The sequence below is a fragment of the Mycobacterium sp. NGS16 genome (genome assembly GCF_059813225.1).
This window is the reverse complement of sequence record NZ_JCALEE010000005.1, coordinates 55683-167718: the sequence shown is the minus strand read 5'-3', so window position 1 is coordinate 167718 and position 112036 is coordinate 55683. Positions and strand designations below refer to the sequence as shown.

Annotated in this window: 108 protein-coding genes, 1 tRNA gene and 1 other RNA gene (2 of these 110 only partly in view); 51 read left to right on the top strand and 59 right to left on the bottom strand. The window is 68.9% G+C overall.

Features of this window, described 5'->3' with window-relative positions:
• On the bottom strand, positions 1–376 hold the 5' portion of the coding sequence (locus tag AC5Y4Q_RS14375; RefSeq protein WP_064921993.1) for a PE-PPE domain-containing protein. It extends 362 nt beyond the left edge of the window; only the first 376 of its 738 coding nucleotides appear in the window; the start codon lies at positions 374–376; its stop codon lies beyond the left edge, outside the window.
• Between the two features lie 286 nt (positions 377–662).
• A complete protein-coding gene (locus AC5Y4Q_RS14370; protein WP_064921992.1) occupies positions 663–1451 on the bottom strand; it encodes a PE-PPE domain-containing protein in 789 nt (262 codons plus the stop codon).
• Between the two features lie 308 nt (positions 1452–1759).
• Here AC5Y4Q_RS14370 and AC5Y4Q_RS14365 point away from each other — a divergent pair, with 308 nt between their 5' ends.
• From AC5Y4Q_RS14365 to AC5Y4Q_RS14335, 7 genes are all read left to right on the top strand, one after another.
• On the top strand, positions 1760–2758 hold the full coding sequence (locus AC5Y4Q_RS14365) for an alpha/beta hydrolase (protein ID WP_064921991.1): 999 nt from the start codon (positions 1760–1762) through the stop codon (positions 2756–2758).
• Positions 2758–3615, top strand: a complete 858-nt coding sequence (locus AC5Y4Q_RS14360) for an SDR family NAD(P)-dependent oxidoreductase (RefSeq protein WP_109976100.1) — start codon at positions 2758–2760, stop codon at positions 3613–3615. Before AC5Y4Q_RS14365 ends, AC5Y4Q_RS14360 begins: the two co-directional genes overlap by 1 nt.
• A gap of 26 nt (positions 3616–3641) precedes the next feature.
• Entirely contained in the window at positions 3642–4562 is a 921-nt protein-coding gene (locus tag AC5Y4Q_RS14355) for a hypothetical protein (RefSeq protein ID WP_064921989.1), read from the top strand.
• A gap of 11 nt (positions 4563–4573) precedes the next feature.
• On the top strand, positions 4574–6058 hold the full coding sequence (locus tag AC5Y4Q_RS14350; protein ID WP_065019215.1) for a flavin-containing monooxygenase: 1485 nt from the start codon (positions 4574–4576) through the stop codon (positions 6056–6058).
• Positions 6059–6067: 9 nt separating this feature from the next.
• Positions 6068–6853 (top strand): MerR family transcriptional regulator, encoded by a 786-nt coding sequence (locus AC5Y4Q_RS14345; protein ID WP_065019214.1) that lies wholly within the window; start codon positions 6068–6070, stop codon positions 6851–6853.
• Positions 6854–6923: 70 nt separating this feature from the next.
• Complete coding sequence (locus tag AC5Y4Q_RS14340; RefSeq protein ID WP_234786445.1) at positions 6924–7136, top strand: hypothetical protein; 213 nt, start codon at positions 6924–6926, stop codon at positions 7134–7136.
• Between the two features lie 101 nt (positions 7137–7237).
• Complete coding sequence (locus tag AC5Y4Q_RS14335; protein WP_065019213.1) at positions 7238–7813, top strand: carboxymuconolactone decarboxylase family protein; 576 nt, start codon at positions 7238–7240, stop codon at positions 7811–7813.
• A gap of 65 nt (positions 7814–7878) precedes the next feature.
• On the opposite strand, the gene AC5Y4Q_RS14330 is transcribed toward AC5Y4Q_RS14335, so the two are convergent.
• Positions 7879–8826 (bottom strand): 2-hydroxyacid dehydrogenase, encoded by a 948-nt coding sequence (locus tag AC5Y4Q_RS14330; RefSeq protein ID WP_064921984.1) that lies wholly within the window; start codon positions 8824–8826, stop codon positions 7879–7881.
• Between the two features lie 108 nt (positions 8827–8934).
• Here AC5Y4Q_RS14330 and AC5Y4Q_RS14325 point away from each other — a divergent pair, with 108 nt between their 5' ends.
• On the top strand, positions 8935–9654 hold the full coding sequence (locus AC5Y4Q_RS14325; protein WP_064922057.1) for a DUF2652 domain-containing protein: 720 nt from the start codon (positions 8935–8937) through the stop codon (positions 9652–9654).
• A 24-nt stretch (positions 9655–9678) separates the two neighbouring features.
• Here AC5Y4Q_RS14325 and AC5Y4Q_RS14320 read toward each other — a convergent pair whose 3' ends face one another.
• From AC5Y4Q_RS14320 to AC5Y4Q_RS14310, 3 genes are all read right to left on the bottom strand, one after another.
• Positions 9679–10365, bottom strand: a complete 687-nt coding sequence (locus tag AC5Y4Q_RS14320) for a cutinase family protein (protein WP_065019212.1) — start codon at positions 10363–10365, stop codon at positions 9679–9681.
• A gap of 89 nt (positions 10366–10454) precedes the next feature.
• A complete protein-coding gene (locus AC5Y4Q_RS14315; RefSeq protein WP_065019211.1) occupies positions 10455–12038 on the bottom strand; it encodes a Na+/H+ antiporter in 1584 nt (527 codons plus the stop codon).
• A gap of 2 nt (positions 12039–12040) precedes the next feature.
• The gene (locus AC5Y4Q_RS14310) at positions 12041–12691 is read right to left on the bottom strand and encodes a TetR/AcrR family transcriptional regulator (RefSeq protein ID WP_064921981.1); all 651 of its coding nucleotides are present in this window, start codon (positions 12689–12691) and stop codon (positions 12041–12043) included.
• Positions 12692–12798: 107 nt separating this feature from the next.
• On the opposite strand from AC5Y4Q_RS14310, the gene AC5Y4Q_RS14305 reads away from it, so the two are divergent.
• Both AC5Y4Q_RS14305 and AC5Y4Q_RS14300 read left to right on the top strand, forming a co-directional pair.
• Entirely contained in the window at positions 12799–13830 is a 1032-nt protein-coding gene (locus AC5Y4Q_RS14305) for an aromatic ring-hydroxylating dioxygenase subunit alpha (protein WP_065019210.1), read from the top strand.
• Positions 13827–14915 (top strand): NAD(P)H-dependent amine dehydrogenase family protein, encoded by a 1089-nt coding sequence (locus AC5Y4Q_RS14300; RefSeq protein WP_065019209.1) that lies wholly within the window; start codon positions 13827–13829, stop codon positions 14913–14915. Before AC5Y4Q_RS14305 ends, AC5Y4Q_RS14300 begins: the two co-directional genes overlap by 4 nt.
• Positions 14916–14929: 14 nt before the next feature.
• Here AC5Y4Q_RS14300 and AC5Y4Q_RS14295 read toward each other — a convergent pair whose 3' ends face one another.
• From AC5Y4Q_RS14295 to AC5Y4Q_RS14285, 3 genes are read right to left on the bottom strand one after another with little or no spacing between them, the layout of a single operon-like run.
• Entirely contained in the window at positions 14930–15958 is a 1029-nt protein-coding gene (locus AC5Y4Q_RS14295; protein ID WP_065019208.1) for an NAD(P)H-dependent flavin oxidoreductase, read from the bottom strand.
• A complete protein-coding gene (locus AC5Y4Q_RS14290; protein ID WP_082952631.1) occupies positions 15955–16080 on the bottom strand; it encodes a muconolactone Delta-isomerase family protein in 126 nt (41 codons plus the stop codon). Before AC5Y4Q_RS14290 ends, AC5Y4Q_RS14295 begins: the two co-directional genes overlap by 4 nt.
• Before the next feature lie 14 nt (positions 16081–16094).
• On the bottom strand, positions 16095–16808 hold the full coding sequence (locus AC5Y4Q_RS14285) for an SDR family NAD(P)-dependent oxidoreductase (RefSeq protein WP_065019207.1): 714 nt from the start codon (positions 16806–16808) through the stop codon (positions 16095–16097).
• A gap of 125 nt (positions 16809–16933) precedes the next feature.
• Between AC5Y4Q_RS14285 and AC5Y4Q_RS14280 the strand changes: the two genes are divergently transcribed.
• Positions 16934–17863, top strand: coding sequence for a LysR family transcriptional regulator (locus AC5Y4Q_RS14280; protein ID WP_065019206.1), 930 nt, complete (start codon positions 16934–16936; stop codon positions 17861–17863).
• Here AC5Y4Q_RS14280 and AC5Y4Q_RS14275 read toward each other — a convergent pair.
• From AC5Y4Q_RS14275 to AC5Y4Q_RS14260, 4 genes are all read right to left on the bottom strand, one after another.
• Positions 17860–18549 carry an MPT63 family protein gene (locus tag AC5Y4Q_RS14275; protein ID WP_065019205.1) on the bottom strand — a complete coding sequence of 230 codons (690 nt, stop codon included), beginning with the start codon at positions 18547–18549 and terminating at the stop codon, positions 17860–17862. The two genes, AC5Y4Q_RS14280 and AC5Y4Q_RS14275, sit on opposite strands and share 4 nt — an antisense overlap.
• Before the next feature lie 149 nt (positions 18550–18698).
• Positions 18699–19733, bottom strand: a complete 1035-nt coding sequence (locus AC5Y4Q_RS14270) for a DUF1942 domain-containing protein (RefSeq protein ID WP_064921975.1) — start codon at positions 19731–19733, stop codon at positions 18699–18701.
• Between the two features lie 140 nt (positions 19734–19873).
• Entirely contained in the window at positions 19874–21679 is a 1806-nt protein-coding gene (locus AC5Y4Q_RS14265) for a serine/threonine-protein kinase (RefSeq protein ID WP_065019228.1), read from the bottom strand.
• A 138-nt stretch (positions 21680–21817) separates the two neighbouring features.
• Positions 21818–22930, bottom strand: a complete 1113-nt coding sequence (locus AC5Y4Q_RS14260) for a glycoside hydrolase 5 family protein (protein WP_065019204.1) — start codon at positions 22928–22930, stop codon at positions 21818–21820.
• Positions 22931–23078: 148 nt separating this feature from the next.
• Between AC5Y4Q_RS14260 and AC5Y4Q_RS14255 the strand changes: the two genes are divergently transcribed.
• Entirely contained in the window at positions 23079–23915 is an 837-nt protein-coding gene (locus tag AC5Y4Q_RS14255) for an SDR family oxidoreductase (protein ID WP_065019203.1), read from the top strand.
• 14 nt (positions 23916–23929) lie between these two features.
• Entirely contained in the window at positions 23930–25480 is a 1551-nt protein-coding gene (locus AC5Y4Q_RS14250) for a class I adenylate-forming enzyme family protein (protein WP_234786444.1), read from the top strand.
• Here AC5Y4Q_RS14250 and AC5Y4Q_RS14245 read toward each other — a convergent pair.
• Positions 25471–26181, bottom strand: coding sequence for an ankyrin repeat domain-containing protein (locus AC5Y4Q_RS14245; RefSeq protein ID WP_064922053.1), 711 nt, complete (start codon positions 26179–26181; stop codon positions 25471–25473). The two genes, AC5Y4Q_RS14250 and AC5Y4Q_RS14245, sit on opposite strands and share 10 nt — an antisense overlap.
• Before the next feature lie 77 nt (positions 26182–26258).
• Between AC5Y4Q_RS14245 and AC5Y4Q_RS14240 the strand changes: the two genes are divergently transcribed.
• From AC5Y4Q_RS14240 to AC5Y4Q_RS14230, 3 genes are all read left to right on the top strand, one after another.
• Positions 26259–28619 carry a Tex family protein gene (locus tag AC5Y4Q_RS14240; RefSeq protein WP_065019201.1) on the top strand — a complete coding sequence of 787 codons (2361 nt, stop codon included), beginning with the start codon at positions 26259–26261 and terminating at the stop codon, positions 28617–28619.
• Positions 28620–28626: 7 nt separating this feature from the next.
• On the top strand, positions 28627–30003 hold the full coding sequence (locus AC5Y4Q_RS14235; protein ID WP_125225974.1) for an FAD-binding oxidoreductase: 1377 nt from the start codon (positions 28627–28629) through the stop codon (positions 30001–30003).
• 91 nt (positions 30004–30094) lie between these two features.
• Positions 30095–31666: an acetolactate synthase large subunit gene (locus AC5Y4Q_RS14230; RefSeq protein ID WP_064921963.1), complete on the top strand. Its 1572-nt coding sequence runs from the start codon at positions 30095–30097 to the stop codon at positions 31664–31666.
• 11 nt (positions 31667–31677) lie between these two features.
• Here AC5Y4Q_RS14230 and AC5Y4Q_RS14225 read toward each other — a convergent pair whose 3' ends face one another.
• Together AC5Y4Q_RS14225 and AC5Y4Q_RS14220 are read right to left on the bottom strand one after the other, a co-directional pair.
• Positions 31678–32325, bottom strand: coding sequence for a cutinase family protein (locus AC5Y4Q_RS14225; RefSeq protein WP_082956764.1), 648 nt, complete (start codon positions 32323–32325; stop codon positions 31678–31680).
• A gap of 194 nt (positions 32326–32519) precedes the next feature.
• Positions 32520–33194 (bottom strand): cutinase family protein, encoded by a 675-nt coding sequence (locus AC5Y4Q_RS14220; RefSeq protein ID WP_065019199.1) that lies wholly within the window; start codon positions 33192–33194, stop codon positions 32520–32522.
• A 431-nt stretch (positions 33195–33625) separates the two neighbouring features.
• Here AC5Y4Q_RS14220 and AC5Y4Q_RS14215 point away from each other — a divergent pair, with 431 nt between their 5' ends.
• Positions 33626–35158, top strand: a complete 1533-nt coding sequence (locus tag AC5Y4Q_RS14215) for an Hsp70 family protein (protein WP_499959377.1) — start codon at positions 33626–33628, stop codon at positions 35156–35158.
• A gap of 3 nt (positions 35159–35161) precedes the next feature.
• Here the strand turns inward: AC5Y4Q_RS14215 and AC5Y4Q_RS14210 are convergent, their stop codons facing one another.
• Positions 35162–36244, bottom strand: a complete 1083-nt coding sequence (locus AC5Y4Q_RS14210) for a class I SAM-dependent methyltransferase (protein WP_064920793.1) — start codon at positions 36242–36244, stop codon at positions 35162–35164.
• A gap of 76 nt (positions 36245–36320) precedes the next feature.
• Between AC5Y4Q_RS14210 and AC5Y4Q_RS14205 the strand changes: the two genes are divergently transcribed.
• Positions 36321–37010: an SHOCT domain-containing protein gene (locus AC5Y4Q_RS14205; RefSeq protein WP_064920792.1), complete on the top strand. Its 690-nt coding sequence runs from the start codon at positions 36321–36323 to the stop codon at positions 37008–37010.
• 180 nt (positions 37011–37190) lie between these two features.
• Here the strand turns inward: AC5Y4Q_RS14205 and AC5Y4Q_RS14200 are convergent, their stop codons facing one another.
• Genes AC5Y4Q_RS14200 through AC5Y4Q_RS14190 form a run of 3 tightly spaced genes read right to left on the bottom strand, consistent with a single transcriptional unit; the run spans position 37191 to position 40739 of the window.
• Positions 37191–37817 (bottom strand): MBL fold metallo-hydrolase, encoded by a 627-nt coding sequence (locus tag AC5Y4Q_RS14200; protein WP_064920791.1) that lies wholly within the window; start codon positions 37815–37817, stop codon positions 37191–37193.
• Complete coding sequence (locus AC5Y4Q_RS14195; RefSeq protein WP_064920790.1) at positions 37814–38899, bottom strand: S-(hydroxymethyl)mycothiol dehydrogenase; 1086 nt, start codon at positions 38897–38899, stop codon at positions 37814–37816. The genes AC5Y4Q_RS14200 and AC5Y4Q_RS14195 overlap by 4 nt, the downstream gene beginning before the upstream one ends.
• Before the next feature lie 10 nt (positions 38900–38909).
• Positions 38910–40739, bottom strand: coding sequence for an N-acyl-D-amino-acid deacylase family protein (locus tag AC5Y4Q_RS14190; protein ID WP_064920802.1), 1830 nt, complete (start codon positions 40737–40739; stop codon positions 38910–38912).
• A 107-nt stretch (positions 40740–40846) separates the two neighbouring features.
• Here AC5Y4Q_RS14190 and AC5Y4Q_RS14185 point away from each other — a divergent pair, with 107 nt between their 5' ends.
• Positions 40847–41680, top strand: a complete 834-nt coding sequence (locus tag AC5Y4Q_RS14185) for a serine hydrolase domain-containing protein (protein WP_064920789.1) — start codon at positions 40847–40849, stop codon at positions 41678–41680.
• A gap of 134 nt (positions 41681–41814) precedes the next feature.
• The gene (locus tag AC5Y4Q_RS14180) at positions 41815–42327 is read left to right on the top strand and encodes a DUF3145 domain-containing protein (protein ID WP_043337966.1); all 513 of its coding nucleotides are present in this window, start codon (positions 41815–41817) and stop codon (positions 42325–42327) included.
• 72 nt (positions 42328–42399) lie between these two features.
• Here the strand turns inward: AC5Y4Q_RS14180 and AC5Y4Q_RS14175 are convergent, their stop codons facing one another.
• Complete coding sequence (locus AC5Y4Q_RS14175; RefSeq protein WP_082952513.1) at positions 42400–43305, bottom strand: diacylglycerol kinase; 906 nt, start codon at positions 43303–43305, stop codon at positions 42400–42402.
• Positions 43302–44882: an FAD-binding oxidoreductase gene (locus AC5Y4Q_RS14170; protein WP_342707967.1), complete on the bottom strand. Its 1581-nt coding sequence runs from the start codon at positions 44880–44882 to the stop codon at positions 43302–43304. The genes AC5Y4Q_RS14175 and AC5Y4Q_RS14170 overlap by 4 nt, the downstream gene beginning before the upstream one ends.
• A 56-nt stretch (positions 44883–44938) precedes the next feature.
• On the opposite strand from AC5Y4Q_RS14170, the gene AC5Y4Q_RS14165 reads away from it, so the two are divergent.
• Entirely contained in the window at positions 44939–45517 is a 579-nt protein-coding gene (locus AC5Y4Q_RS14165) for a TetR/AcrR family transcriptional regulator (RefSeq protein ID WP_064920787.1), read from the top strand.
• Positions 45514–47052 (top strand): glycerol-3-phosphate dehydrogenase/oxidase, encoded by a 1539-nt coding sequence (locus AC5Y4Q_RS14160; protein ID WP_064920786.1) that lies wholly within the window; start codon positions 45514–45516, stop codon positions 47050–47052. Before AC5Y4Q_RS14165 ends, AC5Y4Q_RS14160 begins: the two co-directional genes overlap by 4 nt.
• A 113-nt stretch (positions 47053–47165) precedes the next feature.
• On the opposite strand, the gene AC5Y4Q_RS14155 is transcribed toward AC5Y4Q_RS14160, so the two are convergent.
• Both AC5Y4Q_RS14155 and AC5Y4Q_RS14150 read right to left on the bottom strand, forming a co-directional pair.
• A complete protein-coding gene (locus tag AC5Y4Q_RS14155; RefSeq protein ID WP_064920785.1) occupies positions 47166–47732 on the bottom strand; it encodes a methyltransferase family protein in 567 nt (188 codons plus the stop codon).
• A 79-nt stretch (positions 47733–47811) separates the two neighbouring features.
• On the bottom strand, positions 47812–48690 hold the full coding sequence (locus AC5Y4Q_RS14150; protein WP_064920784.1) for a LysR family transcriptional regulator: 879 nt from the start codon (positions 48688–48690) through the stop codon (positions 47812–47814).
• A gap of 106 nt (positions 48691–48796) precedes the next feature.
• Here AC5Y4Q_RS14150 and AC5Y4Q_RS14145 point away from each other — a divergent pair, with 106 nt between their 5' ends.
• Complete coding sequence (locus AC5Y4Q_RS14145; RefSeq protein WP_064920783.1) at positions 48797–49546, top strand: SDR family oxidoreductase; 750 nt, start codon at positions 48797–48799, stop codon at positions 49544–49546.
• 100 nt (positions 49547–49646) lie between these two features.
• On the opposite strand, the gene AC5Y4Q_RS14140 is transcribed toward AC5Y4Q_RS14145, so the two are convergent.
• The 7 genes from AC5Y4Q_RS14140 to aceE all read right to left on the bottom strand — a co-directional run bounded on the left by AC5Y4Q_RS14140 (position 49647) and on the right by aceE (position 59326).
• Positions 49647–51068, bottom strand: coding sequence for an acyl-CoA carboxylase subunit beta (locus tag AC5Y4Q_RS14140; RefSeq protein WP_064920782.1), 1422 nt, complete (start codon positions 51066–51068; stop codon positions 49647–49649).
• A 55-nt stretch (positions 51069–51123) separates the two neighbouring features.
• Positions 51124–52392, bottom strand: a complete 1269-nt coding sequence (kasB, locus tag AC5Y4Q_RS14135) for a 3-oxoacyl-ACP synthase KasB (RefSeq protein ID WP_064920781.1) — start codon at positions 52390–52392, stop codon at positions 51124–51126.
• Positions 52393–52428: 36 nt separating this feature from the next.
• Positions 52429–53682, bottom strand: a complete 1254-nt coding sequence (gene kasA / locus AC5Y4Q_RS14130; protein WP_064920780.1) for a 3-oxoacyl-ACP synthase KasA — start codon at positions 53680–53682, stop codon at positions 52429–52431.
• Positions 53683–53684: 2 nt separating this feature from the next.
• Positions 53685–53987 (bottom strand): meromycolate extension acyl carrier protein AcpM, encoded by a 303-nt coding sequence (acpM, locus tag AC5Y4Q_RS14125; RefSeq protein ID WP_064920779.1) that lies wholly within the window; start codon positions 53985–53987, stop codon positions 53685–53687.
• An 81-nt stretch (positions 53988–54068) separates the two neighbouring features.
• Positions 54069–54989, bottom strand: a complete 921-nt coding sequence (locus tag AC5Y4Q_RS14120) for an ACP S-malonyltransferase (RefSeq protein ID WP_082952512.1) — start codon at positions 54987–54989, stop codon at positions 54069–54071.
• A gap of 184 nt (positions 54990–55173) precedes the next feature.
• Complete coding sequence (locus tag AC5Y4Q_RS14115; protein ID WP_064920777.1) at positions 55174–56484, bottom strand: PucR family transcriptional regulator; 1311 nt, start codon at positions 56482–56484, stop codon at positions 55174–55176.
• Between the two features lie 52 nt (positions 56485–56536).
• On the bottom strand, positions 56537–59326 hold the full coding sequence (gene aceE / locus AC5Y4Q_RS14110) for a pyruvate dehydrogenase (acetyl-transferring), homodimeric type (protein ID WP_064920776.1): 2790 nt from the start codon (positions 59324–59326) through the stop codon (positions 56537–56539).
• A gap of 192 nt (positions 59327–59518) precedes the next feature.
• Between aceE and AC5Y4Q_RS14105 the strand changes: the two genes are divergently transcribed.
• The 5 genes from AC5Y4Q_RS14105 to AC5Y4Q_RS14085 all read left to right on the top strand — a co-directional run bounded on the left by AC5Y4Q_RS14105 (position 59519) and on the right by AC5Y4Q_RS14085 (position 61436).
• Entirely contained in the window at positions 59519–60106 is a 588-nt protein-coding gene (locus AC5Y4Q_RS14105) for an Rv2240c family protein (protein WP_428844257.1), read from the top strand.
• Between the two features lie 66 nt (positions 60107–60172).
• A complete protein-coding gene (locus AC5Y4Q_RS14100; RefSeq protein WP_064920800.1) occupies positions 60173–60595 on the top strand; it encodes a DUF3052 domain-containing protein in 423 nt (140 codons plus the stop codon).
• Complete coding sequence (locus AC5Y4Q_RS14095; protein ID WP_064920774.1) at positions 60595–61056, top strand: peroxiredoxin; 462 nt, start codon at positions 60595–60597, stop codon at positions 61054–61056. Before AC5Y4Q_RS14100 ends, AC5Y4Q_RS14095 begins: the two co-directional genes overlap by 1 nt.
• 51 nt (positions 61057–61107) lie before the next feature.
• Positions 61108–61182: transfer RNA gene (locus AC5Y4Q_RS14090), tRNA-Val, on the top strand.
• Positions 61183–61220: 38 nt separating this feature from the next.
• On the top strand, positions 61221–61436 hold the full coding sequence (locus tag AC5Y4Q_RS14085; RefSeq protein WP_499959369.1) for a hypothetical protein: 216 nt from the start codon (positions 61221–61223) through the stop codon (positions 61434–61436).
• Positions 61437–61448: 12 nt separating this feature from the next.
• Here AC5Y4Q_RS14085 and AC5Y4Q_RS14080 read toward each other — a convergent pair whose 3' ends face one another.
• Positions 61449–61655: a hypothetical protein gene (locus AC5Y4Q_RS14080; RefSeq protein WP_064920773.1), complete on the bottom strand. Its 207-nt coding sequence runs from the start codon at positions 61653–61655 to the stop codon at positions 61449–61451.
• A gap of 6 nt (positions 61656–61661) precedes the next feature.
• Positions 61662–62078 (bottom strand): ArsR/SmtB family transcription factor, encoded by a 417-nt coding sequence (locus AC5Y4Q_RS14075; RefSeq protein ID WP_064920772.1) that lies wholly within the window; start codon positions 62076–62078, stop codon positions 61662–61664.
• A gap of 110 nt (positions 62079–62188) precedes the next feature.
• Between AC5Y4Q_RS14075 and fadD8 the strand changes: the two genes are divergently transcribed.
• The gene (gene fadD8 / locus AC5Y4Q_RS14070; protein WP_064920771.1) at positions 62189–63781 is read left to right on the top strand and encodes a fatty-acid--CoA ligase FadD8; all 1593 of its coding nucleotides are present in this window, start codon (positions 62189–62191) and stop codon (positions 63779–63781) included.
• A 2-nt stretch (positions 63782–63783) separates the two neighbouring features.
• Here fadD8 and AC5Y4Q_RS14065 read toward each other — a convergent pair whose 3' ends face one another.
• The 5 genes from AC5Y4Q_RS14065 to AC5Y4Q_RS14045 form a co-directional block, all read right to left on the bottom strand.
• Complete coding sequence (locus AC5Y4Q_RS14065; RefSeq protein WP_064920799.1) at positions 63784–64644, bottom strand: LLM class F420-dependent oxidoreductase; 861 nt, start codon at positions 64642–64644, stop codon at positions 63784–63786.
• 31 nt (positions 64645–64675) lie between these two features.
• A complete protein-coding gene (locus AC5Y4Q_RS14060) occupies positions 64676–65485 on the bottom strand; it encodes an oxygenase MpaB family protein (protein WP_064920770.1) in 810 nt (269 codons plus the stop codon).
• A gap of 80 nt (positions 65486–65565) precedes the next feature.
• Positions 65566–66405: an SURF1 family cytochrome oxidase biogenesis protein gene (locus tag AC5Y4Q_RS14055; protein ID WP_064920769.1), complete on the bottom strand. Its 840-nt coding sequence runs from the start codon at positions 66403–66405 to the stop codon at positions 65566–65568.
• On the bottom strand, positions 66405–66899 hold the full coding sequence (locus AC5Y4Q_RS14050; RefSeq protein ID WP_064920768.1) for a low molecular weight protein-tyrosine-phosphatase: 495 nt from the start codon (positions 66897–66899) through the stop codon (positions 66405–66407). The genes AC5Y4Q_RS14055 and AC5Y4Q_RS14050 overlap by 1 nt, the downstream gene beginning before the upstream one ends.
• Complete coding sequence (locus AC5Y4Q_RS14045; RefSeq protein ID WP_064920767.1) at positions 66892–67563, bottom strand: HAD-IA family hydrolase; 672 nt, start codon at positions 67561–67563, stop codon at positions 66892–66894. Before AC5Y4Q_RS14045 ends, AC5Y4Q_RS14050 begins: the two co-directional genes overlap by 8 nt.
• Before the next feature lie 53 nt (positions 67564–67616).
• On the opposite strand from AC5Y4Q_RS14045, the gene AC5Y4Q_RS14040 reads away from it, so the two are divergent.
• From AC5Y4Q_RS14040 to AC5Y4Q_RS14030, 3 genes are read left to right on the top strand one after another with little or no spacing between them, the layout of a single operon-like run.
• Positions 67617–68750, top strand: coding sequence for a Nif3-like dinuclear metal center hexameric protein (locus tag AC5Y4Q_RS14040; protein WP_064920766.1), 1134 nt, complete (start codon positions 67617–67619; stop codon positions 68748–68750).
• The gene (locus AC5Y4Q_RS14035) at positions 68747–69481 is read left to right on the top strand and encodes a zinc ribbon domain-containing protein (RefSeq protein ID WP_064920765.1); all 735 of its coding nucleotides are present in this window, start codon (positions 68747–68749) and stop codon (positions 69479–69481) included. Before AC5Y4Q_RS14040 ends, AC5Y4Q_RS14035 begins: the two co-directional genes overlap by 4 nt.
• Positions 69482–69490: 9 nt before the next feature.
• Positions 69491–70609, top strand: a complete 1119-nt coding sequence (locus tag AC5Y4Q_RS14030) for a bifunctional RNase H/acid phosphatase (protein ID WP_064920764.1) — start codon at positions 69491–69493, stop codon at positions 70607–70609.
• Positions 70610–70615: 6 nt separating this feature from the next.
• Here AC5Y4Q_RS14030 and AC5Y4Q_RS14025 read toward each other — a convergent pair whose 3' ends face one another.
• From AC5Y4Q_RS14025 to cysK, 3 genes are read right to left on the bottom strand one after another with little or no spacing between them, the layout of a single operon-like run.
• The gene (locus AC5Y4Q_RS14025; protein ID WP_064920763.1) at positions 70616–71191 is read right to left on the bottom strand and encodes a helix-turn-helix domain-containing protein; all 576 of its coding nucleotides are present in this window, start codon (positions 71189–71191) and stop codon (positions 70616–70618) included.
• Between the two features lie 39 nt (positions 71192–71230).
• Positions 71231–71815, bottom strand: coding sequence for a serine O-acetyltransferase EpsC (gene epsC / locus AC5Y4Q_RS14020; protein WP_064920762.1), 585 nt, complete (start codon positions 71813–71815; stop codon positions 71231–71233).
• 9 nt (positions 71816–71824) lie between these two features.
• Complete coding sequence (gene cysK / locus AC5Y4Q_RS14015; RefSeq protein WP_064920761.1) at positions 71825–72760, bottom strand: cysteine synthase A; 936 nt, start codon at positions 72758–72760, stop codon at positions 71825–71827.
• Between the two features lie 230 nt (positions 72761–72990).
• On the opposite strand from cysK, the gene AC5Y4Q_RS14010 reads away from it, so the two are divergent.
• Both AC5Y4Q_RS14010 and AC5Y4Q_RS14005 read left to right on the top strand, forming a co-directional pair.
• Positions 72991–73950, top strand: coding sequence for an NAD(P)/FAD-dependent oxidoreductase (locus AC5Y4Q_RS14010; protein WP_064920760.1), 960 nt, complete (start codon positions 72991–72993; stop codon positions 73948–73950).
• Positions 73943–74575: a class I SAM-dependent methyltransferase gene (locus AC5Y4Q_RS14005; protein WP_064920759.1), complete on the top strand. Its 633-nt coding sequence runs from the start codon at positions 73943–73945 to the stop codon at positions 74573–74575. The genes AC5Y4Q_RS14010 and AC5Y4Q_RS14005 overlap by 8 nt, the downstream gene beginning before the upstream one ends.
• A 7-nt stretch (positions 74576–74582) precedes the next feature.
• Here AC5Y4Q_RS14005 and AC5Y4Q_RS14000 read toward each other — a convergent pair whose 3' ends face one another.
• Positions 74583–75302 (bottom strand): 2OG-Fe(II) oxygenase, encoded by a 720-nt coding sequence (locus AC5Y4Q_RS14000; RefSeq protein ID WP_064920758.1) that lies wholly within the window; start codon positions 75300–75302, stop codon positions 74583–74585.
• 58 nt (positions 75303–75360) lie between these two features.
• Between AC5Y4Q_RS14000 and rnpB the strand changes: the two genes are divergently transcribed.
• Both rnpB and AC5Y4Q_RS13990 read left to right on the top strand, forming a co-directional pair.
• An RNA gene (gene rnpB, locus AC5Y4Q_RS13995) (RNase P RNA component class A) lies at positions 75361–75747 on the top strand.
• Between the two features lie 303 nt (positions 75748–76050).
• A complete protein-coding gene (locus AC5Y4Q_RS13990; protein ID WP_064920757.1) occupies positions 76051–76512 on the top strand; it encodes a hypothetical protein in 462 nt (153 codons plus the stop codon).
• 85 nt (positions 76513–76597) lie between these two features.
• On the opposite strand, the gene AC5Y4Q_RS13985 is transcribed toward AC5Y4Q_RS13990, so the two are convergent.
• Complete coding sequence (locus AC5Y4Q_RS13985; protein WP_064920756.1) at positions 76598–78016, bottom strand: CYTH and CHAD domain-containing protein; 1419 nt, start codon at positions 78014–78016, stop codon at positions 76598–76600.
• Positions 78017–78072: 56 nt separating this feature from the next.
• Positions 78073–78912 carry a 3-methyl-2-oxobutanoate hydroxymethyltransferase gene (gene panB / locus AC5Y4Q_RS13980; RefSeq protein ID WP_064920755.1) on the bottom strand — a complete coding sequence of 280 codons (840 nt, stop codon included), beginning with the start codon at positions 78910–78912 and terminating at the stop codon, positions 78073–78075.
• A gap of 157 nt (positions 78913–79069) precedes the next feature.
• Here panB and AC5Y4Q_RS13975 point away from each other — a divergent pair, with 157 nt between their 5' ends.
• From AC5Y4Q_RS13975 to AC5Y4Q_RS13955, 5 genes are read left to right on the top strand one after another with little or no spacing between them, the layout of a single operon-like run.
• On the top strand, positions 79070–80452 hold the full coding sequence (locus AC5Y4Q_RS13975) for a WS/DGAT/MGAT family O-acyltransferase (RefSeq protein ID WP_064920754.1): 1383 nt from the start codon (positions 79070–79072) through the stop codon (positions 80450–80452).
• Between the two features lie 50 nt (positions 80453–80502).
• Complete coding sequence (locus AC5Y4Q_RS13970) at positions 80503–82044, top strand: alpha/beta hydrolase (protein WP_064920753.1); 1542 nt, start codon at positions 80503–80505, stop codon at positions 82042–82044.
• A 20-nt stretch (positions 82045–82064) separates the two neighbouring features.
• Complete coding sequence (gene glnA / locus AC5Y4Q_RS13965; protein WP_064920752.1) at positions 82065–83405, top strand: type I glutamate--ammonia ligase; 1341 nt, start codon at positions 82065–82067, stop codon at positions 83403–83405.
• A 12-nt stretch (positions 83406–83417) separates the two neighbouring features.
• Positions 83418–86411 carry a bifunctional [glutamine synthetase] adenylyltransferase/[glutamine synthetase]-adenylyl-L-tyrosine phosphorylase gene (locus AC5Y4Q_RS13960; RefSeq protein WP_064920751.1) on the top strand — a complete coding sequence of 998 codons (2994 nt, stop codon included), beginning with the start codon at positions 83418–83420 and terminating at the stop codon, positions 86409–86411.
• Between the two features lie 15 nt (positions 86412–86426).
• On the top strand, positions 86427–87071 hold the full coding sequence (locus tag AC5Y4Q_RS13955; protein WP_082952515.1) for a PaaI family thioesterase: 645 nt from the start codon (positions 86427–86429) through the stop codon (positions 87069–87071).
• A 21-nt stretch (positions 87072–87092) separates the two neighbouring features.
• On the opposite strand, the gene AC5Y4Q_RS13950 is transcribed toward AC5Y4Q_RS13955, so the two are convergent.
• From AC5Y4Q_RS13950 to glnA (AC5Y4Q_RS13940), 3 genes are all read right to left on the bottom strand, one after another.
• The gene (locus AC5Y4Q_RS13950) at positions 87093–88478 is read right to left on the bottom strand and encodes an HNH endonuclease signature motif containing protein (RefSeq protein WP_499959360.1); all 1386 of its coding nucleotides are present in this window, start codon (positions 88476–88478) and stop codon (positions 87093–87095) included.
• 94 nt (positions 88479–88572) lie between these two features.
• Positions 88573–89094, bottom strand: coding sequence for an MTB12 C-terminal domain-containing protein (locus AC5Y4Q_RS13945; RefSeq protein WP_499959358.1), 522 nt, complete (start codon positions 89092–89094; stop codon positions 88573–88575).
• A 74-nt stretch (positions 89095–89168) separates the two neighbouring features.
• Entirely contained in the window at positions 89169–90605 is a 1437-nt protein-coding gene (glnA, locus tag AC5Y4Q_RS13940) for a type I glutamate--ammonia ligase (protein WP_064920747.1), read from the bottom strand.
• Between the two features lie 122 nt (positions 90606–90727).
• Here glnA (AC5Y4Q_RS13940) and AC5Y4Q_RS13935 point away from each other — a divergent pair, with 122 nt between their 5' ends.
• A complete protein-coding gene (locus AC5Y4Q_RS13935; RefSeq protein WP_064920746.1) occupies positions 90728–91198 on the top strand; it encodes an RDD family protein in 471 nt (156 codons plus the stop codon).
• A 52-nt stretch (positions 91199–91250) separates the two neighbouring features.
• Here AC5Y4Q_RS13935 and AC5Y4Q_RS13930 read toward each other — a convergent pair whose 3' ends face one another.
• The 5 genes from AC5Y4Q_RS13930 to sucB form a co-directional block, all read right to left on the bottom strand.
• Complete coding sequence (locus AC5Y4Q_RS13930; protein ID WP_499959355.1) at positions 91251–92003, bottom strand: DUF4191 domain-containing protein; 753 nt, start codon at positions 92001–92003, stop codon at positions 91251–91253.
• A gap of 31 nt (positions 92004–92034) precedes the next feature.
• Positions 92035–92985 (bottom strand): lipoyl synthase, encoded by a 951-nt coding sequence (locus AC5Y4Q_RS13925; RefSeq protein ID WP_064920744.1) that lies wholly within the window; start codon positions 92983–92985, stop codon positions 92035–92037.
• Entirely contained in the window at positions 92982–93677 is a 696-nt protein-coding gene (gene lipB, locus AC5Y4Q_RS13920; RefSeq protein WP_499959353.1) for a lipoyl(octanoyl) transferase LipB, read from the bottom strand. Before lipB ends, AC5Y4Q_RS13925 begins: the two co-directional genes overlap by 4 nt.
• A 66-nt stretch (positions 93678–93743) precedes the next feature.
• Complete coding sequence (locus tag AC5Y4Q_RS13915) at positions 93744–94655, bottom strand: TIGR01777 family oxidoreductase (protein ID WP_064920742.1); 912 nt, start codon at positions 94653–94655, stop codon at positions 93744–93746.
• A gap of 42 nt (positions 94656–94697) precedes the next feature.
• The gene (gene sucB / locus AC5Y4Q_RS13910; RefSeq protein WP_064920741.1) at positions 94698–96458 is read right to left on the bottom strand and encodes a 2-oxoglutarate dehydrogenase, E2 component, dihydrolipoamide succinyltransferase; all 1761 of its coding nucleotides are present in this window, start codon (positions 96456–96458) and stop codon (positions 94698–94700) included.
• On the opposite strand from sucB, the gene AC5Y4Q_RS13905 reads away from it, so the two are divergent.
• Positions 96415–97587, top strand: a complete 1173-nt coding sequence (locus AC5Y4Q_RS13905; protein ID WP_234786435.1) for a hypothetical protein — start codon at positions 96415–96417, stop codon at positions 97585–97587. The genes sucB and AC5Y4Q_RS13905 overlap by 44 nt on opposite strands.
• A gap of 13 nt (positions 97588–97600) precedes the next feature.
• On the opposite strand, the gene AC5Y4Q_RS13900 is transcribed toward AC5Y4Q_RS13905, so the two are convergent.
• On the bottom strand, positions 97601–99139 hold the full coding sequence (locus AC5Y4Q_RS13900; RefSeq protein WP_499959350.1) for a leucyl aminopeptidase: 1539 nt from the start codon (positions 99137–99139) through the stop codon (positions 97601–97603).
• Positions 99140–99150: 11 nt separating this feature from the next.
• On the bottom strand, positions 99151–100239 hold the full coding sequence (locus AC5Y4Q_RS13895; RefSeq protein ID WP_064920739.1) for an adenylate/guanylate cyclase domain-containing protein: 1089 nt from the start codon (positions 100237–100239) through the stop codon (positions 99151–99153).
• 32 nt (positions 100240–100271) lie between these two features.
• Here AC5Y4Q_RS13895 and gcvT point away from each other — a divergent pair, with 32 nt between their 5' ends.
• On the top strand, positions 100272–101366 hold the full coding sequence (gene gcvT, locus AC5Y4Q_RS13890) for a glycine cleavage system aminomethyltransferase GcvT (protein ID WP_499959348.1): 1095 nt from the start codon (positions 100272–100274) through the stop codon (positions 101364–101366).
• 23 nt (positions 101367–101389) lie between these two features.
• Entirely contained in the window at positions 101390–102496 is a 1107-nt protein-coding gene (locus tag AC5Y4Q_RS13885) for a branched-chain amino acid aminotransferase (protein WP_064920737.1), read from the top strand.
• 15 nt (positions 102497–102511) lie between these two features.
• On the opposite strand, the gene AC5Y4Q_RS13880 is transcribed toward AC5Y4Q_RS13885, so the two are convergent.
• From AC5Y4Q_RS13880 to AC5Y4Q_RS13865, 4 genes are all read right to left on the bottom strand, one after another.
• Complete coding sequence (locus tag AC5Y4Q_RS13880) at positions 102512–102676, bottom strand: hypothetical protein (RefSeq protein WP_165604320.1); 165 nt, start codon at positions 102674–102676, stop codon at positions 102512–102514.
• 122 nt (positions 102677–102798) lie between these two features.
• Positions 102799–103527, bottom strand: a complete 729-nt coding sequence (locus AC5Y4Q_RS13875; RefSeq protein WP_064920736.1) for an adenosylcobinamide-GDP ribazoletransferase — start codon at positions 103525–103527, stop codon at positions 102799–102801.
• A complete protein-coding gene (gene cobT, locus AC5Y4Q_RS13870) occupies positions 103524–104588 on the bottom strand; it encodes a nicotinate-nucleotide--dimethylbenzimidazole phosphoribosyltransferase (protein ID WP_499959346.1) in 1065 nt (354 codons plus the stop codon). The genes AC5Y4Q_RS13875 and cobT overlap by 4 nt, the downstream gene beginning before the upstream one ends.
• A gap of 23 nt (positions 104589–104611) precedes the next feature.
• Entirely contained in the window at positions 104612–105298 is a 687-nt protein-coding gene (locus AC5Y4Q_RS13865) for a DUF3043 domain-containing protein (protein WP_499959344.1), read from the bottom strand.
• Positions 105299–105358: 60 nt separating this feature from the next.
• Here AC5Y4Q_RS13865 and AC5Y4Q_RS13860 point away from each other — a divergent pair, with 60 nt between their 5' ends.
• The 3 genes from AC5Y4Q_RS13860 to AC5Y4Q_RS13850 all read left to right on the top strand — a co-directional run bounded on the left by AC5Y4Q_RS13860 (position 105359) and on the right by AC5Y4Q_RS13850 (position 108057).
• On the top strand, positions 105359–106498 hold the full coding sequence (locus AC5Y4Q_RS13860; RefSeq protein WP_499959342.1) for a glycerate kinase family protein: 1140 nt from the start codon (positions 105359–105361) through the stop codon (positions 106496–106498).
• Positions 106499–106603: 105 nt separating this feature from the next.
• On the top strand, positions 106604–106960 hold the full coding sequence (gene erpA / locus AC5Y4Q_RS13855; RefSeq protein WP_064920733.1) for an iron-sulfur cluster insertion protein ErpA: 357 nt from the start codon (positions 106604–106606) through the stop codon (positions 106958–106960).
• A 122-nt stretch (positions 106961–107082) separates the two neighbouring features.
• On the top strand, positions 107083–108057 hold the full coding sequence (locus AC5Y4Q_RS13850; RefSeq protein WP_064920732.1) for a carbohydrate kinase family protein: 975 nt from the start codon (positions 107083–107085) through the stop codon (positions 108055–108057).
• 79 nt (positions 108058–108136) lie between these two features.
• Here the strand turns inward: AC5Y4Q_RS13850 and asnB are convergent, their stop codons facing one another.
• The gene (asnB, locus tag AC5Y4Q_RS13845) at positions 108137–110083 is read right to left on the bottom strand and encodes an asparagine synthase (glutamine-hydrolyzing) (RefSeq protein ID WP_499959434.1); all 1947 of its coding nucleotides are present in this window, start codon (positions 110081–110083) and stop codon (positions 108137–108139) included.
• A 206-nt stretch (positions 110084–110289) separates the two neighbouring features.
• Between asnB and ctaC the strand changes: the two genes are divergently transcribed.
• The 3 genes from ctaC to AC5Y4Q_RS13830 all read left to right on the top strand — a co-directional run.
• Positions 110290–111348: an aa3-type cytochrome oxidase subunit II gene (gene ctaC, locus AC5Y4Q_RS13840; RefSeq protein WP_125225743.1), complete on the top strand. Its 1059-nt coding sequence runs from the start codon at positions 110290–110292 to the stop codon at positions 111346–111348.
• 12 nt (positions 111349–111360) lie between these two features.
• A complete protein-coding gene (locus tag AC5Y4Q_RS13835; protein WP_064920730.1) occupies positions 111361–111780 on the top strand; it encodes a cytochrome c oxidase subunit 4 in 420 nt (139 codons plus the stop codon).
• Between the two features lie 132 nt (positions 111781–111912).
• On the top strand, positions 111913–112036 hold the beginning of the coding sequence (locus AC5Y4Q_RS13830; protein WP_499959339.1) for an MmpS family transport accessory protein. The gene runs 782 nt beyond the window's last position; the window shows 124 of its 906 coding nt (coding positions 1–124); it begins with the start codon at positions 111913–111915; its stop codon lies off the right edge, out of view.

Here is a 112036-nt window from a genome sequence, read left to right as displayed (position 1 = left end):
AGGTGAAAATGGTCAGCGGGTCGCTGCACGCGCCGGAGGCGTCGCAATCCATGTCGCCGGCGGCGTAGTCGGCAAGGACCGCGTTGACGAGGATGGATTCGCCCTGCGGGACGCTCTGGAAGAAGTCGTTGGATTCCGGTGTGGTCAGTGCCAGCGTCGACGCGGGAGTGCCCTCATACCCGTTCGGCTCGAGGTACAGGTTGAGTGCGTCGCTGATGTAGGCGGCATTCGGTGTCGGGATTCCGGTCGGGCCCAGGATCAACGCGTTGGTTGAGCCGTAGAGGAAGTCGTAGTTGTCTTCGTCGGCGGCGTTGGCCGCAGCGGCCAACCCCAGCGCGGCGCCGCACAGCGCGGCGCCGAGGATCAAGTGCTTCATGGGTCCCCTCGGGTGCGAGTTCACAGATGACGTCGCCGAGCGGCTCTGATCGGCAGGTGAAGAGGTTGGCCGACACCCGCGATAGATGGCGAGCGCGCCGCGGCAGCGGTTGTCGACGGCAGAATTATTTCAGGTGGCGTCAATTTGGTCTCGGGAATCGAAATATCGCCGAGCGAGATTGATCACGTCTGGCCACTCGGCCACGAACCAAGGGGAAGGGACGGTCACGCCGTGAGAGTCCAATATGACGTCCCACGGCGCGGCCGCTCGGCCCAAGCCCAGCCCGTCACACGGCAAAGAACGAACTGAACAGCGCTTGGAACAGTTCGGGGAAGCTGAGTTCTGGAATCTCGTTGAACGTGGTCAGTCCATCGGTAACCGATGTGGCAGAGTCGATCTGGTCTGCCGTCAATCCGAGGTAGGCATTATGGACTGCCAACCCGTACAGCACGTCCTCCCAGCTCGTGTTCCCGAACAGCAGGTCTATCCAGCTCTGGGTTAACGAGTGCGTTGTGTAGATGTCGCCTGCGATGTTGAAAACCTCGGTGGGGTACATGTCGGTGGGGACGGCAGAGGGGGTGGCGCCGAGCATCACGAAACGTAACGCGTCCTCGGGGACGCCGGCTTTCACGAGGTCGTCTTGGGCGTAAGCGGCTATCAGGCTGCTTTGGGAGTAGGTGAAAATCGTCAGCGGATCACTGCATGCCCCGGAGGAGTCGCAGTCCATCTCGCCGGCGTTGTAGGCAGCGAGAACCGCGTCGATGAGGACTTTCTCGCCCTGCGGGACGCTCTCCAGGAAGTCATAGGAGTTGGGCAGAGTCAGCGCTTCCGACGACGCAACGGTGCCCTGGTACCCCAGTGGATCAAGGTACAGGTCGATCCCGTGGCTAATGTAGTTGGCGCTCGGGGTCGGGATTCCGGTCGGGCCCAGAACCAGTGCGTCGGTTGAGCCGTAGAGGAAGTCGTAGCTGGCGGCGGCGGTGGTGTCGGCGGCGGCGTCGGCGTTGGCGTTAGCTGCGCCGGCGAAGGCCAGCGCGGCGCCACAGAGTGCGGCGCCGAGGAGCACTTGCTTCATTACGTCCCCTTGTTCGTAAGGTCAGATGGTGTCGCCGAGCTGCTCTGCTGAACTCGTTCCGTTGGCCGGCATCGGGTAGATGCCGATCCGCGCTGCCCCCGGCTGCCAACATGCAAAATTATTACCGGTAGCGTCAATTTTTTCTACAAAAATCGGAAGAATCGCCGATCAACCGGCGACTGGTCACGCGGTGGGCTGAGCCGGTCGGCCACCAGTCATCAGCGACGGGCGTTCCCGTCGGTGCGGACCCCGAGATAGCTACATCACAGACCGTGCCATTGACAAATGGCGCAATCGATGGTGTTGTCATGGGCGTGACGGATCCCGACAGCTCCGCGCTGCCCGCCGTACCCACCCGAGCAACACTGCGAGCGGTCTTTTCGGCCGCTGTCACACGCTGGACACTCGGTTGTCTGACCAGCGTCATTCCGATGAACCGACCCGGCGTCTGGTTCGGACGCGGTCTGATCGCCACCATCATGGGGGCGTTCGGGTCGATGCCCGGCGGGACCAGGATCATTCCGGTGCATGCCCCTGGGGTGCGTGGCGAATGGGTGCTCGGGCCCGGCGTCGAGTTCGGCAACCGGGCCGGCTACTACGTGCACGGCAGCGCCTACGTCATCTGCTCGGCGCGCACCCATCGCAAGCTCGTCGCCAATCTGTCTGCCGCCACCGGCTTGCCGATGTTCGTCGTGGACTACCGGCTGGCGCCCGAGCACCGGTTCCCGGCTGCGGCTGACGATGTCGAAGCCGGCTACCGCTGGTTGTTGGCCCAGGGGTATGCGGCCTCGGACCTGGTGATCGGCGCGGACTCCGCCGGCGGGCATCTGACCTGTGACCTGTTGTTGGCACATGCCGGCGAACCGGGTTTTCAGCCGGCCGGGGTGGTGCTGTTTTCGCCGCTGATCGACCTCACCTTGGGGCTGGCCCAACAGCAAGAAGCCGTGCGCCGTGACCCGGCGATGTCGGCCCGCGCGGCACGCCGCATGGTGGGGCTCTACACGCGAGGGCAAGGTCACGACAACACGCGGCTGCGGCTCGACTTCGCCGGGGCGGATGCGCTGCCGCCGGTGCTCATTCAAGTCGGTGGGTTCGAGATGCTGCGTGCCGACGCGCACCACCTGGACGCCGAGATCCGCCGGGCCGGCGGAACCAGCACCCTGGAGGTGTGGCCGGGGATGGTGCACGTCTTCCAAGCCCTGCCGCGGCTGGCGGCCGAGGCCGAGTCCGCGCTGCGCCGTACCGCTGCCTTCATTGCCGACGTCTATGGCGACAACATTTCTGACGCACTCGAAGGAGCCTGCTGATGCTGGGAATCGACTTGGTGCGCAATATCTTCCGCACCGAGCGGCGCACAGCCAATGCCAAAGCGGTGGTCACCGGCGCCGGTAGCGGCATCGGACGTTCCTTCGCCCTGGAGTTGGCCCGCCGTGGCGGCGACGTCATCTGCGCAGACATCGACGAAGCTCGCGCGGTCGAAACCGTGGCGCTGATCGATCAGCTGCCCACCGGCACCGGGCATGCCGTGCAGTGCGATGTGTCGGACCGCAGCGCGATCGAGCTGCTGGCCAAGCACGCCCACGACATCTACGGTGGGGCCCCGACCCTGGTGATCAACAACGCGGGCGTCGGCATCGGTGGAAAGCCAGTGGGCGACATCGGTTTCGAGGACTGGGACTGGGCGCTCGGGATCAACCTGTGGGGGGTGGTCTATGGCTGCGAGGTCTTCACCCCGATCCTGCGTGACGCCGGCCGCGGGGGAATCATCAACGTGGCATCGGCGGCCGGATTCGCTGCCGCCCCGTCGATGGCGGCATACAACGTGTCGAAAGCCGGCGTGATGTCGCTGTCGGAGACCCTCGCTGCCGAGCTGGACGGCACCGGCATCGCCGTCACCGTGCTCTGTCCGACGTTCGTGAAGACCAACGTCTTCACCGATGGGCGGATCACACCCAGCTCGATGACCCTCAGCCAGCAGCTGGCTCGCTGGACCGGGCTCTCTGCGGACAATGTCGCGGCGCGCACGTTGGACGCCCACGACAGTGGCCGGCTGTACGTGGTGCCCCAACTCGACGCCACCGTCATCTGGCACCTGAAGCGGCATTTCCCCGGCCTGTATGTCCGCGGCGCCGGGCTGCTCGGCCGCGTCCTTCCCAAGAACTGACCCGTCTCACGAAAGGAATACAGATCATGGCGATGGACCTCGACGACATGCTGCAGAAGATCAAGGACAAGCAGTGGGCCCTGGTCGATATCGACTGGGACGCTCCGGGAGCCGAGTTGATCGAGCCGGAGCTGTGGGCCAAGCTCAAGCCGTTCATGACCGACCTGATGTGGATCGAGAACGTCGGCGCCCGCGGATTCGCCGCGCTGGCCAAGAAGGCCCCCAACCCGACGTTGAAGAGCATCTACGAGCACTTCCATGCCGAGGAGCAGAAGCACGCGAACGCCGAACTCGCGCTGATGCGGCGGTGGGGCATGTTGGACAACGACGAAGTTCCGCCGCCGAGCGTCAACGTACAGCTGGTGATCACCTGGCTCGACAAGTTCTCCGATGGCATGTCGCTGTCGATTCTGGGCACTGTGATCCCCATGCTGGAAGTGGCTCTGGACGGCGCACTGATCAAGTTCATCACCGACGAGGTCAAAGACCCAGTAGCCCAGGAAGTGTTCAAGCGGATCAACTCCGACGAGTCGCGCCACCTGGCGGTCGACTTCGAGGTGATGGACATTCTGGGCCACGCCAGTATGCGCAAGTTGCTGGTCGAGTTGGTCGGCAGCTGGATGAACCCGGCACTGCTGGTCGGTACGTTGAGCTACTTCCCGCTGCTGAACAAGATGCGCGACAACATTGTGGCGATGGGCGTCAATGAGGAACGCCTCTACCAGGCGATGCGCCGTTTCCAAAATGTCGGTGAACGAAGCGCTTTCGCCCGCAGGGTGCCGATGTATCAGTTCATCTCCTGGCACGGCAAGAAGGTGATCGACCGCAGCTCGAAGTACCACTGGCTGGCGGATTCGCTGGTTAAGGTCACCGGCCTGATCCCGCCGGCGATGGTGCAGCACACCCCGACCTGGTCGCAGGAACTGACCTACGAGCCGGTCGCGTAAAGGAGCAGGACATGACGATCTCCGTAGCGATCATCGGCGCCGGATTCGCCGGCATCGGGGCCGCCATCCGCCTCAAAGACCAAGGCATCACCGACTTCACGATTTACGAACGGGATTCGCGGGTCGGCGGCACCTGGCGCGACAACACCTATCCCGGCGCCGCCTGCGACATCCCGTCGCGCCTGTACTCCTACAGCTTCGCGCTCAACCCCGACTGGTCGCACACCTACTCGGGCAGCGCCGAAATCCTGGCCTACATCGACAGCATGGTCGAATCTGCCGGTATCGCCCCGCACATCCGGTTCGGGCACAACGTGACCGATATCGAATACGACGCCGAAGCAGGCGAGTGGACCATCGGCATCGCCGACCGGGAACCGGCACGCGCCAAAACTGTCATCGTGGCGTCCGGGCCGTTGTCCAACGCCAGCTTCCCGGATATCCCCGGCATCGAGACCTACGAGGGCCACAAGATCCACAGTGCCCGTTGGGATCACGACTACGATTTCGCCGGTAAGAAGGTGGCCGTCATCGGCACCGGCGCCAGCGGCGTGCAGATCATCCCGGAACTGGTCAAGGTGGCGGAGTCGGTCAAGGTGTTCCAACGCACCCCGGGGTGGGTGCTGCCGCGGATCAACACCGCGACGAGCGGCTGGCTGAAGAAGATCTACAAGGAGGTGCCGCTGGCCGAGAAGCTGATGCGGTCCGCCTGGTTCTGGGGCCACGAGTCGGTCGCGGTCGGGGTGGTGTGGGACAGCCCCTTCACCCGGCTGGTGGAGGCCCTCAGTTCGGCGAACCTGCGTGCGCAGGTGAAGGATCCGTGGTTGCGGCGACAACTCACGCCCGACTTCTCCGCCGGCTGTAAACGGCTCCTGATGACCAGTGACTACTACCCGGCACTGCAGCAGGACAACTGCAAGCTGGTGACCTGGCCCATCGCCCGGCTGTCGCCCAAGGGTATTCGCACCGTCGAGGGTATCGAGCACCAGTTCGACGCCATCGTGTTCGCCACCGGATTCGAAGTCTCCAAAGCCGGTACTCCCATCCCGATCACCGGTATCGACGGTCGGGACCTGGCAGCGGAGTGGAGCAAGGGCGCCTACGCCTACCGCAGCGTCGCGGTCTCGGGCTATCCGAATCTGTTCTTCACCTTCGGTCCGAACTCGGGCCCCGGCCACAGCTCGGCGCTGGTCTACATGGAGGCTCAGATCGACTACATCGTCACGGCGATCGCCAAACTGTTGCAGTTCGACTGGAAGTCGCTGGACGTGCGGCGCGAAGTGCAAGACCGCTACAACAAGGACATCCAGCGGCGCCTGAAGGCCACGACCTGGAACTCCGGCTGCCGGAGCTGGTATCTGACCGAGGACGGCTTCAACGCCACCATGTTCCCGGGATTCGCCACCCAATACGTCAACCAGCTCAAGTCGTTGGACCTGCGCGACTTCAAGATCACCGCGGCAACGACGAGCCGCACCCCGGTGCTGACCGCCTAGGATGCGCAGGTGGCTGAGTACCGGATCGACGACCTGGCACGAGAGGCGGGCACGACCACCCGCAACGTGCGGGTCTACCAGGAGAACGGCCTGCTGCCCCGGCCGCAGCGCCGGGGCCGGGTCGCGATCTACACCGACCGGCACCTCAGCCAGCTGCAAGCGATCATCCGGCTGCTCAGCGAGGGATTCACGGTCAAGCACATCCTGAAGTTCCTGACCGGGCTACAACGCGGTGCGGACCTGGTCGAGGTGCTGGATCTGGCGGATCTGGCCGAGCTGGTGACCACGCCATGGTCGAACCCGGTGTCGCAGACCATGACGCGCGAAGACCTGGAGTCACGGCTGGGCGGGTTGGACGCAGCGATGCTACGCCGATTGACCGATGGCGGCGTGATCGCGCCGACCGAGGCCAAAGACAGCTACCTGGTCACTGATCTGCGCCTCGTGGACGACTTCGCCACCTTGGTCTCGCGCGGTATGCCGCTGGCAGCGCTGTTGGACGCAGTCGGCGCCGTCGACGCCAAGCTGGATGAGGCGGCCAGCGTGATGGCCCGCAGCGGATACACGGAGGTGGTGCGCCAGCGGGGGACCGGATGGCTACCCGGCAACGAGACCGAGCTTGCCTGGGCCGCCGATCTGGTGAACGCGATGCGCCGAGTGGCAAGGCGGGCGGCACATGCGAGTCTGGATCGCGCCTTCGACGCGGCGGTGCGCGCCGAGTTGCGGCAGTACCAGCAGGAGAGCCAACAGCACGACACCAGCCCGAAGAGAGCATCTGAGTCAAAAAGCCGTTGAACCGCGCGGGATGGTTGATGATGGGAAGTTGCGCGGGTATCCCTTGGAACGGGAGGTCTGGCGAAAGGCTATGTCGGACATTACGGAGCTGCATCGGGCGCTGCTGGCGCGCATTCTCGACGGCAGTGCGGCAGCACCGCGCGAGCTGCGTAAGGCCGCCTTCGACAACGCGGGCCTCGATGAACCGATGCGCACCCTGGTCGACAAGGTCGCCCTCCGCTCCTACCAGGTGACCGACGAGGACATCGCCGCCGCAGGTGCCGCCGGCCTCAGCGAGGACTAGATCTTTGAGATCATGGTGTGCGCCGCGGTCGGTCAGGCCACTCGCCAATACACCGGTGCGCTGCAGGCGCTGGCCGGGGCGACCGGCGAGCGAGGCCAACGATGAGGTTGGCGATCCTCGATCACGGGCACCGGCTGCGCACCAAGGCCTTGCTGCGGGTGATCCGGCTCGTCTCGGGCCAGCCGGTGGTCGACGCGGTCAAGCTCGCGTTCTACCGCCCCGACTTCTACGGTGCCGGTGCGTTGACGCACGAGGCGATGCGCGGGCCGTCGGCGTGGTCGATCGGGGAACGGGAACTGATGGCCGCCTATGTCTCCAAGGTCAACGACTGCCCGTTCTGCGTGGCCGCGCACACGGCCACCGCCAACCTCTGTTATGACGATGAGTCGACGGCTGCCGCGGCGCTCGCCGACCCGCGCGCGGCGCCGATCTCAGAGCCGCTGCGGGCGACGCTTGGGCTGCTCGGCAAGCTCACCCGCGAGCACAGCATCACGGTCGAGGACGTCCGTGACGTGCTCGCGACCGGCGTCACCCCCGCCCAGCTCGAGGACGCCCTCGCGGTCAGTCTGGCCTTCAACATCACCGGCCGGCTGGCCAACGCGTTCGACTTCGAGGTGGTCGGGCCCGCCGCCATGTCAGCCGGTGCCCGCCATCTGGTGAAGCGCGGCTACCGCTGACCACTCGACCGGGGCGTTGCCGGCACGACCCGGACGCCCGGTTGCACCGGCGACCCTCACCTCGATCATCGTGGCCGCAGTACCGGTGTGGTCAGCGTTCCACGGGTGAGGTACTCGTCGAGGTTTCGTAGCGCCAACGCGGCCATCGCGGCGCGGGTGCGCGCTGTCGCGCTACCGACATGCGGTAACAGCACCACATTGCCCTGTTCACGCAACGCCGAGGGAACGTGCGGCTCGTCGGTGTACACATCAAGCCCCGCACCCGCAAGCCGCCCGCTGACAAGTAATTCCACCAGCGCATCCTGATCGACGACGCTGCCGCGGGCGACGTTGATCAGGTAACCGGCTTCGCCCAGCGCCTCCAGCACCTGCCGACTGACCAGCCCCCGGGTTGCGTTCCCGCCGCTGACCGCCACCACCAGCACGTCGACTGATTCGGCGAGCTCGACCGGCGACCCGGCGTAGCGGTACGGGCAATCGGGCACCTGCCGACGATTGTGATACGAGATCGCGCAGTCGAATCCGAGCAGCCGAGACGCAATCGCCGCGCCGATGCGCCCCAGACCCAGAATGCCCACCTGGGCGCCGCTCACATCACGGGTCAACGCAAGCGGCCCCTCGACCGGCCAACGACCGGCCCGGACATAACGGTCCGCGGCGCACAGTCCCCGCATCGTCGCAAGCACCAAACCCACCGCGGTATCGGCGACGCTGTCGTTGAGCACATCGGGCGTGTTGCTGACCCCGATGCCCCGCCGCTGGGCCTCCTCGACATCGACCAAGTCGTAGCCGGCGCCGTAGTTGACGATCGCCCCGAGATTGGGCAACGCCTTCATGAGATGACCATCCACACCCGGTGGACCGGCCACCACGGCAGCGGTCACGCTCGGCCCATGCTCAGCCAGGAACGCGTCTCGCTCGGCACCGGCAGGCAACCGCAGCGGTTGATATTTCGCGGCGGCCAAGGCGGCGGCCAGCGCCGGATCCGGTGTCCCAACTTCGAGAACCTCCATACCGCCAGTGTCCACGGCGGGCGCTTCGGATCGGCGGCCGTCGACCAGACCGCATGGCCACGAATCACCATGGCCTTATCGGCGCTGCGAAACTACACTGTTGAGTTCATGGCCATCCGGCGCGCGGTGCTCGTCATCGCCGACATCGGCGGCTACACCGCCTACATGAACTGGAACCGGACCCACCTGGTGCACGCCCAGATGGCGGTGGCCACGCTGCTGGAATCGGTCATCGACGCCGCCAAGGGGATGAAGCTGGCGAAGCTCGAGGGTGATGCCGCCTTCTTCTGGGCGCCCAACGGCGACGCCCAGACGCTGGTCAGCGACCGGCTGGCGCGGATGCACCAGGCGTTCCTCGACCGGCGGGCCCGTATCGAGAACAGCCGCATGTGCAACTGCGCGAGCTGCAAACAATTGATGAACCTGTCGCTGAAGTTCGTCGCCCATCAGGGCGAGGTGGCGGAGCAGAAGGTCAAGCGCCACACCGAACTCGCCGGCGTCGACGTCATCCTGGTTCACCGGATGCTGAAAAACCAGGTGCCGGTGCCCGAATACGTGTTGATGACCGATGCCGTCGCACAGTGCCTCGACGAGCCGGTGCGGCGAACCTGCCTGCCGCTGCTGCACGACTTCGAGGGCCTCGGCGAAACCTCGACCTACTACCTGGATCTGGCGAACTCGGCGCTGCCACCACCGGCAGCCGCTATGGGGTGGGCCGGCAGGATGAAATTCCGGTGGAATGCTTTGCCGTTCATGGTCGGTGCCAAGGAACCCTGCGCGGGGTTTCGCAGCCTGGGCCGTGGGGCCCCCGAGCTCTCGAAGGGCTGACAGCGGCGGTCAGCTGCAGGCCGCCTAGAGCTTTCCGGCGACGAAGTCAGCTGCTTGGTTGACCATCCCCGACGAGATATAAGCGCTGGCCAGGTGTTGCGGCCAGTTCTCCTGCCAGGTGTTGGGGTCGGCGGGGTTGCAGACCGGATCGGCGCCATGGCACTGCTCGATGGTCCGATCGTTGTAGATCGGGCTGAAGTTCGTGATGGGGCCGACCCATTGACTGCCGTTGCCGAAGAGCGCCACTGCGGCGATGTGCTCGTCGGCGCCGGGCGGCAAAGGATTGGTGAAGCCCATCACCGAGAAGGGGACCGCAAGCACCACGTCGGTGACCGCCGCGCCCAGTGAGTAGCCCCCCGGCACGATGCGGGTGTTCGGGCATCCGTTGATCGTGTTCTGGATGTGCGCGCTCATATCGTTGGCGCCCTGGTCGATCTCATTGTCAGCGGGGTACTTCACCGCATACAGACTGACGTATTTGGAGGTCCTCGAACGCAGTGCGCTGACGAACGCGTTGCCGACCGCGCCGGCCCCGGGCGATTCCAGACGACCACGGGCGAATACCACTTCGACGTCGGGGCAGGCCGCGTTAGCCGGGGCGACCGCACCTGGCGTCCCGGCGGGAATCACGACAGGGGCGGTCAGCAAGACTGCCGCCAGCACAATGCCTGAACTTGCGAGTCGCAGTCGGCGGGCCGAGGAAACGCTCACGCAGTGGATAGTAGTGGTCGGCAGCCGGCCTGTCGCCCTGGACCGGGACCCGGTCACCGCACTGCGTTCGTCATCGACGCGTCGGGCCGCTATTCGGTGTCGGCAGGTCCCAGTAGCCGCACTTCTTCGAGGTCCATTTCCGCCTGGACCTCACGTAACACGATGTCGTCGATCTCATTTCGGTCCCGAAGCTCGGTTACGGCCCGACGTTTGTGCTCCAGGACGCCCAGATGTACTCGGCGCACCACGTCGTCACGTTCGGCGGCGGCGTTGTGCTGATCGGCCACCGCCACCAGCGCAGCTTCATCCTGATATTCCTTGCGCAGCCGGTCCATCAGATCGGCGCTGACGTTGAGGTCGTCGGCGATCCGCGGTAACGCGTCCAGGGCAGCTTCCGCGGCGCGGGTACGCGCCAGGTGCAGTTCCTGCGCGTGCGCGGCATCCTCGGGCATCCGGGCCCAGCGAACCACCGCGGGCAAGGTGCTGCCCTGCACCAGCACCGTCACCAGGATCACGAACGACACCACGTAGATGATCAGATTGCGATCCGGAAAGGGCGCGCCTGCATGGGTTGTCAACGGAACGGCCAGTGCGGCGGCCAGGGAGACCGCGCCGCGGAAACCCGCCCAACTCGACACCGCGCGCTGGCGCCAGTCGACGCGACGGCTCCGCTGCACGGCGCGCCGGTCCACGGTGCGGATCAGCACGGTGGTGATCTCCGACCACGCGATTCGGGTCACGATGACCACACCGGTGACGGCGAGGGCCAGCACCGTGGCATGACGAAGGCCGTCGCCGACATTGACGATCCCGTGCACCGCGCCGGGAATCTGGACCCCGACGAACACCCACAGCGAGCCATTGATCAAAAACGTTGCCATGTCCCAGAACGCGAATGCCTGCAGCCGCGAGCGGGCCCCGATCACCCGCGGGCCGACGTAGGACAACACCAGCGCCGACACCAGCACCGCGACGACGCCGCTGCAGTGAAACGTCTGGGCGAGCAGAAACGCCGCGAACGGCGTCAAGACGCTCAGCGCGCCTTCCTCCAGCGGCGAGTCAATGCGGCGGCGCAGCAGCGTGACCGCGGCGCCCACCAGCAGTCCGGCCGCGATACCGCCCAGGTATGAACCGACGAACCGGCCCACCAGGTCGACGGGTCCGATTGCGGGGCTGCCCGTGGCTACCGCGACCGTCACCGCGAACAGCACCAGTGCCGTTCCGTCGTTGATGATGCTTTCGGCGCGCAGCACGGTCAGCGGCCGGCGCGGCAACTTCTTCGCCAGGCCGGCCACCGCCGCGGCATCGGTGGGCGACAGGACGGCGCCCAGCACCGAGGCCGCATGGGGTTCCATTCCCAGCCAGCGCGCCGTCCACGCCACCGCCACCGCCGTGGCGATCACCAGCCCGACGCTGACGAGCACGATCACCCGCAGGTTCGCCCGGATCTCCCGGAAGCTGGTGTTCATGCTCTCCCAGTACAGGATCGCCGGCAGGAACAGCAGCAACACGATCTCGCCGTCGAGCTGGGTTTCGCCGAAGCGGGGGATCAGACCCAGCATGCCGCCGAGCAAGATGAGCAACACCGGCGGCCCGACGCGATACCGCTTGCCCAACAGCGTGCCCGTGACCACGGTGGCGACGAGCGTGACAACAACGACGAGGCCAAACACCCTCACATCCTGCCGTGTCGACGGTGTGCTGGGGAGCCTTCGAGATAGGCCGCCAAGGCATTGGTCAGACCGCGCCGGGCCTCCTCGAGGTCGGCATAGGAGCCCAGCTGACGCTCGGAGACCAGCCCGCGCATGGCACCCGGGATAAGGGCGGCCACCTCCCGCACCCGTTGCGGGTCGACCTCCAGGTCGGCGAACGCGCTATGGCAGGTCTGCAGCCAGCTTCTGCCCCAGGAGAACAGCTCCGCCGCGGTACGCGGATACAACCGCTCCAGCTCGTGATGGTCGCGGGGGAGCGCGGCCCGCAGGTTCTCGATCGCCCGGGAATCCTGCGACGCCAGCCCGTGATAGAGGGTGTCGATGATCGCGGCAACCCGATCCCGTAGCGGGGCATCCTTTTTCAGCTCGGCGAACGCCGATATGGTCGCGTCCCGCCGCTCGGCGGTCCGGTGCAGCACTGCCGCCCAGAAGCCGTCGACGTCGCCGAACTGATATTGCACCGCGCCCCAGGTGGCGCCGCTCTCCTTGGCGATCCGGCTCGCCGACACCGCGCCCGGGTCGCCGGTGGCCAGCGACCGCACCGCCGCGTCCAGCATCGCCTCGCGGGTCGCTTGCCCGCGCTTGTTGCTGCGCCGCGGTGCTGGTTGTGTCATCCCAGGAATCCTAGCAACATTTCCATAGTACCCCCTATGATTCTGTTGTCGGGCGAACTATGCTGCGGAAGTCGGCCCGCTCGCGACCATGGAGAGGACACGCACGCATGGCTAAACCGCCGCTGTCGATGAAGCCGACCGGCTGGTTCCAGGTCGCCTGGTCCGACGAGATCGGTGTCGGCGACGTCCACACCATGAAGTACTTCGGCCAGGAGATGGTCGGCTGGCGCGCCGAATCCGGGCGGCTCACCGTGATGAACGCCTACTGTGAGCACCTGGGTGCACACCTGGGTTACGGCGGCACCGTCTGCGGCGAAGTGCTGCAGTGCCCATTTCACGGCTGGCAGTGGAACTCCCAGGGACGCAACGTCTGTATTCCCTACCAGGACAAGCCCAATCGCGGCCGGCGGATCACCACCTACCCGGTCGTCGAACGCAACGAATCGGTCTACATCTGGCATGACGTCCACGGACGCGAGCCGTTCTTCGACCCGCCGGACGTATTCGCCAGCTTCGATGACCGCAGCGCGGCCGATTACTACCCGCAGCAGCGGCTATACCGGCAGAGCCTGGAAATGCACCCGCAGTACGTCCTGGAGAACGGAGTGGATTTCGCGCACTTCAAGTACGTGCACCGCACCCCGATCGTGCCGGTGTTCACCCGGCACGACTTCGCCGAACCGGTGTCCTACGTCGACTTCACCATCACCTTCGAAGGCGACGACGGGCAGCGCATCGAAGACGTCAACAGCGGTGTGGAGGCCATCAACGGCGGCTTGGGTATCGCGGTGACCAAGAGCTGGGGGATGATCGACAACCGCACCATCTCGGCGATCACGCCCGTCGACGATTCCACCTCCGATGTCCGGTTCATGGTCTACATCGGCCGCACACCAGCCGGCGATCCGGTGCGCGCCGAGGCCAGGGCGGCCGAATTCGGTCGCGAAGTGATCCGGCAGTTCGAACAGGACATCCACATCTGGTCGCATCAGCGCTATTCGGATCCGCCGGCGCTGGCCACCGCCGAATACTCCGGCTTCACCGCAATCCGCCAGTGGGCCAAACAGTTCTACCCCGACGGCATCGGGGGCAGTGCCGCCGAAGTCTATGCAGCGACCCAGAAAGGCTCCTCCGCATGACCGCATCCACCACCCCGATCCGCGTGTTCCAGGTCGCCACCGGCAACGTCGGCTCCGAGATGATCAAACGGATCGCCGCGCGTCCCGATCTGGAGCTCGTTGGTGTGCACTGCTATTCGCCGGAGAAGGTGGGTAAGGACACCGGTGAGCTGGTCGGCATCGCACCCAACGGGGTGAAGGCGACCGGCAGCATCGAGGAGATCATCGCCGCCAAACCGGATGTGCTGACCTTTCACGGGGTGTTCCCCGACGAGGATCTCTACGTCCAGGTTCTGGAGGCGGGCATCAACATCGTCACCACTGCCGACTGGATCACCGGTTGGCACCGCGACCACAACCACCCGCACCGGTCCGGAAAGCCGGTGACGCAGCTGCTCTCCGAGGCCTGCGCCAAGGGTGGCGCGACGTTCTACGGGACCGGGATGAACCCGGGCCTCAATCAGATCCTGGGCGTGGTGGCCGCGGCCGACGTCGCCGAGATCGAGAACGTCACCACCATCGAGTCGGTCGATGTGTCGTGTCATCACTCCAAGGAGACCTGGATCGAGGTCGGCTACGGCCAGCCGGTCGATGATCCGGAGATCCCGGCCAAACTGGAGAAGTTCACCCGCGTCTTCGCCGACAGCGTGCTGATGATGGCGGACTGCTTCGACCTGACCCTCGACGAGGTCACCTTCAGCTACGAGCTGGGCGTCTGCACCAAGGACGTCGACCTGGGCTGGTACACGCTACCCAAAGGATCGTTGGGCGGCAACTACATCAAATACCAGGGCATGGTCGACGGGGTGCCGCGCGTCGAGACTCACCTGGAATGGCAGATGACCCCGCACACCGAACCGAACTGGAAGATCAAGGGCTGCTACATCACTCGGGTGACCGGCGACCCGTGCGTCTACAACAAGCACATGATCTTGCCGAAACCCGGTGTGGACCTGTCCAACCCCGACAACTTCGCCTCGATCGGCATGACCGTTACCGGCTTGCCCGCCCTGAATGCGATCCGATCCGTGGTGGCCGCCCCGCCGGGGCTACTGACCAGCGCCGACCTGCCGTTGCGGGGGTTCGCGGGACGATTCCGGGTGTAACGGTTCTGCCGCGGTCAGACCGCGCCGGCCAACCCACGCAGGATCTGCGACGTTGATCCGCCGGCGGCATGCCGGTAGCCGGTTCCGGCCCACAGATGAACCAGATCCGGTTCGCCGGCCGCCGCTGCCGCCTTGCGCAGCGGACTGGTCAGATGGTGGATTGCCGGGTAGCCCAGCGGGGCACGGCTTCCGTAGGTGTCGATGAAGGTGTTCCGCAGCCCCCGTGCGGGACGCCCGGAGAAGGCCCGGGTGACGACGGTTTCGGTGCGGCGCGGGTCGGTCAGCGCGGCCTGGTGCGTGCTTGAGGCCCCGCTTTCGTCGGCCCGCAACAGTGCGGTGCCCACCATGGCCGCGGCGGCGCCGGCGTGGATGGCCTCGGCAACCTGCGTGGCGGTGGCCAGGCCCCCGGCCGCGATGACCGGCAGGCCAACGGTCGCCCGGATCTGGGCGATCAGCTCGGTCAACGGTTGCGGTGAAGGCGGCCGATCGGGAGTGAACGTGCCCGAATGCCCTCCGGCGTCGCGGCTTTGCACCGCAAGCATGTCGACGCCGACGTCGGCGGCCTGCGCCGCCTCGGCGGCGGAGGTAACGGTCTGGATGACCGTCGTCCCGGCCGCTTTCAGTGCCTGGACGACGGCTCCGTCGGGAAGCCCGAACGTAAAGCTCACCAGCGGCACCGGATCCGACACCAACAGGTCGACCTTGGCGGCGAAACAGTCGTCGTCCTCGATCGGCTCAGCGGGCAAGGTGAGCCCGAACCGGTCGGCTTCGTGTTGCATCAGCGACGCATACGCGCGGTAGGCGCCGGCGTCGACGTGAGTCCGGTTGGGGACGAAGACGTTGACACCGAAGACCGATGTGCGCGCTCGCACCGCGGCGATCTCGGCGGCGAGGGCGTCGGGCGTCTTGTACCCGGCGGCCAGGAAGCCGAACCCGCCGGCGTCAGATGCGGCGTGCACCATCGCCGGGGTCGAGGGGCCGCCGGACATCGGCGCGGCGATCACCGGGAGGGCGAGCCCCAGCGTGGACAAGGGTGTCGTCATCGGGGTCGCCCCTGGGCCGCCAGCTCGCGCGCCCGGATCGCTTCGCGCGCGCGCACTGCGTCGACCTCGGATTCGGGTGTCCCCGGCGGAACGTGGGTCGTCATCTCGACCAAGTACTCCATGGCCCGGTCCCTTTCTAGTGCCCGGCGCTTTGGCCGCCGTCGACGTGCAGGATCTCGCCGGTGACGAACGGCGCGTTTTCCAGGTACATCACCGCGTCGACGACATCGGCGATCTCCCCGATCCGGCCCAGCGGGTGCAGCGCGGCCAGCATGTCGTGTGTCGAGGGGTCGTGCATCGGGGTGCTTATCGTGCCCAGCGCGACGGTGTTGACTCGGATCCCGCGGCTGGCGTACTCGATCGCCAACTCCTTCGTCACCGCGTTCAGACCACCTTTGGTCAGGGATGCCAGCGCGGCGGGGATCTGCGAATACGCGTGATCGACAAGGCTGGTGGAGACGTTGACGATATGGCCGCCGCCGTCGCGGGACAACATCGCGGCCAGAGCGCTGCGCGACACCTCGAAGAAGCCGCGCAGGTTCACCCCGGTGACGGCCTCATAGTCCTCGTCGGTGTAGTCGGTGAACGGTTTGGCGATGAAGATGCCGGCGTTGTTGATCAGGGTGTCCACCCGGCCGAACCGGTCGAGCGCGGCGTCGATGAGCTGCCGGCCGGCTCCCGGGGCGGCGACGTCGACCGGCACGGCGAGCACCTGGGGATCGTCGAACTCAGCGGCGGAGCGAGCAGCGGCGACGACGGCGTAATCCAGCTTCCGGTAGGCCGATACCAGCTCGGCGCCGATACCTCGTGATGCGCCGGTGATGACCGCGACCTTGTGCATCTGGCTCATGGGACCGTCCTTAAGTTCGTAGTTGCGCTCGCTGCAACGATCGTCTGGCATCCGAGCATCCCTTGGCCACGATCAGTTTGCTCAGTGCTGAGAGGATTAGCCTCCTACCGCACTACGATGACGCGATGGAGCTGCGTCAGCTGCGCTACTTCGTTGCTGTTGCCGAGGAGCTGCATTTCGGCCGAGCGGCCGCGCGACTGCATATCGCCGGCCCGTCGCTCTCCCAGCAGATCAAGGCCTTGGAGCGCGACCTGAAGGTGCAGCTGTTCGACCGCAACCGGCGGGAGGTGGTGCTCACCGCTGGGGGTACCGCGCTGCTGCCTACCGCCCGGTCGTTGCTGGCGCACGCCGACGAACTGCGCAGGCAGGCCGCCGGCTTGTCCGACTCGGAGCCGGTCCGCTTGGGCTACGTCAACTGGCGGCCCGTCGATCTGGCCGAGCGCACCGCGGGGGTGGCCCAGTTGCACATCGACGCATGGGTTCTGCCTTCGCACGCCCAGGCGCTTCGGGTGGCGGAGCGCGCGCTCGACCTCGCCATCTGCTGGGTTCAGCGCGCCGATCTTGACCAGCTCGATCTGCAGGCCCGTCTGATCGGTGCCGACCTGCTCTATGCAGTCAGCCCGGTTGGCGAACCCAACGAGCCGGTTGCAGCGAAAAACCTTGTGGTGCTGCTGGATTCCGATATCGCCAGCTGGTCATCGTGGAATCGGTACGGCGTGGAGTTCGCCCACGACACCGGCGCCCAGACGGTGCACATCGACGACGGCGGCGTCACCGGCCCGGCGTTCTTCGAACACGTCCGCCGGCAGCGTCGCCCGGTCCTGAACACTCCGAAGGCCCAAAATGACCGCCTGCCACCGGATTTGGTACGCCGGCCGGTCGTGTCCCCGCGGCCGTTCTGGAGCTGGTCGCTGGTCTCCCGGCGCGACGAGTCCCGGCCGGCCGTCGAGCTGGTGGGCGCCGCCCTCGCCGAGGGAGTCGGCGAGCTCGGTTTGACCGGCGAGGACGCGTGGCTGCCGGCTGACGATCCGTACGCAGGCGCTGCGCAGCGTTAGGGGGCCTCAGCGGGAAGCGGCGTGCCGGCGCTGCCTTCGGGCAGCGGAGTACCGGAACTGCCGGCGGGCGGCGCGGCCGGGCGTGATGACGGGCCGCCAGCCGGCGCGGGCGCCCGATTGTTGGTGCCGCCGTTGGTCGGAGCTTGCGCCGCCGATCCGCCGGCGGGAGCCTGCGGCTGCGGCGCGGCCGGGCGGGCCTGCGGTGCCGGTGCGGATGCTACCCACCGGATCAGGTCGGTGCCGCCGGCCTGGTAGACCAAGCTGTTCGGGGCATCGCCGGTGACATCGAAATAGACCTTGCCGCTGGTCTTTTGGCCCTGAGCGAGCCCCGTCGGCACGATGCCCTGCGGTGTCGGCACGGTGAACAGGGACTGATAATTCTGGCCGCTGGCCGAGCGGGCGCTCAAGTTGGCGACGATCGGGAAAACCGTGCCCTGGATCGCCTCGTCGGTGGCGGTGGCCTCCCATAGGGTGCCGCTCGGCTGGTAAGGGATGGCGTCCGTGCTGGGCTTCAGGTCGTTGACCGTCCAACCGTGCACTCCCGGACCCTCGGGCAGCGTGCCCTGCGTTCCGATCGGGTGGGTGACCGGGGCGGGGTCAGGGTTGTCGGCGGCGGCGATGCCAGTGCTGAATGTGCCGGCAGCGGCCAGCGCGCCCGCTGCCAGGGCGGTCGAGATGGACTTCATGGGTCTGACTCCTCGGTTCGGTGACATCCCGGTGACTGGTACTCAAGTACAGAATCGTAACGGCCCAGCGGTGAGGCCGCCGTGAAACGAGTCCGGCCCGGACCCCGCGCGAAGCGGAGGCCGGGCCGGACCGATGATCTAGGGCTCGCTCAGTGCGATCCGGTCACATTGCTCGCGCCGCTGGCCGCCGGGGCCCCGGCGGCGGGAACCGGGGTGCCCTGGTTGCCGGCCGGAACCGGCGGGTTGCCGGCCTCGGTGCCCTGCGGGTTTGCCGGAGCTGTGCCTTCCGCGCCGGCCGTCGGCGCACCAGGGGTCTCCGCCGGAAGCGGCGTGCCGGAGCTGCCGGCGGCCGCGGGGGTGTTGCCGGTAGCCGCGGGAGCCCCGGCCGCCCCGGGAGCCGAAGCCTCCGGGGTGCCCGCCGAAGCCGGCGCCTCCGCGCCGCTGGCCGCGGCCGGCGTGCCCTCGGTGCCGCCCGCGGCTGCCGGGGTGCCGTCGGCCTCGGCCGGCAGCGGGGTGCCCTGGCTGCCCGAGGCGAGCGGGGTGCCCTGGCTGCCGGTCGCAGCAGGCGTGCCGTCGGTGGTCTGGTTACCGGCCGGGGCCGGGTTGGTCTGCGTGCCGGACTGGGCCGGCTTCGGGTTGGTGGCCGCCGGAGTGCGCTGCGAGCCGGCCGCCGGGGCCGACGAGCCGCCGGCCGGGGCGCTTGGTGCGGCCGGGGTCCAGACCAGCTGGTCTTTGCCGGCGAACTGGTAGACCGCGCTGTTGGGTGCGTCACCGGTGACGTCGAAGTAGACCTTGCCGCTGGTCTGCTGACCCTGCGCCAGGTTGGAGGGGTTCACGCCCTGCGCGGTGGCCACCCCGAACAGCGCGGGGTAGGTCTGGCCGCTGGGGGACCGGGCGCCGAGGTTGGCGATCACCGGGGTCACGGTGCCCTGGATGGCCACGTCGGTGGCGGTGGCCTCCCACAAGGTGCCGTGCGGCTGGTAGGGGATGGCATCGGTGCTGGGTCGCAGGTCGCTGACCGTCCAACCCTGGATGACCCCGCCGTTGTCCACAGTTCCCTGGGTGCCGAGCGGGTGGGTCGTCGCGGTGACGTCACCGGCGTCCGCGCTGGCGGTCGCGATGCTGACGGCTCCGGCTGCGGCCAACGCTCCGGCGGCGGCCACAGCGGTAGTGATCAACTTCATTGTTGGTTGACTCCTCGGGTCGACTGGATCTTGAGGGATAGTGCAGTCCAGAACGCAAATCCTAACGGATTTGACAATGACGTTTGTTCACGTCTCAGGGTTTAAGTCGCCAACGGCCGCGCATTGTCGGTCGCCGGCGATCAGGAGTGCGAACTCCACCAGGTGTAGAGCTGCTCCAGCGACGGCGCGCTGTGCTCGGTGTGCAATCGGGCGATCACCAGACTGGCGTCATTGGTCCAAACCAGGGTGGGAGACCCCTGGCGCATCCCGCAGAGCAGCATCCCGCTCGGCTTGTCCGGGGTAGCGGTGCGGTGCCAGGCGCCCGGCGACTGGATCCTGCCCGGGCAGGTGACGACGGTGATGGCCTGCACGGTGTTGTCGAAGCTCAGACGCAGCGCGCCGGCGTCCGGGAACAGGGCATAGCTAGCCGAGGGCGGGCCGTCCACGTCCACGTTGCGGCCACAGGTCACCTCCGCGATGGCGCCACCCATCGGCGTGGTCGGGGTGCAGACGTCCTGCGGGTAGCCGGCCGGCAGCAGCTTGAGCAACCGCGCCTGGGCTTCAGCCGATGACATCGACGTCGCCGGACCGTTGGCCGCCGTGGTGAAGCCGGCATCGCCGGTGTCGGCGGCCAGATCGTCGGAGCCGGACCGGTACGTCATCCAGGTGATCAGCCCGACGACCACGGCCAGCGCCGCCGCAAGGCGCAGCACTAGCTTGCGTTTGCCGGGATCGCGATACGTGGGCGCCGGCCGCGGCGAGCTGAACCAGTCGTCGTCGGGGGTGGAGATGCGCGGGATGCCCGGCGGCGGGACGGGGTGCACGGCGGCGACCGCGGCCTCTGGCAGTGGCGCGGTGTCGGGTTCGGCAGGCGCGGCCGGCGGGTTGGCCGGCCGCGCCACCGGTGCAGACACCGGGGCGGCCGGCGGCATCCGGGGCACCTGGGCGGCCGGCGGCACAGGGGCGGGCGCCACCGGAGGTTTCGGCGGCTCGGCGGCAGGCGTCTGCGTAGGCGGGGTCACCGGCGGCACGCTCGGCTGCGGCTGCTCGAGCAGGGGCGGAGTGGACTGCTGGCTGGCCTCGTAGATGTGCAGCATCCGGTGCTGATCGGGTGCGCTCAACGCCTGATAGGCCGCGGTGGCCAGCTCGGCGGCGCTGGCGAAGCGCTGCTGCGGATCCTTGGCCATGCCCTTGGCGATCACCGCGTCAAAGGCGGGTGGGATCGTCGACCCGGCATGGCTGGGGCGGGGAATCGGTTTGCTCAGATGAGCATTGGCCAGCATCTTGACGCTGTCGGCCCGGTACGGCGGCGAACCGGTCAAGCACTGGTAGAGCACGCACGTCAGCGAATAGATGTCCACGCCCGCGCCGAACTCGCCGCCGGCGAACAGCTCCGGTGCCGAGTACTTCCACCGGGCGCCGGCATGGTCGGTGTCGGCCGTGTTCGCCCCGGGCGCACCGGCGATCCCGAAGTCCACCAGGTAGACGAAGTCCTCATGGGTCAACAGGATGTTGCGGGGCTTGACGCCCCGGTGAATCACCCCGGCGGCATGCGCGGCATCCAGCGCCGCTGCAGCCTGCCACACCATGTTCACCGCGCGGGACGGGGGCAGCACCCCGGTTCGCTTCAACAGCGCGGACAGATCGTTGCCGTGCACCAGCGGCATGTCGATGAAGACTTCGCCGTCCAGCTCACCGTAATCGCGGACCGGGACAACGTGCGGCTCTTGGACGCGCCCGACGGTGAGCGCCTCACGCTGCAACCACTCCCGGAACGCCGGGTCCCGGCCCAGCGCCGGGGCGAGTAGTTTGAGCGCGGCGGTGCGGTCCTTGCCGGTATCGACGGCCTCGTAGACCTCGCCGGTGGGGCCGCGGCCCAGCAGGCGTTTGAGGAGGTAGCGCCCAACCCGTGACCCAGCCCGCGAACCCGACGCGGTCTCGCCCATCATCGACTCCTCAAGTCAGACCCGTGAACGCCGATCACCGAACCGGCGGCCCGACGACATTGCCGCCAATAATTTCATCACTGAACCGGTCGGCTATCAGCCGGTCGCGCCAACCTCCCCGAAATCCGGCCGTCCCGGTCAGCGGCCGGTCAGGTTGCTGATCGTCATGATCTCCAGGTTGCGGTACGCGCGGCCGGTGGGCTGCACCAGATCGTGGAACCAGACCTGCGGCGCAGCGGTGTAGGGGCTGTCCCAGGAGTCCCATGGCAAGTAGGTCTGCGTTCTCCCGGCGACGAAACCCCAGTTGTAGGCGCCCACATTGTGACGCTTCATGATCGGCAGAATCCCGTCGATGGTGTTGCCGCGGGTGCGCGCCAGGTACTCGGTGCACATCATCGGCCGGCCCAGCGGCGCGAGCTCAGCGATCCGGTCGCTGAACAACGCCGGCTTGTCATAGGAATGGAACGTGATGATGTCGGAGCTGTTGAGTTGGGTGTTGACGATCGCGCTGCCCTGCCGCGATCCCTCCCAGATTCCGCTGGTCAGCGGCTGACGGGCATCGACTGCCCGGGCCCAGCTGAACACCTGGGGAAGTAAGTCACTGACGAGGTCGAGCTTGTCGGACCGCTCGACGCTGCTGTATTCCCGTGCCATGTTGTCCGGCTCGTTCCACAGATCCCAGGCCAGAACCCGTTCGTCGTAACGGAATTGGGTCATCACTCCGGTGACGTAATCATGCAGGGTGCGGTAGTAGTTGCGGTCACCGAGCCGCTCGGCGCCGGGACTTTGCACCCATCGGGAGTTGTGGATGCCGGGCCGCGGCGCGGGCTGCGGACCCGCCTTGGGAAACGGGTCCCAGCAGGAGTCGAACAACACGAACATCGGCTTGATGCGGCGGCGGGCAGCGACGGAGACGAACTGGGCCAGCCGATACTGGAAGCCTTTGCGGTCCAGCGCCCACAGCTGGTCGTGCAGGAAGACCCGCACGGTGTTGAAGCCGGCCGACCGGGCCCACCCCAGCTCGGCGTCGATGCGCCGCAAGTCGAACGTTCCCGGCTGAAACATCTCGAGCTGGTTGACCGCGGTCGAGGTGATGTAGTTGGAGCCGACGGGCCAGCCCTGTGCCTGATACCAGCGGTTGGCCCGGTCGATCGACCACCGGCCGGGGTCCGCGGCGGCGCGCGGAATCCGGCTCAGTGTGGGACCCGCCGCCAACAGAAGGGGCAGCCCCAGTGCCGTTCGACGTTTCACGAACTGACCATAACGTCCAGACCCGTGGCACGGCGTTTGAGCGTCCGGCCTGTCGCCCGGCAAATCGGGCACGCGCAACCGCGGCGACGCCGGCCACCTACACTGCACGGATATCTTCGCTCCGTTTCGCGTCGTCGGGAGGCCGACTGTGTCGCAACACCTGCAGAACAAGGTCGTCGTCATCACCGGCGCCGGCGGCGGATTCGGCAAACTCATCGCCGAGAAGTGCGCCGCCAAAGGTGCGCACGTGGTCGGTGTTGACATCGGCGCGGCGAATCTGGCCGCGGTCTTCGACGGGATCCGCGCGGCCGGGTACTCCGGCACCCAGCACGTCGCCGACGTCACCGACATCGAGCAGATGAAAGCCGCTGTGCAGCACGCGGTGGCGGCCTTCGGCGCGGTGGACGTCATCGTCAACAACGCCGGGGTGATGCCACTGGCCTACTTCGCCGATCACGAGCGGGCCTGGCAGCAGTGGCACCGGGCGATCGACATCAACATCAAGGGCGTGGTGAACGGGATCTCGGCCGTCTACGACCAGATGATCGACCAGGGCCGCGGCCACGTCGTCAACATCTCGTCGATTTACGGCAACGCCGGGGTGGCGGGCTCGGGCGTCTACAGTGCGACCAAGGCCGCGGTCACCGTGCTGTCGGACTCGTTGCGCAGCGAGGCCAAGGGCAAGATCAAGGTGACCACGGTCAAACCGACCGGTGTGCTGGGCACCAACCTGGCCAGCGGGGTAGTCAACGGCGCGGCGATCATGGGCATCGTCGGATCCCGCGCTGAGAGCTACATACAGTCGCTGACCGCGTTCTCCAACGGCACGCTGACCGCTGAACAGACCGACGTCGACTCGGTGAAGTACTGGCTGATCACCCCCGAGGACCTCGCCGAGGCCGTGGTGCACGTGATCGACCAGCCGTGGGGCATCAGCATCAGTGACATCACCGTGCGGGCAAGCGGCGAAGACTACCTCTACTGACTTCGAGCGGACCCGTGCAGACCGATTGGGATTCACCGGCTTTCACCGCCGCCGAAGCGGCCCGCTATCACGCCGCCGGCTGGTGGTCGCAGACCACGCTGTCGGACGCGGTTCACCGCAACGCGCAACGGTTGCCGGGCCGCGTCGCCTATGTGGACCACCCGGGCACGGGACTGACTTGGCGGGAATTCGACGCGGCGGCAGACGCGCTGGCGGCCCAGCTGGCCGGGATCGGCGTCCGGCCGCGCGACCGGGTCGCGGTGTGGCACCGTGATTCGGCCGCCATCCATGTGCTGTTCGTGGCGATCGAACGGTGCGGCGCGGTGGTGGTGGGCATCGGCGCGCGCGCCGGTACCCGCGAGGTGAGCGCGATCCTGGCCGGCGCGCAGGCCAAGCTGTTGATCACCGACGAGCAGCGTCACGCGGATACGGCCGGCCTGCCGATCGAAACGCGGAGCATCGACGAGCTGACGTCAGCTGCCACAAGGGCCGTGCCCGGGCCGCAACTCGGCCCCGACGACGTGTTCCTGATCAACTCCACCTCCGGCACCACCGGGCTGCCCAAGTGCGTCGTGCACACCCAGAACCGCTGGCACTACTTTCACCAGCGCGCCGTCGCCAACGGACAGCTGCGTGCCGACGACATCTTTTTGCCGATCATCCCCACGCCGTTCGGGTTCGGGCTCTGGACCAGCCACACCACCCCGATCCACCTCGGTGCTACCGCGGTGCTGTTGGACCGCTTCACCCCAGCAGCGACCTGCGCTGCTATTGCCCAGCATCGAGTCACCGTATTGTGCTGTGTGAGCACGCAATTGACCATGATGATGGCCGATGCGGCCAGCCGTGAGTTCGATCTGAGCTCGCTGCGGGTGGTCTTCACCGGCGGCGAGGCGCTGCCCTACCGGCCGGCCGCGGAGTTCGAGGAACTCACCGGAGCCACGATCCTGCAGTTCTACGGCTCCAATGAGACCGGGCTGCTCAGCGGAACCACCCTCGACGACCCGCTGGACAAGCGGCTGCGCACCGGGGGCCGCGTCGTCCCGGAGATGGCGGTCCGGCTGTTCGGCGGCGAAGACGGCAACACCGAGGTGACCGACACCGGCCGCGGCCAGCCGGCATGCCGGGGCCCGGCGACCAGCCTCGGCTACCTCAACGGGGTTGATCACGACAAGCTGTTCACCCCCGACGGCTGGATGCGGATGGGGGATATCTGTGAGATCGACGGCGACGGCTATCTGCGCGTCACCGGCCGCACCTCGGATTTCATCCTGCGCGGCGGCAAGAACATCAGCGCCGCCCAGGTCGAGGACGCCGTCATGAGCCACCCGGCGATCGCGCTGGCCGCCGCGGTCGCCATGCCCGATGAGGTGTTCGGCGAAAAGGTCTGCGTCTTCGTGGAACTCGCCGGCGACGCGGCCCTCGAGCTACCCGACCTCGTCGAGCATCTGCTGTCGCTCGGGGTGTCCAAAGAGCTGCTGCCCGAACGCCTTGTCGTCGTCGACGAACTGCCGCGTTCGTCCGGCGGCAAGATCGCCAAAGGGCAGCTGCGCAACTACTGGTAGCCCTCGTACACCTGTGACGGGCCCTCGGGAGTGATCACATAACCCACCGTCGCGACGTGCACGTCGCCGACCGGGTCGAGTTCACGGTAGCCGCCGAACAGTTCGACGTCGTTGTCGGCCAAGCCGATCCGGAAACCACCCCACAGGTAGGGCACCGGAAACCACAGCTGCTTTCCCGGAAGCTCATGCAGCACCTCGACCGGGGGATAGCGGAACATCTGACGCAGATCCACGCCGCGGAACAGCTGCTGGATCAAATCGTCGATGATTCCGGTGAGCTGAGCGTTGAGCGCGGCGATCCGGTCGCGCTCCAGCGGCGCCGCCGGGGGCTTGAGCACCGCCAACAGCTCAGCGGGCCGGTCGTGCTCGACGGCGATGTCATAGGCGGTGCGGCCGGCGGCGTCGGGCTGGCTGCGCAAGGCGCCCCGCTCGATCAGCCACGACGCCACGTCCGGGGACACCCCGTGCCAGCCGGCCTGATGCAGCACGGTCAGCCAGGTCTTTCCGCCCGGCCGCCAGGCCTTGACGTCGACCACGTGGTCACCGCGGTCGAGTTCCCGCATGACCTTGCGCCAGTTGCCCCGCTTGGCCATATCCGCCAGGTACAGCGCGGCCTGGGCCTGCCGGTTGCCCAGCAGCGAGCGGTCCATCACGCCCGGCCACAGCGGCGCATTGTTGCGGATCTCGGCGTAGGTCGTCACGCGGCCATCATGCCTTGAAACTCCGCTGCCACGTCGGTCCCGGCTGTCGTCGGAGCGGTTCGGTAGGGTCCGTCGGCGTGACCGACAACGTAACGCTTAAACCGGTGAACGCCCGTCTTGCAGAGGAACTGGCAGTGGCAGAACGGCAGGTCGCCGCAGCCGTCGCGCTGCTCGACGAGGGGGCGACGGTGCCGTTCATCGCCCGCTACCGCAAAGAGGTCACCGGCAGCCTCGACGACGGCCAGCTGCGCACTCTCGAGGAGCGGCTGCGCTACCTGCGGGAGCTCGACGACCGGCGGGCCGCCGTGCTGGCTTCGATCGAGGAACAGGGCAAGCTCACCGACGAGCTGCGGGCGGCGTTGCTCAGCGCTGACACCAAGGCCCGCGTTGAGGACATCTACCTGCCCTACAAACCCAAGCGCCGCACCAAGGCGCAGATCGCCCGCGAAGCGGGTCTGGAACCGCTGGCTGACCGGCTGCTGGCCGATCCGAGCCTGGACCCGCAGCAGCTCGCCTCGGAGTTCACCGGGGAGGAGGTCGCCGACGCCGCGGCAGCGTTGGAGGGCGCCCGCGCGATCCTCGTCGAACGAGCCGCCGAGGACGCCGAACTGGTGGGCGCGGTCCGCGAGAAGTTCTGGGCAGCCGGTTCGCTGCGGACCGCCCCGCGGTCCGCGGATGCCGCGAAAACGGCTGCTGCACAAAAGTTCCGCGATTACTTCGAGTTCAGCGAAGCACTGGAGACCATGCCGTCGCATCGGGTGCTGGCTGTATTGCGTGGCGAGAAGGAAGATGCCCTGGCGCTGGCCTTCGACGGCGGCGAGAACGAGCCCTACCAGGCGATGGTCGCCGAATCGCTCGGCGTCGACATGACCGCGCCGGGGCCGGCGACGCCGTGGCTGACCGAGACGGTGCGGTGGGCGTGGGAGACCCGGCTGGCGTTCTCCGCGGCGGTCGACGCCCGGATGCGGCTGAAGCAGCGCGCCGAAGCCGACGCGGTGGCGGTCTTCGCCCGCAACCTCAAAGACCTGCTGCTGGCCGCCCCGGCCGGCAACCGCACCACCCTCGGTCTCGACCCGGGCTTCCGCACCGGGGTGAAGGTGGCTGTCGTGGACGGCACCGGCAAGGTGCTCGACACCTGTGCGATCTACCCGCATCAGCCGCAAAAACAGTGGGACCAGGCCAAAGCCGCGCTGGCGGCGCTGGTCGCCCGGCACGGCGTGGATCTGATCGCGGTCGGTAACGGCACCGCGTCGCGGGAGACCGACGCCCTGGCCGCCGAACTGATCGCCGACCTCAAGGCCGCGGGCGCCCCCGCACCGGTCAAGGCGATGGTCAGCGAGGCCGGCGCCTCGGTGTATTCGGCGTCGGCCTACGCCGCCCACGAGCTGCCCGATCTCGACGTCACCCTGCGCGGGGCGGTGTCAATCGCGCGGCGGCTGCAGGATCCGCTGGCCGAGCTGGTCAAGATCGAGCCGAAGTCGATCGGAGTCGGCCAGTACCAGCACGACGTCACGCCGGGAACGCTGGCGCGCAGCCTGGACGCGGTCGTCGAAGACGCGGTGAACGCCGTCGGCGTCGACCTCAACACCGCCTCCGCGCCACTGCTGGCACGGGTGTCGGGGGTGTCGGAATCGTTGGCCGAAGCCATTGTGGCCCACCGCGACCAGACCGGGCCGTTTCGTAACCGGGCCGCCCTACTCGACGTGCCGCGGCTGGGGCCCAAAGCTTTTGAGCAGTGCGCCGGATTCCTGCGCATCCGCGACGGTGATGACCCGCTGGACTCCTCCGGGGTACATCCGGAGGCCTACCCGGTGGTCCGGCGCATCCTGGACCGCGCGGGGGTGTCGCTGGCCGAGATCATCGGCGACGAACGGCTGCTGCGGTCGCTGCAACCCGGCGACTTCGCCGACGACCGGTTCGGGGTCCCGACCGTGACCGACATTCTCGCCGAGTTGGAGAAGCCCGGGCGCGACCCGAGGCCGGCGTTCTCCACGGCGACGTTCGCCGCCGGAGTGGAGAAGGTCGCCGACCTCAAGGTCGGCATGGTCCTGGAGGGGGTGGTGACCAACGTTGCGGCGTTCGGTGCGTTCGTTGATGTCGGCGTGCACCAGGACGGCCTGGTGCACGTCTCGGCAATGTCGGACCGTTTCGTCTCCGATCCGCACGAGGTGGTCCGCTCCGGCCAGGTGGTGAAGGTGAAGGTGCTCGACGTCGACGTCGACCGCCAGCGGATCGGCCTGAGCCTGCGGCTGGGGGACAAGCCGGCGGGCAAGGCCGGCAAATCCTCCTCGGGCCCAGGTGCCAAAGCGGCTGCGCGCCGTGACACCGGCAAGCAGAATCGGGGGGAGCGGCGGGGTCACGGCGGCGGTCGCCGGGAGGCGGCGCCGGCCGGCGGGTCAATGGCCCAGGCGCTGCGGGACGCCGGATTCGGGAAGTGAGGGCCGCATGCTAGATGCCGCAGTCGAGCAGGAGTTCGCCGAGATCGTCGGCGCCGCCGCACTGCTCACCGGCGAACAGATCGGACCCGACTACTCCCACGACGAGGCGCTGGTGGGCGCACCGGTGACGCCGCGTTACGTCGCCCGCCCGCAGACCGCCGAACAGGTCGCGGCGCTGCTGGCCGCCGCCAGCAGGGCCAAGACCCCGGTGACCGCCCGCGGGTCGGGCACCGGACTGTCGGCCGGCGCGCGGCCGTGCGCCGACGGCCTGTTGATCTCCTTCGAGAAGATGAACGCGATCCTGGAGATCGACACCGACAACCAGGTCGCGGTGGTGCAACCCGGGGTCACCCTGGCCGACCTCGACACCGCGACCGCCGAGGCCGGGCTGATGTACACCGTCTTTCCCGGCGAGCTGTCGGCCAGTGTCGGCGGCAACGTCGGCACCAACGCCGGCGGTATGCGCGCGGTCAAGTACGGCGTGACCCGCCACAACGTGCTCGGGCTGCAGGCCGCGCTGCCGACCGGCGAGCTGATCCGCACCGGCGGGAAGATCACCAAGCTGTCCACCGGATACGACCTGACCCAGCTGATCATCGGCTCGGAGGGCACCTGCGCGCTGGCCACCGAGGTCACCGTGCGGCTCTACCCGCGGCTGGCGCACTCGGCCACCCTGCTGGCCCCCTTCGCCGACCTCCCCGCGGTGCTGCGCGCGGTGCCGACAGTGGTGGGCAGCGGCGTGGACCCGGTGATCCTCGAATACATCGACAAGCTCACCCTGGCCGCGATCAGCTACTCCCAAAACCTCAACCTCGGCATCCCCGACGCCGTCCGCGAGACCGCTGAAGCGCATCTGGTGATCGGGTTGGAGAACCGTGACCACGACCGCCTCGACGACGACGTCGCCATGTTGGGCGAATTGCTGGGTTCACTGGGCGCAGTCGATGTCTATGTGCTGGAGGGCAATTCGGCGCACGCCCTGATCGAAGCCCGGGAGAGGGCGTTTTGGACGGCCAAGGCCGCCGGCGCCCACGACGTCATCGACGTGGTGGTCCCGCGGGCGGTCATGCACGAGTTCTTCACCCGCGCACAAGGTTTCGCCCAAGCTGCGGGCGCCGCGGTGGTGGGGTGCGGACACGCCGGTGACGGCAACGTCCACCTGGCGGTGTTCTGCGCCGACGACGAGCTACGGCACCGGCTGCTGCATGACATCTTCTCCGCGGCGATGGCGTTGGGCGGGGCGATCTCCGGCGAGCACGGCCTGGGGCGGGTCAAGACGCAACACTTCCTGGACCTGGAGGATCCGGTCAAGCTCGCCCTGATGCGCCGGATCAAGGACGCCTTCGACCCCGCCGGGATCCTCAACCCCGGCGTGCTTGTATAGGCAGGAAACCGCGAGTGTGCCGTTTCATCCGTCGGCACCGGCGCGTCGCGAATGAAACGGCACACTCGGCGTTGGTAAGAAAGGCAGCCAGATGACCAACGGAGCACAGGCCCTGATCACCACCTTGGTCGACAGCGGCGTGCAGGTCTGTTTCGCCAACCCCGGCACCTCCGAAATGCACTTCGTGGCCGCGTTGGACTCGGTGCCGCAGATGCGTGGGGTGCTGTGCCTGTTCGAAGGCGTGGTGACCGGCGCGGCCGACGGCTACGCCCGCATCGCCGGAAAGCCGGCCGCCACCTTGCTGCACCTGGGGCCCGGGCTGGGCAACGGTCTGGCCAACCTGCACAACGCCCGCCGTGCGCACGTGCCGGTGGTCAACGTCATCGGGGATCACGCCACCTACCACAAGAAGTACGACGCGCCGCTGGAATCGGACATCGAGCCGCTGACCGACTGGACCCACGGCTGGGTACGCCGCACCGGCGCCGGGGCCGAGGTCGGGCGCGACGCCGCCGAAGCGGTGGCCGCCTCGATGGCCAGCCCGGCGCAGGTGGCCAACGTGATCCTGCCGGCCGACATCTCCTGGGACGACGGTGCGCAGCCGTCCGGCCCGGTGAAACCGGTTCCCGCGGCCGCCCCCGATGAGCAGGCCGTCGCCGAGATCGCCGACGTGCTGCGCAGCGGCGAGCCGGTAGCGCTGCTGATCGGTGGCCCGGCCGCGGCCGAGGTGGGCGCACTGGAGGCCACCGATCGGATCGCCGCCGCGACCGGGGCGCGTGCGCTGGTGGAGACCTTCCCGGCCCGGTTGGCTCGCGGGGCCGGGGTCCCGGCCCTCGATCGGCTGGGCTACCTGGCCGAGCAGGCGGCGTTCCAACTCGACGGGATCAAGCACCTGGTGGTCGCCGGAACGCGGGCCCCGGTGTCGTTCTTCGCCTATCCCGGCAAGCCGAGCGACCTGGTGCCCGAGGGCTGTGCGGTACACAATCTGGCCGGGCTCGAGACGGATGTGGTCGCCGCCCTCACGCAGTTGGCCGCGGCAGTGGCTTCGGATGTGCAGCCGCGGCCGGCGCCCGCGGCCGCCCCGGAACTCCCGGCAGGACCGCTGACCCCGCAGAACTGGGTGCAGGTGATCGGCGCACTGCTACCCGAGGGCGCGATCATCTCCGATGAGTCCAACACTTCGGGCCTGCTGCTGCCGGCCGCCACCGCCGGGGCACCGCGCCACGATGTGCTCACGCTGACCGGCGGGGCGATCGGGCAGGGACTGCCGGTCGCGCTGGGCGCTGCCGTCGCCGCCCCGGACCGGCCGGTGATCGCACTGCAAGCCGACGGCAGCGCGGCCTACACCATCTCGGCGCTGTGGTCGATGGCCCGCGAGAACGTCGACGTGACCACGGTGCTGATCAACAACAGCTCGTATGCGATCCTGCGGATGGAACTGGCCCGGGTGGGCGCCGCAGGCGAAGGGGGCCGGTACGGCGCCAAAGCCGAAGCCCTGCTCGACCTGTCGCGGCCCAACATGGACTTCGCCAAGATCGCCGAGGGGTTCGGTGTGCCGGCGAGCGTGGCGACCACCTGCGAGGAACTCGCCGAACAGTTCCGCCGGGCCCTGGCCGAACCGGGGCCGCACCTGATCGACGCGCGGGTGCCGAGCGTGTTCTGAGCCGCGTCGGCCTAACTGATCGTCAGACGGGTCGCGGCGAACGCCGCGCCCTCATCGGCCTTGCCGTCTTGCACGTACATCAGATGCGGGACGACGCTGCCGCTCTCTTCGCAGTAGATGTCGCCCGCCAGGCAGAAGTCGATGCTCTTGGGGCGGTAGGAGGCGGCCAGCACCGGCAGCGGGCCGCCCCACAGCGAGGTGGAGTACGGACTCGACGGCGGGCCGAAGAGTGCCACCGCGACGACATGGTGGGCGACCGCGGGTGGCAGCGAATTGCTCGACATCTCGATCACACTGGCGCCCTGGGAGTAACCGCCGAGCACGAGTTTGGTGTTCGGGCAGTTGGCGACCGTGGCCTGGATGTGCGCGGTGGCGTCGTTCTCCCCGAGCAGCGCGCTGTTGCGGTAGTCGGTGCTCGCCGGGTACTCGACCGGATAAACCTGCACGTCACGGCCGGGTAGTTGCTCCTTGAGTGAAGCGACGAACGCCTCCCCGACATCGCCGAGACCGGGGGGCTGCCCGGAGCCGCGGGCAAACACCACCTCGGTGTCCGGGCAGGGCTCGGCGACGGCGGCCGGCAGGCCCGCCGGGGCGCTCAGCAACGCTCCCGCCAGCATCGACGCGGCAGCGACGGTGCGAACAGTGTCACGCAAAGTCATCCTTAAATGCTGACATGCCGCCACCTGCCGACCGGCCCGTGGGTCGCCATACCGCGCCGTGTCGATCCGTTCGGCTGGCCGCCCTCGGGTTCCTGCCGCAGGCAGATGAGGGTGCTGGCGACGCTGCGCGGAGCCGACTGCACTAGCGGTCATCAGCAAAGAGCGGCGCCGGTACCAGGCGGCGAATACGGTGGTTACAGCCGATTTGCCGCGTAGGCGGCACCTTCGTCGACGATCCCGTCGTAGGCGCCGGGGGCGTGCGCTGCGAAATTCATCCCTTCCGAGCAGACCGGGTCTTCCGGGGTGCACAGCTGGATGGTCTTTCCCGTGTACGCGGGGCCGATGACCACGGGCGGTTGGCCCAGGAAGTTCATCGCCCGCTCATTCGGGGTCCCGAAGAGCACCACAGCGGCGACATGGTCAGCCACCTCCGGCGGCATCGGCCGTGGTATATCGACCCCTTCGACCCCGTCCGGGATGACATTGGCGGTGGAGAACCCCATCACCGCCGCGCCCTGGGAGAAGCCGCCGAGCACCATCCTGGTCTTGGGGCAGTTCGCCGCGGTGGCCTCGATGTGGGCGGTGGCGTCGCGGATGCCCTGGATGCCGGTCGGCCAGTCGTTGGTGGCCGGGTAATCGACCGCGTAGACCTCCATGGAACGCTCGCCGATCCGGGGCCGGAGTGCGTCGACGAATGCTTGCCCGGTTTCACCGACACCGATGGCCTCGTCGGTGCCTCTAGCAAACAATACTTGGACGTCGGGACAGGGGTCGGCGAAGGCGCGGGGAGGGGTGACGGCGGTGCTCTGCAGCAGCCAGGTCAGCGCCAGCACAACACCGAGGGAGCGAAGGATCCGACGTGTGTTCACCCGTACATGGTGGCATAAGTCGTGGCGCGACGTAAGTAAACAACGCTGGGAATTCGCGTAGTAGAGGGCTCGCGGGGGTGCGCGTCCCGCCCCGCCGGGCGGTCCATGCCGTAGAGCTGAACCACGGCTGAAGCCCGCTGTGGTGAGCGTGCAGTTACCGTCACGTGGCCGTCCGGTGTCGGCGAAGTGACCATCCGGTAGGGTCGCCCGAGCAAACTCGGTGCCGGGCAGTGAGGTCGCTCGACAGACCCCGGTTTCGCGCCACCGCGCGCCGAACCACGCCCGGCCCGTCGCTACCTGCCGCGGGCGCAGCCGGGACCGGTGCGCCGCACCTACGGCGCTGCAATGTCGGGTAAATAGGACACTCATCGATAAAATTGCATACGATCCGGTGCGTTTCGATCGCCGGTGGACACTGCGGATGGGACAGCATGGCGCATGACACAGGCCCCGCGGTGGGCATGTCCGTCGGAGCGACCACTCTGGCGGCCGTCACCGCCGACCGGGCGATCACTCGGCGGCCGGTGCTGACGCTGTTCCGGGACCGCCCCTCGCAGATCGGCATGCCTTCGGAGAATTCCGCGGTCACTGCCGCCCTCGACGAGCGCGGCCTGGTCGTGACCGATTTCGTGGACCGTGTCGGCGGCGGTGGACCGGTGGTAGCCGGCGACGGCTCCACGCACCGCGCTGAGCAGTTGCTCGGCGACGGGCTGCACGCGCTGGCCTACGCCGCGACTGAGGGACGGCCGCTGCCGCCCGCGGTGGCGGTCACCCACCCCGCCCACTGGTCGCGGGAGGCCGTCGGTGCGCTGCGCACCGCGTTGGGGCGGGTCTCGGAGTGGGCGCAGCACCCGGTGACCTTGATCTCCGACACCACGGCGGTGCTGACCGCCCTGCAGGCGAATCCGGGCTTGCCCGACCACGGCATCATCGCGGTGTGCGACTTCGGCGGCAGCGGCACCAATATCAGCCTGGTCGACGCCGGCCGTGGTTTCGAGCCGATCGGCGCCACCCGCCGCGTCACCACGTTCTCCGGTGATGTGATCGATCAGGCGCTGCTCGATCATGTGGTGGCGGATCTGGGCGGCAACGGCGACGGACCGCCGACGGTGGGGTCGCTGACCCGGTTGCGCAGCCAGTGCCGCGACGCCAAGGAGCAACTGTCGACCGAGACCGTCGCCGAGCTGGCGGGATTCCACGGCGGCGTCTGGCTGACCCGTGCAGAACTCGATGAGGCGCTGCGCCAGCCGCTCGACGGTTTCTTCACCGCGTTGCAGAACACCTTGGACGACAACGAGATCAGGCCCGACGACCTGTCGGCGATCGTGTCGGTCGGGGGCGGGGCCAACATGCCGACCGTCACGACCGGCCTGTCGCAACGCTTCGGCTCCCCGGTCATCAGCTCCCCGCGACCACAACTGACCGCGGCTATCGGCGCCGCGCTGAGCGTCGCCGGCAATGTGGTGGCGACCCCGAAGAAGGCGCCTCCGCCGGCCGAGCCGCCACCGTTCCCCGAGACCACCCCGCCGCCGGTGGAACCCCCACCGCCAGCGGTCGACAATCCGCCGAACGCGGCACTGAAACCGCTGATCCCCCCGCCGGCCCGCCCGGCCCCGCCAGCGCCGCGCCCGCCGGCCGCGGAACCGGAAGAACTCGGCGGCCGCGCTGAGGTCCCGTGGTACCGGCGGCCGATTCCGGTGGTCATCCTGGCCGCATTGATCGCAATGCTGTTGGGCACGGTGGCCGTGCTGGTGCTGCGGCATGCCGCCGATGGCGAACCGGACTCCGGTGTGCAGACGACGGTGTCGGCCACGACCACCACCGCGTCGCCGACCGCGGAGCTGCCGCCCGCGTTCGCGCCGCGTCCCGCGCCGACTCCGCCTACCGCGCCGGTCATTCCGGAGACCCCGGCAAGCCCCGCCTACCCGGCTCCGGAACCCACCGAGGCCCCGGCCAGCCCCTAGCGTTTACTGCGCCGCGCGTTTGGCCAGCACCGCCAGCGCCAACGGAATCTGTACCTGCTGGGGGCTGCTCGCCAGCCGGGTGGCGATCCCGGCTTCCAGGCGCTGCATGAACTCGGTGGCCCGCGGGTCGTCGGCCCCGCCGGCCAAGGCCGCGGCCAGGGTGGGAAAGATCGCGGCGCTGGTGAAGGTGGCCCACTGGCCGCCGAGCGCGTCGGCGTCGCCGTCGAGCAGATAGCGGTCCCAGAACCGGTCCTCGGCGTCGAACACCTCCAACCGCTCGATCGTCAGCGCCTCGAACCGCCCGGCCGGGGCGAACGGCGCGCGGAGCTCCTTCTCGCTGCGGCCGAGCACCGGGATCGTCATCCGGGCGATCTCCTCGCGGCTCAGCAGGCCCTCGCGGACCTGCTCGTGCAGCACCGCGACGATCGCGTCGAGCACCGGCTGGTAGCCGGACCGGCCCTGCGCGTCGACCCCAGCGGTGAGCACCAACAGCTTGCCGCCCGGGGCCAGTTCCCGGCCGCGGAAGGCCAGGAAGTCATGCCAGTCCTGGGCGGCCCGGCGGGCGTACTCGCGGCGCGCGTCGGCGTCGTCGCTGTGCACGACATGGACGTGGTCATCGAATTCGGGCAGGTCGGCGGCGGGCCGGCGCAACCACATCGTCGCCCAGGAGGTCCAGCCCAGATTGACGCTCTGCGACGGCAGGATCTGGGCGTAAAACGACCGGCCTATCGCCGAGGGGAAGCTGGCCGCGTCCTTGCGGGTGTAGCTGTCCGGATCGTCGGCGAGCGTGCTGAACAGCGCGGTGAAGTCGTTGTCGGGCAGGTCGGTGTGGGTGACCAGCACGGCGTGGTCGGGCCGGGTGCGGCGGCGGAAGGCCGCGATGGCGGCGCCGATCGGGAGCAAGGAGTTGTAGCCGGTGGCGGCGCCGTAGTCGGCGACGACGATCGGGCGCGGGGCGCGGGGCAGCGGAACCGTGGCCGCCAGCTGCTCGAACACATTGGTGGCATGGGTCAGACCGGCCGCCTGCAAGCGCCTCGACGGGGTTCCGGCGGGCTCCGGGCGGACGACGATGCTCGACTCTCGCATGCACACCTCCGGCCGCCGCAGGTTTTGCCGACAGCTCCGACGGTAGCGAATGTGGCCGGCGTGGCACACTGCCCGAATGAGCGCTGCGCGGACGGTCCGGCGAGGGCCCGTCCTGGTCTCGGTGGTTCTGATGATCGTCGGGGTTGTCGGCTTCCTGGTTGCGCTGGCCCTCAACGTGTTCGTGCTCGACCGCTACAACGCGTACGGCGAAGTGCCGATCCCGGGGGCAGGCAATGTCTGGCTGCCCGCGGGTGAGGTGACGGTGAGCCTGCATACCCGGGTGATCTCCAGTCCCAGCGGCGGCGGCCTGCCGGTGCCGCCGCTGAGCCTGCGCGCGGAACCACCGGTCGGGGTCGCCGAACCGGAGTTCACCGAGAGCATCGGGGTCACCACGACGGTCAACAACGACACCCGGCGGCGGCTGTGGCGGATGCGGGTGGCGGCGGCGGGCGACTATCAGATCACCGCTGACGGGCAGGTCGGCGGATTCATCGCTCCGCGGCTGGCGTTCGGTGCGCCCAGTGCCTACGGGTCGCTGGGGTGGGTGTTCGCAGCGGTGTTCGGGATCGGCGTCGTGGGTTTGATCGGGGCGCGATACTGGCCGGCCCGTGGTCGCCGCCCGGCGCCGGCCGCGGCGGGATTCGTGCCCGACGGCGAAGGCGTCCGCATCGAGCAGCTCAAAACGATTACCGCACTGCGCGATTGCGGCGCCTTGACGCAGGCTGAGTTCGAGGCGGAGAAGCGGCGAATCCTCGACGAACGCTGAGGGTCAGTGGGCCGGGCCAAATTGGCCACTTCCTCCGCACCGCTCGTTCCTCGCGGTGCATCGTCAGTGGCCGGGCCAAATTGGCCACTTCCTCCGCACCGCTCGTTCCTCGCGGTGCATCGTCAGTGGCCGGGCGGGATGGGCCACTTCCTCCGCACCGCTCGTCCTCGCGGTGCATCGTCAGTGGCCGCGGGCCACCCAGTCGTCGTAGTGCACCAGCTCGTCACCGATACGGGTGCTGTCGCCGTGGCCGGTGTAGACGACGGTGTCGGCCGGCAGTTTGCCGAGCTGCCCCGAGATCGACGCCAGGATCGTCGGAAAGTCCGAGAACGAGCGCCCGGTCGCCCCCGGGCCGCCGGAGAACAGGGTGTCGCCGCTGAACACCGCGCCCAGATCCGGCGCGTACCAGCACACCGAGCCCGGCGAGTGCCCGGGAGTGTGCAGGGCCCGGATCTCGGTGCCGGCCACCCGCAGCGTCTGATTCTCCGAGATCGGCTCGAAGTTCTTGTCCGGATGCGTCATCCGCCACAACATGTCATCGGCTGGATGCAGCAGCACCGGGGCGTCGAGGGCTTCGCCGAGCTCCGGCGCCACCGTGATGTGATCGTTGTGGCCGTGCGTACACACCACCGCCGTCACCCTGCGCCCGCCGACCGCGTCGAGGATCGGAGCCGCGTCATGCGCGGCATCGAAGACCACCACCTCCGCGTCGTCCCCGACGATCCAGATGTTGTTGTCGACTTCCCAACTGCCGCCGTCGAGTTCGAAGGTGCCATGGGTGACGACACGCTGGATCGAGCCGCTCACAGCACCACCACCGACCGCAGCACCTTGCCGTCGTGCATCTTGTGGAAGGCCTCCTCGACGTCGTCGAGGCCGATGCGTTCGGAGACGAACTTCTCCAGCGGCAGTCGGCCCTGCAGGTACAGGCTGATCAGGGTGGGGAAGTCGCGTTCGGGAAGGCAGTCGCCGTACCACGAGGACTTCAGCGACCCGCCGCGGGAGAAGAAGTCGATCAGCGGCATGTCCAGGCGCATGTCCGGCGTCGGAACGCCCACCAGCACAACCGTTCCGGCCAGATCACGCGCGTAGAACGCCTGCTTCCAGGTCTCCGGGCGCCCGACCGCATCGATCACCACATCGGCGCCGAACCCGTCGGTGAGGTCCTGGATGGACTCGACCGTGTCCTGGGTGCGGGCGTTGATGGTGTCGGTCGCGCCGAACTCGCGGGCCCAGGAAAGCTTGGTGTCATCGGTGTCCACAGCGATGATCTTCTTCGCGCCGACCAGGGCCGCCCCGGCGATCGCGGCGTCACCGACGCCACCGCAGCCGATCACCGCCACGGTGTCATCACGGGTGACGCAGGCGGTGTTGATCGCCGCGCCCAGGCCGGCCATCACCCCGCAGCCCAGCAGCCCGGCGACGGCCGGATCCGCGGCCGAATCGACCTTGGTGCACTGGCCTTCATGCACCAGGGTCTTGTCGGCGAACGCCCCGATACCCAGCGCCGGGGTGAGCTCGGTGCCGTCGGTCAGGGTCATCGGCACCGACGCGTTGAAGGTGTCGAAGCACAGGTGCGGGCGGCCACGCTTGCAGGCCCGGCACTGTCCGCACACCGCGCGCCAATTCAGCACCACGAAATCGCCGGGGGCCACTGCGGTCACCGCCGATCCCACCGTCTCGACGGTGCCGGCGGCCTCGTGTCCCAGTAGGAACGGGTAGCTGTCGTTGATGCCGCCGTCCCGGTAGGTCAGGTCGGTGTGGCATACCCCGCAGGCGGTGACGGCCACAACGACGTCGTTGGGCCCGGGGTCGGGGATGACGATGTCGGTCACCTCGACCGGCTTGCCCTTCTCACGGGAGATCACGCCGCGCACTGTCTGACTCATGGGGTCAACCTTAGGTGCCCGGTGCGGCGCCCGGCGCTGTGGCTTGCGCGGCGACCGCGCGGGTGCGGGTTTCGGCACGCAGAAAGCTTCCGGTGCGTTGCGTGCCGCAGACCGAGGTGGGTTGTCCGTCGAGGACCACGGCGCGCCCGGAGACCAAGACGGCGGTGACGGCGTCGTCGTTGCGGTTGACCATGCGCGACATTCCGCCGTAGGCCGCGAAGGGCTCCTCGGCGTAGGCGTCCAAGGTGGCGTCGAGGTGACCCGGGTCGACGACCAGCACGTCGGCGCGGTCGCCGATTCGGAGGTGGCCGGCGTCGATCCGATACCAGTCGGCCAGTTCGCCGGTCAGCCGGTGCACCGCCTGCTCGACGGTCAGGAACGCCTGACCGGCCTGCTCGGCATCGAGGACGTGGCGCAGCAACCGCAAGCCCATGTTGTAGAACGCCATGTTGCGCAGGTGCGCGCCCGCGTCGGAGAAGCCCATCTGGATGCCGGGTTCGGCGGCGAGTTTCTTGAGCACCTCGGGCCGGTGGTTGGAGATCGTGGTGTGCCAGCGCAGGGCGGTGCCGTGTTCGAGCACCAGGTCGAGGAAGGCGTCGACGGGATGCGCGCCGCCGCGCTCGACTCCGACCTGCCCGAACGACTTCCCGATCACCGACGCGTCGGGGCAGTCGACGATCTCGGCGTCGAAGAAGTCGCGATGCCAGACTCGCGGGCCGTACTTGTTTTCGTAGTCTTTCCGGAAGCGTCGGCGGTAGGACTGGTCGCGCATCAGCTCGTCACGCTCGACCGATTCCCGCAGGTGCAGCGCTTCGGCGCCCGAGCCGAACTCCTCGAAGATCACCAGGTCGATGCCGTCGGCGTACACCTCGAAGGGCACCGGCAGGTGCTGCCAGCGGAAATCGGCGCCGAGCTTGCTCAGCATCCGTGACGCCTGGACCATCGCGGGGATCGCCAGCGGGTTGCTCTTGACGTCGGCGGCGGCCAGCAGGCTGGTCTTGAGCGGGCGGCGGAAGATCCCGAGGGCCTGGGCCAGCTGGGACACGATGTCGAACGGATTTTTGACGTCCGGGCCGGCCTGCAGAATCCGCCCGCTGCGGCGCAATTTGGCCTTGAGCCGGCGCAGTTCTTTGGGCTTGGCATAGGTGGACGGCAGGGTGCGTGAGCGGCAGATATCGCCGTCCATCTTGTCGAAAAGCAGCTGCTGGGAAGACATTCCGACGAACCCCGCCTGCAGCGCCTCGTCCAGCATCTGCTCCATCCGGGCCTGCTCGGCCGCGGTGGGCCGAACGTCGGAACGGGTGGCGCGGTCGAGTCCCATAGTCGCGGCGCGCATGTCCGAATGCCCGATGAACGCTGCGATATTCGGGCCCAGCGGCAGCCGCTCGAGGGCGGCGATGTAATCCGCACAGCTCGACCAGGTCTTGAACCGATCGATCGTGTCGACCACATACTGGCGCGGGATGGCCTCCACTCGGCCGAACAGGTCCCCGGCATCTTGGCCGTCGACGTGGATGGTGGACAACGAGCAGGAGCCCACCAGGACGGTCGTGACTCCGTGTCGCAGCGACTCCGACAGCGATGGGGCGACGAGTATCTCGACGTCGTAGTGGGTGTGGATGTCGATCAGCCCGGGCAGCACCCATTGGCCGGCGGCATCGATCACCTGGCCGCAGCCTGTCTCGTCGAGCGGTTCGGCGGCGATCGCGGCGATGTGCCCGTCGCGGATGCCGATGTTGCGGATCGCCGATGGGGCGCCGGTGCCGTCAAACCACCGGCCGTTGCGTATCACGGTGTCAAAGTTCACGGGTGTTCCTTCCGCGGGGTGCCGCTCCAGCATGGCCCGCGCCGGGCGCGAAGTCTTGACATCTGCGGACATTTGTTTGACCTGCGCAGTCAGGTCCGTGCTGCGCGGTGGTCGCCATGCCCGCCGTTAGGCTGGCTGCGATGTCCGCCTCCGAAGCCCTGGCCGCTCTCGACGACTGGCCTGTTGACCATGCGGCGGCCGCCGTCATCGGCCCCCAGGGCGTGCTGGCCAGTCACGGCGATACGACGCGGGTGTTCTACCTGGCGTCGGTGACCAAGCCCCTGGTCGCCCGGGCGGTGCAGGTCGCCGTTGAGGAGGGGGCCGTGGAGTTGGACACCCCGGCCGGGCCGCCCGGCGCGACGGTGCGCCATCTGCTCGCGCACGCCTCGGGGCTCTCGCCGGACTCCGATCGGGTGCTGGCCAAGCCGGGAGCCCGGCGGGTGTACTCCAATCACGGCTTTGCGGTGCTGGCCCAGGTGGTGCAGGACGCGTCCGGAATCGAGTTCGGCCGCTACCTGACCGAGGCGGTGTTCGAGCCGCTGGGGATGTCGGCGAGCCGGCTGGACGGCGGTGCCGCGGCGGCCGGGTTCGGGGCGACCTCGACCGTCGCCGACCTGGCCGCGTTCGCCGGCGACCTGCTGGCGCCGGTCACGGTATCGCCGCAGCTGCACGCCGAGGCCACTACCGTGCAGTTCCCCGGGCTGGACGGCGTGCTACCCGGTTATGGGCCGCAGCGGCCGAACGACTGGGGGCTGGGGTTCGAGATCCGCGACGGCAAGTCGCCCCACTGGACCGGCACGGCCAACTCGGCGCGAACCTACGGCCATTTCGGTCAGTCGGGCACGCTGATCTGGGCCGATCCGGCGATCGAGCGGGCGCTGGTGGTGCTCACCGACCGGGACTTCGGCGACTGGGTGACGGGCCGATGGCCGGAGCTGGCCGACGCGGTGGTGTCGGAGTACGGCCGGGACTAGCCAACAGGCGTCTCACGAGGCACAATAGACACATACGACACTAAATAAACCGGAGTTTTCGCGGCACCAGCGCTCCGCAGGGTTCCACCAGGCCGTTGGGGAAGACGTCCCTCGTGGATCCGAAGGAGCAACTGATGCGCGCGACGAATCAATTCGCCGACGTGACCAGCGGCGTGGTGTACATCCACGCGTCGCCCGCGGCGGTGTGCCCGCATGTCGAGTGGGCGCTGACCTCGACGTTGAATGCCCAGGCCAAGCTCAACTGGACGCCGCAGCCGGCCATGCCCGGGCAGCTGCGCGCGGTGGTCAACTGGGTCGGGCCGGTGGGTACCGGCGCTCGCCTGGCCAGTGCGCTGCGCTCCTGGTCGGTGTTGCGCTTCGAGGTCACCGAGGACCCCAGCGCCGGGGTCGACGGCCAGCGGTTCAGCCACACCCCCCAGCTGGGTCTGTGGAGCGGGGCGATGAGCGCCAACGGTGACGTGATGGTCGGCGAGAATCGCCTGCGCACCATGATGGCCGCCGGCGCCGACGCGTTGGCCGCCGAGCTGGAAACCGTGCTGGGTACCGCCTGGGACGAGGCCCTGGAGGCCTTCCGCGACGGCGGCGACGGCGCGGAGGTGTCCTGGCTCAGCCGCGGCGTGGGCTGAGTTGCCCGCGCGAACGGTCTCGTGCCGGCGGGAGTTGCGCCCAGTGCAGGGGCTTACGCGCCTGTTCGCCCGTCAGGGGCGACGCAGGATCTGCAGTGCGCCCGGCACCGCCGACACCGTCACCGGCAGCGGGGCCACGAAGTCCCCATCGGCGTAGGCGTTGATGCCGGGGCACTCCACCCGCACTGAGGTGGCCCGCCGGGTGCTCACCTCCTCCAGCTGCACATGGGTGCCCTTGAACACGGTGGGAAACAGCCGGATCAGCTTGGTGCGGGAGTCCGAGTGCACCATGGTGACGTCGAGTAGTCCGTCGGAGTGGTCGGCCCCCGGGCAGATCCGCATACCGCCGCCGTAACTGCGGGTGTTGCCGAACGCCGCCAGCGTCAGATCGATGTCCAGCGGCTCGTCGTCGTCGAAGGTGAGCCGGAACGGCAGCAGACGCAGCTTGGACATCTCGGCCACCATGGCCAGGTTGTAGCGCATCCGCCCGTGCGGCCAGCGCATCCGGTTGACGCGATCGCTGACCAATGAGTCGAATCCGGCCGCCATGACGGTGCCGAACCAGGACGGGGCGGCGTCGTCGGGGGTGATCCGGCCCAGGTCGACCGTCTCTGTCCGGCCGTCGACGACGATGTCGGCGGCCGCCTCGGGATCACCGGTGGGCAAACCGTATTCGCGGGCGTGATCGTTGCCGGTGCCGGCCGGGATGATGCCCAGCGGCACGTCACCGAGCGCCAGCGCCTGCAGTGCCAGCGAGATGACGCCGTCGCCGCCGGCCACCACCACCGCGTCGGTGCCCGCAGCCAGTGCCTCGTCGAGCAACTGCCGGGCGTGACGGGGATCGGCGCCGACGATGTGGTTGACGTCCACACCGCGCTGCTGGAAACGGGCGAGGGCCCGCTCGGCCGCGTGCCGCGCGTTGCCGTGCCCGGCCGCCGGATTGGTCAACAACGTGACCCGGCCGATGCGGCGCGTCACGGGATCAGCTTGCCGGGGTTGAGGATTCCGGCCGGATCCAGGGTGGCCTTCACCGCCCGCAGCACCTGCACGCCCAGCTCGCCCACCTCGTCGCCCATCCACGGGCGGTGGTCGGCGCCGACGGCATGGTGGTGGGTGATGGTACCCCCGGTGCGCATGATCGCCTCGCTTGCAGCGGTTTTCGCTGCACGCCACTGCTCGATCGGATTGCCGCGCTGCCCGGCGACGACGGTGAAGTACAACGACGCGCCGGTCGGGTAGACGTGCGAGATGTGGCACAGCACCAGGGCGGGAGTGCCGCTGTCGGCCAGCGCGGTGGTCAGGGCCTCGGTGACAGCGGCCTTGAGCGCGGGAAGGTTGGACCAGTTGGTGGCGGTCTCCAGCGTTTCGCACAGCGCCCCGGCGGCCAGCAGCGAATCCCGCAGGTACGGCGCGGAGAACCGGCCGTGCTCCCAGGCCCGCGCCGGCCCCTCACCCAACGAGGTTCCGCCGTGCGCGGCCAACAGCGCCTGAGTTTCGGCGTGCCGGCTCTCGGCGTGTTCGGCGGTTCCCTCGAACAGGGTGATCGCCAGGCAGCCGCCGGTGATCTGCTGCTCGCCGATCTGCTCTGTGCTGGCCAGGTTGACGCCGGTCTCGGCCTCGTCGGAGAGCCGGACGACCGTCGGGCCGGTTCCGGTCTGGGTGATGGCACGCAGCGCCGTAGCCCCGGTGGCGAAGTCGGGAAACGACCACGCCTCGTAACGGGTGGTCGCCGGCAGCGGATGCACCCGGACCCGGACCCGGGTGATGACGCCGAACACCCCCTCCGAGCCGATCAGCAGCTGACGCAGGTCCGGTCCGGCCGCCGACGCTGGGGCGCGCCCCAAGTCCAGCACCCCGGCCGGGGTGACCATCCGCAGGCCGCGGACCATGTCGTCGAACCGGCCGTAGCCGGCCGAATCCTGGCCCGACGAACGGGTGGCGGCAAATCCGCCGAGGGTCGCGAACTGGAAGCTCTGCGGAAAGTGGCCGAGCGAGAAGCCGTGTTCGCCGAGCAACCGTTCGGCCTCCGGCCCGGTGACCCCGGCGCCGAATTCCGCCTCCCCGGAGACCTCGTCGAGGCGGATCAGCTCCTTGAAGCGGCGCAGGTCCAGCGAGACCACGGCCTGGAAGGAGTTGCGGATCGGGTCGAGCCCGCCGACGACGCTGGTGCCGCCGCCGAACGGGACCACCGCGATGCCGCGCCGACTGCAGTAGCTCAAGATCTCCGCGACCTCGTCGTCGGTGGCGGGCAGCAACACCGCGTCAGGAGCATCCTGCGGCCCGGAGCTGTTGCGCCGCAGCAGATCCAGGGTGGACTTGCCTCCGGCTCGCAGCAGCCGGCCGACCTGATCGACCCGGCAGAACTCCTTGCCGACGATCGCCGCAAGGGCCTGTTGGTCCGGGTCGGCCAACGCCGACGGCCGCAGCGGCACCTGAGCAGGGTCGGCTTCGGCGGCGGCGGCGCCCTCGATCCCGAGTGCCGCCTTCAGCAGCTGGCGGATGCCGTCGGACAGCGGTTTGGCCGCCGCGGGGTCGCCCCAGGCGTTCCACTTCATCGGCGGAAGGAGGGCATCCTGGGCGTCAGACGGAGTCATGCGTTACAGTATTACATATGCTGTCAACCAGTAATGACGAGCGCGTCGATGTGGGCGAGCGGATCCTCGACGCTGCCGCGAGCTGTCTGCTCGCGCTCGGCGTCGAGCGGGTGACGTTGGCGGCGATCGCGCGCCGTGCCGGGGTCAGCCGTCCTACCGTCTACCGGCGCTGGCCCGACAGTCGATCGGTGATCGCCGCGCTGCTCACCGCGCGGATCACCGAGGCCTGGACGGGGCTGGCGCAAGCCGGCGCCGGACGCGAGGCGCTGGTCGACCGCATCGTCACGGTGGCCGGGCGGCTGCGCCACGACGAGGTGGTCATGCAGGTGCTGCATCACGCGCCGGATTTGGCCATGGTCTACATCGCCGAGCGGATGGGTGCCAGCCAGCGGCGCCTGATCGACCTGGTGGCCACCGAGCTCGCTGATGCCCAGCGGGGCGGCGGGGTGCGGGCGGGCGACCCGCGTCAGCTCGCCGCGATGTGCCTGCTGATCACCCAGTCGGCGATTCAGTCGGCGCAGATCGTCGCGCCGATCCTGGATGAGCAGGCACTGGCCGCCGAACTGACCTACACCCTGAACAGGTACCTGTCGTGATATCCGATCCAGCCCTCAACGCCGCCCGCCGCACCGCCGAGCTGACGGCCCTGGCCGACGGTGCGCCCGTCGATGTCGTCGTGATCGGCGGCGGGATCACCGGGGCCGGGATCGCCCTGGACGCCGCCACCCGGGGCCTGCGGGTGGTGCTGGCCGAAAAGCACGATTTGGCGTTCGGCACCAGCCGGTGGAGCTCCAAACTGGTGCACGGCGGGCTGCGGTATCTGGCGACCGGCAACGTGGGCATCGCGCGGCGCAGCGCGATCGAACGCGGAATCCTGATGACCCGCAACGCGCCTCATCTGGTGCGGGCGATGCCGCAGCTGGTGCCCTTGCTGGCGTCGATGCGTGGGCGCGAGCGGGCCCTGGTGCGCGCCGGGTTCTTCGCCGGTGACGTCCTGCGCCGGCTGGCGGGGACACCGGCGACGGTACTGCCCCGCTCGCAACGGATCTCGCGCGAGCAGGTCATCGACTTGGCGCCCACCGTACGCCGTGACGGACTCGACGGCGGGCTGCTGGCCTACGACGGGCAGCTGATCGACGACGCCCGGTTGGTCGCGGCGGTGGTCCGCACCGCAGCCCAGCACGGCGCGACGATCCTCACCTACACCGCGGCTTCGGAGGCCAGTGGCGACTCGGTCCGACTGACCGACCAGCTCTCCGGCGAGTCGTTCGCCGTCACCGCGCGGGCCGTCATCAACGCGACCGGGGTGTGGGCCGCCGATATCGACCCGGCCTTGCGGCTGCGGCCGAGCCGCGGCACTCACCTGGTGTTCGACGCGTCGGCCTTCGGCAACCCGACCGCCGCGCTGACCGTACCGATCCCGGGCGAACTGAACCGGTTCGTCTTCGCCATGCCCGAACAGCTCGGCCGGGTCTATCTGGGGCTCACGGACGAAGAGGCGCCCGGACCGGTTCCCGATGTGCCACAGCCTACTTCGGGCGAAGTGTCCTTCCTGCTCGATACCGTCAACACCGCGCTGGGAACCACCTTGGGCGCCGGTGACGTCATCGGCGCCTACGCGGGGCTGCGGCCGCTGATCGACACGGGCGAGGGGCGCACGGCCGACGTCTCGCGCAACCACGCCGTCGTCGAGTCGGAGTCCGGGGTGCTCAGCGTGATCGGCGGCAAGCTGACCGAGTACCGGCATATGGCTGAAGATGTGCTGGACCGGGCGGAGCGCATGCGGGCGCTGGGCGCCGCGCCCTGCCGTACCCGCGACCTGCCGCTGGTGGGTGCCCCGGACAACCCGGGATCGCAGCGGGCGCTGACCGCCGACCTGCCCCCATCGCTGGTGCTGCGCTACGGCGCGGAGGCGCCCAACGTGCTGGCCGCCGCGACCTGCGAGCGTCCCGGGGAACCGGTGGCCGACGGGATCGACGTGATCCGTGCCGAGTTCGAATACGCGGTCAGCCACGAAGGAGCGCTCACCGCCGAGGACATCGTGGATCGGCGGACCCGGATCGGGCTGGTAACCGCCGACCGCGAGCGCGTCGTCGAGGCGGCGCGGGAGTTTCTCGCGGCCGCCGATTGAGCCGAGCTGGGCACGCGGGTTCCGCACCTGGGGCTGCAGCGGATGAACGCCGGGGTTTCGACGCTCGAAGTCGACGGTGATCCTGGCTCGGGGTCGAGCCGCTACAGCTGGCGCTAGAGGTAGCGGCGGACCCGGCTGCAGTACTCGGCGTACTCGCGGCCGTAGTGCTCGCGCATGAAGGATTCCTCGCGCAGCACCTGACGGTTGAACAGCCACACCGCGGCGAGCAGGTAGATCAACGGAATCCAGCTGGGAAAGACCAAGAACTGGCCGAGCAGCACCAGCCCGAACCCCACATAGATGGGATTGCGGCTGATCGCGAAGACGCCCGACGTCACCAGCTTGTCCGGGTGATCGGTGTCGATGCCGACGCGGAAGCTGGTGCCGAAGGCGACCAGGCTCGCCACCACCATGAGCAGACCGCTGAAGCAGAGCACCACCCCGATCCAGGAGAGGCCATCGGAGTCGAAGAACCGCTGCGAGCCGACCAGCGGCCATCCGAAGGCCCCGGCGAAGATCACGTAGAAGTAGACCAGCGCAAACGGCGGGATCAGGAAGTCCTTCCTGTCCGTGCTTCCGAAGTGCAGCGCATCGGTTCCGCTGCGCCGCAGCACGATCAGGCGAACGGCGACCAGAACCGGACACAGCGCGAGCGCCAGGGCGGCCAGGTATCCGGGCATCGGTATCCCCTTTGGTTGCCTGCGGCTAACGCGCGGAATTCATCGTAGGGTGAATTGTCTGGGTGCGCCGCGCCGGTTGTCAAGGGCGCTGGCGCAGGATCAGGTCCCGGACCGGTGAATTGGTGTGGGGCTGCCACAGCGCCTGCACCGGCACCAGTAGCGGTTCGGCGAGATCGACCACGGTGACAGCGCCGCCGACGGCCGGTCCCGGCGGTGCGGTGACGAACGCGACCGCGCTTTCGGTCAGCGCTGCCACTTCGGGTGGGCAGCCCTGCACCCGACTGACACGGTACTGCGGCTCGAATCCGGCGCGCCGACAGGCGTTGACCAGGAAGTCGCTGTAATACGAGGCGCCGGGCGGCGCCCACAGCGCGATCACTTCGTCGGCCAGGTCAGCGATGCTGATCCGGGGCCGGTCCGCCAGCGGGTGGCTGCCGGGCACAGCGACTCGCAGCGGGTCGTAGCCGATCACCGCGCCGGCAAGGCGATCCTGGGGTACCACGGCGCGGCGTAGTCCCAACTGCACATCGCCGTCGCGCACACCGGCGGTGAGCCGGTCGGGGAACAGTTGCACGACCGTGAACGACGTGTCGGGGGACGCGGCGATTGCCGGCTCGAGCAGGGCGTAGACGTCGTGATTGCTGATCGCGGGGGAGTGCCCGACGACGAACTCATCCGGTTCGGCGCTGGCCGCAGCCCGAGTGTGCTGGGTGAGGGTTCTGGCCGCCGCCAGCAGGGCTCGGCCCTCGTCCATCAGCGTCCGGCCGGCCGGAGTCAACGCGATCCGGCGCCCGGAGCGCACCAGCAGCGTCGCGCCGATCTCCTTCTCCAGCTGTTGCACCGAATGCGACAGCGCCTGCTGCGACAGGTGCAGCTGCTTGGCGGCGCTGGTGAAGCCGGCCGACTCGGCGACGGCGATGAAGTGGGTGAGGCGGCGCAGGTCCGGGACCGGGGACATCGGCTCATGCTATCCACAAATGACTCTTGTCAATAACCCGCAGAACGCTGTTTCTCATTTGTGCATGGCCGGGTTACGTTCGTGGCAGGAGACAGGAGGGACGACCATGAGCAATCTTGCGGGCAGATCCGCGGTGGTGGCGGCGGGGGCCAAGAACCTCGGCGGACTGATCAGCACCACGCTGGGGCGTAGCGGCGTCAATGTCGCGGTGCACTACAACAGCGACAGCTCCGAAGCCGACGCCGACAAGACCGTCGCGGCCGTGCAGGAGGCTGGCGCCAAGGCCATCAAGGTGCAGGGTGACCTGACCCGCCCGGCCAACGTCACCGCGCTGTTTGACGCCGCGGCGGACGCGTTCGGCGGGGTGGACTTCGCGGTCAACACCGTCGGCAAGGTGCTGCGCAAGCCGATCCTGGAAACCTCTGAGGCCGAATACGATTCGATGTTCGACATCAACGCCAAGTCCGCCTACTTCTTTCTGCAGCAGGCCGGCAAGCGGCTCAACGACAACGGCTCGGTGGTCACGATCGTGACCGCACTGCTCGGCGCTTTCACCGACGGATACTCGACCTACGCGGGCTCCAAGAGCCCCGTGGAGCACTTCACCCGCGCGGCGGCCAAGGAGTTCGGCACCCGGGGCATCAATGTCAACAGTGTCGCGCCGGGGCCGATGGACACCCCGTTCTTCTACCCGCAGGAGACCCCGGAGCGCGTCGAGTTCCACAAGTCGCAGGGGATGGGCAACCGCTTGACCCGGATCGAGGACATCGCGCCGCTGGTGGTGTTCCTGCTCGATGGCGGCCACTGGATCACCGGGCAGACCCTCTTCGCCAACGGCGGCTACACCACGCGGTGAGCCCGGTCAGCGCCGCGAGCGTGCACACTTGCACACCGCTGCCGGCGTGCCGCCGGGCCAACACGCACGCTCGCGGCAAGGAGGAAGGGAAGGGAACTGCCTACAGCGGGATGTTCTTGTGGCGCCCGCGCCGCGCGGGGGCCTCGGCCAACGCCTGGGTGATCTTGCCGCGGGTGTGCGACGGGTCGATCTTCTCGTCGACCACCCCGATGTCGATGGCGGAGTCCACGCCACCGGCGATCCGCTCGTGCTCGGCGGCCAGCTCCTCGTGCAGCGCTTCGCGTTCGTGGTCGGGCGCGGCGGCCAGCTTCTTCTTGTGCAGGATGCCGACCGCGGCCTTGGCGCCCATCACCGCGACCTCGGCGTCCGGCCAGGCGAACACCTTGGTGGCGCCCAACGACCGCGAGTTCATCGCGATGTAGGCCCCGCCGTAGGTCTTACGGGTGACCAGGGTGACCCGCGGGACGGTGGCCTCACCGAACGCGTGCAACAGCTTGGCGCCTCGGCGCACCACGCCACCCCATTCCTGACCGACGCCCGGCAGGTAGCCCGGCACGTCGACGATCACGATCAGCGGAATCCCGAACGCGTCGCACAGCCGCACGAAACGTGCCGCCTTCTCGGCGCTTTCGGAGTTCAGGCAGCCGCCCAGCCGCAGCGGGTTGTTGGCCAGCACGCCGACGGTGCGACCCGACAACCGGCCCAGCCCGACCACCATCGAGGGCGCCCACTTGGCCTGGAACTCGTCGAACGGCGCGTCCGAGTCGAGCAGCCCCTGCACCAGCGGGTGCACGTCGTAGGCGCGGCGCGCCGACTCCGGCAGCAGCGCGTGCAGGTCGATCTCGCCGGCCTCGGCCTTGTTGCGGTCGAAATGCCCCTGCTGGCAGAACAACCCGACCAGGCGGCGGCCCCGCTCATAGGCGTCGAGCTCGTCGTCGGCGACGATGTGGCACACGCCCGACTTCTTGTGGTGGGTGTCCGGGCCGCCCAGCGCGGCCATGTCGACGTCCTCACCGGTGACGCTGCGCACCACGTCGGGGCCGGTGACGAACACCCGGCCCTCCGGGGCCATCACGATGACGTCGGTGAGGGCCGGGCCGTAGGCGGCACCGCCGGCGGCGAAACCGACCACCACCGAGATCTGCGGGACATAGCCCGAAGCCCGGATCATGGCCTCGAAGACCCGCCCCACCGCGTGCAGGGCGCGGACCCCTTCGGCCAACCGGGCTCCGCCGGAGTGCCACAGGCCCACGATCGGGTTCTGCTCGGCGATCGCGGTGTCGTAGGCGTTGACGATGTGGTCGCAGCCGTCGATACCCATCGCCCCGCCCATGACGGTGCCGTCGGTACAGAACGCGATGGTGCGCACCCCGTTGACCTCGCCGGCAGCGGCCAGCACTCCCGAACGGTCCCGCTCGTGCAGCAGTTCCACGGTTCCGTCGTCGAAGAACGTCGACAGCCGCAGCAGCGGATCGCGCGGGTCGAGTGATTCGCCCACCGTCTCGGGAACCATGGTCGTCATCGCGCCTCTCCTTGTCGTTTGATGCTTATGCCGCTGCGGGGCCGGTTAATGGCCGTCAGTACCGGCCGAAGACGAGCGCGACGTTGTGCCCGCCGAATCCGAACGAGTTGTTGATCGCGTACTGGTAGTTGCCCGGCCGGGGTTCGCCGGCCACCACGTCCAGATCGATTTCGGGGTCGAGATTCGCCAGGTTGAGCGTGGGCGGGATGACCTGGTCGCGCAACGTCAGCACGGTCAGGATGGATTCCGCCGCACCGGCCGCCCCCACCGAGTGGCCCAGCGCCGACTTGGGCGCATAGACCGCCGCGTTCCCGCCGCCCTTGCCCAGGGCGTTATCGATGGCGTGGGACTCGGCGACGTCACCGACCGTCGTCGCGGTGGCGTGGGCGTTGATGTGGTCGATGTCGCCCGGGGTCAGTCCGGCCAACTCGATCGCCCGCTTCATCGCGTGAGCGGCCTGCTCGCCATTCGGGTCGGGTGCCACGATGTGGTAGCCGTCGGAGGTGATCGCGCCACCCATGAGCCGCGCGATGATGTTGGCGCCGCGCGCCTTCGCGTGCTCTTCGGTCTCGATCACCATCAGGGCACCGGCTTCACCGAACACGAACCCGTCGCGGTCACGGTCGAACGGGCGGCACGCCCCAGCCGGGTCATCGTTGTTCGTCGACATCACGATGCGCATCTGCGCGAAGCCGGCGATCGGCACCGCCTCGATGCGCTGCTCCACGCCACCGCAGATCGCGATGTCGGCTTCGCCGAGCACGATCTGCTGCCAGGCCCGGGCGATGGCTTCGGACCCGGACGCACAGGCCGAGATCGACGTCAGCACCCCGGCCTTGGCCTGGCGGTCCAGGCCGATGGTGGCCGCCGCGGCGTTGGGCATGTACTTCTGCACGACCAGCGGCGAGACCGCTTTGAGCCCGCGTTCCCGCATGCCGTCATAGGCGAAGACCAGCTCCTCGGTGGAGCCGAGCCCGGTGCCGACCGACACCATCAGGCGCGTGGTGTCGACCTCGGGTGAGCCGGCGTGCTCCCAGGCCCGCCGGCCCATCACCAGCGCCACCTTCTGCAGGTAGGACAACCGGCGCAGCTCGGTCCGGCTGAGCCCTTCGTCGAAGGACTCGGGCGTCTCGACGAGATGCCCGCCGATGCGGACCGGCAGGTCATACTCGTCGACGAACGAATCGGTGAGCTTGCGGATGCCGCTCTGGCCGTCCAGTAGCCGCTTCCAGGTCTCTTCCGCATCCGCGGCCAACGGCGACGTCAATGCAAAACCGGTAACGACGACGTTGGGTAAACCGTTTCCTGTGGCCAGCGTTGACATGGCTGTAGCGAACTTCCCTCTCTTGGTACCGGTGTATCAGTACCGCCCGAAGGCGAGCGCGACGTTGTGCCCACCGAATCCGAATGAGTTGTTGATGGCGTACTTGTAGTCGCCGTAACGGGGTTCGCCCGCGACGATGTCGAGGTCGATCTCGGGGTCCGGCGTCTCGTAGTTCAGCGTCGGCGGGATGACCCCGTCACGCAGCGTGAGCACCGTGAGCACCGACTCCAGCGCACCGACCGCACCAATGGAGTGGCCGAGCGCCGACTTGGGCGCGTACACCGCGGCGTGCTCGCAACCGGCTTCCCGAATCGCGTTGGCCTCGGCGGTGTCGCCGATCGGAGTCGCCGTCCCGTGCGCATTGATGTGGTCGACGTCCTTGGCGGACAGACCCGCCAGCTCCAGCGACCGCGTCATCGCCCGGCCGGCCCGCTTGCCGTCAGGCCCCGGCGCCACCATGTGGAAGGCGTCGGAGGTGATCCCGGCACCCATCAGCCGCGCCAGCGGCTTGGCGCCGCGAGCCTTGGCGTGCTCCTCGGTCTCGATGATCATCATCGCGCCGGCCTCGCCGAACACGAACCCGTCCCGGTTCTTGTCGAACGGCCGCGAGGCGCCCTCGGGGTCGTCGTTGCGGGTCGACATCGCGCGCATCATCGAGAACGCCGCGATCGGCAGCGCCTCGATGCCGCCCTCGACACCGCCGCAGACCGCGAAGTCCGCGTCACCCATGACGATCTGCCGCCAGGCGTGGGCGATCGCCTCCGAACCCGACGAGCAGGCCGATACCGGAGTGATGACCCCGGCGCGGGCGCCCAGTTGCAGGCCGACCACCGCAGCGGCGCCGTTGGGCATGATCATCTGAACGGCTAGCGGCGACACCTTACGGGGGCCGCCCTCGTTCATCAGGTCGTAGGTCTCGACGATCTTCTCGCCGCCGCCCAGGCCGGTGCCGATCACCACGGCGAACCGGTCCGGGTCCACCTCCGGCGAGCCGGCGTTCTCCCATAGGCGGGTGCTGAGCAGCTTGGCCATCCGCTGGACGTAGGACATGCGGCGCATGTCCAGCCGGCCCATGTGGTCGTCGACCGGGTCCTTCAGGTGGCCGCCGATCTTGACCGGCAGATCCCATTTGGTGACGAACTCGTCCTCGAGGACGTGGATCCCACTCTCTCCGGCCAGCAGGCCCTTCCACGTGCTCTCGACGTCCGCCGCGATTGAAGTGGTGGCCTCAACGGCGGTTACCACCACACTGGGGTAACCGCCGTTGGCCGTCGAAGGCTTCGTGGACACGGTCAGTTGCTTTCCGACGAGAACTTCTCGCGCAGCGCGGCGGCAGCTTCGGGGTTCTCGGCCTCGAGCTTCTGGATGTAGGCGACCACGTCGCCGACGGTGCGCAGACCGGCGAGGTCTTCGTCGGGGATCTTGACGCCGTACTTGTCCTCGGTCTGCACGGCGATCTCCACCATGGACAGCGAGTCGATGTCCAGGTCGTCGACGAAGGACTTCTCGACGGTGACCTCAGACGGCTCGATACCGGTCACCTCTTCGATGATCTCGGCGAGACCGGCGATGATTTCTTCCTGACTGGCAGGCACAGTGTGTTCCCTTCGGTTGGTTCCGCACGGGGTGTGCGGGTTGATAACTGCGTATCTGGTTGTGCAGCTTTGGAAGCGGGCCTAGAACTCGGGGAGCCCGTCCAGATCCGCGGGGGACTTGACGGCGTGCGTCGGTGTCCCCCGAAGTTCGCGTTTGGCGATGCCGGCCAGGGTTCCCGCGGGCGGGAATTCCACGATCGCCGTCACTCCGCGAGAACGGAGCGTCTCGGTGCACAGGTCCCAGCGCACCGGCCGGGTCAGCTGCGCGACCAGGTGATCCATCGCCTCAGCCGCCGAGGCCACCGGCTGCCCGTCGCGGTTGGACAACAGCGTGGCGGTGGGTTCTGCGGTGGTGACCTGGGCCGCCGCGGCGGAGTAGGCCTCCAACGCGGGAGCCATGTACTGCGTGTGGAACGCCCCCGCGGTCGCCAGCTTACGCACCCGCGCCTTGGCGGGTGGGTCCTCGGCGAGTTTGTCCAAGGCGGGCACGGGGCCGGCGGCGACGATCTGGCCGGCAGCGTTGCGGTTGGCCGGGGTCAGGTCGAGCTGCTCGAGGCGGGCCAGCACCTCGGCTTCGTCGCCGCCCAGCACGGCCGCCATGCCGGTCGGCTCGAGTGCGCAGGCCTTGGCCATCTCCCGGCCGCGGATGGCGGCCAGCATGATGGCGTCGTCGGGGGAGAGCACGCCGGCAATGGCGTAGGCGGCGATCTCGCCGACGGAGTGGCCGGCCACGATGACATCGCCCAGGTCCGCGTTGTTCCTGCGCTTGGCCAGCTCGGCGTAGGCGAGCAGCGTTGCCGCCACCACCAGCGGCTGGGTGACCGCCGTGTCGGTGATCTCCTCGGCGGTTGCGGTGGTCCCCAGCGCGACGAGATCCAGGCCGCTGATGGTCGACCATGCGGCCAGCTGGGCTCGAGCCTCACCGGCATCCGGCGTCTCGAGCCACGGCGACAACATGCCGGGGGTCTGCGATCCCTGTCCGGGAGCGAGCAACGCAATCACGTCTTTAAGAGAACATTGTGAAGCGCGTTTTGCAGGATGTCCTAGATTATGAACATTGTCTTATGTTTTTGTGGAGGTCCTACAAAACTGTCCTCTTATGCGACATCTTCGATACCGTCCTGCGACAACCGCCGGCCGGCGTCAGCTGGCCGGAAGCCTCCCCGGGCACGCCGCCATGCCCGCCTCAGCCGACCTGATGCTCGTCGGGTACGGCCGCGGCCGCCGGTTGGGTGACGTATGTCACCGATGCGCTGCTGAAGCTGGCTTGCTGGGCCTGGTTGGCCAGCCGGCCGACGGTGGCGGCCACCCGCAGCACGTAGGCGTCGCGCGGTTGGGTGGGGTCGCGACCGGTGAAGTCCGCGATCCGCTTGAGTCGGTAGCGGACAGTGTTTGGATGAACGAACAACTTTCGGGAGCAGGCTTCGATCGCGCCGCCACAGTCCAGGTAGGCGTCCAGCGTTTCGGTCAGGGACGGCCCGGCCTCGGCCAGGGGCCGCATCACGTCGGTGTGCAGGGCCGCAATCGCCGCGGGGTCCCCGATCAGGGCCCGCTCGGGCAGCAGCTCGCGGGCCAGCACCGGCCGCGGGGCTCCGGTCCAGCCGACCACGGCGTTCATCCCGGAGATCGCCTCGCTGGCGCTGTGGTAGGCCGCGGTCAGTGTCGGTGCGGTCGGGCCGATCACCACCGGCCCGTCGGAGAACGCGCCCAGCAGGTCAGCGAGGAACTTCTGCGTCGGTGACAGCGGGCCGGACACGATCGCCACCAGCCAGGTGCCGTGTACGTCGGTCAGCGCGGCGCGGCCGTGGCGTTCGGCGACGTCGCGGACGTCCTGACTGGCCTTTTGGCCGGAGAAGGCATCCGGGCCGGGCGGCGCGGTGCCCACCACGACGGTGGCCGGTGCGGTGGTGTCCCAGTTCAGGGCCGCCGCCCGGCTCAGCAGCTCCGGACCGGTGTCACCTCGCACCACGGCGTCCACCACGCTGGCCTCCATCCGGGAGTCCCAGGTGCCCCGCGCCTCGGCGGCGTCGGCGTAGGCCGAGGCGGCGGTGAAGGCCAGGTCGCGGCTGTACTTGAGGATGCCCACCGTCAGCGCGGTCACCTGCTCCTCGGAGCGGGCCAGCATCGGCACGACCTCCTCGAAGAACTCCATGGTGACCCGCACCATGTCCACGGTGTGGCGCAGGGCGATGTGCCGGGTCAGCTCCTGGGGCACCAGCTCGAAGGCCTGCGCGGTGTGGCTGACGTTGCCGTGCGGATCATGCATCCATTCGGCGAAGTTGACCACGGCGGTCTGCACCACCAGCGCGACGCTGGCGCGTTGGGAGGCCTCCAGGTCGGCGAAGAACGGCAGCCGTTCGCCCATCGCCGACACCGCCTCGGTGGCCAGCCGGCCCGAATACTGCTTGAGCCTGCGCAGCAGGGTGTCCGGGACCGTGCTCAGCAGATCCAGCGTGGACCGCGGCAGGACCGGACCACCCGTGCTGTTGTCAGCCATGCCTAAAAGCTACGCCTGATTTCTGGCGATTCCCAACAAGGAGCAGCGTCGGTCAGGCGACACCCGAATCGGACGTCTGCTCCGGGGCGGCCAGCACGTCGTCGATCTCGTAGCGGGTCGCGGCCGTGGCCGGGACCGATGCCTCGATGGCCCCGTCGCGGGCCAGGGCGGCCAGCACCGCGACCACCACCGACTCCGCGTCGGTGTTGAAGTAGCGCCGCGCGGCCGGGCGGGTGTCGGAGAAGCCGAACCCGTCGGTGCCCAGGGTGACGTAGTTGCCGGGCACCCAGGGCCGGATCTGCTCGGGCACCGCGCGCATCCAGTCCGAGACCGCGATGATCGGCCCGGTCGCATCCGCCAGTGCCTGGGTCACATATGGCACCCCGGGCTCCCGGTCCGGGTGGCGCAGCCGCTCGCGTTCGACCGCCACGCCGTCGCGGTTGAGCTCACCCCAGCTGGTCACCGACCACACGTCGGCGGCCACATCCCAGTCGGCGGCCAGCAGCTCGGCGGCGCGCAGCGCCTCGGGCATCGCCACGCCCGAGGCCAGGATCTGCGCGGTATGGGACCCGGACCCGGTGGCCTGCTGATAGCGGTAGATGCCGCGCAGCAGTCCGTCAGGGTCGAAGCCGTCCGGTTCGGGCGGCTGCACGTAGGGCTCGTTGTAGAGAGTGACGTAGAAGTACACGTTCTCCGGGTCGGGGCCGTACATGCGCGCCAAGCCGCTCTCGATGATGTGGGCGATCTCGAAGGCGAACGCGGGATCGTAGGAGACCACCGCCGGGTTGGTGCTGGCCAGCAGCAGTGAGTGCCCGTCGGCGTGCTGCAGGCCTTCGCCGGTCAGCGTGGTGCGGCCCGCGGTGGCGCCCAGGACGAAACCGCGCGCCATCTGGTCGGCGGCCGCCCACAGGCCGTCGCCGGTGCGCTGGAAACCGAACATCGAGTAGAAGATGTAGATCGGGACCATCGGCTCGTCGTGGGTGGCATACGACGTCCCGACCGCGGTGAAGGAGGCCGTCGAGCCCGCCTCATTGATTCCCTCGTGCAGGATCTGGCCGGCTTCGCTTTCCTTGTAGGCCAGCATCAGATCGGCGTCGACGGAGGTGTAGAGCTGCCCGTTGCGGTTGTAGATCTTCAACGACGGGAACCACGAGTCCATCCCGAACGTGCGCGCCTCGTCGGGGATGATCGGCACCAGGCGCGGGCCGATCTGCTTGTCCCGCAACAACTCTTTGAACACCCGCACGGTGGCCATGGTGGTGGCCACTTCCTGGGTGCCCGATCCCTTCTTGACCGCCGCGTAGGCCTCGGACCCGGGCAACTGCAACGGGCGGGCCTGGGTGCGGCGCTGCGGTACGAACCCACCGAGGCTGCGCCGGCGGTCCAGCAGATAGCGGATCTCCGGGGCGTCCTCGCCGGGGTGGTAGTACGGCGGCAGATACGGGTTGTCCTCGAGTTCGGCGTCCGAGATGGGAATCCGCATCTCGTCGCGGAAGTCCTTGAGGTCTTGCAGCCGGAACTTCTTCATCTGGTGGGTGGCGTTGCGACCGGCAAAGTAGCTGCCCAGGCTGTAGCCCTTGATGGTCTTGGCCAGGATGACGGTCGGCTGGCCCTTGTGCTCGACGGCCGCCCGGTAGGCCGCATGGACCTTGCGGTAGTCATGCCCGCCGCGCTTGAGGTGCCAGATGTCCTGATCGGACAGATCCTGGACCAGCGCCTTGGTGCGCGGGTCGCGGCCGAAGAAGTGCTCCCGCACGTAACCGCCGTCGTTGGCTTTGTAGGTCTGGTAGTCGCCGTCGGGGGTGACGTTCATCAGGTTGACCAGGGCGCCGTCTCGGTCGGCGTGCAGCAGAGCGTCCCACTCGCGGCCCCAGACCACCTTGATCACGTTCCAGCCCGCCCCGCGGAAGAACGATTCGAGCTCCTGGATGATCTTGCCGTTGCCGCGCACCGGGCCGTCCAGGCGCTGCAGGTTGCAGTTGATCACAAACGTCAGGTTGTCCAGGCCCTCCAGTGCGCCGACATGCAGCAGCCCGCGGCTCTCCGGCTCATCCATCTCGCCGTCGCCCAAAAAGCACCACACGTGTTGGTCGGAGGTGTCCTTGATGCCGCGGTCATGCAGATAGTGGTTGAACCGGGCCTGGTAGATGGCGTTCATCGGACCCAGCCCCATTGACACCGTGGGGAACTCCCAGAAGTCGGGCATCAGCCGCGGGTGCGGGTAGGACGGCAGGCCGCCGCCGGGGTGGCTGTGCTCCTGGCGGAAGCCGTCGAGCTGGTGGGTGCTCAGCCGGCCCTCCAGGAATGCCCGCGCGTAGATGCCGGGGGAGGCGTGGCCCTGGATGAACACCTGGTCTCCGCCGCCGGGGTGGTTCTTGCCGCGGAAGAAGTGGTTGAACCCGACTTCATACAGCGTCGACGACGACGCGTAGGTCGAGATGTGCCCGCCGACGCTGACCCCGGGGCGCTGTGCACGGTGCACCATCACCGCGGCGTTCCAGCGGATCCACCGACGGTAACGGCGCTCGGTGTCCTCGTCGCCGGGGAACCAGGGCTCCAGTTCGGTCGGAATGGTGTTGACGTAGTCGGTGGAGGTGAGCGCCGGAATCGCGACCCGCTGCTCTCCGGCGCGTTCCAGTAGCCGCAGCATCAGGTAGCGGGCGCGGGCTGGGCCCGACCGGGCCAGCAGTTCGTCGAAGGACTCCAGCCATTCGGCGGTCTCTTCGGAGTCGATGTCGGGGAGGTAAGACGCCACCCCCTCGCGGATCACCCGGACACGATCGGATTCGCTTGTGCCGCTTGGTTTTTTACCCAGATCCTGGCGCACGGCCTCAGTGGTCAACGCATTACTCCTTGGTTTGGAGGTGAAGACGTGTCTCCCGGCTTGTGGCCAGAACGACACCGGACCGATCGCTTCGTCGGCCCCGTCTTTTCTATCCTGCCCCACCTGGCCCGGGACCGGCGGTGGGTGAGTGACAGGTGGGGGGTGGGTTGATCTCGGCCCGCGCGCCGCTACGCGGTAACGTCTGAGGTTGTGCTGACCGGATGGCGGACCGTCCCGCGTGGGCGGGCGCGGCGACACGCCCGGCTGGGTGCGCTGGTTGCTGGTGGAACCGCGGCGGTCGCGATGGGCGTCGTCGGCTGTACCAGCATCATCGGTGGGAACCCTCAGGCGGACACGTCGGCCGCGCCGGCCTACCGCTCCTCGGTCTCGGCGTCGGTGTCGGCCTCGGAGGCGACCTCGAGTATTCGCGAGACCCAGCGCCAGCAGTCGATGACCACCCAGGCCGTGCGCGGGGCATGCGGCAGATTCGCCTCGAGCAGCAGCGACGCCGTGGACACCGTGAACAAGTACGTGGAGGCGTTCAACAACGGCGGCGACATCCCCGGAACCGCCGGGCCGGCCGTCGAGGCGCTCAACCACAGCGCCGACGAGGTGGCCGGCGCCATCAACGAAAAGCTGTCCGCAGAGCTCAAGGACGCGTTCACCACGTATGCCGAAGCCGCCCGGGGCGTGGCGAACGCGATTTCGACCAAGGCGCCGGTCTCGGTGTACAACTCCCGCAAAGACGAATTGAACCGGGCGAGGGAGAAGGGAATGCAGCTGTGCCGAGCCTTCTAAGTGCCCGGTGCTGTGCAACGATGATGCCCAATACACGGCGCGCTGATGATCGAAGGAGGTCACACGGTGGTCGCGGCGGATAACGCCCCGAACTTCGCCCGCAAACTGGGCATCCAGAGCAAGCAGTTGGTCCAGGAGTTCGGCTGGGACGACGACGCCGACGACGACATCCGTGCCGACGTCGAAGAGGCCTGCGGCAGCGAACTGCTCGACGAAGACACCGACGAGGTGGTCGACGTGGTGCTGCTGTGGTGGCGCGACGGCGACGGGGACCTGGTGGACACCCTGATGGACGCGATCACCGCGCTGGCCGACGACGGCGTGATCTGGGTGCTCACGCCCAAGACCGGCCGGTCCGGGCACGTGCAACCCGCCGAGATCGCCGAGGCGGCCCCGACCGCCGGCCTGATGCCGACCTCGTCGGTCAATCTCGGGGACTGGAGCGCCAGTCGATTGGTTCAACCCAAATCACGGACGGGAAAGCGCTGATGTTGGAAGTCGGTACCGAAGCTCCCGATTTCACCCTCAAAGACCAGGATCAGCAGCCGGTCACGCTGAGCAGCTTCCGCGGTGACAAGAACGTCCTGCTGGTGTTCTTTCCGCTGGCGTTCACCGGAATCTGCCAGGGCGAGCTCGACCAGTTGCGCGATCACCTGCCCACCTACACAGGCGACGACAGCGTGGCGCTGGCCATTTCGGTGGGCCCGCCGCCCACCCACAAGATCTGGGCCACCGAGAGCGGGTTCCTATTCCCGGTGCTCTCCGACTTCTGGCCGCACGGGGCGGTCAGCCAGGCGTTCGGGGTGTTCAACGACGACACCGGCTTCTCCAACCGCGGCACCTTCGTGGTGGACAAGTCCGGGATCATCCGGTTCGCCGAGATGAAGCAGCCCGGCGAGGCGCGCGACCAGCAGCTGTGGGTCGACGCCCTGGCCGCGCTGAAAGGGTAGTTCCGCGGTTTTGGGCGCCCGGCATCACGCCGGGTAACCTGCCCGAGGCAAGGGCGCGTAGCTCAGTGGTAGAGCTCTGGTTTTACACACCAGCGGTCGGCGGTTCGATACCGTCCGCGCCCACCAGTGTTTGACGCCGCGGTGGACGGTCAATGCAGCCACTCATGACCACCAACCCGACACCAGGCGAGGATCCCACGCCACCGCCGGCCCCCGAAACCCCTGGTGCAGCACCGACGGGAAAGTGGGGTGTCCCGCCGACCACCAGCCCGCAGATGACGCCATCGGGGCGGTCCCGGGTCTCCCCAGGCCTGGTGCTCTGGGCGGGACTGGCCGTGCTCGTCGCGATCATCCTCGTGTTGATCGTCGTATCGGCCTAAGCGCCCACCGCCTTAGTGCGAATGCGCGTGGCCCGCATCCTCCAGTCCGGCCTGGTGCACATGCGGATGGCTGTGCACGGTGCCGTCCTCGTGGGTGTGCTCGTGGTCGTGAACGACGTGGTCGTGCTCATGCGTGTCGTGCAAGTGGACGTGTGTGTCCTCGCCGTGGGCGTGCTCGTGCGCATGCGGCGCGTCGTGGTCGTGGTTGTGGTGCGACATGACTGCTCATCTCCCTTGTTCGATGATTCGTTGCCCCAGCGCGGGCAACGCCTGGCCGGCGCCGGCCGGCAGGTTGGTGGCGGCACGGTGATGCGGCGGTACCCCGGGACCCGCGTGCTCAGCGTTGAAAACGGCGTCGGTGACCAGCTGGCAGACGTGCTCGTTCTCCATGCTGTAGAAGATCGTGGTGCCTTCCCGGCGGGTGCGCACCAGCCGAGCCATCCGGAGCTTCGCCAGGTGCTGTGAGACCGATGGAGCCGGTTTGCCGACGTGTTCGGCGAGTTCATTGACCGACATCTCCCGGCTGGTCAGCGCCCACAGCACCTGAACTCGCGTGGCGTCAGCCAACATTCGGAACACTTCGACAATCAGGCCGACCTGATCGTCCGGCAGCCGGTCCGTTGCACCCGTATCTGCATGCATACGCAAATAGTAGTTCTTGGGCGCGGTGGTATGTCAACCCCGCCGCCCGGCCGGCGGGGAGTTAATCTCCCCAGCGACAAACCGTTAGCGCACCTAGCCGAGGGAACTCCATGTCGACGCCGTCCTTGCGCCACCCAGTCCACTCCGGGCATCTCACCGTGGGCGCCCTCAAGCGCCACCGGGACAACCCGGTCCTGGCGCTGGGGGACACCACGCTGACCGGTGGCCAGCTCGCCGAGCGCATCAGCCAGTACATCCAGGCGTTCGAGGGGCTCGGTGCCGCCACGTTCGGCCTGCTGTCGCTGAACCGTCCCGAGGTGTTGATGATCATCGGCGCGGGGCAGATCCGCGGACATCGGCGCACCGCACTTCACCCGCTGGGGTCACTCGACGACCACGCCTACGTGCTGGCCGACGCCGAGGTCAGCTCGCTGATCATCGACCCCACCCCGGCCTTCGTGGAGCGCGCGGTGGGCCTGCTGGAGAAGGTGCCGACGTTGCGGCAGGTGCTGACCATCGGGCCGGTGCCGCCGGAGCTCGAGGGCAAGGCCGTCGACCTGGCGGCCGAAGCCGCCAAGTACGAGCCGCAACCGCTGGTGCCCGCGGACCTGGCCGCAGACCACATCGGCGGCCTCACCTACACCGGCGGCACCACCGGAAAACCCAAGGGCGTGATCGGCACCGTCGCATCCATCACCGCGATGACGACGATTCAGCTCGCCGAGTGGGAATGGCCCGAGCGCCCGAAGTTTTTGATGTGCACCCCGCTGTCACATGCCGGCGCAGCGTTTTTCGTGCCGACGATCGTCAAGGGCGGGCAGCTGGTGGTGCTGACCAAGTTCGATCCCGCCGAGGTGCTGCGGGTGATCGAGGAACAGAAGATCACCGCCACCATGCTGGTGCCGTCGATGATCTACGCGCTGCTGGATCACCCCGATTCGCACACCCGCGACCTGTCGTCGCTGGAGACGGTGTACTACGGCGCCTCGGCGATGAACCCGGTCCGGCTCCAGGAGGCCATCGACCGCTTCGGCCCGATCTTCGCCCAGTACTACGGTCAGTCCGAGGCGCCGATGGTGATCACCTACCTGGCCAAGGGCGACCACGACCAGAAGCGACTCACCTCCTGCGGCCGCCCGACGCTGTTCGCCCGGGTGGCGCTGCTCGGTGACGACGGCAACCCGGTGGCTCAGGGTGAGGTCGGGGAGATCTGCGTGTCCGGTCCGCTGCTGTCGGGCGGCTACTGGAACCTTCCGGAGGCCACCGCCGAGACGTTCTCCGGCGGCTGGATGCACACCGGCGACCTGGCCCGCGAGGACGAAGACGGGTTCTACTACATCGTCGACCGCACCAAGGACATGATCGTCACCGGCGGCTTCAACGTGTTCCCCCGCGAGGTCGAAGATGTCATCGCCGAGCATCCGTCGGTGGCCCAGGTGTGCGTGATCGGCACTCCCGACGAGAAGTGGGGCGAGGCGGTGACCGCAGTGGTGGTGCTGCGTCCCGGTGTCGACAGCGATGCCGCCGCCATCGCCGCGATGACTGCCGAGATCCAGTCCGCGGTCAAAGAGCGCAAGGGGTCGGTGCAATCACCCAAGCAGGTCATCGTCACTGAATCGCTGCCGGTGACCGCGCTGGGTAAGCCGGACAAGAAGGCGGTGCGCGCCCAATTCTGGTCCGGCTCAGCACGTTCCGTCGGCTGAGATCAGCCCAGCGCCGCCGCCAGCTGCCGCCACTGCTCCCGCGGGAACCCGCGCGGGTCGGCATCCAACAGCTGCACGCAGACGTGGTCGGCGCCGGCGGCCTGGTGCTCGGCGACCCGGCTGAGCACGGCCTCCGGGGTCCCCCAGGCGATGATCGCGTCGAACAGCCGGTCGCTGACTTGCGCGATGTCGTCCTCGGAGAAACCTGACCGCAGCAGGTTGTTGGCGTAGTTGGGCAGCGCGAGGTAGCTGCCCAGCCATTTGGTGCCGATCGCGCGGGCTTCGTCGCGGCTGGAGCACAAGATCGCGGTCTGCTCGGGCAGCAGCAACGGGCCCGCACCGAGCTGTTCGCGCGCATACTGGGTGTGCTCGGGGGTGGTCAGGTAGGGGTGGGCGCCGCGGCTGCGGGAGGCGGCCAGCTGCAGCATTTTCGGGCCCAGCGCCGCCAGTACCCGGGACTCGGCCGGGACGGGGATGTCGGCGGTGTCAAGCCCGTCGAGAAACTCGCTCATGGCGCGAAGCGGCCGCCGGTACCGCCCGGGATCGCCGGCGTCTACCAGCGGGGCGTGGCTGACACCGATGCCGAGCAGGAATCGATCCCCGTGGGCCGCGGTCAGCGCTGCATACGATGCCGCCACCTCGGCCGGGCTGTGCATCCACAGGTTCAGGATGCCGGTGGCGATGACCGCTCGCCGGGTGGCCGACAGCAGATTGCGCACCGCGTCGAACACCGGACCGCCGACGTCGGGAATCCACAGCGCTCCGAATCCCAACTCCTCCAGTTCGGCGGCCGCGTCGGCGGCCTCGCCCTGATCGCCGTAACGCAGCGGCGCACTCCAGATCCCCACACCCGCGATGTTCACCATCTCCCCAGGATGGCATGGTGCCGGCGGGTCAGACGACGCGCATACCGTTGCGGGCCCGAAAACGCATGTCCCACAGGTACGCCCGGTACCCCAATATCCATGCCTGGTGGGGGATCAGCCGGTCGGCCACTCGTAGCGCGGACAGCAGCCATTCGAACCGGCGTTGCTGCGACGCCGACCAGTCCAGCTGCATCAGCTGGCGAAACTCCGGCGGCAAGAACCCCGTCGTCGCGAACAAGTTGAGCGGGCCGGCCAGCCGCAGTGGCCAAGGCAGGAACACCATCGACGCCACCCCGTGCAGATGCTCACGCACCGGGGGATCGATGCGCAGCGCGTCGAGCGAGCGTTTCCAATACTCGTCGAACGCCGCGCGGTCCTTCGGCCACATCTCATCGCGGACCTGCAAGGTGGTGCCCAGCTTCTTGGCGTCGGCGTAGACCGCATCGGCGGCGGCGTCGTCGAGCGGGCCGTGCAGGAACTCGTGCTGGTCGACGAAGTAGCGGTACAGGCAGGCCGCCACCCACAGCTGCAGCGCGGGGTCTAACGCGTTGTAGCGCACCGGGCTTTCGGCCGTGGACCGCACCTGCCGGTGCGCGGTGTCCACCGCAGCGCGGTAGACCTCCCGGTCGTGGTCGGTGCCGATGGTCGCCACCGCCAGGTAGGTGCCGGTGGTGCGGGCCCGCTTGAACGGATGCTTGTAGACATTGCCGCTGTCCACCCGGCTCTCCTGCACGCCGTAGCCGACGCCGGGCAGCGAGAGCTGCATGATCACGTTGGCGGCCGGCATCAGCATCGCCGCGGGATTCAGCAGGTCGACGACTCTGGTGGCCCGTCTCATCGGGGCTGCTCCATGGGTGCGAGTATGCCCGAATACCGGGACGAATACGCCGCACTCGGGCGGTTCTGACAGCGAGTGGCTCAGCGGCGGCGCCCGTACCGGTCAGCCAGCTTCTGCTCGACGGTCATCGGCGGGGCGGGCTCGTCGGCCGCGGCGGCACCGGCATCGGACCCGGTGTCGGCTCGCTCCGACCGGCGGGCGCGCACCTCGGCGTAGGCGAAATAGCCCAGGCCGATCGGGGCCAGGATCCCGAACGCGATCCACTGAATCCCGTAGGACAAGAACGGCCCGGCATCGCGGCGCGGGAGCGCGATCAGCCCCAGCCCACCCGGCTGGTCCTCGACCAGCTGCAGGTAGGAGCCGGTCAGCGGAACCTTGGTGAATGCCGCAATTTGCTCGGTATTGATCGAGTACACCTGGCGGAATCCGTTCTCGCTGAACGGATTCTTGGCCGGCGCCTGCGAATCCCGCAGCCGCCCCGTGATCGTGACTTGGGTGTCCGGCGGCGGCGGAATCTGCGGCATCCGGGTGCCGCCGTCGTCGGTGCGCACATAGCCGCGGTTGACCAGTACGGTCGGCCCGCCCCGGACCGCGAACGGCGTCAGCACCTCGACGGCCGGTACCCCGTCGACCAGCCGTAACCGCACCAGCACCTGTGCCTCGGGGAGGTAGCGCCCGGTGGCGGTGACCGGCCGCCACTGCGCATCGGGTGCCGACGAATCCTGGTGTGGCAGCAACGTTGTCAGCGGCACCGGTTCCGCGGTCAGCGCGCGCTCGAGTTGGCTGTTGGCGCGCGAGGTGGCGGTGTTCTTGCCCAGTTGCCACGGCGCCAGCACGGTGAAGCAGAGATAGGCGAAGGCCACCACCACCAACGCCAGGGCCAGCCAGCTCGGGCGAAGGAGGAAGGCCAGGCGCCGCATCAGCCGCCCTCGCCGGACGCCAGTTGTGCGTCGACCCAGTCGTGCAGGCCGGGCAGCGCGGCCGCGATCACCGTGAACGCCTGCAGGAAGTCGTCGTGACCGCCGTAATACGGGTCGTCGACGTCGGGGACCGCCGCCCCGGAGCGCGGATCGAAGGACCGCAGCATCCGGATCCGCTCGGCCGGAATGCCCAGCCCCTGGAGCAGCCCGACGTGGTTGCGCCCCAGCGCCACCACCAGATCGGCCGCCATGTGGTCGGCGCCGACCTGGGCGGCGCGGTGGTCCACCGGATAGCCGTTGTCGCGCAGCACCCGGTTGGTGCGCTCGTCGGCGCCCTTGCCGACATGCCAGTCCGCGGTGCCGGCGCTGGTCACCCGCACCAGCTCACTCAGACCGCGCTGGGCGAGCTGGTGGGCGAACATCTTCTCGGCCATCGGGGAGCGGCAGATGTTGCCGGTGCAGACGAACGTGACATGCAGCGCCGGTTCAGACACCGAGCACCTCCCGCAGCTCGGCGACGGTCTGAACGCGGGAGAACGGGCCGGTCTCGGTGTCGTCGTAATCGGACTGGCCGTAGCCCCAGCCGACCAGCACGGTGTCAATACCGTGGGCCGCCGCGCCGTCCACGTCGTGACGCCGGTCGCCCACCATCACCACCCGGTCGGGCAGCGGGCCCAGTTGGTGCAGCGCGTGGGCCAGCACCTCGGACTTGGCCGCCCGGGCGCCGTCGGCGCTGGCGCCGGCGACGACCTCGAAAAACCCGTCAAGCCCGAAGTGGGCCAGGATCTTGCGCGCGGTCGACTCGACTTTGGAGGTGGCCACCGCCAACCGGACCCCGGCGGCCCGCAGGTCGGCCAGCAGCGCGGCGACGCCGTCGAACACGGTGTTCATCAACCAGCCGCGGCTGGTGTAGTCGGCCCGGTAGGCGGCGATCGCCGCTTCGGTCTGCTCGCCGAGGCTCATGGCGGCCAGTGTGTGGTGCATCGGCGGGCCGACGAGCCGCTGGGCCAGATCACCGTCGGGCACCGGCGCGCCGATGTGATCCAGCGCGTGGCGGAAGCTGGCGACGATCCCGGCCGCGGAGTCGGTCAAGGTGCCGTCCAGGTCGAAGATCACCAGTTCGGCGGTGGCAGTGGTCGTGCGCGTCACGGGGCCCATTGTCCCCGACGTGCGCGGCGGGCCCGCCGGGTGGCGCACTACTGTCTTGGAGTGTGACCGCGCGGCTGGCTGATGTCATCGACGTGCTGGATGCCGCCTACCCGCCGGAACTGGCCCACTCCTGGGATTCAGTCGGCCTGGTGTGCGGCGACCCCGACGACGTGGTGAGTTCGGTGACGGTCGCCGTCGACGCGACGGCGGCGGTGGTCGACGAGGTCCCCGAGAACGGCCTGCTGTTGGCCCATCACCCGCTGCTGCTGCGGGGGGTGGACACGGTGGCGGCGAGCACGCCCAAGGGTTCCCTGATACACCGGCTGATCCGTTCCGGACGTGCCCTGTTCACCGCCCATACCAATGCCGACGCGGCCGCCCCGGGGGTGTCGGATGCGCTGGCGGACGCGCTTGGGCTGACCGTGGACGCCGTGCTGGACCCGGCCGCGCGAAATCCCGACACCGACAAGTGGGTGATCTACACCCCCGTCGAGCATGCCGAGGCGGTGCGGGCCGCGGTGTTCGCGGCCGGCGCCGGTCATATCGGCGACTACGCACAGTGCAGCTGGAGCGTGACGGGCACCGGGCAGTTCCTCCCGGGCGACGGGGCGGCGCCGACGATCGGCCGGGTGGGCGCGGTGGAGCGCGTCACCGAGGACCGGGTCGAGGTGGTGGCCCCGGCCCGGGCCCGCGCGCAGGTCCGCTCGGCGCTGCTGGCGGCACATCCGTATGAGGAGCCCGCGTATGACGTCTTCGCCCTGCAGCCGCTGCCCGCCGGAGTCGGGATCGGCCGGATCGGCACCCTGCCGGCGCCGGAGCCGCTGAGCGCCTTCGTCGCCCGCGTTGCCGCCGGGCTGCCAGCGACCTCCTGGGGGGTGCGCGCCTCCGGGGATCCGGACCTGCCGGTGTCGCGGGTCGCGGTCTGCGGCGGCGCCGGGGACTCACTGCTGGCTGCGGCGGCCGCGGCCGGCGCCCAGGCTTACGTCACCGCCGATCTACGCCACCACCCGGCCGACGAGCACTCCCGCCGGTCGGCGGTGGCGCTGGTCGATGTGGCGCACTGGGCCAGTGAATACCCGTGGTGCGCGCAAGCCGCCGAGGTGCTCCGTTCGCACTTCGGTGCGGCCCTGCCGGTACGCGTCAGCGGGCTGCGCACCGACCCCTGGAACCTCGCGTGCGAAGGAGACCGACGATGAAAGCTGAAGTGGCACAGCAACGCTCGCTTCTGGAGTTGTCGGAGCTGGATGCTGAGCTGGCCCGGATCGCGCATCGGGCCGGTCATCTTCCCGAGCAGCAGGACCTGCAGCGCATCCAGGCCGATCACACGGCCGCATCCGACCGGCTGGCGGCGCTGCAGCTGGCGCTGGAGGACTTGGACGGCCAAGCCGCCCGCTTCGAAGCGGAGATCGACGCGGTGCGCCAGCGGGAGGACCGCGACCGCGCCCTGCTGGACTCGGGGCAGACCAACGCCAAGCAGGTCGTCGACCTGCAGCACGAGCTGGAGACGCTGCAGCGGCGGCAGGCCAGCCTGGAGGACTCGCTGCTGGAGCTGCTCGAACAGCGTGAGCAGCTGCAGGCCCAGGCGAGCGCCGAGTCGGCTGCGGTCGACGGACTCGCCGCCGACCTGGCCCGGGTGCAGCAGACGTTGGACACCGCGTCGGCCGAGCTCCAGACCACCCGTGCCCAGCGTGCAGCGAGCCGGGACGAGCTGGCCGCCGCGATCGACGCCGAGCTGCTGGCACTCTATGAGCGGCAGCGGGCATCCGGCGGCGTCGGCGCCGGACCGCTGCGGGGCGGGCAGTGCGGGGCCTGCCGGATCGAGATCGACCGCGGCGAGCTGGCGCGGATCTCTGCGGCTCCGCCGGAGGAGGTGCTGCGCTGTCCGGAGTGCGGTGCGATCCTGTTGCGGGTCAAGGACTTCGGTTAGTACGCGCGGATGAAGGTCATTGTTGAAGCCGACGGCGGGTCGCGCGGTAATCCGGGCCCGGCCGGATACGGAACGGTGGTGTGGTCCGCGGATCGCGCCGAGGTGCTGGCCGAAGCCAGGGAGTCGATCGGCGTGGCCACCAACAACGTGGCCGAATACCGTGGCCTGGTCGCCGGTTTGACCGAGGCGGCACGGTTGGGCGCCGCCGAGGTCGCGGTGTTCATGGACTCCAAGCTGGTCGTCGAACAGATGGCCGGCCGGTGGAAGGTCAAGCACCCGGACCTGATCCCGCTGCACCGGCAGGCCCGTGAATTGGCCGCGAAATTCGACCACGTCCGCTACAGCTGGATTCCGCGGGAGAAGAACTCGTACGCCGACCGGCTGGCCAACCAGGCGATGGATGCGGCGGCCGCACCGGCCGTTCAGGAGCTGGCCCTGGCCGAACCCGCGGAAGTGGACCGAGAGGAAGCCGAGAAGCCTGCGGCGCCAACGGCACCCGGCTGGACAGGCGCGACCGGCACGCCCACCCGCCTGCTGCTGCTGCGGCACGGGCAGACCGAACTGTCGGTGCAGCGGCGTTACTCCGGGCGGGGCAACCCGCCGCTGACCGAGATCGGCCGGGCACAGGCCGACGCGGCGGCGCGCTATCTCGCCGAGCGCGGGGGCATCGCCGCGGTGATCAGTTCGCCGCTGCAGCGCTGCTATGACACGGCCACCGCGGCGGCGAAGCTGCTGCACCTGGACGTGACCGTCGATGAGGACCTGACCGAAACCGACTTCGGGGCCTGGGAGGGCCTGACCTTCGCCGAGGCGGCCGCCCGCGATCCCGACCTGCACCGGCGCTGGCTCAAGGACACCTCCACGCGGCCGCCGGAGGGGGAGAGTTTCGACGCGGTGCAAAAGCGGGTGACGCGGGCGCGCGACCGGATCATCGCCGCGCACGGCGGCACCACCGTGTTGGTGGTCTCGCATGTGACGCCGATCAAGACCCTGCTGCGGCTGGCGCTGGACGCCGGCCCGGCGATCCTCTACCGGCTGCACCTGGATCTGGCGTCGTTGAGCATCGCCGAGTTCTTCGGCGACGGTCCTGCGTCGGTGCGGTTGGTGAACCAGACCGCCTACCTCTAGGGCGCCTCAGTCGTGCAGGTGCACCCGTTCGCCGTGGGCGCCGAAGATCATGATCGCCTCGGCCGGCCCGTCGACCGCGGCGAACCAGTGCGGGGTCCAGGTGGAGAATTCGACCGCCTCGCCCGGCCCGATCAGGAAATCGTCGTCGCCGAGCACCAGCCGCAGGCGGCCGGACAGCACGTACATCCACTCGTGGCCCTGGTGCACCGGTAACTGCGCGGGGCGGCGGCGCCGCACGCTGACCCGGATCTTGAAGGCATGCAGGCCACCGGCCGGACCGTGCCGGGTCAGCGGCCAGTAGGTGATGCCGTGGTGGGTCTGGGAGGCGCCGCGCACCCGCGGGTCGGGGCGTTCGGGGGCACGCAGCAATTCGTCGGTGCTGACCGCGAGGGCCTCGGCCAGCCTGGGCAGATGATCCAACGCCAGGCGCCGCTTGCCGGACTCCAGCCGGCTCAGCGTGGAGACGTCGATGCGGGCGCGGGTGGCCACGTCCTCCAGCGTCAGGCCCTGCTGGGTGCGCAGCTCACGCAGCCGTCGCCGCACCCGCAGGTCGACGCTGCTTTCCTCGTCGTTTGCCGACATGGCAAGCAAGCTTGCCACCTGGTGGCGGGGCGGGCAAGGTCAGATGTACATTGCCGGGTCGATGTAGGAGGTCGGGTCGACGCCCGGCTCGCGCTGGTTTTCGGTGCGGGCGCGCACCACCGCGGGGATGCCGGTGGCGATCGAATTCGCCGGCACGTCATGGGTGATGACGGCATTGGCGCCGATCGCGGAGTCATCGCCGATACGTAAGGGCCCCAGCACTTTTGCACCGGCACCGATGGTCACCCGGTTGCCCACCGTCGGGTGGCGCTTGCCTTTGTTCAGGGAGCGGCCGCCCAGCGTCACCCCGTGATAGAGCATCACGTCGTCGCCGATCTCGGTGGTCTCGCCGATCACGACGCCCATCCCGTGGTCGATGAAGAACCGCCGGCCGATGGTGGCACCCGGATGGATTTCGATCCCGGTGACCAGGCGGGTGACCTGGGAGAGCAGCCGGGCGGCGCCGCGGAGAGCCGGGCGGTGCCAAAGCCGGTGTGCCACACGGTGTGACCAGATGGCGTGCAGACCGGAGTAGACCAAGGCATTCTCGACATCCCCGCGTGCCGCCGGGTCATGCGCCCGCGCGTTGCGCAGGTCTTCGCGTACAGCCGATAGCAGGCTCATGGTGTGTGATTATTCCCTGATGTGCTCGAACAGCGGGGTCGAGATGTAGCGTTCGCCGAAGTCGGGGATGACTACGACGATGAGTTTGCCGGCATTTTCCGGGCGTTTGGCCAATTCCAATGCGGCCCAGACGTTTGCGCCCGCAGAGATGCCACCGAGGATGCCCTCGGCGGTGCCGAGCTCGCGGGCGACCTGGATGGCGTCCTCGAACGTGACATCGATGATCTCGTCGTAGACCTCCCGGTCGAGCACCTCAGGCACGAAATTCGGTCCGAGGCCCTGGAGCTTGTGGGGTCCGGGGTCGCCGCCGTTGAGGATCGGGGAGTCTTTCGGCTCGACCCCGACGATGCTGACCTCGGGCTTGCGTGCCTTGAGGGCGTGGCCCACGCCGGTCAGCGTGCCACCGGTGCCGATGCCGGCGACGAAGATGTCGACGGCGCCTGCGGTGTCCGACCAGATCTCCTCGGCGGTCGTCGTCGCATGGATCTGCGGGTTGGCGGGGTTGGCGAACTGATCGGCGGCGACGGCGTTGTCGGTCTCGGCGATGATCTGCTTGGCCTTGGCCACCGCGCCGGACATCCCCTCGGAGCCGGGCGTCAACACGATTTCGGCGCCGAAGGCGCGAAGCATCACCCGGCGTTCGGTGGACATCGTGTCCGGCATGGTGAGGATCACCTTGTAGCCGCGCGCCGCACCGACCATCGCCAGCGCGATGCCGGTGTTGCCGCTGGTGGCTTCGACGATCGTTCCGCCGGGCCGCAGCTCACCGGAGCGCTCGGCGGCGTCGATGATCGCCACCCCGATCCGGTCTTTGACGCTGCTGGCGGGGTTGTAGAACTCCAGCTTGGCCACGACCTGGGCGTCGAGGCCGTCGGTCAGTCGATTGAGCCGCACGAGCGGGGTGTGCCCGACCAGTTCGGCGACGTTGTCGTAGATCCTGCCCATAGGAGACCTTATCTCTCGCTGCTCGTCCGGTACCGCGTGGCTACTCCAGGTAAACAGACCCCGTAAACGATGCTAGGAGCCGGGCTCGGCGGTATGGCGAACGGCCCAGAAGAAGGCCTCGCGTCCGACCTGCAGGGGCCCTGGCACGCCGATCGACCGACGCCCGCGCCATTTGCCTAACTAGCAAATTGGGTTGCCACCTTCTGGGGCCGGCCGGAATGCTCGGATGCATGAATGAAATCTGGGACTGCATCGTCGTGGGCGGCGGGGCGGCCGGGCTCAGCGCGGGGCTGGTGCTGGGCCGAGCCCGGCGCACCACGCTGGTGATCGACGCGGGGGAGCAGAGCAACTTGGCCGCCACGGGCATCGGCGGCCTGTTGGGCCATGACGGGCGTCCTCCGGCCGAGCTGTATGCGCTGGGCCGCGGCGAACTCGCGTCCTACGGTGTGCAGGTCCGCTCCGGCGAGGCGACCGGCATCGAGCGCGGGGAACGGGGTTTCGTCGTGCGCTTGGCCGACGGCACCAGCCATCGGGCCCGCCGGTTGCTGCTGGCCACCGGCATGGCCTACTTGCCGCCGGCGCTACCCGGTGTGGATGAGCTGTGGGGCCGTTCGGTATTCCACTGCCCGTTCTGCCACGGCTGGGAGGTGGCCGATCAACCGCTGGCGGTGCTGGCCCGCGGCGACCGCGCGGTGCACCTGGCGCTGTTGTTGCGGTGCTGGAGCGACGACATCGTGGTGCTCGGCGACGGTTCGGTCGAGCTCGACGACGCCGGCCGCACCCGACTGGCCGCTGCCGGCATCGAGATCGACGAGCGGCCGATCGCGGCGCTGGAGGCAGCCGAGGGGGAATTGGCGGCGGTGGTGTTCGCCGATGGCAGCCGACTGGCGCGACGCGGGCTGCTGGCCGCAACGGGCATGCGGCAGCGTGATCGGCTCGCCGAGTGCCTCGGCGTGGACATCACCGGACCCGGCCCCGCCGCCGAAGACCCGGTCGGCGTGGACCCGCTGTGCCGCACGTCGGTTCCCGGGGTGTTTGCCGCCGGCGACCTGACCGGGGAGATGCCGCAGGTCGCCGCCGCGATCGCGGCGGGTTCGCGGGCGGCAGCGGCGGTGGTACAGAGCCTGGCCGCCGACGACTACGGCTTACCGCTGCCAGGGGTGGCCACCGGAGCGCTGAGCGATGACTGAGTCGGTACAGGACGCGCGGGAGTTCTGGGAACAGTTCTACGGCGGCGACGAGCGGGTCTGGAGCGGGCAGGTCAACCTCCGGCTCGCCGAGGTCGCCGCTGATCTCGCGCCGGGCCGGGCACTGGACCTGGGCTGCGGCGAGGGCGCGGATGCCATCTGGCTGGCCGAGGACGGTTGGCAGGTGGTCGCCGTCGACGTCTCCGCCAACGCCCTGGACCGGGCCCGGGCCGCTGCGCAGAAACGGGATGTGTTGTCCCGCATCAGCTTCCAGCGTCATGACCTGTCGACCAGCTTCCCGGACGGTCGGTTCGACCTGGTGTCGGCACAGTTCCTGCACTCCCCGGTGCGGCTGGACCGCGAGACGGTGCTGCGTCGCGCCGCCGATGCCGTCGCGGTGGGCGGGCGGCTGCTGATCGTCGACCACGGCGCCGCGCCGCCATGGGCCGGCGAGCAGGCTCATGACCATCGGTTCGCCACGGTCGAGGAGGTGCTGTCCGATTTGCACCTCGACGAGGCGCGCTGGGAGCGGTTGCGGGCGGAGCCGGTCGACCGCGACGCTCTCGGGCCCGACGGTCAGACCGCGACCCTGACTGACAACGTGATCCTGCTGCGCCGCACCGGATAACGCGGCCTCACGCGGCGTCGTGGAAGATCAACCCGAGGGTGTAGCGCTCGCCGGAGCGGATGGCCGAGACGCCATGGCGCACCGGTGCCGTCGACCAGCCCCGGGTGGAACGCACCGGCCGGTCGCGGGTGGTGAACACATAGCCGTGCCCCTGCGGCAATTGGGTGGCGGTGCCGCGGGATTGGGCTCGCGGCCGCTGTTCGACCAATAGGAACTCACCGCCGGTGTAGTCGGTGGCCGGATCGGACAGGTTGATCACCACCTGCAGCGGAAATACCAAGTCACCGTAGAGGTCGCGGTGCAAGGCATTCCAATCACCTTGACCGTAATGCAGCATCAGCGCGGTGGGTTTGGTCTGCCCGGCCGCATGGCAGCGCTGCAGCCATTCGTCGAAGTCGTCCGGCCAGGGCGCGTCGCGTCGCAGCCGGGCCGCCCAGTCCCGGGCGATCGGCAGCAGGTGCGGATACAGCGCCCGCTTGAGCGCATCGACGGGATCTGGTGCCGGCGCGGCGAAGTACCGGTATTGGCCGGAGCCGTAGCGGTGGCGCTGCATGTCGACGGTGGCGCGGAAGCGCTCATCGTCGGCGTAGATCCGGCGCAGGCGCGCGGCCTCGGGCACCGTCAGCAGCCGGGGCAGCAGCGCGCCGCCGCAGTCGTCGAGTTCGGCGGCGATGGCATCCCAGTCGCCGGCGTCCACCCGCTTTTGCCACGGTGTTGTTACGCCCACGGCGCCATCATGCCGGTTGGCCTGCGCCGACGCTTGGCGGTACGGTGATCAGCGCGGACGAGTTGGCCGGGCGGCCGCGGCGCGCGCAAGCGGGTCGAGGAAAGTCCGGACTTCACAGAGCAGGGTGATTGCTAACAGCAATCCGAGGTGACTCGCGGGATAGTGCCACAGAAAACAGACCGCCACCGCCAGGTGGTAAGGGTGAAACGGTGCGGTAAGAGCGCACCAGCGTGCCGGGTGACCGGTACGGCTCGGTAAACCCCACCCGAAGCAAGGCCAAGAAGGCCGCACTGCGGTGCGGTCGCGCAGGTGTTTGAGGGCTGCTCGCCCGAATCTGCGGGTAGGCCGCTTGAGGTACCCGGCGACGGTGTGCCCAGATGGATGGTCGCCGCCGCGTCGCGTAAGCGGTGCGGAACAGAATCCGGCTTACAGGCCAACTCGTTCGCCCTGCAACGTTGACCAGCGCGTTTACCCCTTCGAGGCGGTGCCGGTACGCAGCGGAATCACCGAGCACCGAGTCGATAGCCTCATGGGTCGGGTCGTCGGAGTCCGGCCACCAGCCCCGGGCGTGGGGCTGCGGTCGGGTACCGGCGTCAACCCGATGGGTTGAACGAACGGCAGCGTGCGGCTGCTGCCATGCGTGCGATACGGCGCGGTGAATACGCCGGGGGAGCGCAGGCAGGCGGTGTGAACACGCTGCCGTCGGCCACTCTGCGGCCGCAAGCATTGCGGGCTAACTTTTTCGTCCATGACGAACGAAGAGCAACTCCGGCAGATCGCCAGGGACGTATTCCCGGACTGGTCGCGGCCGCCCAGGATCGTGGTTGAGCAGATCGGCGAGCTGGTTAGGCGATGGCCGGTTGACGGCTTCGCCCGCGAGACGTTGCCAGATCAGCAGTGCCGTCTTGTGTGGATCGACAGGCACGTGATCGGACAGCTGGACTACATCGCGGACGCTGCGGAGGAGCAGGATCTGGATGCGCTGATCCGGCCGCTGAGCCAGGTCACCGGGGTCGACATCAACGCCTATGGTTCGGCGGACGCTTTCGGGGAACGAACGTACCGGCGCGCAATGGTGGTGCGCTTTGCATCGGGAACTGCGATTGAGGTCGACACGGCCCAACACACGAACGACAGCCTTCGTGGTAACGCCGACCGGTTCATCGATCGGGTACTCGACGCACTGGCGGGAACATCCGCGGGGGAATAGGTGCCCTCGAGGTAGGGCAGCGCCCCCAACCCGCTGGCTGGGGCGGTGGCAGCTGGGGTGGCGACGATGGCATGAGGGTCGAGCCTCACTGAACCGCCCGGTCGAGTTTGCGCAGTGCAGGCCTCAACTTCGCCCGGCTCTGCGCAGCCAGCTCGGCCTCCCGGGCATACAGCAGCCCGTAGGTGAAGGTGTCCTGGCCGGCGGCCAGCGCGGCATCCGCCTGTTGAAGCAGATGCGCCCGGCTGACCACGCTGTCCTGGTGGTCGCCGAGCAGACTCTGAATCGCCTTCGCCCGCTTGGCGATCTTCTTCTCATTCGCGGCTGCGGCGGCGTACCGCAGCCGCTTGGCGGCCTTGCGGATCCGGTGCAGCGCCGCGTCGCGGTCGGCGGCCGTCTTGGCGGCCTTCACCGCCTTGCGCAGCCGCCGGTAGGCGATGTCGACGGTGGCGTACCGCTCGGCGGCCGACGCGTTGACCAGATCGTCGAGGCCATCGAGCAGCCGGAAGTACCGCGGGGAGCGCATCGCGGCCAGGCTGCGTCGTCGTCCTGTCTGGTAGCGGCGCAGCGAACCGTCGACCAGCCGTTCGCCCACCGGCCCACGGACCAGTTCTGGCCTCAGCTCGTCGAGCGCCTGCTGATAACGCTGGGCCAGGACCTCGGCGTCGCGGGCGACACCCAGCACCGCACCCAATTCCCGCAATTCGCCGAGCAGCTGGGCGTGCGCCGACTCCTCGCCGTGCAGCAGGCTGCGGATCCGTCGGATCGTCACCCGCATCTGATGAACCGCATCATCGGCGTCGGCACGCATCGCGCGATCGGCGACCAGCAGTTGCTCGATCTGCTCGGCCAGCGCCCGATGTAGGCGATCGGTCGGGTGCGCGGGCACCGCCGGCGCGCCGAGCACCCGGGCCAGTTTGGAGCCGTAGCCGGCCGGCCCGGCGCCGGTGTCGAGCAGCCGGTGGCTCAGCCGGTCCAGCAACTCGAGGTCCCCGTAGCCCAGTTCCAGTTCCCATTCCCGCCAGTGCTGTTCGGTTTGCTCGTGCTCGGAGCCTTCGGCCGAGGCGGTGACCTGGTCGTCGCAGAACTCAGCCAGCACCTCGCCCCGATCGTCGCGCAGCACCACCACGCTGCGGGCGGTACAGATTCGTGCCACGGGTGCCAGCGGCTGATCCCTGACGATCGCTGCCACCGTGTCGAGCAGGTCGTTCGGAATCTCCGGGCCCAGGGGTGCGCGCACCTCGGTGCGGGTGTCCGGCCCGGTAGGAAGCTTCAGGTGCCAGCCCGGGTCGGGACCGCCGGTGCGCCGGCGCAACGTAACTCGTCGGGCCGCCAGGTCGTGACCGGGTGTATCGAAGTACACGGCCGCAAGCGCCTGCTCCGGCAACTGCTCAACTCGGGCGACCCCGGCGATGTCGTCGAAGGACGGCGAGGTGGCCGACGCGTCAACGTCGAATTTGCGTTCCACCTCGCGATATTGGGCGGTGTTCGGGTCGGTTGCCGACACGCCTCCAGCCTGTCACATCCGGACCGCCCCGACACCGCGTTCTCAAAGCAGTCGTTCTAGAAGCAGTGCTCCTCGGCGGGGAAGGTTCCGGCCGCGACCTCTTCGGCGTATTGCGTTGCCGCGCGGTGCAATTCAGCGCCCACCTCGCCGAAGCGCTTGACGAATCGGGCGGTTTTACCGGTGGTCATCCCCGCCATGTCCTGCCACACCAGCACCTGGGCGTCGCAGTTGGGGCCGGCGCCGATCCCGACGGTGGGAATGGTCAGCTTGCCGGTGATCTGGGTGGCCAGCTCGGCCGGCACCATCTCCATCACCACCGCGAACGCTCCGGCTTCGGCCACCGCGATCGCATCATGAATGGTCTGCTCGGCGGCGTCACCACGGCCCTGCACCCGGTAACCGCCCAGCGTGTTCACGCTCTGCGGGGTGAAGCCGATGTGGGCCATCACCGGGATCCCGGCCGCGGTCAGCGTCGCGATCTGGTCGGCCACCCGCTCACCGCCTTCGAGCTTGACCGCGTGCGCGCCGCCTTCCTTCATGAACCGGGTGGCGGTGGCCAGCGCCGCCGCCGGGCCGCCCTCGTACGAGCCGAACGGCAGGTCGGCGACCACCAGCGCATGCGGGGCGCCGCGCACCACCGCGCGCACCAGCGGGAGCAGCTCATCGATCGTGATCGCCACCGTGGTGTCGTAGCCGTAGACCACATTGGCCGCCGAGTCGCCGACCAGCAGCACCGGGATGCCGGCGTCGTCGAAGATCCGGGCGGAGGAGTAGTCGTAGACCGTGAGCATCCCCCATTTGCGGCCCTCGGCCTTCATCTGCTGCAGATGATGAACGCGGGTCTTCGGAGCAATGCGGGCAGGTTCGGGCGAAGAGCCATAAATGTGCTCAGACATCGTTGTCCCTTGAAGTGGTCGGGTCGATCCTCGAAGCCCTAGCCGGGTCCCCGGGTCGTCTGACAGCAGCCAGTGTGCCACCTGCGCCCGCACAGCTGAACCAGCAGGTGGAGTGGATTTCCTCACAGTTGCATCGCACCGGCCTACGATCAGCGGCATGCAGTGGCTCAGCGGGCTCGACGCCAGTTTCCTGTACTTGGAGACTCCGCAACAGCCGTTGCACGTCTGCTCGATTCTGGAGCTTGACACGGCCACCATGCCGGGCGGCTACCGCTTCGAGCGGCTCCGCGACGAACTTGCGCAGCGCATCACCGCGATGCCGCAGTTCCGGGAGAAGCTCGCCGACAACCCCCTCAATCTCGACCACCCGGTCTGGGTGGAGGACCGCGATTTTCACATCAACCGCCACGTGCACCGCATCGGGTTGCCGCCGCCGGGCGGGCGGGTGGAGCTGTCCGAAATCGCCGGGCACCTCGTGTCGCTGCCGCTGGACCGCACCCGGCCGCTGTGGGAGTCGTGGGTCATCGAGGGCCTGGACGGCAGAGCCGACGGCCGCATTGCGGTGCTGATGAAGATGCACCACGCCGGCGTCGACGGGGTCACCGGCGCGAACATGCTGTCGCAGATGTGCAGCACCGAGATCGACTCCCCGCGTCCAGAGCCGGTCGAGGGTCCCGGCGATGCCAGTGGGCTGGCGATCGTGGCGGGCGGGCTGGTCCGATTCGTGAGCCGGCCACTCAATCTGGTCAATGTGTTGCCGCGCACCGTGTCATCAGTGGCCAAGACGGTGCAGCGGGTGCGTACCGGCGAGACGATGGCGGCGCCGTTCGCCGCGCCGCAGACCGCGTTCAACGCCAGTGTCAGCGCCCACCGCAACATCGCCTACGCCCAACTGGATCTGGACGACATCAAGAAGGTCAAGGACCATTTCTGCGTCAAGGTCAACGACGTGGTGATGGCCCTGGTGTCAGGCGGGTTGCGGAGGTTTCTGGGCGACCGCGGCAAGCTGCCGGAGTCGTCGCTGGTGGCCATGGTGCCGGTGTCGGTGCACGGCAGGTCCGACCGCCCGGGCCGCAACCAGGTCTCCGGCATGTTCTCCCGCCTGGAAACGCAGATCGCCGACCCCGCAGAGCGGCTCAAGGCGATTTCCGAGGCCAACGCGGTGGCCAAGCAGCACAGTTCGGCGATCGGGGCGACCCTGCTGCAGGACTGGTCGCAGTTCGCCGCGCCAGCGGTGTTCGGTGTCGCCATGCGCCTTTACGCCAAGACCCGGCTCACCTCGGCCCGCCCGGTGCACAACCTGGTCATCTCCAACGTCCCGGGCCCGCAGGTGCCGCTGTACTTCCTGGGCTGCGAGATCACCGCGATGTACCCGCTGGGGCCGATCTTCCACGGGTCAGGGCTGAACGTGACCGTGATGTCGTTGAACGGCCACCTCAACGTCGGTTTGGTCAGCTGCCCCGAACTGCTGCCGAACCTGTGGGAACTTGCTGACGACTTCACCCTCGCGATGAACGAACTGCTCGACGCCACGCGCTGAGCGCCCCGGTGTCGGACTGCGCCCAGCGGTGCATGGCAGCATGTGGTGTCATGACCCCGCCGACCCGCCGCGACAGGATCGCGCGTACCGCCCTGACCTGCCTCGCGATCGCGGTGGTGGCCCTCACGGTCGGCAGCTGCACCCGGATGACGCCGGGCCATGCGGTGCTGGCCGCGCCACGGCTCGGCCAGCCGGTCTCCTGGGACAAGTGTCGATTCACCGCCGACACCAACATCAAGGTGCCCGACGACGCGCAGTGCGGCTTCATCGCGGTGCCGGTCGACTACTCCAAACTGCAGGGCGACATCGCGCGGTTGGCCATGATCCGCTTCCCGGCCACCAAGGACAAGATCGGTTCCCTGGTGATCAACCCGGGCGGGCCGGGGGAGTCCGGGATCGAAACCGCGGTGGGCCTGGTTTCCACGCTCCCGCGCAAGGTCCGCGAGCGCTTCGATCTGGTCGGGTTCGACCCGCGCGGGGTGGCGTCGAGCCGGCCGGCGGTCTGGTGCAACTCCGACAAGGAGAACGACCGGCTGCGGGCCCTCAACCAAGTCGACTACAGCCCGGCGGGTGTGGAGCGTATCGAGAACGAGACCAAGGACTACGTCGCGCGCTGCCTGGAAAAGACCGGCGAAGAGTTTTTGGCCAATGTCGGCACCGTCAACGTCGCGCGCGACCTCGACGCGATCCGGGCCGGGCTGGGCGACGAGAAGCTGACCTACCTGGGCTACTCCTACGGCACTCGAATCGGCGCGGCTTACGCCGAGGCCTACCCGCAGAACGTCCGCGCGATGATCCTCGACGGCGCCGTGGACCCGAACGCCGACCCGATCGAGGAGGACCTGCGCCAGGCGCAGGCCTTCCAGGGGGCGTTCGACGACTTCGCGGCGGACTGCGCCAAGGAACCGGAGTGCCCGTTGGGAACCGACCCGGCCAAGGCCGTCGACGTCTACCACAGTCTGGTGGACCCGCTGGTGGACAAGCGCGCCAAGACCAAGGATCCGCGCGGGCTCAGCTACAGCGACGCGATCGTCGGCACCATCATGGCGCTGTACTCGCCGACGTTCTGGACGCACCTCACCGATGGGCTGTCGGACCTGGCCGACGGACGCGGCGACATCATGCTCGGGCTGGCCGACCTGTACATGCGCCGCGATGCCAACGGCCACTACACCAACGCCACCGACGCCCGGGTGGCGGTGAACTGCGTCGACCAGCCCCCGGTCACCGACCGCGCCAAGGTGATCGAGGAAGACCGCCGCTCGCGCGAGCTGGCGCCGTTCATGAGCTACGGAAAGTTCACCGGCGACGCGCCGCTGGGCACCTGTGCGTTCTGGCCGGTGCCGCCGACCACCGAGCCGCACACCATCTCGGTACCGGACCTGCCGCCGACGATGGTGGTGTCCACCACCCGCGACCCGGCCACCCCCTATCAGGCCGGCGTGGACCTGGCCAAGCAGCTGCGCGGGGGCCTGCTGACGTTCAACGGAACCCAGCACACGGTGGTGTTCCAGGGCAACGAATGCGTCGACGGCTACGCCACGCGTTACCTGGTCGACGGCACGTTGCCGCCAACCGATGCGAAGTGCTGAGCGCTGCTACGCTTCGCGGTATGGACCGTCAGAAGGAGTTTGTGCTCCGCACGCTGGAGGAACGCGACATCCGTTTCGTCCGGCTCTGGTTCACCGACGTTCTCGGATACCTGAAGTCGGTCGCGATCGCACCGGCTGAGCTCGAGGGCGCCTTCGAGGAGGGCGTGGGCTTCGACGGTTCGGCGATCGAGGGCTTCGCCCGGGTCTTCGAATCGGACATGGTCGCCCACCCCGACCCGTCGACGTTCCAGCTGCTGCCGTGGACGTCGGATAACGGCCGGCAGTACTCGGCACGGATGTTCTGCGACATCACCATGCCGGATGGTTCCCCGGCCTGGGCGTCGTCGCGGCACGTGCTGCGCCGGCAACTGGCCAAGGCCGGAGAACTGGGCTTCGCCTGCTATGTGCATCCCGAGATCGAGTTCTTCCTGCTGCAGCCCGGCCCCTACGACGGTTCCACGCCGGTGCCGGCCGACGACGCCGGCTATTTCGACCAGGCGATCCACGGCTCGGCGGCCAACTTCCGCCGGCACGCGATCGACGCGCTGGAAACCATGGGCATCTCGGTGGAGTACAGCCACCACGAGAACGCTCCGGGCCAGCAGGAGATCGACCTGCGTTACGCCGACGCGCTGTCGATGGCCGACAACGTGATGACCTTCCGCTACCTGATCAAGGAGATCGCGCTCAAAGAGGGGGTGCGGGCGTCGTTCATGCCCAAGCCATTCCGGGAGTACGCCGGTTCGGCCATGCACACCCACATGAGCCTGTTCGAGGGGGAGGTCAACGCCTTCCACAGTCCCGACGACCCCTTGCAGCTGTCCAACACCGCCAAGTCGTTCATCGCCGGAATCCTGGAGCACGCCAACGAGATCAGTGCCGTCACCAACCAGTGGGTCAACTCCTACAAGCGGCTGATCCACGGCGGGGAGGCACCCACGGCGGCGTCCTGGGGCGCGTCCAACCGCTCGGCGCTGGTGCGGGTACCGATGTACAGCCCGCACAAGACGTCGTCGCGGCGTGTCGAGGTGCGCAGCCCGGACTCGGCGTGCAACCCCTATCTGACCTTCGCCGTGCTGCTGGCCGCCGGCCTGCGCGGCGTGGAGAAGGGCTACGAACTCGGCCCGGAGGCCGAGGACAACGTGTGGGCGTTGACGCCCGAGGAACGCCGGGCGATGGGCTACCGCGAACTGCCCGGCACCTTGGAGCGCGCGCTTTCCGAGATGGAGAACTCCGAGCTGGTCGCAGAAGCGTTGGGGGAGCAGGTTTTCGACTTCTTCCTGCGTAACAAGCGCCAGGAGTGGGCGAACTACCGCAGCCACGTCACCCCCTACGAGCTGCAGAACTACCTGGCGCTCTAGCCCGGACGCCTGGTGGCCTACCCCGGAGCGCAGCGCCGCAAGCTGCCCAGCGTCGGGCGGTTGGGCTTGGTCGACCGGTACGCCGCGGCGGACCTGACCCAGCTGGGCTGGTACAGCTCCTACACCCAGCCGCATGTCGATGTGCTGTGGGCGCTGTCGCGAGCACCCGACGCCGACGCCGCGCTGCGCACCCTGGTAAGGCTGTCGGAGGCGCCGGGAATCGACTGGGCGGAACTGAGCGCGGCGCTGATGGCCGATCGCGGCCTGCGCGGGCGGCTGTTCGGGGTACTGGGATCCTCGTTGGCCCTGGGCGATCACCTCATCACCCATCCGCAGTCCTGGAAGCTGCTGGCCAGTACGGACGACGACTATGGGCTGGCCCTGCCCTCGGCAGATGCGCTGCGCGCCATGTTCTTGGACTGCGTCGCCGAGACGGCAGACGGCGGCTACGTCGAGCGGCTGCGGGCGCTGTACCGCGACCGGATCCTGGTGCTGGCGGCGCTGGATCTGGCCCCGACCGTCGAGATCCTGCCGGAACTGCCGTTCGTGACCGTCGGCGCGCATCTGGCCGATCTGGCCGACGCCGCGCTGGCAGCGGCGCTGCGGGTGGCCGAGAGGCTGGTCTGCGGCACCGATCCTGCGCCGCGCCTGGCCGTGATCGCGATGGGCAAATGCGGTGCGCGGGAACTCAATTACGTCAGCGATGTCGACGTCATCTTCGTCGCCGAGGAGGCCGACGCGGTGAGCAGCCGGATCGCCGGCGAGCTGATGCGGGTGGCCGGCGAGGCGTTCTTCGAGGTGGACGCCAATCTGCGGCCGGAGGGCCGCCACGGCGCGCTGGTGCGGACGTTGGAATCGCACGTCGCCTACTACCAGCGGTGGGCCAAGACCTGGGAGTTCCAGGCGCTGCTCAAGGCGCGCCCCGCCGCCGGTGACGCCGAACTGGGCCGAGCCTACGTCGACGCACTGCTGCCGATGGTCTGGACCGCCTGCGAGCGGGAGGATTTCGTCGCCGACGTGCAGGCGATGCGCCGGCGGGTGGCGCAGTTGGTGCCCGCCGAGATCCGGGCCCGCGAGATCAAGCTCGGCGCCGGGGGACTGCGCGACGTGGAGTTCGCCGTGCAGCTTTTGCAGTTGGTACACGGCCGCAGCGATGAGTCCTTGCACGTGGCCTCCACCGTCGATGCCCTGGCCGCGCTCGGCGCCGGCGGCTACATCGGCCGCGAGGATTCAGCGACTCTGACCGCGTCGTATGAGTTCCTCCGGCTGCTCGAACACCGGCTGCAGCTGCAGCGCCTCAAGCGCACCCACATGCTGCCACCTCCCGACGACGACGAGGCGTTGCGCTGGCTGGCCCGCGCCGCCCACGTCCGCCCGGACGGACGCCACGATGCGTTGGGGGTGCTGCGCGAGGAGCTCAAGGCCCAGAACCTGCGGGTGTCGCGGCTACACGCCAAGCTGTTCTATCAGCCGCTGCTGGAGGCGGTCGGCCCTGCCGGACTGGAGCTGGCCGGCGGCCTGACGCCCGGCGCCGCCGAACGCCAGCTGGCCGCACTCGGCTACGAGGCGCCGCAGAACGCCCTGACGCATCTGGCGGCGCTGACCAACCAGAGCGGCCGCCGCGGCCGGGTGCAGACCGTGCTGCTGCCCAAGCTGTTGTACTGGCTGTCGGACACGCCCAACCCCGACGCCGGCCTGCTGGCCTACCGCCGGCTCAGCGAGGCGATGGCCGCCCACCGCTGGTACCTGAGCACGTTGCGCGACAGCAGCGCCGTCGCCAAGCGGCTGATGCGGGTGCTGGGCACCTCGGCCTACATCCCGGAGCTGTTGATGCGGGCGCCCGACGTCATCCAGGCCTATGGCGACGGTCCGTCCGGGCCGAAACTGCTCGACTCCGAGCCGGACGCGGTGGCGCGGGCGCTGATCGCGTCGGCGGCCCGCTACGCCGACCCGGTGCGCGCCATCGCAGCCGCCCGCAGCCTGCGCCGTTTCGAACTGGCCCGGATCGCCTCAGCGGACCTGCTCGGCATGCTCGAAATCCGGGACGTCTGCACGGCACTGACCGCGGTGTGGGTGGCGGTGCTGCAGGCCAGTCTGGACGCGATCATCCGGGTCAACCTGCCCGATGATGACGGCCAGGCGGCCCCGGCGCGCATCGCCGTCATCGGGATGGGCCGGCTCGGCGGGCGCGAACTCGGTTACGGCTCGGACGCCGACGTCATGTTCGTCTGCGAGCCCACCGAGGGCGTCAGCGACGCCGACGCGGTGCGCTGGGCGACGTCGATCGCCGAACAGGTCCGCGCGCTGCTGGGCACCGCCAGCGCCGACCCCCCGCTGCAGGTCGACATCAACCTGCGACCGGAGGGCCGCACCGGCCCGCCGGTGCGCACCCTGGCCTCCTATGCGGCCTACTACGCCCAGTGGGCCCAGCCCTGGGAGATTCAGGCGCTGCTGCGGGCGCACTGGGTCGCCGGTGATGCGGACCTGGGCCGACGGTTTCTGCTGATGGTCGATGAGACCCGGTATCCGGCCGGCGGGGTGTCCGCCGACGCGGTGCGGGAGATCCGCCGGGTCAAGGCACGCGTCGACGCCGAACGGCTGCCGCGCGGCGCAGACCCCAACACCCACACCAAGCTGGGCCGGGGCGGGCTGGCCGACGTCGAGTGGACGGTGCAGCTGCTGCAGCTGCGCCACGCGCACCGGTTTCCGGCGCTGCACAACACCTCGACCCTGGAGACCCTGGACGCCATCGCCGCCGCCGGACTGCTCGAGGAAGACGACGTGGACCGCCTCCGCCAGGCCTGGCTGACCGCGACCCGCGCCCGCAACGCGCTGGTCCTGGTGCGCGGCAAACCCACCGACCAGCTGCCCGGGGCCGGGCGCGCGCTCAACGCGGTCGCGGTGGCCGCCGGTTGGCCCGGCGGTGACGGCGGCGAGTTCCTGGACAACTACCTGCGGGTGACGCGGCGCGCAAAGGCTGTGGTGCGCAAGGTATTCGGAGATTAGAGGAGAACATCTGTGGTGGATTTCGGAGCGGGCTCGGACGTGCCCACGATCAGCGCCGACGAGAGCGCGCTGCTCTCGCAACGGTATGGGCCGCTGGCGCAGGCGGTACGTGAGCTGATCGACGCCACCATCCGCACCGAAGCCGACGACACCACGATCCGAGAGGTGACCACTGCGGTCCGCCAGATGACCGGGCGGCTGCGTGCCGGGATCCTCAGTGATTCACCGGGCATGCGTTACGTCGTCAACGGGCGGCCGCTGGCGTGGGGCAACGCGGTGATCGGGTTGCGCAATCCGATCGCCCCGCCGCTGGTGATCCACCACGGCGAGAACGGCCACTGCTGGAGCGACTTTCACCTCGGCGCGGCCTATGAGGGCCCGCCCTCGCTGGTCCACGGCGGCGTCAGTGCCCTGGTACTCGACCATCTGCTCGGTGAGGCGGCCAGCGACGGACTGACCAAGCCGCTGTTCACCGGCACCATCACGGTGAAGTACTTGCGCGGCACCCCGCTGGGCCCGCTGCGAGCAGAAGCCTCGGTATACCGCCGGGAACGCATCAAAACGTATGCGCGCGGCCATATTTCCGATGCAGCCGGAATCACGGTGGAAGCCGAAGGCGTGTTCATCATGCCGGCCTGGGCGCGTGACGGACTGGACTGAGTCGCACAGCTAACGCAGCGCTCATGCGGCGTCGTTCTTGGGTGGGTCGGGGTTGCTGTGGAGGAGTTCTTCGGGGTGGTGGGCGTGGTTGGTTTGTGGTGGGCTGGTGCCGTCGGTCCAGCCGAGGCGGCCGGTTTGGGTGATGGTGGTGTGTTGGCGGCCCTCGGTGGCGTCGGTGTGGTGGGGTCCGCAGGCGAAGAACAGTTCGTCGGCGTTGGTGCGTCCGCCGTGGGCCCAGGGCCGGGCGTGGTGGACTTCGCAGTGATAGCCCGGTTCTAGGCAGTTGGGGTGGGTGCAGCCGCGGTCGCGGGCGTAGCAGATGAGGCGTTGGTCGGTGGTGGCGACGCGTTTTTGCCGGCCGAGGTAGAGCGGGCGTTGGGTGTGGTCGTCGAAGACCGCGAGGTAGTGGATCGCCTGGCCGGCCATGTGGATCAGGTCGCGCATAGGCAGTCGGGAGCCGCCGCCGGTGTAAGCGGGCGAGGGCATGGGGATGCAGGGATCGGTGACTGCGTGGGCGGCTTGGTTGAGTTCGGCCAGGGTGGTGGTGACCACGACGGTGACCGGGTGGCCCCGGTGGGTGCCCAGTTTGTTGGCGGAGAGGGCGGTGGCCATGGCGAGTGTGAAGGCGTCGTGGCGGCGTTGGGCATCGGTGCGGTCATCGCGGCCGGTGGTGTTTGATCCCTCGGGTCGGTGGCGTCCGGGTCGGACTGCGGCGGTGATCGCCTCGAAGTAGGCGCGGGCCTGTGGATCCAATAGCCCGGACAGGGTGGACATGCCGTCGGGGCCTTGGCGGCCCAGCATCAGGCCACGGCGCCGTGCCCGGTCTTCGTCGCTGAACAGCCCGTCGGGGTTGAGGTGGTCGGCGATGCGTTGGCCGAGTTTGCTGACGACGCCCGCATCCGCCTGGGTGGCGTGCTCGACCAGGGCGGCTTCGGCCTTGGCGATCTCATCGGGGGCTATCGAGGACGGCAGCACGTCGACGGCTTGGCAGATGGCCCGGATGTGGTCTTCCCCGACCAGCCCGGCTTCGATCGCCGCGGCCAGCTGCGGCAGCTCGGCGGGGATCTCGGCGCCGGTCAGCGACCGGCGTGGCCGGATGCGGGTGGCCAGCCGGCAGCGGCGGGTGATCTCGCGCGGGGTGATGCGCAACCGCTTCCACAGTGCCGCCCGCACCTGCGCGATCGAGCCCTGGCCATCGGGTGGGTCGGCCAGCTCACCGAAGATCCGGTACATCAGGCCGCGGTTGGTGCGGTCCTGGGTCTCCAACCGGTCGGCGATCTCGATCCGAAAGTCGTTACCGACCAGGTCCGAGGGTGTCTCGCGCAACAGCTGATGGGCGGTGTCGATGGCATCCAGCGCCGCACAGATCTGCTCCTGCGCCGCTGCCGCACTCAGTACTGATGCCATACACCGACGCTAAAAACCCGCCCCGACAACCACAGCGAACCGGAGCACACCCGAGGGCCGAGCTGTGGATGAACCCCCAACTGGGGAGAACGGGTCACCAGCCGAAGACGGCTACGTTCCCGCCGGCACCGGGATGCGGTCCGACCCGGTGGATGACGTGCCGGACCATGTTGGCGAATGTCGGCTCATAGCTGTCGTGGGTGAGCTGCCAGGTGCCGTCGTGGTCGACCAGGACCAGCGGCCGGATCACCGGGAACGGCTCCCGCGGTCCGGTGAGGGCCGCGGTGACACCGGCCAGGTCGTTGATCGCCGGCCGGATGTCGGTGACGGTGAAGGTGAACGGCAGGGCGTGGTGCCGGACCAGTTTGGCGAGCCCCTGATCGTTCTGGCCCAGCTCATCCGGCGAAAGCCCGCCATCGACCAGTTTGGCCTTATCGGTGTCGGCGACGTTCGGGTCGGTGAGCTGGTTCAGGATGGCCGCCACCTGCTCGGCGGTGGGGACCGGCGCCCCCGGGGGCGGTTCCGGATCGGCGTGTGCTCCCGGAGCGCAGGCCAGCGCCACGATTAGTAGTGCGGTGCCGATGGCGCGCCGCCACCGGACTGTCGACGCATGCACGATTTGATCGTACTACGACATAATCCTGTGTTCGCCGGGTTGCGGCGTGGCGCGGGCGTGACGCTCGGGTTCACTCAGCAGTCGTAGTACAGCGCGAACTCATACGGGTGCGGGCGCAGGTTGATCGGGGTGATCTCGTGGTCGCGCTTGTAGCGGATCCAGTTCTCGATCAGATCCGGGGTGAAAACCCCGCCCTCGGTGAGGTATTCGTGGTCGGCTTCCAGATTGTCCATCACCTCGGCCAGCGTGGTCGGGGCCTGCGGGATGTCGGCGGCCTCGTCCGGCGGCAGTTCGTAGAGGTCTTTGTCGACCGGGGGAGCCGGCTCGATCTTGTTCTTGATGCCGTCGATGCAGGCCATCAGCATCGCCGCGAAGGCCAAATACGGGTTGCCCGAGGAGTCCGGGCAGCGGAACTCCAGCCGCTTGGCCTTGGGGTTGGTGCCGGTGATCGGGATGCGCACGCATGCCGAGCGGTTGCGCTGGCTGTAGACCAGGTTGATCGGCGCCTCGTAGTGCGGCACCAACCGTTTATAGGAGTTGATGGTGGGGTTGGTGAACGCCAGCAGCGACGGGGCGTGATGCAGGATGCCGCCGATGCAGTACCGGGCGACGTCCGACAATCCGGCGTAGCCGGCCTCGTCGTAGAACAGCGGATCACCGTTCTTCCACAGCGACAGGTGCACGTGCATGCCCGAGCCGTTGTCACCGAAGAGCGGTTTGGGCATGAAGGTGACGGTCTTGCCGTGCGCCCAGGCGGTGTTCTTGATGATGTATTTGAACAGCATCAGGTCATCGGCGGCGTGCAACAGCGTGTTGAACCGGTAGTTGATCTCGGCCTGCCCGCCGGAGCCGCACTCGTGGTGACCACGCTCCAGGGTCAAGCCGGCGTTGGCGAGGTTGGTGGTCATGGCGTCGCGCAGGTCGACGTAGTGGTCGTTGGGCGCCACCGGGAAGTAGCCGCCTTTCGGGCGGGTCTTGTAGCCGCGGTTGACGCCGCCGCCGATCTCGGTCGGTGAGCCGGTGTTCCACCAGCCCGAATCGGAGTCGACCTCATAGAAGGTGCTGTTCATCTGTGAGTCGAAGGCCACCGAGTCGAAGATGTAGAACTCGGCTTCGGCGCCGAAGTAGGCGGTGTCGGCGATCCCAGTGCTGGCCAGGTAGTTCTCCGCTTTGCGGGCGACGTTGCGTGGGTCGCGCGAGTAGGGCTCGCGGGTGAACGGGTCGTGCACGAAGAAGTTCAGGTTCAGCGTCTTGGCCGCCCGGAACGGGTCGATCTGCGCGGTGGAGAAGTCCGGCAGCAGCATCATGTCGGACTCGTGGATGGACTGGAAGCCGCGGATCGAGGAACCGTCGAAGGCCAACCCGTCCTCGAACACGCTCGAGTCGAGGGTGGACGCGGGAATCGTCAGATGCTGCATCATGCCCGGCAAGTCGCAGAACTGGATGTCGATGTACTCCACGTTCTCATCGGCGACGAGTTTGAGAATGTCGTCGGCCGTCTTGTCGGTCACAGAAGTGTTCTCCTCCGCTGGTAGCCCCGGTCGGGCGCTGGGGTTGCCGCTGCTGACGTTACGCAACGGCGGCAGGACCCGGCGAAGCCGGGTCGGGTTCCGACCCGCTTATCGTAGGGGCCATGAGCCGCACCTTCTCATCGTGGCTGTCCGGGCCGGAGTCGGCCGGACCGCAGCCTCCCGACGGCGCCCCGGGGCAGGCCCTGGGTTTGCCGCCCACCGGTCCTGGCTCGCTGGCGGCGACGGGGCGTCGGGTGCTGGCGCTGGCCGTCGACTGGCTGGTGGCCTACGGGATTGCCGGGCTGGGCCTGGCGATGGGCGTGGTGACCCGGGAGCTGCTGCCGACCGCGGTGTTGGTCATCTGGCTGGTGCTCGGGATCGCTGCGCTGCGGCTGTTCGGCTTCACGCCGGGCCAGTACGTCTGCGGGCTGCGGGTGATACCGGTGGACGGTGGCGGGCCGGGAGTCGGAATCGTGCGGGCGGTGGTACGCGGGCTGCTGATCGCGCTGGTGGTCCCGGCGCTATTCATCGACGCCGACGGCCGCGGCCTGCAGGACCGGGCGACCGCCACCGCGGTGGTGCGCAGCCGCTAAGCGTTGCGGCGGTGGCAAGCTTCGCCCGGCTCCGCGCCGCTTGCGACCACCGTCAGCGCCGGCGCACGGCGCGCTGGACGCCGCGCAGCTTCGCCCCACCGGGCAGCGGGCCCTTCGGCATGGCCGCGGTGCCGGTGCGCGAGCCCAGCGCGGTCAGCCGCGACTCCAGCGAATCCATCTGCTTGGTCGAGATATTGGCCGGGAGCTTGGTCAGGAAACGCTCCAGCTTGGCCAGCGGAACCTCGCCGTCGCCCGGGCCCACCACCACGTCGTAGATGGGGACGTCACCGACCAGCCGCGCGGTGCGCTTCTTCTCTTGGGCCAGCAGCGGTTTGAGCCGGGAGGCCGAGCCTTCCGCGACGAAGATGATGCCCGGCCGTCCGATCACGCGGTGCACGGCGTCGAGTTGGCCGGTGGCGGCCACCCCGGGGGTGACCCGCCACTTGCCGCGCAGATTGTCCAGCGCCCACGCCGCCGCACCAGCCTGCCCCTCGGCCTTGCGGTACACCGACCGCTGGGCGCGGCGACCGAAGATCACGAATGCCACCAGCGCACCCAGCAGCAGGCCGAGCGGAATCGTCGTCACCTTGGCGAACGTGCCGCCGTTGAGGGCCAGCGCGGTGGTCACGCCGGCGACCAGCACGAAGGCGCCGACCATGTACGGCAGCAGCCGCTTGTCCTCTTTGCGCTGAAGCTGGAAGGCCTGCCACAGCTGGGTGCGGCGCTCCTTGCTGGCGGCCTTGCGGGTGGCTTTGGCCGCCGCCCGGGCAGCCTTGTTCTCGGCGGTGGTGCGCGGTCTGGGCATAGCTACCAAGGATACGCAGCGGCGCTCACCGTCAGCCGTGGGCCGCGGTCCCGTTGAGCTCGGCGCGACGAGCCATGGCCTGCTGGTAGAGCCGGCCGGCCCGATACGACGAGCGCACCAGCGGCCCCGACATCACGCCGGCGAACCCGAGCTGTTCGGCGTAGCGGGCGTGCTCGACGAACTCCTCCGGCTTTACCCACCGGTCGATCGGGTGGTGGCGTTCGGTGGGGCGCAGGTACTGGGTGATGGTGACCAGCTCGGCGCCGGCGTCGTAGATCGCGGCCAGCGCCGCGCGGATCTCGTCGGGGGTCTCACCCATCCCCAGGATGAGGTTGCTCTTGGCGACCAGCCCGGCATCGCGGGCCTGGGTCAACACGCTCAAGCTGCGCTCGTAGCTGAACCCCGGCCGGATCAAGCGGAAGATGCGTGGCACCGTTTCGACGTTGTGGGCCAGCACTTCCGGGCGCGATTCGAACACTTCGCCCAGCAACTCGGGCCGACCGCCGAAGTCGGGGATCAGCAGTTCGACACCCGTTGACGGGTTGAGCGCCTTGATGGCGCGCACCGTCTCGGCGTAGAGCCAAGAGCCCTGATCGGGCAGATCGTCGCGGGCGACGCCGGTGACCGTGGAATAGCGCAGGCCCATCGATTGCACGCTCTCGGCGACCCGGCGCGGCTCGTCGCGGTCCAGCTCGGGAGGCTTACCCGATTTGATCAGGCAGAACGAACAGTTGCGGGTGCAGACCTCGCCGCCGATCAGGAAGGTGGCCTCCCGGTCCTCCCAACACTCGTAGATGTTGGGGCAGCCCGCCTCCTCGCACACCGTGTGCAGCTTCTCCTGCTTCACCAAGACCTTCAGCTCGGTGAAATTGGGCCCCATCCGGGCGCGGGTTTTGATCCACGAGGGTTTGCGCTCGATCGGTGTCTCGGCGTTGCGTGCCTCAGCACGACGTAACCTACGACCTTCTCCGACGGCGCTCACCGGGTCGATGTTACGCGCGACGCGACGTGTTCGCGCACCGGCAGCACGCCGTCGAGCGCGTCGACGACGGCACTGCCGACCGCGCGCCGGACATCCTCGACGCTGGTCACAAAGCCCAACTCCGCCGACAGCGACGTCACGCCCGCGTCGGTGATCCCGCACGGCACGATCGCGGCGAACGCGCTGAGGTCACAATCACAATTGAGCGCGAACCCGTGCAGGGTCGTTCCGCGGGCCACCCGCACGCCGACGGCGGCAATCTTGCGGGCAGGACGGGCGCCGTCGGCCGGTAGCCACACCCCGGACCGTCCTTCGACACGAATCGTGCTGAGACCCAAGGTGTTACACACCTCGATAAGTGATTCTTCAAGCCGGCGAACGTAGTTCACCACGTCCATCGGTTCGGTCAGTCCGATGATCGGGTAGCCGACCAGCTGGCCGGGGCCGTGCCAGGTGATCTTGCCGCCCCGGTCGACGTCGACCACCGGGGTGCCGTCCAGCGGGCGTTCATGCGGCTCGGTGCGCCGCCCGGCGGTGTAGACCGGCGGATGCTCCAACAGCAGCAGCGTGTCCCGGCCGCCGGCCACTCTGGCGTCAGCCAGGTCACGCTGCAGCTGCCAGGCCGTGCCGTAGTCGACGGTGCCGAGCTGGCGCACGTCGAGCGGCGCGGTGCTGGAGCGGATGGACCTCATGCTCGCAGGCTACCCGGCTCGCTACCGGCCGCCGGACCGGGTGCACGGGGTACGGCGGCGGGGGAGCTAAACCAGGGTGGGGCCGGCGGTGGCGTAGCCGAGCGCCTCGCCGATGGTGTTGTGCCGGAACTGGAAGCCGGCCTGCTCCAAGGCGGCCGGAATGGCGCGTTGACCGGCGAGCAGGCCTTCATCGGCGAGTTCACCGAAGGCGATCCGGGCGGCGAATCCGGGCAGCAGCAGCGGTGTCGGCCGGTTCAGCACCCGGCCGAGCGCGGCGGTGAACTCGGCGTTGGTGACCGGGGCCGGTCCGGTCAGGTTGACCGGGCCGGCGATCGCCGACTCGGCCATCGCGAATCGCAGGGCCCGGACCTCATCGTCGAGGCTGATCCAGGACATGTACTGGCGGCCGTTGCCCAGCCGGCTGCCCAGCCCCAGCGAGAACAACGGACGCAGCCGGCCCAGCAGCCCGCCCGAGGGGGCCAGCACCAAGCCGGTGCGGGCCAACACCACCCGGGCGCCGGCGTCTCGGGCGGGGGCGGTGGCGGCCTCCCAGTCCTGGGCGAGCCGGGCCAGAAAGCCAGCGCCGGCCGGCGCGGATTCGTCGACCGTGCGGGCGCCGGTATCGCCATAGAAGCCGACGGCGCTGGCGTTGATCAGCACCGGCACCCCGGCCTCGGCCACCGCCGTCGACAGCACCTCGGTCGGGGTGATCCGGCTGTCGCGCAGCAGTTGCTTGAAGGCACCGGACCAGCGGCGATCACTGATGCCGATGCCGCACAGATTGACCACCGCGTCGACTCCGGCCAGGGCGGCCGCGTCGATGTCACCGGCCTCGGGATCCCAGCGCAGCTCGGAGGTGTTGGCCGGTGCCCGGCGCACGATCCGCAGCACTCGATGGTCGGCGGCACGCAGGGCCGACACCAGAGCCGAGCCGATCAGCCCGGACGACCCGGCGACCGCGACGATGGGATTGCCCACAGCTGAAACCTCTTGCAGCCCTTCCCAAAGCCCCTAACGTCGCTACAGGCCCAGCTCCGCCTCGAACGCGCCTTCTTCGAGTCGGTTCTTGATCGTGGTCACGAACCTTCCGGCGTCGGCACCATCGATGAGACGGTGGTCGTAGGTCAGCGGCAGATAGCAGACCGACCGTACCCCGACCGACTCGTTGCCGGCCTCGTCGACGACGACCCGCGGCCGCTTGACGATGGCGCCGGTGCCCAGCATGGCGGCCTGCGGCGGCACCAAAATCGGGGTGTCGAACAGCGCGCCCTGGCTGCCGATGTTGGTGATCGTGAAGGTGCCCCCGGACAGCTCGTCCGGTTTGAGGCCCCCCGACCGCGCCCGGGCGGCGATGTCGGCGATCGCCCGGGCCAAGCCCGCCAGCGACAGGTCGCCGGCGTTGTGGATCACCGGGGACAGCAACCCCTGCTCGGTGTCGACCGCGAAACCCAGGTGCTCGGCGTCGTAGTAGGTGATCTCACCGGCGTCCTCGTTGTAGCTGGCGTTGACGTTCGGGTGCGCCTTGAGCGCGTCGATCACCGCGCGGGCGATGAACGGCAGGTAGGTCAGGTTGACGCCTTCGCGTTCGGCGAAGTCGGCCTTGGCCCTGGCCCGCAGCGCCACGATCTTGGTCATGTCGACCTCGTGAGTCTGGGTGAGCTGGGCGGTGGCTTGCAAGGATTCGCGGGTCTTCTTGGCAGTGATCTGCCGGATCCGACTGGCCTTGGCGGTGGTGCCGCGCAGGTGCGCCAACGCCGAGGCCGGCGCCGGGGCCGGCGCGGCCGCGGGTGCCGGCGCAGACGTGCGCTCGGCGGCCGGTGCCTTCTGCTGGTCGGCCTGCTTCTCCGCGAAGGCCAGCACGTCCTGCTTGCGGATCCGCCCGCCGACCCCGGTGCCGCTGACCTGACTCAGATCGACGTTGTGGTCGGCGGCGAGCTTGCGCACCAGCGGGGTGACATAGGGCGTGACCTCCGAGCTGGGGGAGGGCTGCGCCGGTGCTTCGCGGGACGGCTGCGCTGCGGCGGGCGCGGGCTGGGGCTCGGGACGGGCCTGCGGCGCGGGTGCGGGCTCCGGTGCAGGCTTGGGCGCGGGTGCCGGCTCGGGTGCGGGTGCGGGAGCGGGTGCCGGTGCCGGTGCAGCCTTCGGGGCGGCCTCGGACGCCGAACCGATCTTCGCCAGCTCACCACCGACCTCGACCGTGGCGTCCTCCTCGGCGGTGATCGACAGCAGGGTGCCGGCCACCGGAGACGGGATCTCGGTGTCGACCTTGTCGGTGGAGACCTCCACCAGCGGTTCGTCGACCTCGACCGAGTCGCCCACCTGCTTGAGCCAGCGCGTCACGGTGCCCTCGGTGACCGACTCGCCCAGCTCCGGCATCAGCACCGGGGTGCCGCCACCGGCCGGTGCTGCCCCCGGCTCCGGCTCGGACGCGGGCTCAGGGGCCGCCGCCGGCTCGGGGGCCGCCGCGGGCTCGGGCGCCGCGGGCGCGGGCTCTGCGGCAGCCGGCGGCTGGGCTTGCCCCCCGGCGCTCCCGGTGCCTTCGCTGGCGTCGCCGATCAACGCCAACTCGCCGCCGACCTCGACGGTGGCGTCCTCTTCGGCGATGATCTTCGTCAGCACGCCGGAGACCGGCGCCGGGATCTCGGTGTCGACCTTGTCGGTGGAGACCTCCAGCAGTGGCTCGTCGGCCTCGACGGTGTCGCCCTCCTTCTTGAGCCAGCGGGTCACGGTTCCCTCGGTGACGCTCTCACCGAGTGCTGGCATCTGGACTGAGAACGCCATCGCTGTTGACTCCTCGATCGGTCGGTCGCTGCACGTCGTCCCTGAATACCACGTCTGTGGTGAGGCCGGGGCGGTGCCCAGGTGGACTGTCGAAAACCATCCTGTCATTGCGGTGTCGCCGGCACACATCGAGGTGGGGTCGGGCGGCTGGTGGCGCGGCGTGGTAGCGCGCGCAATGCCGTGCGCCAAAGCAGCGCTGCCGACGCGGCCGCGTCACTACTATCTCGCTGTGCCCGCTGAGCAGATCGCCCAGGCTTGTGAGCTCTGGACCGGCTTCGACATATCGATCGTGTCGCGCAACTACGCGCAACTCGCCGGTTTGCTGGCCGGTTTCGCGTTCGTCGTCATCAACTTGGTGCTCGATCGTGCGTATCGGCGTCGTAGTGATGGGCATTCTCCCGACCCGCGCGAGGTCGAGCACGAGACCCTCACCGGGGTTGCGCTGATGAACGCATTTCTCGGGCTGTTTCTGGCCGCGGTGCAATACAGCCTGCTCTCCGGTGAACAGGGCTGTGCGGTGGCCAGCGGGCGTGCCACGTCGGCAGAACTGTTGGGCGGCATATCGTTTGTGGCCGCGCTCTACATCCTGCTGTATGCGATCGTGCAGTTCGTGTCGGGATCTACCGGCACCCTGATCAGACACTGCGTGTTCATCGTGGCGGTTCTGGTCCCGCCGATTGCGGTGTTCTTCGTGCAAGCGACGCTGACCGACCTGGCGCTCTCGCTCGGTGACCTGCAGGCGCATCGGCCGTTGCAGCCGCTGTGGGACGACGCCAACCGACTTTCGCTGCCGATCACGGCCGCCGTCGCGGTCGCCTGCGCGCTCGGCTGGTTCCTCGGACGGGGACGACGGCGTAGTGACTCGCCGATCGGGCCGATGGCCGGACGCATTCGGACGGCATTTCCGTACTTCAGCACCGTCGTCATCATCGCGGCGATCATTCGTGCCATGGTGGCGCTGCCGAAAACCGATGTGGCGTCTCACCTCGACCCGACCGAAGCCTGGCTCTGGGTCGTCCTCTTCGCCGTGTTGATGCTGGCTCAAAGTGCGGCGCTGTCTTTCCAACAAGGCGTGGAAAGCCCGTACCGCCCCGCCCGCGACACCGAGTGCGCGCAGACCAACGCCTGACGGCCCAAGGGCGTTATCCGTTCGCGGCGATGTCCTCCAGCACCGCGAACATGGTCCGGGTCGGCACGCCGGTGCCGCCCTTGCCGGTGTAGCCCCAGGCGCCGGCGGTGTTGTAGGCCGGGCCGGCGACATCGATGTGGGCCCAGGCCACGCCGTCGGCCACGAACTCCCGCAGGAACACCCCGGCCACCAGCATTCCGGCGAAGCGCTGCCCGCTGACATTGGCCAGATCGGCCACCGTCGACTTCAGGTCTTCTTTGAGCTCGTCGGGCAGCGGCATCGGCCAGCCGTTCTCGCCGACGGCTTGCGAGATCGCCGCCACCCGGTCGCGGAACTCGTCCGAGCCCATCACCCCGGGGGTGCGCGCACCCAGCGCCACGGTCTGAGCACCGGTCAGCGTGGAGGTCTCGATCAGATAGTCCGGGTTGTCCTCACAGGCCCGCACGATCGCGTCGGCCAGGATCAGCCGGCCCTCGGCGTCGGTGTTGAGCACCTCGACGGTGGTGCCGCCGTACTGGGTCAGCACGTCGCCGGGGCGCTGCGCGGTGGCCGACGGCATGTTCTCGGCCATCGGCACGGTGGCGATCACCTCGATCGGCAGCCGGCGCCGCGCGGCCAGCACCATGGTCGCGATCACCGCCGCGGCCCCACCCATGTCGGAGGTCATGTGGTGCATCGAGGCGGCCGGTTTGATCGAGATGCCGCCGGTGTCGAAGGTGATGCCCTTGCCCACCAGCGCCACCTTCTTCGGCGACGCCGCCCCCGCGGGCCGGTGGGTCAGCCGCACCAGTCGAGGCGGGCGCGCCGACCCCTTGCCGACACCGATCACCCCGCCGTATCCGGCGTCGGCCAGTTCGTGCTCGTCGAGCACCTCGACCTCCAGGCCGGCGGATTCGCCCAGCGCCCGGGCCCGCTCGGCGAATTCCGCCGGGAACAGGTGACTCGGTGGGGTGTTGACGAAATCCCGCGCGGTGGCGACCGCGGCGGCGACATCGGCCCCGTGTGTCGCGCGGGCCTCGGCGTCGGCTGCGGCACAGACCACGGTGACGCTCTGCAGGCCCGGATCTTTCGGGGCGGTCTTGTCGGTGCGGAACGCGGTGAAGCGGTAGCCGCCCAGCAGCAGCCCCTCGACGGTGGCGGCCACCAGATCCTGCTCGGGCTCGCCGGGCAACCCGGCCAGGGTGCTGATCACCGCCGCCGTGCCGTTCAGCGAGCGCGCCGCGGTGCCCGCGGCGCGCCGGATCAGCTCGGCGGGCCAGGCGTCGCGGGCCTTGCCCAGCCCGACCGTCAGCACACTGGCCACCGGCAGCGACGTGACCACCAGTCGATTCACCTGCTCGCTGCCGCCCTTGGCACCCAACGCGCGCAGCCCGGCCTCGATCTCGGCGACCGCCTCGGCGGGCAGCGCAGGCTCGGTGGCCGCGACCACGGCGCCGGGTTCAGACTCGTCGCCGGCCGAGACGACCGGCACGATCAGCACGGCGTCCTCGGCGGCGGGCAGCGTGGCGGTGACGGTGACGGCGGGGACGGGGTATCCGGGTTGGGTGCTCACAAGCACTCACCCTAACGAGTGGCGGCCAGGTCCAGCTCGTATGCCGGGACCGGTTCGTCGAAACCCTTGAGCGTCAACGGTCCCCGGGCGATAACAGGCCAGTCGGTCAACTCCTTGACGACGCCGGCGCAGGCCAGCACCTGCCCGGGGGCGGCGGCATCCACCAACCGCGCAGCCAGGTTCACCGGGGTGCCGAAGTAGTCACCGTTGATGGCCAGCAGTTCGCCGTAACCCAGCCCGGCCCGCACCTGCAGACCCACTTTGCGGGCCTTGGGATGGGTGACCAGGTCGGCCGCGGCCTTCGCCAGCAGTTCCGCGCTCGCGCTCACCCACATCACCGCGTCGCCGATGAACTTCACCACCCGCCCGCCGTCGGCGTGCACCACGTCGGCGACGCTGCCGCCGAACTCGGTGAGCAGGTTGGCCAACTCCTCTGGGGTGAGCACCCGGGTCAGGGCGGTGAAACCGGTCAAATCGGCGAAGCCGACACCGCACACCATGCTCGCCGTCGGCCCCTCGGCCAGCCCCTCGAGGAACGTCCGAGCGCTGACCTGGTGCTGGCGGTGCACCGCGTCGATCATCGCGCCCAGGCGCGGGATGAACTCCGCGACCGAGCGCCAGGCCCGTGCGGTGGTGAGTTCGTCGAAGGTGTGGCCCAGCCACACGTCGGGCTCACTGATCCGGATCATCGACGACTCGGCCTCGGCCAGCCGGGCCATCGTCGCCCCGAGTACCCGCAGGAAGCCGTCGACCGGCTCGCCGAGGTAGGACCGCATCTCCAGCCAGGTGGCGAGCGCGTCGACGTCGGCTTGGCTCAGTGCGGGCGTGTCCGGACTGGCCACGCTGAGCCCGAGCATCGTCCAGGCGCGCTGGACCTCGCTGTGCGGCACGCCCAGTGCTTCGCCGGCGGACCGCAGCGTGTAGCTGGGCGGGCCCGAGCGCCCCACGACGTCACCGGCCAGCCCGAACAGCCGGCCCTGCCGCTCGGCCTCGACCATCTGCTCGGTGGTGAAGCCGAGGCCGTCAAGGTACTCCAGGAGGCCGGCGCGCTCCCGCGCGTCGACGATTCCCGCGGTTTCGAGCGCGTCCCAGTCAACCACCTACATCAGTGTGCCGATTAGGCTGGCTCGTCGTGAGCGAACTGCAACACGGGCCGCTGGAAGACCGCCACCGCGAGCTGGGCGCCAGCTTCGCCGAGTTCGGTGGCTGGCTCATGCCGGTTTCCTACGCCGGCACTGTCGCCGAGCACAATGCCACCCGGAGCACCGTGGGCCTGTTCGATGTCAGCCATCTCGGCAAGGCCACCGTGGCCGGCCCGGGGGCGGCGGCCTTCGTCAACTCGACGCTCACCAACGACCTGGGCAGGATAGGGCCGGGCAAGGCGCAATACACCTTGTGCTGCAACGAATCCGGTGGCGTCATCGACGATTTGATCGCCTACTACGTGGCCGACGACGAGATCTTCCTGGTCCCCAACGCGGCCAACACCGCCGCGGTGGTGGCCGCCTTGGGCGAGGCCGCGCCGGCAGGCATCAGCGTCACCGACGAGCACCGGTCACGCGCCGTGCTGGCGGTGCAGGGCCCGCGATCGACCGAGGTGCTGGCCGGTTTGGGTCTGCCGACCGAGATGGACTACATGGCGTTCGCCGACGCCAGCTACGCCGGTGTGCCGGTACGGGTGTGCCGCAGCGGCTACACCGGCGAACACGGCTACGAGCTGCTGCCGGAGTGGGATTCGGCGGCCGTGGTGTTCGACGCGCTGGTGGCGGCGGTGGCGCAGGCCGGCGGTGAGCTGGCCGGTCTGGGTGCCCGCGACACGCTGCGCACCGAGATGGGCTATCCGCTGCACGGTCATGAACTGTCGCTTGCTATCTCGCCGCTGCAGGCCCGCTGCGGTTGGGCGATCGGCTGGAAGAAGCCGGCGTTCTTCGGCCGCGAGGCGCTGCAGGCGGAGAAGGCGGCCGGCCCGGCCCGGCTGCTGCGCGGGCTGCGCGCGACCGGGCGGGGCGTGCTGCGGGCCGAGCTGGCGGTGCTCGACGGTGACCGGCAGGTCGGGATCACCACATCGGGCACGTTCTCACCGACACTCAAGGCCGGGATCGCGTTGGCGCTGATCGACGCGGACGCGGGTATCGACGACGGCGCGCAACTGACCGTAGACGTGCGAGGTCGCCCGGTGGAGTGCGAGGTGGTGCAGCCGCCGTTCGTGACGGCAAAAACCCGCTAGCGCACCGGTTATACAATCGCTGCATGAAAAGCGGCGTCCTCGAGTTCCACGTGTCGGTCACGGCGAACCCGACCCCCGACGAGGTGCGCGAATCCATTTTGGCCCAACCGGGTTTCGGCAAGTACCACACCGATCACATGGTCTCGATCGACTACACCGTCGACGCCGGTTGGCACAATGCGCGGGTCATACCGTACGGGCCGATCGAACTGGACCCGTCGGCGATCGTGCTGCACTACGCCCAGGAGGTCTTCGAGGGCCTGAAGGCCTACCGGTGGACGGACGGCTCGATCGTGTCGTTCCGGCCGGAGGCCAACGCCGCCCGGATGCGTGCGTCGGCTCGGCGGCTGGCGATCCCGGAGCTTCCCGACGCACTGTTCATCGAATCGCTGCGGCAGCTGATCGCGGTGGACTCCGCCTGGGTACCTGCGTCCGGCGGGGAGGAGTCGCTGTACCTGCGCCCCTTCATCTTCGCCACCGAGCCGGGGCTGGGAGTGCGGCCGGCCAACGAGTATCGCTGCCTGGTGATGGCCTCGCCGGCCGGCGCGTACTTCAAGGGTGGCATCAAACCGGTGAGTGTGTGGCTGTCGACGGAGTACGTCCGGGCCTGCCCGGGCGGCACCGGAGCAGCCAAATTCGGCGGTAACTACGCCGCGTCGCTGGTCGCTCAGGCGCAGGCCGCCGACAACGGCTGCGATCAAGTGGTGTGGCTGGATGCGGCCGAGCGGCGCTACGTCGAAGAGATGGGCGGGATGAACCTGTTCTTCGTGTTCGGCAGCGGTGGTTCGGCGCGGCTGGTCACGCCGGAGCTGTCCGGCTCGCTGCTGCCCGGTATCACCCGGGATTCGTTGCTGCAGTTGGCCACTGACGCCGGGTTTGCGGTCGAGGAACGCAAGATCGACGTGGGGGAATGGCAGAAGAAGGCCGCCGCCGGCGAGATCACGGAGGTCTTCGCCTGCGGCACCGCGGCCGTCATCACCCCGGTGTCGCAGGTCAAGTCCGCCGACGGGGAGTTCACCATCGCCGACGGCCAGCCCGGTGAGGTCACCATGGCGCTGCGCGACACGCTGACCGGCATCCAGCGCGGCACCTTCGCCGACACCCACGGCTGGATGGCCCGGCTGGACTGACCCGCCGGGTTCGGTTCAGCCTGCCGGCCCCGGCGGCAGATCCGGTTCGTCGGGGCCGGCGTGCCAGTCCTCGGCCGCGGCGTCGTCGGGATCGGGATAGTCCGGTGGGTCGCTGGCGTCGTCGGCCATGGCCCTGCGCGATTCCCGACTTCTCTTGCTGTAGCGGTGATGGCGAGCCATCGACGTCCCCTCCGTGGACCAGAAGTTAATGCTGGTTCGCTTTTTACAAAGCTACTCTGTAGTTATCACATCACAGGGGAGGAATGTCTATATGTCCGGAGAAATGTTACTTATCGGATGAATTAGAGCGCGGCCAGCAGCACGGCGACCAGCGCCGTGGTCCACTCGACGGCGGCGCCCAGCACATCGCCGGTGACTCCGCCGAGCCGGCGTACGCACCGCCGGACCAGCACCAACGCGCAGCCCAGCGCGACGGCGACGGCCACCGGCCCGTGCCACGGCGCCGAGCCGGCGACCGTCGACCCGGCTGCCAGCGCCAGCACCCAGGCAAGCGCCACCGGCACCGGCTGACTGCCCGCCACGGTGGCCCCCAGCGTGCTGCCCGCCGCGGCCGGCACCGACCGCAGACAGGCCAGCACCGCCGCCACCCGGCCGGCGCAGACCGCGACCACGATCCCCGCCACGTCGAGCATCGGCAACGCCAACGCCTGCAGGCCGATCACCAGCACCACCGCGACCACGCCGAACGGGCCGGTCGACCCCTCGCGCATCACCTGCAGCGCCTGCGCGGCGGGCCGGTAGCTGCCCAGCCCGTCGGCGGTGTCGGCCACGCCGTCCATGTGTAAGCCGCGGGTGGCGGCCAGCAGCACGGCCACCGCGAGCAGCCCGGCCAAGGCGCTGCCCGGACCGAATGCGATCCCGCCGGCCCAGACCACCCCGGCCGCCAGCGCCCCCAGGGCGGCGCCGATCACCGGAAGTGCCGTCAACGTCCCGCGTCCCGGCGGGCCGCCGACGCCCGGCAGCCGCACCGCCGTGCCGAACGCGACCGCCGAGGCCAGCGACCGGATCACGCGTCGGCTCCCGCTTTAGCCTCGGAGGGCCCGGAAACGCCGGCTTCGGCGAAGGTGGACATGGAGGCCAACGCCGCCACCGCGGCCCGCAGCACCGGCAGTGCCACCGCGGCGCCGGTGCCCTCGCCAAGCCGCATCCGCAGGTCGAGTATCGGCTCCAACCCCAGCGCCGCACAGGCCAGCGCGTGGGCCGGTTCGGGGGAGCGGTGGCCGGCCTGCCACCACGCCCGCGCGCCTGAGGCCAACCGTTCGCCGACCAGGGCAGCGGCCGTCGACGCCAGGCCGTCGAGCAGCACCGGGGTGCGCCGGACGGCCGCCTGCGCGCAGAACCCCGCCAGCGCCGCCAGGTCGGCACCCCCGCAGCAGCGCAACAGCCCCAGCGGATCAGACACCCGGCGAGCCCGAAACAGCGCATCGCGCACCGCCGCGGTCTTGCGCGCCCAACCGGCGTCGTCGATGCCGGTCCCATGGCCGACCGCCTCGACGGGCTCGGCGCCGGTCAGTGCCGCGACCAACGTGGCTGCGACCGTGGTGTTTCCAATGCCCATGTCGCCGGGGATGAGCAGATCTGCCCCGGCATCGACCTCACTGTCGGCGATCCGGCGGCCTGCATCCACCGCAGCCGCGGCCTGCTCGGCGGTCAGGGCGTCTTCGCTGGTGATGTCGCCGCTGCCCCGGCGCACCTTGTAGGCACTGAAGTCGGCCGCCTCGCTGTCGACCGCCATGTCCACCACCCGCACGCCGGCGCCGGCGACGGCGGCCAACGCGTTGATGGCAGCGCCGCCGCGATCGATGTTGGCGGCCATCTGCGCGGTCACCTCCGCCGGGTAAGCCGACACCCGTCCGCGCGTCACACCATGGTCGCCGGCGAACACCACCACCCGGACCCGTTCGAATTGCCTTGGCGGGCAACAGCCTTGACATGCCGCCGCCCATACCGACAGGTCCTCGAGACGGCCCAGCGATCCGGGCGGCTTGGTCAGGCCGGCCTGGCGGGCACGGGCGGCGGCGGCCACCGTCGCATCAGGCGGGCTGACCGGCGGGAAGTCGGCAAAGTCCAAAGCTGTCAGCCCCCGCGCCGGACTCAGTCGAGGCGTTCGCCGCGCCGCACCTGGGGGCGCGGTGCTCGCATCCGACGCAGCGTCGATGCGCGGCTGACGGCGTAGATCCCCAGTTTCCAGCGGGCTTCGGTGTCGGCGGGGAATTTGGTGTCGACCAGTCTGCTGACCTTGCGGGCCAACACGACGCCGTCGATGGCCATCAAGATCATCAGCACAAACATCGCCGGTGAAATGTAGAACTGGATCTGCGGCACGGCCATCATGACGAACATCAACCCCAGCGCCACCGGCATGAACATGCCGAGCAGGTTGTACCGGCCGTCGACGATGTCGCGGACGTACCGGCGCACCGGGCCGCGGTCGCGTTCGAGCAGAGCCGCCTCGTCGCCGGCGAGCATCCGCTCCCGGCGCTGGGCCATCCGTTCGCGCCGTTCGGCTTTCTGGGCCCGGCGCTCGGCCTTGGTCGGCTTCGGCCCGGCCAGGCTCTTGCGTCGGGCCCGGGCCTCGGCGGCGGTCATCGGAGCCGGCGCAACCGGGCCGCGACGCTTGGCCGCCGCGTTGCGCTTGGGGGTCGGCCGGCCCTTGGGAGCGGTGCCGCGGGAACGAGCGGTGTACTTGGCGTCGGCGCTGTCGAGGTCGACGGCGCCGCCCACGGAATCGGCGGTCCCCGCGGAACCCGCCTCATCTTTCCTGCGTCCCGGCAACTTCACGCCCGCCAGATTACTTGCCCGGCAGGTAACGGCGTCCGCGTGGCTCGATACCCTGCCGGTATGGCTGACCACCCCGGTGCCGGCTCCTCAGCGGCCTCGGGGACAACCGTGCTGCGGGTGCTGATCGCGCCGGACTGCTACGGCGAGAGTCTGACCGCGGTGCAGGCCGCCGCCGCCATCTCGACCGGGTGGCACCGCAGCCGCCCCCGTGACCGGTTGGCGATCGCCCCGCAGTCCGACGGCGGCCCGGGTTTCGTCGCGGTGCTGGCCGCCGGGTCGGGCACCGACGGTGCGGGCGCGGTGCAGCGGTGCCGGGTCAGCGGACCGCTCGGCACACCGGCCGACGCCGAGTGGTTCTGGGACGCCGATTCCCAGACGGCCTACCTGGAGTGCGCCCAGGCCTGCGGTTTGGGACTGCTCGACGGGCCGCCGTCGCCCAGCACCGCTCTGGCCGCCCACAGCGCCGGGGTGGGTCAGCTCATCGAGGCGGCGCTGACGGCCGGGGCGGCGCGGATCGTCGTCGGACTCGGCGGCAGCGCCAGCACCGACGGCGGGCGGGGCATGGTCGATGAACTCGGCGGCCTGGCCGTCGCCCGCCAGCGCCTTGCCGATGTCGAACTGATCGCGGCCTGCGACGTCGAATATCCGCTGCTGGGCCCGTGGGGCGCGGCGCGGGTGTTCGGGCCGCAGAAGGGCGCCGACGCCGCCACCGTGGCCGTGCTGGAAACCCGCCTGAGCGCCTGGGCCACCGAACTCGACGGCGCGGCCGGACGGCAGGTCAGCGCGGCCTCGGGGGCCGGCGCCGCCGGGGGGATCGGCGCAGCGCTGCTCGCACTGGGGGGCACCGCCGAATCCGGGGCGGATATCGTGGCCCGTCGCACCGGTCTGGCGGCCGCCCTGGCCGATGCCGACGTCCTGGTCACCGGTGAGGGCCGGTTCGACGAGCAGTCCCTGCACGGCAAGGTGATCGGCTCGCTGTGCACCGCGGCGCGGGCGCGGCACCTGCCGGTGCTGGTGCTGGCCGGTCAGATCGACCTGGACGAACCGGCGTTGCGGTCGGCGGGTGTGGTGGCTGCCCGGGCGATCGCCGACCACGCCGGCTCGGTGCGGTTGGCCCTGGTCGATGCGGCCAACCAGCTGATCGGTCTGACCACCGTGCTTGCGGCGCAGATCGGCAGCCCCGGTCCGGCGGCGCAGTAGGGAACACGTCGGCGCAAGGTATCGTTGTCACGGTGGGCGCAGACGCCTCGGCGACGCTTTGAGTCGAGGTGAGCCCACCCGAATCAACCGCAGTAGGGAGACGCAATGACTGTTCAGGATCAGTCGACCACCGAGTCTCACGGCGTGGTCTTGACCGATGAAGCCGCGGCCAAGGTGAAGTCGCTGCTGGCCCAGGAAGGCCGGGACGACCTGACGCTGCGCATCTCGGTCCAACCGGGCGGCTGTGCCGGCCTGCGCTACAACCTGTTCTTCGACGACCGCACCCTCGACGGTGACATGATCACCGAGTTCAACGGGGTCAAGCTGGCCGTCGACCGGATGAGCGCCCCGTACCTGCAGGGAGCGGAGATCGGCTACGCCGACCAGATCGACAAGCAGGGCTTCACCATCGAGAACCCCAACGCCGGCGGCTCGTGCTCGTGCGGCGACTCCTTCAACTGACCGCCTAGTACCGCCTCGTGACGCGACGGCTTGGCGCTGCCCGCCGACGGGCCGGGTTCCCCGGACCGCTACCGTGGGAACCCACAGCCAGGTCCACGTTGAACACACGAGGGGGATAGTCAGTGACGATTGCGGTGACCGGTTCGATCGCGACCGACCATTTGATGCGCTTTCCGGGTCGGTTCTCCGAGCAGCTGCTCGCCGATCACCTGCAGAAGGTTTCGCTGAGCTTCCTGGTCGAAGACCTGGTGGTGCACCGCGGCGGGGTGGCCGGCAACATCGCCTACGCGATCGGCGTGCTCGGCGGTGACGCCGCGCTGGTCGGCGCAGCGGGCGACGACTTCGCCGACTACCGCGACTGGCTGGTGTCGCACGGCGTCAACTGCGACAACGTGCTGGTGTCCACCACGGCGCACACCGCGCGCTTCACCTGCACCACCGACGTCGACATGGCCCAGATCGCCTCGTTCTATCCGGGCGCCATGTCCGAGGCCCGCAACATCTCGCTGGCCAAGGTGGTGGAGAGCGTCGGGAAACCGGAACTGGTGATCATCGGGGCCAACGACCCCGAGGCGATGTTCCTGCACACCGAGGAGTGCCGCAAACTCGGCCTGGCGTTCGCCGCCGACCCCTCCCAGCAGTTGGCCCGGCTGACCGGCGACGAGATCCGCAGGCTCATCGACGGTGCGACCTACCTGTTCACCAACGACTACGAGTGGGACCTGCTGCTGTCCAAGACCGGCTGGACCGAGGCCGACGTCATGAAGCAGGTCGGGTTGCGGGTGACCACGCTGGGCGCCAAGGGAGTCGACATCGTCAACCCGGACGGTTCCCGCGTCCATGTCGGCGTGGTCCCGGAGAAGGCCCAGACCGACCCGACTGGAGTCGGTGACGCCTTCCGCGCCGGTTTCCTCACCGGGCGCAGCGCTGGGCTGAGCTTGGAGCGCTCGGCGCAGCTCGGTTCGCTGGTGGCGGTGCTGGTGCTGGAGTCCACCGGAACCCAGGAGTGGTCATGGGACCGCGACCCCGCGCTGGCCCGGCTGGCCGACGCCTACGGTGACGCCGCGGCCGCCGAGATCGGCACCGCCCTCAAATAGTTTCCAGCCAGGCGAACGTGCGGTTTCATACGTGCGCTGCGGCGCGTTGCGGATGAAACCGCACGTTCGGGAGAAGCTTTTAGAGCTGCACCGGGTAAGCCGGCTCGCTGATGGCCGGCACCACGGAGTGCTCGACGAAGACCGCGTGCCACAGCATGAAGATCAGCACGGTCCACAGCCGGCGGCTGTGATCGGCGACGCCGGTGCGGTGCTCGTCGAGCATCGTGCGCACCGCGGCGACGTCGACCAGGTGACCCGCGCCGGTGCCGGCCACCGTGGCATACGCCCACTCCACCAGTTCGCCGGCGCGCAGCCAGTGCCGCAACGGCACCGGGAAGCCGAGCTTGGGCCGGTGCAGCACGTGGGCGGGGATGATCGGCTCCAACGCGCGACGCAGCGCGTACTTGGTGGTGGTACGGGTGATCTTGGCCGACACCGGCAGCCGCGACGCCACCGCGAACACCTCGGGATCCAGGAACGGCACCCGTAGCTCCAGCGAGTTGGCCATCGTCATCTTGTCCGCTTTGACCAGGATGTCGCCGCGCAGCCAGGTGAACAGGTCGATGTGCTGCATGCGGGCCACCGGATCCCAGCCCGCCGATTCGGCATACACCGGCGCGGTGACGTCGGTGTGAGTCCACTCGGGGCAGAAGCCGGGCAGCACCGCCCGCAGCTGCTCGTCGGAGAAGCTGCGCGCGTTGCCGTAGTAGCGCTCCTCCAGCGTGAGCGAGCCGCGGTGCAGCAGGCTCTTGCCGCGCATGCCGTCCGGAAGCGGCCGCGATACCTTGCCCATCGACCGGCGCACCGGTGCGGGCAGGTAGTCGAACGGCCGCAGCGACAGCGGCTCGCGGTAGATCGTGTAGCCGCCGAACAACTCGTCGGCGCCTTCCCCGGAGAGCACCACCTTGACGTGCTTACGGGCTTCGCGGGCGATGAAGTACAGCGGGACCAGGGCCGGGTCGGCGACCGGGTCATCGAGGTACCACACGATCTCGGGCAGGGCGGCGACGAATTCGGCCGGGCTGACCACCTTGACCACATGGCGGGCGCCGATCGCCTCGGCGGACGCGGCGGCCACGTCGACCTCGGAGAAGCCCTCCCGCTCGAAGCCGGTGGTGAACGTGATCAGGTTGGGGTTGTGGCGCATCGCCAGCGCGGCGATCGCGGTGGAGTCGATCCCCCCCGACAAAAAGGCGCCGACCGTGACGTCGGCCCGCATGTGCTTGGCCACCGAGTCCTCGAGCACCGCGGTGATCTCGTCGTAGCGCGCCTGCTCGGTGTCGCGCGTGAGCGGCCTGGCGTCGAACCGCGGTGTGAAGTAGCGGGTGATCTCCGGGACCGGCCGATCCGGGCTGATCCGCGCCCAGCAACCCGACTCCAGCCGCCGCACGCCGGAGTGCAGGGTTTCGGGTTCGGGGACGTACTGCAGCACCGTGTAGTGCTGCAGCGCGCGCAGGTCGATGCCGTCGTCGCCGGTCTGGAAGCCCACCAGGTCAGCCAGATCCAGCAGCGACTTCTTCTCGCTGCCCACCGCCGTGCCCCCCGGCCCGGTGGCCATGAACAGCGGCTTGATCCCGAACGGGTCGCGGGCGCAGAACAGTTCACCGCGCAGCGTGTCCCACAGCGCAAAGGCGAACATGCCGCGCAGTCGGGGCAGCACGTCGGCGCCCCAGTAGTGGTAGCCGGCGACGATCGCTTCCCCGTCGCCGTCGGTATGAAAGACCGCGCCGTGCGACGCGGCCAGTTCCTCGCGCAATTCCAGGTAGTTGTAGATCTCGCCGTTGAACACCAGCACGTAGCGGTCCGGCTGTTCGGCGGGCCCCCAGCGCAGCGGCTGATGCGAGTGCTCGATGTCGATGATCGACAGCCGGTTGAAGCCCAGGGCGATGCCGTCGCCGGTCCAGGTGCCCAGTTCGTCGGGGCCTCGGTGGCGCATCAGGTGGGCCGCCCGTTCGACCCGGGCGGCTACCGCGCCGGGGTTGGCGGTGCCGGCCGGGGCACACACGAGGGCCAGCAGTCCACACATCGGGTCCCAGTATGCCGCACCGGCATCGGCCCCGGCCTGCGCAGGGCCGGTACCGACCGGGACGGTCCGGGACAGGGGCAACACGCCGTGACCGGCTGACCGGCAGGTCACGCGAACCTCGGTGATCGGGGTGGTCTACGCTGCGTAGTATTCGACTGCTCCGCCGGTTCCCGCCGGCCCGGTCTGTGACTCGAGGAGGCACCAACGTGACACGTCGCGGGCAGGGCGTTGTGCTTAGCCGTCTGCGTCGACCGCTGGCGGGGGCCGGCGTGCTGAGCCTGCTGGCGGTGACGCTCAGCGGCTGCAGCTACGACTGGACCGACGTGGTCGGCTTCGGCTGGCCCAAGGGCATCACGCCGGAGGCCGAGGCCAACTACAAGCTGTGGATCGGCATGGTGATCGCCTCGGTCGCGATCGGCGGGATCGTCTGGGGAATGATCTTCTGGGCGACCATCTTCCACCGGAAGAAGGCAACCGACACCGAACTGCCGCGCCAGTTCGGCTACAACATGCCGCTGGAGCTCGGGCTCACCGTCCTGCCGTTCTTGGCCATCGCGGTGATCTTCTACTTCACCGTCGTGGTGCAGGAGAAGATGCTGCACCACGAACCCGACCCCGAGGTGGTCGTCGACGTCACCGCGTTCCAGTGGAACTGGAAGTTCGGCTACCAGAAGGTCAACTTCCACGACGGCACGCTGAGCTATGACGGCGCCGACCAGCAGCGCAAAGAGGCGATGACCTCCAAGCCCGAAGGCGTCGACGCCCACGGCGAGGAGCTGGTCGGACCGGTTCGTGGTCTCAACACCGAGGACCGGACCTACCTCAACTTCGACCGGATCGAGACGCTCGGCTCCACGAACGAGATCCCGGTGCTGGTGGTGCCCAGCGGCAAGCGCATCGAGTTCGTGTTGAACTCCGCCGATGTCATCCACTCCTTCTGGGTGCCGGAGTTCCTGTTCAAGCGTGACGTCATCGCCTGGCCCGAGCGCAACAACCAGGTGAACACCTTCCAGGTCGCCGAGATCACCAAGGAGGGGGCGTTCGTCGGCCACTGCGCCGAGATGTGCGGCACCTACCACGCGATGATGAACTTCGAAGTCCGGGTGGTCTCGCCCAACGACTTCAAGGCCTACCTCGGTCAGCGCATCGCCGGGAAGAGCAACGCCGAGGCGCTGGAGGCGATCAAGCAGGAGCCGCTGGCCATCACCACGCGGCCCTTCGACAGCCGCCGCGGCCTGCTCGCCCCCAACGCCAGCAACAAGTAGGGACACAACCTCATGCGCATCGAATCCAGGCTGTTCGAGTTCGTGGCCACCTTCTTCGTGGTGGTCGGGGTGATCTACGCCTTCCTGACCGCGCAGTTCGCCACCGGCGGTGTGGAATGGGCCGGCACCACCGCGCTGTTCCTGACCGGCGGCATGGCCCTGATCGTGGCCACCTTCTTCCGCTTCGTGGCACGCCGGCTGGACACCCGCCCCGAGGACTACGAGGCCGCCGAAGTCAGTGACGGCGCCGGCGAGCTGGGCTTCTTCAGCCCGCACAGCTGGTGGCCGGTGCTGATCGCGCTGTCGGGTTCGGTGACCGCCGTCGGGATCGCGTTGTGGCTCCCGTGGCTGATCGCTGCCGGAGTGGCGATGGTGTTGTCGAGCGCGGCCGGGCTGGTCTTCGAGTACTACATCGGCCCCGAGAAACACTGAGCCGGTCCGTCTGGACCGCCGTGTCAACCCGCTTGGGTAGGGTTGCCGGTGCACAATGACCAACGGCGGTTGATATCGATCGCGGTCGGTGTGGCGCGCGTGGGCGCTGCGGTTGGAACAGGATAGGCAGGAATGAGCGGGCCGAATCCCCCGGAGGCGGGCTCTGGCGACGAGGACCCCGGCAACGGTCAGCCGGCCTCTGAACTGACTCCTGAAGCGGTCTCGGCCGCTGACGACATCCCGCCGATCGACGAGA

What these genes read in the sequence shown, in the direction of transcription:
- AC5Y4Q_RS14010 (WP_064920760.1), top strand. Translation starts at nt 72,991, where the DNA reads ATGAATGAAATCTGGGACTGCATCGTCGTGGGCGGCGGGGCGGCCGGG.
- AC5Y4Q_RS14075 (WP_064920772.1), bottom strand. Translation starts at nt 62,078, where the DNA reads ATGCATGCAGATACGGGTGCAACGGACCGGCTGCCGGACGATCAGGTC.
- lipB (WP_499959353.1), bottom strand. Translation starts at nt 93,677, where the DNA reads ATGAGGTCCATCCGCTCCAGCACCGCGCCGCTCGACGTGCGCCAGCTC.
- AC5Y4Q_RS14030 (WP_064920764.1), top strand. Translation starts at nt 69,491, where the DNA reads ATGAAGGTCATTGTTGAAGCCGACGGCGGGTCGCGCGGTAATCCGGGC.
- AC5Y4Q_RS14340 (WP_234786445.1), top strand. Translation starts at nt 6,924, where the DNA reads ATGTCGGACATTACGGAGCTGCATCGGGCGCTGCTGGCGCGCATTCTC.
- AC5Y4Q_RS14205 (WP_064920792.1), top strand. Translation starts at nt 36,321, where the DNA reads ATGAGCGCTGCGCGGACGGTCCGGCGAGGGCCCGTCCTGGTCTCGGTG.
- glnA (WP_064920752.1), top strand. Translation starts at nt 82,065, where the DNA reads ATGGACCGTCAGAAGGAGTTTGTGCTCCGCACGCTGGAGGAACGCGAC.
- AC5Y4Q_RS14280 (WP_065019206.1), top strand. Translation starts at nt 16,934, where the DNA reads ATGGAGCTGCGTCAGCTGCGCTACTTCGTTGCTGTTGCCGAGGAGCTG.
- AC5Y4Q_RS14115 (WP_064920777.1), bottom strand. Translation starts at nt 56,484, where the DNA reads ATGGCTGACAACAGCACGGGTGGTCCGGTCCTGCCGCGGTCCACGCTG.
- AC5Y4Q_RS13970 (WP_064920753.1), top strand. Translation starts at nt 80,503, where the DNA reads ATGACCCCGCCGACCCGCCGCGACAGGATCGCGCGTACCGCCCTGACC.
- AC5Y4Q_RS13990 (WP_064920757.1), top strand. Translation starts at nt 76,051, where the DNA reads ATGACGAACGAAGAGCAACTCCGGCAGATCGCCAGGGACGTATTCCCG.
- AC5Y4Q_RS14005 (WP_064920759.1), top strand. Translation starts at nt 73,943, where the DNA reads ATGACTGAGTCGGTACAGGACGCGCGGGAGTTCTGGGAACAGTTCTAC.
- AC5Y4Q_RS14180 (WP_043337966.1), top strand. Translation starts at nt 41,815, where the DNA reads ATGCGCGCGACGAATCAATTCGCCGACGTGACCAGCGGCGTGGTGTAC.
- epsC (WP_064920762.1), bottom strand. Translation starts at nt 71,815, where the DNA reads ATGAGCCTGCTATCGGCTGTACGCGAAGACCTGCGCAACGCGCGGGCG.
- AC5Y4Q_RS13935 (WP_064920746.1), top strand. Translation starts at nt 90,728, where the DNA reads ATGAGCCGCACCTTCTCATCGTGGCTGTCCGGGCCGGAGTCGGCCGGA.
- AC5Y4Q_RS14080 (WP_064920773.1), bottom strand. Translation starts at nt 61,655, where the DNA reads ATGTCGCACCACAACCACGACCACGACGCGCCGCATGCGCACGAGCAC.
- AC5Y4Q_RS14325 (WP_064922057.1), top strand. Translation starts at nt 8,935, where the DNA reads ATGGCCATCCGGCGCGCGGTGCTCGTCATCGCCGACATCGGCGGCTAC.
- AC5Y4Q_RS14355 (WP_064921989.1), top strand. Translation starts at nt 3,642, where the DNA reads ATGGCGATGGACCTCGACGACATGCTGCAGAAGATCAAGGACAAGCAG.
- AC5Y4Q_RS14165 (WP_064920787.1), top strand. Translation starts at nt 44,939, where the DNA reads ATGCTGTCAACCAGTAATGACGAGCGCGTCGATGTGGGCGAGCGGATC.
- AC5Y4Q_RS14215 (WP_499959377.1), top strand. Translation starts at nt 33,626, where the DNA reads ATGGCGCATGACACAGGCCCCGCGGTGGGCATGTCCGTCGGAGCGACC.
- AC5Y4Q_RS14195 (WP_064920790.1), bottom strand. Translation starts at nt 38,899, where the DNA reads ATGAGTCAGACAGTGCGCGGCGTGATCTCCCGTGAGAAGGGCAAGCCG.
- AC5Y4Q_RS13950 (WP_499959360.1), bottom strand. Translation starts at nt 88,478, where the DNA reads ATGGCATCAGTACTGAGTGCGGCAGCGGCGCAGGAGCAGATCTGTGCG.
- AC5Y4Q_RS14095 (WP_064920774.1), top strand. Translation starts at nt 60,595, where the DNA reads ATGTTGGAAGTCGGTACCGAAGCTCCCGATTTCACCCTCAAAGACCAG.
- AC5Y4Q_RS13860 (WP_499959342.1), top strand. Translation starts at nt 105,359, where the DNA reads ATGGCTGACCACCCCGGTGCCGGCTCCTCAGCGGCCTCGGGGACAACC.
- AC5Y4Q_RS14025 (WP_064920763.1), bottom strand. Translation starts at nt 71,191, where the DNA reads ATGTCGGCAAACGACGAGGAAAGCAGCGTCGACCTGCGGGTGCGGCGA.
- AC5Y4Q_RS14150 (WP_064920784.1), bottom strand. Translation starts at nt 48,690, where the DNA reads ATGTCCCCGGTCCCGGACCTGCGCCGCCTCACCCACTTCATCGCCGTC.
- sucB (WP_064920741.1), bottom strand. Translation starts at nt 96,458, where the DNA reads ATGGCGTTCTCAGTCCAGATGCCAGCACTCGGTGAGAGCGTCACCGAG.
- AC5Y4Q_RS14190 (WP_064920802.1), bottom strand. Translation starts at nt 40,739, where the DNA reads ATGCTGGAGCGGCACCCCGCGGAAGGAACACCCGTGAACTTTGACACC.
- AC5Y4Q_RS14145 (WP_064920783.1), top strand. Translation starts at nt 48,797, where the DNA reads ATGAGCAATCTTGCGGGCAGATCCGCGGTGGTGGCGGCGGGGGCCAAG.
- AC5Y4Q_RS14365 (WP_064921991.1), top strand. Translation starts at nt 1,760, where the DNA reads ATGGGCGTGACGGATCCCGACAGCTCCGCGCTGCCCGCCGTACCCACC.
- AC5Y4Q_RS14330 (WP_064921984.1), bottom strand. Translation starts at nt 8,826, where the DNA reads ATGGAGGTTCTCGAAGTTGGGACACCGGATCCGGCGCTGGCCGCCGCC.
- AC5Y4Q_RS14295 (WP_065019208.1), bottom strand. Translation starts at nt 15,958, where the DNA reads ATGACGACACCCTTGTCCACGCTGGGGCTCGCCCTCCCGGTGATCGCC.
- AC5Y4Q_RS13975 (WP_064920754.1), top strand. Translation starts at nt 79,070, where the DNA reads ATGCAGTGGCTCAGCGGGCTCGACGCCAGTTTCCTGTACTTGGAGACT.
- AC5Y4Q_RS14085 (WP_499959369.1), top strand. Translation starts at nt 61,221, where the DNA reads ATGACCACCAACCCGACACCAGGCGAGGATCCCACGCCACCGCCGGCC.
- AC5Y4Q_RS14370 (WP_064921992.1), bottom strand. Translation starts at nt 1,451, where the DNA reads ATGAAGCAAGTGCTCCTCGGCGCCGCACTCTGTGGCGCCGCGCTGGCC.
- erpA (WP_064920733.1), top strand. Translation starts at nt 106,604, where the DNA reads ATGACTGTTCAGGATCAGTCGACCACCGAGTCTCACGGCGTGGTCTTG.
- fadD8 (WP_064920771.1), top strand. Translation starts at nt 62,189, where the DNA reads ATGTCGACGCCGTCCTTGCGCCACCCAGTCCACTCCGGGCATCTCACC.
- AC5Y4Q_RS14045 (WP_064920767.1), bottom strand. Translation starts at nt 67,563, where the DNA reads ATGGGCCCCGTGACGCGCACGACCACTGCCACCGCCGAACTGGTGATC.
- AC5Y4Q_RS14335 (WP_065019213.1), top strand. Translation starts at nt 7,238, where the DNA reads ATGAGGTTGGCGATCCTCGATCACGGGCACCGGCTGCGCACCAAGGCC.
- AC5Y4Q_RS14155 (WP_064920785.1), bottom strand. Translation starts at nt 47,732, where the DNA reads ATGCCCGGATACCTGGCCGCCCTGGCGCTCGCGCTGTGTCCGGTTCTG.
- AC5Y4Q_RS14300 (WP_065019209.1), top strand. Translation starts at nt 13,827, where the DNA reads ATGACCGCATCCACCACCCCGATCCGCGTGTTCCAGGTCGCCACCGGC.
- AC5Y4Q_RS14350 (WP_065019215.1), top strand. Translation starts at nt 4,574, where the DNA reads ATGACGATCTCCGTAGCGATCATCGGCGCCGGATTCGCCGGCATCGGG.
- AC5Y4Q_RS14360 (WP_109976100.1), top strand. Translation starts at nt 2,758, where the DNA reads ATGCTGGGAATCGACTTGGTGCGCAATATCTTCCGCACCGAGCGGCGC.
- AC5Y4Q_RS13930 (WP_499959355.1), bottom strand. Translation starts at nt 92,003, where the DNA reads ATGCCCAGACCGCGCACCACCGCCGAGAACAAGGCTGCCCGGGCGGCG.
- AC5Y4Q_RS13835 (WP_064920730.1), top strand. Translation starts at nt 111,361, where the DNA reads ATGCGCATCGAATCCAGGCTGTTCGAGTTCGTGGCCACCTTCTTCGTG.
- AC5Y4Q_RS14275 (WP_065019205.1), bottom strand. Translation starts at nt 18,549, where the DNA reads ATGAAGTCCATCTCGACCGCCCTGGCAGCGGGCGCGCTGGCCGCTGCC.
- AC5Y4Q_RS14055 (WP_064920769.1), bottom strand. Translation starts at nt 66,405, where the DNA reads ATGCGGCGCCTGGCCTTCCTCCTTCGCCCGAGCTGGCTGGCCCTGGCG.
- AC5Y4Q_RS14210 (WP_064920793.1), bottom strand. Translation starts at nt 36,244, where the DNA reads ATGCGAGAGTCGAGCATCGTCGTCCGCCCGGAGCCCGCCGGAACCCCG.
- AC5Y4Q_RS13885 (WP_064920737.1), top strand. Translation starts at nt 101,390, where the DNA reads ATGAAAAGCGGCGTCCTCGAGTTCCACGTGTCGGTCACGGCGAACCCG.
- AC5Y4Q_RS14230 (WP_064921963.1), top strand. Translation starts at nt 30,095, where the DNA reads ATGACCAACGGAGCACAGGCCCTGATCACCACCTTGGTCGACAGCGGC.
- AC5Y4Q_RS14225 (WP_082956764.1), bottom strand. Translation starts at nt 32,325, where the DNA reads ATGACTTTGCGTGACACTGTTCGCACCGTCGCTGCCGCGTCGATGCTG.
- AC5Y4Q_RS14290 (WP_082952631.1), bottom strand. Translation starts at nt 16,080, where the DNA reads ATGGAGTACTTGGTCGAGATGACGACCCACGTTCCGCCGGGGACACCC.
- AC5Y4Q_RS13880 (WP_165604320.1), bottom strand. Translation starts at nt 102,676, where the DNA reads ATGGCTCGCCATCACCGCTACAGCAAGAGAAGTCGGGAATCGCGCAGG.
- kasB (WP_064920781.1), bottom strand. Translation starts at nt 52,392, where the DNA reads ATGTCAACGCTGGCCACAGGAAACGGTTTACCCAACGTCGTCGTTACC.
- AC5Y4Q_RS14305 (WP_065019210.1), top strand. Translation starts at nt 12,799, where the DNA reads ATGGCTAAACCGCCGCTGTCGATGAAGCCGACCGGCTGGTTCCAGGTC.
- cysK (WP_064920761.1), bottom strand. Translation starts at nt 72,760, where the DNA reads ATGGGCAGGATCTACGACAACGTCGCCGAACTGGTCGGGCACACCCCG.
- AC5Y4Q_RS14060 (WP_064920770.1), bottom strand. Translation starts at nt 65,485, where the DNA reads ATGAGACGGGCCACCAGAGTCGTCGACCTGCTGAATCCCGCGGCGATG.
- AC5Y4Q_RS14140 (WP_064920782.1), bottom strand. Translation starts at nt 51,068, where the DNA reads ATGACGACCATGGTTCCCGAGACGGTGGGCGAATCACTCGACCCGCGC.
- AC5Y4Q_RS14035 (WP_064920765.1), top strand. Translation starts at nt 68,747, where the DNA reads ATGAAAGCTGAAGTGGCACAGCAACGCTCGCTTCTGGAGTTGTCGGAG.
- AC5Y4Q_RS14235 (WP_125225974.1), top strand. Translation starts at nt 28,627, where the DNA reads ATGCTAGATGCCGCAGTCGAGCAGGAGTTCGCCGAGATCGTCGGCGCC.
- asnB (WP_499959434.1), bottom strand. Translation starts at nt 110,083, where the DNA reads ATGTGTGGACTGCTGGCCCTCGTGTGTGCCCCGGCCGGCACCGCCAAC.
- AC5Y4Q_RS14185 (WP_064920789.1), top strand. Translation starts at nt 40,847, where the DNA reads ATGTCCGCCTCCGAAGCCCTGGCCGCTCTCGACGACTGGCCTGTTGAC.
- panB (WP_064920755.1), bottom strand. Translation starts at nt 78,912, where the DNA reads ATGTCTGAGCACATTTATGGCTCTTCGCCCGAACCTGCCCGCATTGCT.
- AC5Y4Q_RS14270 (WP_064921975.1), bottom strand. Translation starts at nt 19,733, where the DNA reads ATGAAGTTGATCACTACCGCTGTGGCCGCCGCCGGAGCGTTGGCCGCA.
- AC5Y4Q_RS14170 (WP_342707967.1), bottom strand. Translation starts at nt 44,882, where the DNA reads ATGAAGTGGAACGCCTGGGGCGACCCCGCGGCGGCCAAACCGCTGTCC.
- AC5Y4Q_RS14285 (WP_065019207.1), bottom strand. Translation starts at nt 16,808, where the DNA reads ATGAGCCAGATGCACAAGGTCGCGGTCATCACCGGCGCATCACGAGGT.
- AC5Y4Q_RS14265 (WP_065019228.1), bottom strand. Translation starts at nt 21,679, where the DNA reads ATGGGCGAGACCGCGTCGGGTTCGCGGGCTGGGTCACGGGTTGGGCGC.
- AC5Y4Q_RS14310 (WP_064921981.1), bottom strand. Translation starts at nt 12,691, where the DNA reads ATGACACAACCAGCACCGCGGCGCAGCAACAAGCGCGGGCAAGCGACC.